Source organism: Pandoraea anhela (genome assembly GCF_902459655.1).
In the GTDB taxonomy this organism is placed as follows: domain Bacteria; phylum Pseudomonadota; class Gammaproteobacteria; order Burkholderiales; family Burkholderiaceae; genus Pandoraea; species Pandoraea anhela.
The window spans coordinates 173,014-288,356 of the sequence record NZ_CABPSB010000006.1; the positions used below are offsets into that span (position 1 = coordinate 173,014).

At 64.4% G+C, this 115,343-nt stretch carries 98 protein-coding genes, 1 tRNA gene, 2 pseudogenes and 2 riboswitches (2 of these 103 only partly in view); of the genes and pseudogenes, 47 read left to right on the forward strand and 54 right to left on the reverse strand.

Annotation, left to right across the window (positions count from 1 at the left end; genetic code table 11):
• Positions 1–185: the 5' portion of an arsenate reductase (glutaredoxin) gene (gene arsC / locus PAN31108_RS11045; protein ID WP_150668904.1), read on the reverse strand. It extends 166 nt beyond the left edge of the window; only the first 185 of its 351 coding nucleotides appear in the window; it begins with the start codon at positions 183–185; its stop codon lies off the left edge, out of view.
• A 185-nt stretch (positions 186–370) separates the two neighbouring features.
• Between arsC and PAN31108_RS11050 the strand changes: the two are divergent.
• The 5 genes and pseudogenes from PAN31108_RS11050 to PAN31108_RS11070 all read left to right on the forward strand — a co-directional run bounded on the left by PAN31108_RS11050 (position 371) and on the right by PAN31108_RS11070 (position 5,575).
• Positions 371–1,617, forward strand: a pseudogene (locus tag PAN31108_RS11050) (dienelactone hydrolase family protein).
• Between the two features lie 131 nt (positions 1,618–1,748).
• Entirely contained in the window at positions 1,749–2,261 is a 513-nt protein-coding gene (locus PAN31108_RS11055) for an energy transducer TonB family protein (protein ID WP_150668905.1), read from the forward strand.
• Positions 2,262–2,334: 73 nt separating this feature from the next.
• A complete protein-coding gene (gene otnI / locus PAN31108_RS11060; protein ID WP_150668906.1) occupies positions 2,335–3,129 on the forward strand; it encodes a 2-oxo-tetronate isomerase in 795 nt (264 codons plus the stop codon).
• A 913-nt stretch (positions 3,130–4,042) separates the two neighbouring features.
• Positions 4,043–4,516, forward strand: a complete 474-nt coding sequence (locus PAN31108_RS11065; protein ID WP_150668907.1) for a CoA-binding protein — start codon at positions 4,043–4,045, stop codon at positions 4,514–4,516.
• A 120-nt stretch (positions 4,517–4,636) separates the two neighbouring features.
• Positions 4,637–5,575 carry an alpha/beta hydrolase gene (locus PAN31108_RS11070; protein WP_150668908.1) on the forward strand — a complete coding sequence of 313 codons (939 nt, stop codon included), beginning with the start codon at positions 4,637–4,639 and terminating at the stop codon, positions 5,573–5,575.
• A 129-nt stretch (positions 5,576–5,704) separates the two neighbouring features.
• Here the strand turns inward: PAN31108_RS11070 and PAN31108_RS11075 are convergent, their stop codons facing one another.
• On the reverse strand, positions 5,705–6,556 hold the full coding sequence (locus tag PAN31108_RS11075) for a transporter substrate-binding domain-containing protein (RefSeq protein WP_370819634.1): 852 nt from the start codon (positions 6,554–6,556) through the stop codon (positions 5,705–5,707).
• Between the two features lie 282 nt (positions 6,557–6,838).
• Here PAN31108_RS11075 and hemE point away from each other — a divergent pair, with 282 nt between their 5' ends.
• The 7 genes and pseudogenes from hemE to PAN31108_RS11110 all read left to right on the forward strand — a co-directional run bounded on the left by hemE (position 6,839) and on the right by PAN31108_RS11110 (position 20,180).
• Complete coding sequence (gene hemE, locus PAN31108_RS11080; RefSeq protein ID WP_281350058.1) at positions 6,839–7,909, forward strand: uroporphyrinogen decarboxylase; 1,071 nt, start codon at positions 6,839–6,841, stop codon at positions 7,907–7,909.
• 405 nt (positions 7,910–8,314) lie between these two features.
• A complete protein-coding gene (locus PAN31108_RS11085) occupies positions 8,315–10,831 on the forward strand; it encodes a primosomal protein N' (protein WP_174994930.1) in 2,517 nt (838 codons plus the stop codon).
• 140 nt (positions 10,832–10,971) lie between these two features.
• Positions 10,972–12,319 (forward strand): annotated as a pseudogene (sorA, locus tag PAN31108_RS11090) (SorA family sulfite dehydrogenase catalytic subunit).
• Between the two features lie 14 nt (positions 12,320–12,333).
• Positions 12,334–12,708 carry a SorB family sulfite dehydrogenase c-type cytochrome subunit gene (sorB, locus tag PAN31108_RS11095; RefSeq protein WP_174994931.1) on the forward strand — a complete coding sequence of 125 codons (375 nt, stop codon included), beginning with the start codon at positions 12,334–12,336 and terminating at the stop codon, positions 12,706–12,708.
• 128 nt (positions 12,709–12,836) lie between these two features.
• Positions 12,837–16,751, forward strand: a complete 3,915-nt coding sequence (gene putA / locus PAN31108_RS11100; protein WP_150668911.1) for a trifunctional transcriptional regulator/proline dehydrogenase/L-glutamate gamma-semialdehyde dehydrogenase — start codon at positions 12,837–12,839, stop codon at positions 16,749–16,751.
• 524 nt (positions 16,752–17,275) lie between these two features.
• Positions 17,276–18,829, forward strand: coding sequence for a sodium/proline symporter PutP (gene putP / locus PAN31108_RS11105; protein WP_150668912.1), 1,554 nt, complete (start codon positions 17,276–17,278; stop codon positions 18,827–18,829).
• Between the two features lie 208 nt (positions 18,830–19,037).
• Positions 19,038–20,180 (forward strand): branched-chain amino acid ABC transporter substrate-binding protein, encoded by a 1,143-nt coding sequence (locus PAN31108_RS11110; RefSeq protein WP_150668913.1) that lies wholly within the window; start codon positions 19,038–19,040, stop codon positions 20,178–20,180.
• Between the two features lie 244 nt (positions 20,181–20,424).
• Here PAN31108_RS11110 and PAN31108_RS11115 read toward each other — a convergent pair whose 3' ends face one another.
• From PAN31108_RS11115 to PAN31108_RS11140, 6 genes are all read right to left on the reverse strand, one after another.
• A complete protein-coding gene (locus PAN31108_RS11115) occupies positions 20,425–22,488 on the reverse strand; it encodes a hypothetical protein (RefSeq protein ID WP_150668914.1) in 2,064 nt (687 codons plus the stop codon).
• A gap of 390 nt (positions 22,489–22,878) precedes the next feature.
• Complete coding sequence (locus PAN31108_RS11120) at positions 22,879–24,282, reverse strand: L-serine ammonia-lyase (protein ID WP_150668915.1); 1,404 nt, start codon at positions 24,280–24,282, stop codon at positions 22,879–22,881.
• 140 nt (positions 24,283–24,422) lie between these two features.
• Positions 24,423–27,350 (reverse strand): aminomethyl-transferring glycine dehydrogenase, encoded by a 2,928-nt coding sequence (gcvP, locus tag PAN31108_RS11125; RefSeq protein WP_150668916.1) that lies wholly within the window; start codon positions 27,348–27,350, stop codon positions 24,423–24,425.
• A 102-nt stretch (positions 27,351–27,452) separates the two neighbouring features.
• Positions 27,453–27,836, reverse strand: coding sequence for a glycine cleavage system protein GcvH (gene gcvH / locus PAN31108_RS11130; protein WP_150668917.1), 384 nt, complete (start codon positions 27,834–27,836; stop codon positions 27,453–27,455).
• 74 nt (positions 27,837–27,910) lie between these two features.
• On the reverse strand, positions 27,911–29,017 hold the full coding sequence (gene gcvT, locus PAN31108_RS11135; protein WP_150668918.1) for a glycine cleavage system aminomethyltransferase GcvT: 1,107 nt from the start codon (positions 29,015–29,017) through the stop codon (positions 27,911–27,913).
• Between the two features lie 181 nt (positions 29,018–29,198).
• Positions 29,199–29,311: riboswitch (glycine riboswitch) on the reverse strand.
• 8 nt (positions 29,312–29,319) lie between these two features.
• Positions 29,320–29,416: riboswitch (glycine riboswitch) on the reverse strand.
• Positions 29,417–29,495: 79 nt separating this feature from the next.
• A complete protein-coding gene (locus PAN31108_RS11140) occupies positions 29,496–30,374 on the reverse strand; it encodes a hypothetical protein (protein WP_150668919.1) in 879 nt (292 codons plus the stop codon).
• A 467-nt stretch (positions 30,375–30,841) separates the two neighbouring features.
• On the opposite strand from PAN31108_RS11140, the gene PAN31108_RS11145 reads away from it, so the two are divergent.
• Complete coding sequence (locus tag PAN31108_RS11145) at positions 30,842–32,950, forward strand: UvrD-helicase domain-containing protein (protein ID WP_150668920.1); 2,109 nt, start codon at positions 30,842–30,844, stop codon at positions 32,948–32,950.
• Between the two features lie 510 nt (positions 32,951–33,460).
• On the forward strand, positions 33,461–34,237 hold the full coding sequence (locus PAN31108_RS11150; RefSeq protein ID WP_150668921.1) for a metallophosphoesterase: 777 nt from the start codon (positions 33,461–33,463) through the stop codon (positions 34,235–34,237).
• Between the two features lie 112 nt (positions 34,238–34,349).
• Here the strand turns inward: PAN31108_RS11150 and PAN31108_RS11155 are convergent, their stop codons facing one another.
• Positions 34,350–35,243 (reverse strand): c-type cytochrome, encoded by an 894-nt coding sequence (locus tag PAN31108_RS11155; RefSeq protein ID WP_150668922.1) that lies wholly within the window; start codon positions 35,241–35,243, stop codon positions 34,350–34,352.
• Between the two features lie 393 nt (positions 35,244–35,636).
• Between PAN31108_RS11155 and PAN31108_RS11160 the strand changes: the two genes are divergently transcribed.
• Positions 35,637–35,712, forward strand: a tRNA-Arg gene (locus tag PAN31108_RS11160).
• Between the two features lie 188 nt (positions 35,713–35,900).
• Here PAN31108_RS11160 and PAN31108_RS11165 read toward each other — a convergent pair.
• The 3 genes from PAN31108_RS11165 to PAN31108_RS11175 all read right to left on the reverse strand — a co-directional run bounded on the left by PAN31108_RS11165 (position 35,901) and on the right by PAN31108_RS11175 (position 39,147).
• A complete protein-coding gene (locus PAN31108_RS11165) occupies positions 35,901–36,581 on the reverse strand; it encodes a hypothetical protein (RefSeq protein WP_150668923.1) in 681 nt (226 codons plus the stop codon).
• An 85-nt stretch (positions 36,582–36,666) separates the two neighbouring features.
• Positions 36,667–37,731 carry a hypothetical protein gene (locus PAN31108_RS11170; RefSeq protein ID WP_150668924.1) on the reverse strand — a complete coding sequence of 355 codons (1,065 nt, stop codon included), beginning with the start codon at positions 37,729–37,731 and terminating at the stop codon, positions 36,667–36,669.
• Positions 37,732–37,830: 99 nt separating this feature from the next.
• Positions 37,831–39,147 (reverse strand): tyrosine-type recombinase/integrase, encoded by a 1,317-nt coding sequence (locus PAN31108_RS11175; RefSeq protein ID WP_150668925.1) that lies wholly within the window; start codon positions 39,145–39,147, stop codon positions 37,831–37,833.
• 521 nt (positions 39,148–39,668) lie between these two features.
• On the opposite strand from PAN31108_RS11175, the gene PAN31108_RS11180 reads away from it, so the two are divergent.
• A complete protein-coding gene (locus tag PAN31108_RS11180; RefSeq protein ID WP_150668926.1) occupies positions 39,669–40,901 on the forward strand; it encodes a hypothetical protein in 1,233 nt (410 codons plus the stop codon).
• Here PAN31108_RS11180 and PAN31108_RS11185 read toward each other — a convergent pair.
• Positions 40,801–41,334 carry a hypothetical protein gene (locus PAN31108_RS11185; protein ID WP_150668927.1) on the reverse strand — a complete coding sequence of 178 codons (534 nt, stop codon included), beginning with the start codon at positions 41,332–41,334 and terminating at the stop codon, positions 40,801–40,803. The genes PAN31108_RS11180 and PAN31108_RS11185 overlap by 101 nt on opposite strands.
• A complete protein-coding gene (locus PAN31108_RS11190; RefSeq protein WP_174994932.1) occupies positions 41,334–42,071 on the reverse strand; it encodes a flagellar basal body L-ring protein FlgH in 738 nt (245 codons plus the stop codon). Before PAN31108_RS11190 ends, PAN31108_RS11185 begins: the two co-directional genes overlap by 1 nt.
• A 338-nt stretch (positions 42,072–42,409) precedes the next feature.
• Between PAN31108_RS11190 and PAN31108_RS11195 the strand changes: the two genes are divergently transcribed.
• The 4 genes from PAN31108_RS11195 to PAN31108_RS11210 all read left to right on the forward strand — a co-directional run bounded on the left by PAN31108_RS11195 (position 42,410) and on the right by PAN31108_RS11210 (position 45,964).
• Entirely contained in the window at positions 42,410–43,513 is a 1,104-nt protein-coding gene (locus PAN31108_RS11195; protein ID WP_246183891.1) for an ATP-binding protein, read from the forward strand.
• A gap of 128 nt (positions 43,514–43,641) precedes the next feature.
• Positions 43,642–44,496: a response regulator gene (locus PAN31108_RS11200; RefSeq protein ID WP_246183899.1), complete on the forward strand. Its 855-nt coding sequence runs from the start codon at positions 43,642–43,644 to the stop codon at positions 44,494–44,496.
• Positions 44,497–44,538: 42 nt separating this feature from the next.
• Positions 44,539–44,955, forward strand: a complete 417-nt coding sequence (locus PAN31108_RS11205; RefSeq protein WP_150668930.1) for a hypothetical protein — start codon at positions 44,539–44,541, stop codon at positions 44,953–44,955.
• Between the two features lie 406 nt (positions 44,956–45,361).
• On the forward strand, positions 45,362–45,964 hold the full coding sequence (locus PAN31108_RS11210) for a BPSL1445 family SYLF domain-containing lipoprotein (RefSeq protein ID WP_150668931.1): 603 nt from the start codon (positions 45,362–45,364) through the stop codon (positions 45,962–45,964).
• A gap of 101 nt (positions 45,965–46,065) precedes the next feature.
• Here PAN31108_RS11210 and PAN31108_RS11215 read toward each other — a convergent pair whose 3' ends face one another.
• The 3 genes from PAN31108_RS11215 to PAN31108_RS11225 form a co-directional block, all read right to left on the reverse strand.
• Positions 46,066–46,944 carry an ABC transporter permease gene (locus tag PAN31108_RS11215; protein WP_150668932.1) on the reverse strand — a complete coding sequence of 293 codons (879 nt, stop codon included), beginning with the start codon at positions 46,942–46,944 and terminating at the stop codon, positions 46,066–46,068.
• A gap of 11 nt (positions 46,945–46,955) precedes the next feature.
• Positions 46,956–47,798, reverse strand: a complete 843-nt coding sequence (locus PAN31108_RS11220) for an ABC transporter ATP-binding protein (RefSeq protein ID WP_246183892.1) — start codon at positions 47,796–47,798, stop codon at positions 46,956–46,958.
• Between the two features lie 186 nt (positions 47,799–47,984).
• Positions 47,985–49,025 carry an ABC transporter substrate-binding protein gene (locus tag PAN31108_RS11225; RefSeq protein ID WP_370819624.1) on the reverse strand — a complete coding sequence of 347 codons (1,041 nt, stop codon included), beginning with the start codon at positions 49,023–49,025 and terminating at the stop codon, positions 47,985–47,987.
• 269 nt (positions 49,026–49,294) lie between these two features.
• Here PAN31108_RS11225 and PAN31108_RS11230 point away from each other — a divergent pair, with 269 nt between their 5' ends.
• The 10 genes from PAN31108_RS11230 to PAN31108_RS11275 all read left to right on the forward strand — a co-directional run bounded on the left by PAN31108_RS11230 (position 49,295) and on the right by PAN31108_RS11275 (position 60,098).
• Positions 49,295–49,966, forward strand: coding sequence for a response regulator (locus tag PAN31108_RS11230; protein ID WP_150668933.1), 672 nt, complete (start codon positions 49,295–49,297; stop codon positions 49,964–49,966).
• Positions 49,959–51,398: a sensor histidine kinase gene (locus PAN31108_RS11235; protein WP_246183893.1), complete on the forward strand. Its 1,440-nt coding sequence runs from the start codon at positions 49,959–49,961 to the stop codon at positions 51,396–51,398. The genes PAN31108_RS11230 and PAN31108_RS11235 overlap by 8 nt, the downstream gene beginning before the upstream one ends.
• Before the next feature lie 341 nt (positions 51,399–51,739).
• Complete coding sequence (locus tag PAN31108_RS11240; protein WP_150668934.1) at positions 51,740–52,648, forward strand: sensor histidine kinase; 909 nt, start codon at positions 51,740–51,742, stop codon at positions 52,646–52,648.
• Positions 52,645–53,304 carry a response regulator gene (locus tag PAN31108_RS11245; protein ID WP_010807699.1) on the forward strand — a complete coding sequence of 220 codons (660 nt, stop codon included), beginning with the start codon at positions 52,645–52,647 and terminating at the stop codon, positions 53,302–53,304. Before PAN31108_RS11240 ends, PAN31108_RS11245 begins: the two co-directional genes overlap by 4 nt.
• Before the next feature lie 496 nt (positions 53,305–53,800).
• Entirely contained in the window at positions 53,801–55,198 is a 1,398-nt protein-coding gene (locus PAN31108_RS11250; RefSeq protein ID WP_150668935.1) for a flagellin N-terminal helical domain-containing protein, read from the forward strand.
• Positions 55,199–55,356: 158 nt separating this feature from the next.
• On the forward strand, positions 55,357–57,405 hold the full coding sequence (gene fliD / locus PAN31108_RS11255; RefSeq protein ID WP_150668936.1) for a flagellar filament capping protein FliD: 2,049 nt from the start codon (positions 55,357–55,359) through the stop codon (positions 57,403–57,405).
• 15 nt (positions 57,406–57,420) lie between these two features.
• Positions 57,421–57,855 (forward strand): flagellar export chaperone FliS, encoded by a 435-nt coding sequence (fliS, locus tag PAN31108_RS11260; protein ID WP_150668937.1) that lies wholly within the window; start codon positions 57,421–57,423, stop codon positions 57,853–57,855.
• Positions 57,848–58,186, forward strand: a complete 339-nt coding sequence (locus PAN31108_RS11265; protein ID WP_150668938.1) for a flagellar protein FliT — start codon at positions 57,848–57,850, stop codon at positions 58,184–58,186. Before fliS ends, PAN31108_RS11265 begins: the two co-directional genes overlap by 8 nt.
• 41 nt (positions 58,187–58,227) lie before the next feature.
• Entirely contained in the window at positions 58,228–59,715 is a 1,488-nt protein-coding gene (gene fliK / locus PAN31108_RS11270; RefSeq protein ID WP_150668939.1) for a flagellar hook-length control protein FliK, read from the forward strand.
• Positions 59,712–60,098 carry an EscU/YscU/HrcU family type III secretion system export apparatus switch protein gene (locus PAN31108_RS11275; protein ID WP_150668940.1) on the forward strand — a complete coding sequence of 129 codons (387 nt, stop codon included), beginning with the start codon at positions 59,712–59,714 and terminating at the stop codon, positions 60,096–60,098. The genes fliK and PAN31108_RS11275 overlap by 4 nt, the downstream gene beginning before the upstream one ends.
• Before the next feature lie 145 nt (positions 60,099–60,243).
• Here the strand turns inward: PAN31108_RS11275 and fliE are convergent, their stop codons facing one another.
• Positions 60,244–60,579: a flagellar hook-basal body complex protein FliE gene (fliE, locus tag PAN31108_RS11280; protein WP_150668941.1), complete on the reverse strand. Its 336-nt coding sequence runs from the start codon at positions 60,577–60,579 to the stop codon at positions 60,244–60,246.
• 206 nt (positions 60,580–60,785) lie between these two features.
• A complete protein-coding gene (locus tag PAN31108_RS26360) occupies positions 60,786–60,956 on the reverse strand; it encodes a hypothetical protein (RefSeq protein ID WP_174994933.1) in 171 nt (56 codons plus the stop codon).
• 27 nt (positions 60,957–60,983) lie between these two features.
• Here PAN31108_RS26360 and fliF point away from each other — a divergent pair, with 27 nt between their 5' ends.
• From fliF to fliR, 13 genes are all read left to right on the forward strand, one after another.
• Entirely contained in the window at positions 60,984–62,681 is a 1,698-nt protein-coding gene (fliF, locus tag PAN31108_RS11285; RefSeq protein WP_150668942.1) for a flagellar basal-body MS-ring/collar protein FliF, read from the forward strand.
• On the forward strand, positions 62,668–63,666 hold the full coding sequence (fliG, locus tag PAN31108_RS11290) for a flagellar motor switch protein FliG (protein WP_150668943.1): 999 nt from the start codon (positions 62,668–62,670) through the stop codon (positions 63,664–63,666). Before fliF ends, fliG begins: the two co-directional genes overlap by 14 nt.
• A 19-nt stretch (positions 63,667–63,685) precedes the next feature.
• Positions 63,686–64,345, forward strand: a complete 660-nt coding sequence (gene fliH / locus PAN31108_RS11295; RefSeq protein ID WP_150668944.1) for a flagellar assembly protein FliH — start codon at positions 63,686–63,688, stop codon at positions 64,343–64,345.
• A gap of 299 nt (positions 64,346–64,644) precedes the next feature.
• Positions 64,645–66,054, forward strand: coding sequence for a flagellar protein export ATPase FliI (gene fliI / locus PAN31108_RS11300; RefSeq protein WP_150669019.1), 1,410 nt, complete (start codon positions 64,645–64,647; stop codon positions 66,052–66,054).
• 12 nt (positions 66,055–66,066) lie between these two features.
• On the forward strand, positions 66,067–66,519 hold the full coding sequence (gene fliJ, locus PAN31108_RS11305) for a flagellar export protein FliJ (protein WP_150668945.1): 453 nt from the start codon (positions 66,067–66,069) through the stop codon (positions 66,517–66,519).
• Positions 66,520–66,538: 19 nt separating this feature from the next.
• Positions 66,539–67,990, forward strand: a complete 1,452-nt coding sequence (locus PAN31108_RS27000; RefSeq protein WP_150668946.1) for a flagellar hook-length control protein FliK — start codon at positions 66,539–66,541, stop codon at positions 67,988–67,990.
• A gap of 317 nt (positions 67,991–68,307) precedes the next feature.
• Positions 68,308–68,742, forward strand: coding sequence for a flagellar basal body-associated protein FliL (gene fliL, locus PAN31108_RS11315; protein WP_246183894.1), 435 nt, complete (start codon positions 68,308–68,310; stop codon positions 68,740–68,742).
• 7 nt (positions 68,743–68,749) lie between these two features.
• Positions 68,750–69,748 carry a flagellar motor switch protein FliM gene (gene fliM, locus PAN31108_RS11320; RefSeq protein WP_150668948.1) on the forward strand — a complete coding sequence of 333 codons (999 nt, stop codon included), beginning with the start codon at positions 68,750–68,752 and terminating at the stop codon, positions 69,746–69,748.
• Positions 69,748–70,191 (forward strand): flagellar motor switch protein FliN, encoded by a 444-nt coding sequence (fliN, locus tag PAN31108_RS11325; protein ID WP_150668949.1) that lies wholly within the window; start codon positions 69,748–69,750, stop codon positions 70,189–70,191. The genes fliM and fliN overlap by 1 nt, the downstream gene beginning before the upstream one ends.
• Positions 70,188–70,820 carry a flagellar biosynthetic protein FliO gene (gene fliO, locus PAN31108_RS11330; protein ID WP_246183895.1) on the forward strand — a complete coding sequence of 211 codons (633 nt, stop codon included), beginning with the start codon at positions 70,188–70,190 and terminating at the stop codon, positions 70,818–70,820. Before fliN ends, fliO begins: the two co-directional genes overlap by 4 nt.
• Positions 70,820–71,587: a flagellar type III secretion system pore protein FliP gene (gene fliP / locus PAN31108_RS11335; protein ID WP_150668950.1), complete on the forward strand. Its 768-nt coding sequence runs from the start codon at positions 70,820–70,822 to the stop codon at positions 71,585–71,587. Before fliO ends, fliP begins: the two co-directional genes overlap by 1 nt.
• A gap of 16 nt (positions 71,588–71,603) precedes the next feature.
• Positions 71,604–71,873, forward strand: coding sequence for a flagellar biosynthesis protein FliQ (gene fliQ, locus PAN31108_RS11340; protein ID WP_150668951.1), 270 nt, complete (start codon positions 71,604–71,606; stop codon positions 71,871–71,873).
• An 11-nt stretch (positions 71,874–71,884) separates the two neighbouring features.
• The gene (gene fliR / locus PAN31108_RS11345; protein WP_150668952.1) at positions 71,885–72,676 is read left to right on the forward strand and encodes a flagellar biosynthetic protein FliR; all 792 of its coding nucleotides are present in this window, start codon (positions 71,885–71,887) and stop codon (positions 72,674–72,676) included.
• 81 nt (positions 72,677–72,757) lie between these two features.
• Here the strand turns inward: fliR and flgL are convergent, their stop codons facing one another.
• The 11 genes from flgL to flgB form a co-directional block, all read right to left on the reverse strand.
• Positions 72,758–73,993: a flagellar hook-associated protein FlgL gene (gene flgL, locus PAN31108_RS11350; protein WP_150668953.1), complete on the reverse strand. Its 1,236-nt coding sequence runs from the start codon at positions 73,991–73,993 to the stop codon at positions 72,758–72,760.
• Positions 73,994–74,010: 17 nt separating this feature from the next.
• The gene (flgK, locus tag PAN31108_RS11355) at positions 74,011–75,999 is read right to left on the reverse strand and encodes a flagellar hook-associated protein FlgK (RefSeq protein ID WP_150668954.1); all 1,989 of its coding nucleotides are present in this window, start codon (positions 75,997–75,999) and stop codon (positions 74,011–74,013) included.
• A 195-nt stretch (positions 76,000–76,194) separates the two neighbouring features.
• A complete protein-coding gene (flgJ, locus tag PAN31108_RS11360; protein ID WP_150668955.1) occupies positions 76,195–77,082 on the reverse strand; it encodes a flagellar assembly peptidoglycan hydrolase FlgJ in 888 nt (295 codons plus the stop codon).
• A gap of 1 nt (position 77,083) precedes the next feature.
• Positions 77,084–78,274 carry a flagellar basal body P-ring protein FlgI gene (locus tag PAN31108_RS11365; RefSeq protein ID WP_370819626.1) on the reverse strand — a complete coding sequence of 397 codons (1,191 nt, stop codon included), beginning with the start codon at positions 78,272–78,274 and terminating at the stop codon, positions 77,084–77,086.
• A gap of 8 nt (positions 78,275–78,282) precedes the next feature.
• Positions 78,283–78,975: a flagellar basal body L-ring protein FlgH gene (locus PAN31108_RS11370; RefSeq protein WP_246183896.1), complete on the reverse strand. Its 693-nt coding sequence runs from the start codon at positions 78,973–78,975 to the stop codon at positions 78,283–78,285.
• An 85-nt stretch (positions 78,976–79,060) separates the two neighbouring features.
• Positions 79,061–79,843: a flagellar basal-body rod protein FlgG gene (gene flgG, locus PAN31108_RS11375; protein WP_150668958.1), complete on the reverse strand. Its 783-nt coding sequence runs from the start codon at positions 79,841–79,843 to the stop codon at positions 79,061–79,063.
• A gap of 72 nt (positions 79,844–79,915) precedes the next feature.
• Positions 79,916–80,659 carry a flagellar basal body rod protein FlgF gene (locus PAN31108_RS11380; protein ID WP_150668959.1) on the reverse strand — a complete coding sequence of 248 codons (744 nt, stop codon included), beginning with the start codon at positions 80,657–80,659 and terminating at the stop codon, positions 79,916–79,918.
• A 41-nt stretch (positions 80,660–80,700) separates the two neighbouring features.
• Positions 80,701–81,957 carry a flagellar hook protein FlgE gene (gene flgE, locus PAN31108_RS11385; RefSeq protein WP_150668960.1) on the reverse strand — a complete coding sequence of 419 codons (1,257 nt, stop codon included), beginning with the start codon at positions 81,955–81,957 and terminating at the stop codon, positions 80,701–80,703.
• A gap of 80 nt (positions 81,958–82,037) precedes the next feature.
• On the reverse strand, positions 82,038–82,766 hold the full coding sequence (flgD, locus tag PAN31108_RS11390; RefSeq protein WP_150668961.1) for a flagellar hook assembly protein FlgD: 729 nt from the start codon (positions 82,764–82,766) through the stop codon (positions 82,038–82,040).
• Positions 82,767–82,789: 23 nt separating this feature from the next.
• Positions 82,790–83,194, reverse strand: coding sequence for a flagellar basal body rod protein FlgC (gene flgC, locus PAN31108_RS11395; RefSeq protein ID WP_150668962.1), 405 nt, complete (start codon positions 83,192–83,194; stop codon positions 82,790–82,792).
• Positions 83,195–83,199: 5 nt separating this feature from the next.
• Entirely contained in the window at positions 83,200–83,640 is a 441-nt protein-coding gene (gene flgB, locus PAN31108_RS11400) for a flagellar basal body rod protein FlgB (protein WP_150668963.1), read from the reverse strand.
• 414 nt (positions 83,641–84,054) lie between these two features.
• On the opposite strand from flgB, the gene flgA reads away from it, so the two are divergent.
• The 4 genes from flgA (at position 84,055) to PAN31108_RS11420 (ending at position 86,660) form a co-directional block, all read left to right on the forward strand.
• On the forward strand, positions 84,055–85,071 hold the full coding sequence (gene flgA / locus PAN31108_RS11405) for a flagellar basal body P-ring formation chaperone FlgA (RefSeq protein ID WP_150668964.1): 1,017 nt from the start codon (positions 84,055–84,057) through the stop codon (positions 85,069–85,071).
• 126 nt (positions 85,072–85,197) lie between these two features.
• Positions 85,198–85,536: a flagellar biosynthesis anti-sigma factor FlgM gene (flgM, locus tag PAN31108_RS11410; RefSeq protein ID WP_150668965.1), complete on the forward strand. Its 339-nt coding sequence runs from the start codon at positions 85,198–85,200 to the stop codon at positions 85,534–85,536.
• Positions 85,533–85,991, forward strand: coding sequence for a flagella synthesis protein FlgN (locus PAN31108_RS11415; RefSeq protein WP_150668966.1), 459 nt, complete (start codon positions 85,533–85,535; stop codon positions 85,989–85,991). The genes flgM and PAN31108_RS11415 overlap by 4 nt, the downstream gene beginning before the upstream one ends.
• A 204-nt stretch (positions 85,992–86,195) precedes the next feature.
• Entirely contained in the window at positions 86,196–86,660 is a 465-nt protein-coding gene (locus PAN31108_RS11420) for an NUDIX domain-containing protein (protein WP_174994936.1), read from the forward strand.
• A gap of 162 nt (positions 86,661–86,822) precedes the next feature.
• Here the strand turns inward: PAN31108_RS11420 and PAN31108_RS11425 are convergent, their stop codons facing one another.
• From PAN31108_RS11425 to atpD, 24 genes are all read right to left on the reverse strand, one after another.
• A complete protein-coding gene (locus PAN31108_RS11425; protein WP_150668968.1) occupies positions 86,823–87,551 on the reverse strand; it encodes an RNA polymerase sigma factor FliA in 729 nt (242 codons plus the stop codon).
• A gap of 35 nt (positions 87,552–87,586) precedes the next feature.
• The gene (locus PAN31108_RS11430) at positions 87,587–88,450 is read right to left on the reverse strand and encodes a MinD/ParA family ATP-binding protein (RefSeq protein WP_150668969.1); all 864 of its coding nucleotides are present in this window, start codon (positions 88,448–88,450) and stop codon (positions 87,587–87,589) included.
• Entirely contained in the window at positions 88,443–89,702 is a 1,260-nt protein-coding gene (gene flhF / locus PAN31108_RS11435) for a flagellar biosynthesis GTPase FlhF (RefSeq protein WP_150668970.1), read from the reverse strand. Before flhF ends, PAN31108_RS11430 begins: the two co-directional genes overlap by 8 nt.
• Positions 89,699–91,804, reverse strand: a complete 2,106-nt coding sequence (gene flhA, locus PAN31108_RS11440; protein ID WP_150668971.1) for a flagellar biosynthesis protein FlhA — start codon at positions 91,802–91,804, stop codon at positions 89,699–89,701. Before flhA ends, flhF begins: the two co-directional genes overlap by 4 nt.
• Positions 91,805–91,807: 3 nt before the next feature.
• Complete coding sequence (flhB, locus tag PAN31108_RS11445; RefSeq protein ID WP_150668972.1) at positions 91,808–92,959, reverse strand: flagellar biosynthesis protein FlhB; 1,152 nt, start codon at positions 92,957–92,959, stop codon at positions 91,808–91,810.
• Positions 92,960–93,277: 318 nt separating this feature from the next.
• Positions 93,278–93,901, reverse strand: a complete 624-nt coding sequence (gene cheZ, locus PAN31108_RS11450; RefSeq protein WP_281350062.1) for a protein phosphatase CheZ — start codon at positions 93,899–93,901, stop codon at positions 93,278–93,280.
• 53 nt (positions 93,902–93,954) lie between these two features.
• Positions 93,955–94,353 (reverse strand): chemotaxis response regulator CheY, encoded by a 399-nt coding sequence (gene cheY, locus PAN31108_RS11455; protein ID WP_042113604.1) that lies wholly within the window; start codon positions 94,351–94,353, stop codon positions 93,955–93,957.
• Between the two features lie 132 nt (positions 94,354–94,485).
• Positions 94,486–95,565, reverse strand: a complete 1,080-nt coding sequence (locus PAN31108_RS11460) for a protein-glutamate methylesterase/protein-glutamine glutaminase (RefSeq protein ID WP_150668974.1) — start codon at positions 95,563–95,565, stop codon at positions 94,486–94,488.
• Positions 95,562–96,236, reverse strand: coding sequence for a chemoreceptor glutamine deamidase CheD (gene cheD / locus PAN31108_RS11465; RefSeq protein ID WP_150668975.1), 675 nt, complete (start codon positions 96,234–96,236; stop codon positions 95,562–95,564). The genes PAN31108_RS11460 and cheD overlap by 4 nt, the downstream gene beginning before the upstream one ends.
• A gap of 1 nt (position 96,237) precedes the next feature.
• Positions 96,238–97,179, reverse strand: a complete 942-nt coding sequence (locus tag PAN31108_RS11470) for a CheR family methyltransferase (protein ID WP_150668976.1) — start codon at positions 97,177–97,179, stop codon at positions 96,238–96,240.
• Between the two features lie 148 nt (positions 97,180–97,327).
• The gene (locus PAN31108_RS11475; protein ID WP_150668977.1) at positions 97,328–98,962 is read right to left on the reverse strand and encodes a methyl-accepting chemotaxis protein; all 1,635 of its coding nucleotides are present in this window, start codon (positions 98,960–98,962) and stop codon (positions 97,328–97,330) included.
• Between the two features lie 213 nt (positions 98,963–99,175).
• The gene (locus PAN31108_RS11480) at positions 99,176–100,957 is read right to left on the reverse strand and encodes a methyl-accepting chemotaxis protein (protein ID WP_150668978.1); all 1,782 of its coding nucleotides are present in this window, start codon (positions 100,955–100,957) and stop codon (positions 99,176–99,178) included.
• Between the two features lie 91 nt (positions 100,958–101,048).
• Positions 101,049–103,463, reverse strand: coding sequence for a methyl-accepting chemotaxis protein (locus PAN31108_RS27005; RefSeq protein WP_150668979.1), 2,415 nt, complete (start codon positions 103,461–103,463; stop codon positions 101,049–101,051).
• Positions 103,464–103,569: 106 nt separating this feature from the next.
• Positions 103,570–104,085, reverse strand: a complete 516-nt coding sequence (locus PAN31108_RS11490) for a chemotaxis protein CheW (RefSeq protein ID WP_047906364.1) — start codon at positions 104,083–104,085, stop codon at positions 103,570–103,572.
• A gap of 17 nt (positions 104,086–104,102) precedes the next feature.
• Positions 104,103–106,364 (reverse strand): chemotaxis protein CheA, encoded by a 2,262-nt coding sequence (cheA, locus tag PAN31108_RS11495; RefSeq protein ID WP_150668980.1) that lies wholly within the window; start codon positions 106,362–106,364, stop codon positions 104,103–104,105.
• A 51-nt stretch (positions 106,365–106,415) separates the two neighbouring features.
• The gene (locus PAN31108_RS11500; protein ID WP_150668981.1) at positions 106,416–106,799 is read right to left on the reverse strand and encodes a response regulator; all 384 of its coding nucleotides are present in this window, start codon (positions 106,797–106,799) and stop codon (positions 106,416–106,418) included.
• 17 nt (positions 106,800–106,816) lie between these two features.
• On the reverse strand, positions 106,817–107,821 hold the full coding sequence (gene motB / locus PAN31108_RS11505) for a flagellar motor protein MotB (RefSeq protein ID WP_150668982.1): 1,005 nt from the start codon (positions 107,819–107,821) through the stop codon (positions 106,817–106,819).
• A gap of 12 nt (positions 107,822–107,833) precedes the next feature.
• Positions 107,834–108,694 carry a flagellar motor stator protein MotA gene (motA, locus tag PAN31108_RS11510; RefSeq protein ID WP_023598342.1) on the reverse strand — a complete coding sequence of 287 codons (861 nt, stop codon included), beginning with the start codon at positions 108,692–108,694 and terminating at the stop codon, positions 107,834–107,836.
• 129 nt (positions 108,695–108,823) lie between these two features.
• A complete protein-coding gene (flhC, locus tag PAN31108_RS11515; protein ID WP_150668983.1) occupies positions 108,824–109,420 on the reverse strand; it encodes a flagellar transcriptional regulator FlhC in 597 nt (198 codons plus the stop codon).
• Between the two features lie 86 nt (positions 109,421–109,506).
• Entirely contained in the window at positions 109,507–109,824 is a 318-nt protein-coding gene (gene flhD, locus PAN31108_RS11520; protein ID WP_023598340.1) for a flagellar transcriptional regulator FlhD, read from the reverse strand.
• 684 nt (positions 109,825–110,508) lie between these two features.
• Complete coding sequence (locus PAN31108_RS11525) at positions 110,509–111,720, reverse strand: Bcr/CflA family multidrug efflux MFS transporter (RefSeq protein ID WP_150668984.1); 1,212 nt, start codon at positions 111,718–111,720, stop codon at positions 110,509–110,511.
• 281 nt (positions 111,721–112,001) lie between these two features.
• Positions 112,002–113,720, reverse strand: a complete 1,719-nt coding sequence (locus PAN31108_RS11530) for an AMP-binding protein (protein ID WP_150668985.1) — start codon at positions 113,718–113,720, stop codon at positions 112,002–112,004.
• Positions 113,721–114,238: 518 nt separating this feature from the next.
• Entirely contained in the window at positions 114,239–114,655 is a 417-nt protein-coding gene (locus PAN31108_RS11535) for a F0F1 ATP synthase subunit epsilon (RefSeq protein WP_150668986.1), read from the reverse strand.
• 147 nt (positions 114,656–114,802) lie between these two features.
• Positions 114,803–115,343: the 3' portion of a F0F1 ATP synthase subunit beta gene (atpD, locus tag PAN31108_RS11540; RefSeq protein ID WP_023598336.1), read on the reverse strand. Its footprint extends 851 nt past the window's final position; 541 of the gene's 1,392 nt are visible here — the last part of the coding sequence; the start codon falls outside the window, past its right edge; it ends in the stop codon at positions 114,803–114,805.

The window sequence follows — 115,343 nt, forward strand, 5'->3', positions numbered from 1 at the left end:
TTGCTGCGGATCATGTCGCGCACCGGTACGCCCAGCAGCTTGTGCAGACGTTTCAGATCCGCCAGCGTCGGCGGCGTCTTCAGATACTCGACGACTTGCAAGTCGCCGCCCGCCGGAGACCCCTCGACGAGCGCCAGCGCCTCGCGCGACTTCGAGCAGCGCGGGTTGTGATACACGGTAATCATGGTCACTCCAATGCGTCCAAATAGCGTCCGGCGCAAGACGACGACGAGTGCCCGATGCGGCGCCTACGCCATCGATTCACGCCTGGAACGTGCGCTCCGAGTATGCATGGTATCGTCGAAAGCCGCTAGCCAAGGCCACCACGACCACCACGGACATCGGATCCGGCAACTCAGGAGAAAGTCACATGGCAGGACGCTTCATCAGCATCAAGTCGCGCGACGGCAAGACCTTTCAAGCCTATCTGGCAACGCCGGACGGCAAAAGCGCCGGCGAAGGCAAAGGTCCCGGACTGGTGCTCTGTCAGGAAATCTTCGGTGTGAACGCCTACATTCGCGAACTGGCCGACCGCTACGCCGAAGAGGGTTACGTCGTGCTCGCACCCGACTTGTTCTGGCGCATCGAGCCGGGCATCGAACTCGGTTATTCGCCCGGCGACTGGCGCGCGCGTTCGCCCTGTTCCAGAGTTTCGACATCGATCTCGGCATGGAAGACGTAGGCGCCACTGTCGACGCATTGCGTGCGCTGCCCGAGTGTGTCGGCGGTGTGGGCGTGGTCGGCTACTGTCTCGGCGGCAAACTGGCCGCCCTGTCCGTCACGCGCACGAGCGCGGACGTGGCCGTCGGGTACTACGGCGTGGGGCTCGAGCAACATGTCGACGAGCTGGCAGGCGAGCATCCGCCGCTCGTGCTGCATATCGCCGAACTCGACAAATACGCACCCGCCGAAGTTCGGGACACGCTGACCGAGAGACTCGGCAAGCACCCCAACGTCACACTGTATACATACCCGGACGCCGACCATGCCTTCGCACGGCCCGGCGACCACTTCAACCGTGCGGCGACACAACTCGCACATCAGCGCACCCTCGGCGCCGTGCGCCGCGTCATCGGGCCGCATTTCGACTTCGCATCGCTGTGGGAGACGCATTGCGCGTATGAATTCGCCATCCGCGAGATCGATCCGCTGATGAAGACGATGGTCGCCGAGCCCTACGTCAATCACATTCCGACGATGACGGGGGGTGTCGGTCATCAGCAACTGGCGCACTTCTACCGGCATCACTTCGTCGACAGCAACCCGCCCGACACCCGGCTGATTCCGATTTCGCGCACCATCGGCGCGACGCAGCTGGTCGACGAACTGCTGTTCTGTTTCACCCACACTACGCCGGTGGACTGGATGTTGCCGGGTGTGGCGCCGACGGGACGCCGCGTGGAGATTCCGCTGGTGGCCATCGTGCGATTCCGGGGAGACAAACTGGAGCACGAACGCATATATTGGGATCAGGCGAGCGTACTCGTGCAGATCGGTCTGCTCGACCCTACCGGGTTGCCGGTCGCCGGCGTCGAGACGGCGCGCAAGTTGCAGGACGAGAATCTGGCGTCCAATGCGCTGATGCCGAACTGGTCGTTCGGCACGAAGGCCCGGTAGCCCAAACGGAAGGTCGGCCGACTTGGCCGAGCTTGCCGTATAGCGGCCCTCATCAGCACGCCGGGTGAAGGCCGTGCAGCACCAGCTGTCATAACAAGAACAAGTGTCGCGAACGTTGCGGGAGACACGTCATGAAATCGCAACTTTCTCAGTGCCGGCGCGCGCACCGCACCGCTTTCGCCGGCGGGTTTGCCTTCGTCTCATGCCTACTGATGATGTCGGGATGTGCGAATCCGGATTTCGAGCCCAAGAAGCCGCTCGTCCTCAATTTTCCACTCGGTGAGCCGCCCCTCTCGGGGCTCGACCAATACAAAATCGCCGCAGCGCAGCGCGTCACCGAGGTCAATGCCCGCGAGATCACGCCGGGCAATCCGCAACCGATGCTGCGCTCGGTCGTCTCGCTGGAATACTGGGTGGATCGCAGCGGCAATGTCTTGCGCGTGACGCTTTATCGCAGCAATGGCGATCATGAAGCCGAGCGCATCGCCATCGCAAGCTTGCGGCGGGCGAGTCCCCTGCCCGCACCGAGCAGAGCGCTCGTGGACAGCAGCGGCCGCGTGCGCGCCGTCGAGACCTGGCTCTTCAACAACGACGGACGCTATCAGTTGCGCAGCGTAGCGGCGCCTCAGATCGACGGGCAGTAGTGATATCTTGACGAGCATCGGCCCACCTTGCCCGACCCGTTTGGGGTGACGGATGGGGGCGTTGGAGATTCTCATGCCGCGATTTGCCGCCAACCTGACCCTGCTCTATCAGGAAGTCCCGTTTCTCGACCGTTTCCAGGCGGCGGCGAGCGATGGCTTTCGGGGTGTCGAATGCCTGTTTCCGTACGAGCATCCCGCGCAGGAGATCCGCAAGCGACTGGACGATGCGGGACTCACGCAAGTCCTCTTCAACGGCCCGGCAGGCGACTGGGCGCGCGGCGAGCGCGGCATTGCCGCGTTACCGGGTCGCGAAGCGCAGTTTCGCGACGGCATCGAACTCGCACTCGACTACGCCGACGCGCTGGGTTGCCGTCAATTGCATGTGATGGCGGGATGCCCCGATGCGTCCGCATCGCCCGAACGTTGCCGCGCGACCTATCTTGAGAATCTCGCCTATGCGGCGGGTCAGGCGGCGGCACATGGCGTGACCGTGCTGATCGAGCCGATCAATCCGCGCGACTTTCCGCGCTATTTCCTCACCCGCCAGGATCAGGCGCATGCCATTCGCCAGGAAGTCGGCGCGAGCCATCTCAAAGTCCAGTTCGATGCCTATCACTGTCAGATCGTCGAGGGCGATCTGGCGGTGAAGCTGCGTCAGTACATCGCCGACATCGGGCACGTGCAGGTCGCGGGCGTGCCAGCGCGGCACGAACCCGATACCGGCGAGGTCAACTACCCGTTCCTGTTCCGTTTGCTCGACGAACTGGGTTATGCGGGCTGGGTCGGGTGCGAGTATCGGCCGCAGGGCGCAACGCGCGCCGGGCTGGGCTGGCTCAAGCCGTGGCTCCGGGCGACGGCATCCCGATAGCGCGCGACGGTCACACGTTAAGGCGACGTTGCAGCGGCGTCATTTCGCGTCATGTCACGTCATTTCCGCCTTAAGCCCTCCTGACGTCCGCCTGACGTCCTCCTGAAGTCTGCCTGAAGTCCGTGTGAAGTCCGCCCAACGTTTTGCCGCGGGGCCGTGCTAAGTCGCCTAAGGCTACGTTACGTCCGGGGTACGTGACGTCAGCGATAGTGATGAAGCGGATGCTAGGCGCTGGAAATTGTCTGCGCGGCGGCGCGTGCGTACGCGACTTGCTTCCTGTATGCCCGCGTGAATCGATTTCCAAAATCCATCGGAGGTCGAAACAATGCTGCGTCGCGCGTGCGCACGTCGGCGGAAGGCTTAGGAAAGATGTAGGACGAATCAGGCAAAAAAAATGGCGGGACACACGGGCCCGCCAAAACCACACGCTACGGGGTTAGCGCGAGGAGACCAGATTCGGAGCACTGTATCGAACCACCTGCAAATCGCGCCGGGGGACGCATTTTGCCGATACAGTCGCGCTGCGGTGTTACCGGGGGATAAGCACTTCAGCGTTGGAATGCATTGTGGTGGAAACGTATGGAAGGAGGGGTAACAAAGTGTTTCAGGTTGTAACACCTCGGGGGTTTCATCGTTGCCATGAATCGCTTCCCCGCCTTATTTCTCAAGGCTCCCGAGAAAGACACCGCCGCTCGAATTTGGTTCGTCATCCTGAATAACTTGTCATCCAAAGCATCCCTGAGGATTGACGAAACAATCCCTGACGGACGCCGATACCTTCTGCCTATCGCCCATCAATCCCGGTCGTGGATCGCTTATCTCGCAAGGCGCAACGCAGCGGCCTTCCCCGTCTCAAACGTACGATCCAGCAATGTGCTAACTTCAAACTTTGTGCGTGGCAACAAAGTGAGCCATGGAAACCATTGAACGTTTGGGGCAGATACTGGCCCGCGACCGGGTGATTGCCGTCGTGGGCCTGTCGCCGCGGCCTGACCGGCCGAGCTTCACCACATCGCGATACATGCAGCAGCACGGATATCGGATCGTGCCGATCAACCCGCAGGCGGCGGATTCGGGCGAGACGATTCTGGGCGAGCCCGTGTACGCGAGCCTGACGGAGGCGGCCGAAGCGCTGCGCGGTGAGGGCGTGCGCATCCAGATGGTCGACTGCTTTCGTCGCAGCGGCGATATTCCGCCGATCGCCAGCGAGGCCGTGGCGATCGGTGCGACGAGTTTGTGGATGCAGTTGGGTATCGAGAACGACGATGCAGCGGCCGAAGCATTGGCGGCGGGGCTCGACGTCGTGATGGACCGCTGCGTCAAGATCGAGCATCAGCGGTGGCTGATGCACGGCGGTGGTCTGCCGAAACAGGCCAACGAGCGATGATGCACCGCACGCCTCGACATGCCGCTGTTCCGAATGTGTCCTGACCGTCGTCCCGAAAACAGAAAAAGCCGACGATTCAACGTCGTCCTCGACTCCTTCTAACGTCACCTTCTCGCTGCCATGACCATCGACGCCGATCTGCTCGCCTATTACGACTTGATGGCGCGCAAATATCCGACTCCCGAGAATGCGCCCGCGCCAACGCCGCAGGAGGTTCGCGCCCAGTTCGCCACCGTCGCTGTCGAGGCGTTGCGACCTTTGCCGGCGGGATTGCGAAGCGAGACATTCGACATTGCGCTGCCGGGTCGCAATCTGCGCGCGAGACTTTACCGGCCGGTCGGGCGCGTCGTTCCGCTGGTCGTGTATTTCCATGGCGGTGGCTGGGTGGTGGGCGACGTCGACACGCATGGCACCGTCGCGGCATTGCTCGCGCAGGATGCGGACGTCGCCGTCTTGAGCGTCGATTACCGGCTGGCGCCGGAGCATCCGTTCCCGGTCCCTGTCGACGACGCTCGCGAGGCATTGGCGTGGGCAGCCGAGCAGCGCGCCCGATTGGGTGTGAGTCCGGACAAGCTGGCGGTGGCGGGCGACAGTGCGGGCGGTCACCTCGCGGCGCAGGCGGCCGCCTGGTTCAACGACAGGCATCCGGGCATCGTGGGCGCGCAGTTGCTCATCTACCCGGTCGTGCAATATCGGTTCGATACGCCGAGTTACGAGTGTCTGGCCGATGGCATAGGTCTCACACGAGACGAAATGCGTTGGTACTGGAAGGAATTTCTGGGCGGGGTGGAACCGGCGCAGAGCGACGTGCGCGTGAATTTGACGGCGGAGGCGCCACGTCATCCGCTGCCGAACAGTCTGGTGATTGCTGCGGAATACGATCCGTTGCATGACGAAGCGGTGGCCTACGCGCAATTCGTAGCCCGTACGGGCTCGCGGGCGGAGGTGATCGAGGCGACGGGTTTGACGCACAGTTTCGCGCGATTGCAGCCGTTCGTGCCGCAGGCGAGGATGGTGATGCACGATGCGGCGCAGCGCCTGCGCGAGTGGTTGGGATAAGCACTCGGGGGCGCTTGCCGCAGCGCTTTTACCGTTGGCGCGCGCGGACGCGTCCCCATGGTTTCGGTTTCAGTGTCGCTGCGTTGTGAGAGCGCGAGGGTTGGCACAACGCAGCGGCGCATCAGCGAATCACTTCAGCCACTTATCGACAACGCCCTGATACTCGCCGGTTTTCTGCGCGAGATTGAGCCATTGATCGACGTAACGTTTGAAGATTTCGTCGCCACGGGGCAGCAGATAGGCCTTCTCTCCGAACTGAAGCGGTTTATCGGGATTGACGGCACAGAGCGCGGGATTGAGCTTGTGCTGGAGCAGCGTCTCGGACGAATCCGTCACCATCACATCGGCTTTACCGTCGGCGATTTGCTGGAAGATCGTGACGTTATCGGGATAGATCGTGAGGGTCGCGTTCGGCAGATGTTGACGGGCGAAGCGCTCGTTGGTGCCGCCGGGATTGGCGATCGCGCGCGTGCCGGGCTTGTTCAGATCGTCGAGCGTCTGGTACTTCGCCAGGTCGGCGCAGCGAACGATCGGTGACTTTCCGTCGATCATGACAACCCGGCTGTAATAGGCGCGAGCGGCGCGATCGAGCGTCACCGACACACCGCCGACGGCGATATCGCACCGGCCGGCCGTGAAATCGTCCATCAGCCCTTTCCACGTCGTAGGCACGATTACCGGCCTCACGCCGAGCGACTTTGCCAGCGAGGCGACCAAATCGACGTCGATGCCTTCGAATTGTCCATCCGGGCGACGGTAGGAATAGGGTTTGTAGTCGCCGGTCGCGCAGGCACGCAGCGTGCCCGACGTCACGATGTCGTCGAGCCGGGAGTGAACGGCGGCGAGACCGGGGGGACTGGCGGTTTGGGCGTGCGCGGCAGTTGCGGTGATACCGGCCGTGACACCGGTAGTCAGGATCGCGGCGACGGCAACGGCGAGCGCCGTCCCCGTCATGCGGGCCGAGCGGGCGGCCGTCTTCATGACTGTCATGCTTGTCTCCATATTGTGATGTCGGCGTTATGACGCCTTGACGTTCCGAGCCGTCTGACGCAGCCCGTGAGGCTTCATACTACTGTTTGCCCCCTGCCATGCCAACGGCATAGCAATGCAGACGCGGCGCCATCGCCTCGCCCCGAATGCCGTATCGGTCTCAACGCCGGGTTCGAACGCTTATCTGCGGCATAACGGCCCGCAACGCGACCCCACCCCGGATACCCGAGTAAAATGGCCGCTTGCCCAACCTCTTCCGATCCCCGCTGCGACGTGTCCCAAGCTCTGCAAAACGATACTTTCCTGCGCGCCCTGCTGCGCCAGCCGACCGAGTACACGCCGATCTGGCTGATGCGCCAGGCGGGCCGGTACCTGCCCGAATACAACGCCACCCGCGCCAAAGCCGGTAGTTTCCTGGCGCTGGCCAAGAACCCCGCGTACGCCACCGAAGTCACGCTCCAGCCGCTGGAACGTTTCCCGCTCGACGCGGCGATCCTGTTTTCGGACATCCTCACCATTCCCGACGCGATGGGCCTCGGCCTGTCGTTCGAAGCCGGCGAAGGCCCGCGCTTCGCCCACCCGCTGCGCACCGAAGACGACGTGCGCCGCCTGCGCGCCCCCGATCTCGACAGCCTGCGCTATGTGTTCGACGCCGTGAGCGAAATCCGCCGCGCGCTGCATGGCCGCGTGCCGCTCATCGGCTTCTCGGGCAGCCCCTGGACCCTCGCGTGCTACATGGTCGAAGGCGCCGGATCGGCTGACTTCCGCACCGTCAAGACGATGATGTACGAGCGTCCCGATCTGATGACGCACATCCTCGAGACGAACGCCCGCGCCGTCGCCGCCTATCTCAATGCGCAGATCGAAGCAGGCGCGCAAGCCGTCATGGTGTTCGACACGTGGGGCGGTGCGCTGGCCGACGGGCTGTATCAGCGCTTCTCGCTCGCGTACATGAAGCAAGCGCTCGCCGGTGTGCACCGCGAGTGGAACGGCGTGCGCATTCCGCACATCGTCTTTACCAAAAGCGGCGGTCAGTGGCTCGAAGCCATCGCCGACACCGGCCCGGACGCCATCGGTCTCGACTGGACCGTCGATCTCGCGGCCGCCCGTCGTCGCGTAGGCGATCGTTGTGCACTGCAAGGCAATTTCGACCCCACCGCGCTGTTTGCGGCGCCGCAGGCCATCCGCACCGAAGTGCGCCGCCTGCTCGACGCCTACGGCAATGCACCGGGTCACGTGTTCAACCTCGGGCATGGCATCTCGCAATTTACGAACCCGGAACACGTCGCAGCACTCGTGGACGAGGTACACAGCTACAGCCGGAAACTGCGCCAACCGGCGTAAACAGCGGTGGGAAGCTCCCCGCATCAGCGATGATGCGGGTTTGCGGGGCATTTCGCCCTGCAAACCAAACCGCTGTTTCAAGCAGAGAATGTCAAGGGAAAAGCGGTCGAATAACCCCTCCAAATTTCGGAGTTGTCCCGAAGACTTATGCACAAATTCTCGCTGCGCCGCCGCAACGATGAGACGAAGGAAAGGCATCGTCGACGTCATTCATAAGCTATTGATCAAAAAGCATTTTTGAATCTGGCAAAGTCGGGGCGATACGCGATGCAAGGGCCGTGCGGCGAGGCTGACGAGCGATAATCCCCACAGTTCTCAACATAGTTATCCACAAGCGTTTCGAACTCGCCGGAAAGCCGACGCAAATCCGGGGCTTACCAAGACTTCTCAGGATTCACTTTAAGTTTGACCCGCGCCGACGATCTCTCCTCCCTGTCCACGGCATCGCCCGACGATGCGCACGACACGCTGTTTCCGGCGACCACCGCGCGCGCCGGGGCGTCGGCGATCGCCCGTGTTGCGCTCGACACACCGCTGCTCACGCTGTTCGATTACCGCCTCGATCAGGCCGCGAGCCCCGGCCAACTCGTGCAGGTGCCCTTCGGACGACGGCAGGTCGTAGGCATCGTCTGGGAATTGACGCAGCGCAGCGAAGTCGACCCGAAAAAGCTGCGGGAAGTGACGTCCGTCTGGCACGAACTGCCTGCGCTCGGCGACGACTGGCGCGACCTGATGCAATTCGCGTCGCGCTACTACCAACGCGGCATCGGCGAAGTCGCGCTGCCTGCGGTGCCCGGCCATCTGCGCACCCCCATGCGCTGGCCGCGACTGCTCGCGCAACGCGGCGTGCAACGTTACCGGATCGCCGACGGCGCGCTGAGCACGCTCCTTGAGCATGTCCCCGCCCGTCTGCGCGCGCAGCGCAAACTCGCCGAGGGGCTCGCACAGGCGGGCACGCTCGATGCCGACGAGGCGCGCGCCCTGTGTTCGAAAGCCGCAGACGTGCTCAAGCAATGGGCAGCCGCCGGCTGGGTCGTCGTGGAAACGGTGCCGTTTCATGAGGCGACCCGGGAAGCGAACGACATGGGCGCCACGTCTGACGACGCCGGTATGGACGACGCAGCGTTCGGCGCGCAGGCCGACGCGCCGGGCCACGCGTTGGGCGACGAGTTGAGCGACGAGTCGGGCAACCGATCGGACGACGAGGGCAATACCGCCGCCGGCGCCACGAAAACGCTCACGGCCGGACAGGCCGACGCCGTTGCCGCCATTCACGACGCGTTGCTCGCCGCAGGCGCACAGCGTCTCGATGCGGCAGATGCCACGGCGCCCGCGTGCGCGCCCTTCCTGCTTTATGGCGTGACCGGCAGCGGCAAGACGGAAGTCTATTTGCGCGCCGTGGCCGAAGCCTTGCGCACCCGGGCGTCGCGCGACGCTCAGGTGCTCGTTCTCGTTCCGGAAATCAATCTGACGCCGCAACTCGAAGGCGTCTTCCGCGCCCGCTTTCCTGACGAGACGCTCGTCACGCTGCACAGTGGGCTCGCGGAAGGCGAACGCGCTCGGCACTGGCTTGCGGCGCATCGCGGCGAGGCGCGCATCGTACTCGGCACACGTCTGGCCGTCATGGCGTCCATGCCGCACCTGCGCCTCATCGTCGTCGACGAAGAACACGACCCGTCTTACAAGCAGCAGGAAGGGTTGCGCTATTCGGCGCGCGATCTGGCGATCTGGCGCGCGACCCGGTGCCGTATCCCGGTCGTGCTCGGCTCCGCGACCCCCTCGCTCGACAGCTGGAACCGCGCAGAACAGGGCCGTTACATACGCCTTGCCATGTCGGAGCGCGCCACGCCCGACGCCGTATTGCCACGCGTCTCGCTGATCGACATGGAGATCGAGCGCAAACGGCAGCGCGTGGTCCACGAAGGGTTGTCGCAACCGCTGCTCGCGGCCATCCGCGCGCGGCTGGAAGCCGGTGAGCAAAGCCTGCTGTTCCTCAATCGTCGCGGCTACGCGCCGGTGCTCAACTGCGACGCCTGCGGCTGGATCAGCGACTGCCGGCGATGCAGCGCGCACATGGTGCTGCACAAGCCCGAGCGACGTCTGCGCTGCCACCACTGCGGCGCGGAAGCGCGCATTCCGCACGCGTGTCCCGACTGCGGCAATCTCGATCTCGCGCCGCTCGGACGCGGCACGCAGCGCATCGAAGAAGCGCTCGCCGAGCACTTCCCCGACGCGCGTCTCGCCCGCATCGACGCCGACAGCACACGTCGCAAAGGCAGCGCACAGGCGCTGTTCGCACAGGTGCACGCGGGCGAAGTCGACATCCTGATCGGCACGCAGATGGTGGCCAAGGGACACGACTTCCGTAACGTCACGCTCGTGGGCGTGGTCAACGCCGACAGCGCCCTCTTCTCCCACGACTTCCGCGCGGCCGAACGCCTCTTCGCCCAACTGATGCAGGTCGCCGGCCGCGCCGGACGCGCGGCGCGCGCCGACGGGCCCGGCGACGTGCTGATTCAGACCCGCTACGCATCGCACCCGCTCTTCGCGTCGCTCATGCGGCACGATTACGCGGGCTTCGCGGCGCAGCAACTCGAAGAACGGCGTGTCGCCCTATTGCCGCCTTATACCCATCAGGCGTTGCTGCGTGCAGAAGCGCGCAAGCTCGACGACGCCATGACGTTCCTCAAACGGGCTCGCGAGATCGCCGCCGACCCGGCGTTGCACGACCCGCGCATCTCCCTGTGGGATCCGGTCCCCATGACGATGGTCAGAATCGCCGGCACCGACCGTGCGCAACTGGTGGTCGAAAGTCCGCATCGCGGCGCGCTTCAGCGCTTCCTCACGCAATGGATGAGCGAGCTGCGCGCGCTCAAGGCCCCGGTGCGCTGGCACCTCGAAGTCGATCCCCTCGAAATATAAAACGGTATACGACGTTCCGAAAATTTGACAGCATCGGAAGAATCTCCGAGGATGCAGCCATCGCCACGCGATAAAAACAATGCTGCACGTCGAACGATTCACGTCATCTGCAAGATAAGTCGTCCTACAGGAGACATCCGATGAAATCGCACGACCGGCGCGCCGCCCCCACGGCGCCGCAAGCTGCCGCATCCCCGCACGTTCCCCCCGAATACGCATTGCCCGAGTCGCCTGTCGAGTCTGCCCTGGCAGAAGCCTCGCGCCGCCGATTTTTGCGACGCGCCGGCGTGCTCGGCATCGGGGCCAGTCTCGCGGGACGCGCCCTCGACGTGCTCGCAGCAACGGCCGCGCCGCCAACGCCGCCAACGGTCATGCTGCCCTTCGCGAACGGCGAGCGCGAACTCGTGGCGTATCCGCAGAAGCGTCCGCTGATTCGGCTCACCGCGCGCCCGCCCCAACTGGAAACGCCGTTCGACGTCTTCAACGACGGCCTGCTCACGCCGAACGACGCCTTCTTCGTGCGTTATCACCTCGCAGGCATTCCGACCGACATCGACCCCGCGAAACATCGCATCCGCGTAGGCGGCAGCGTCGCGAAACCGCTCGACATCTCGCTCGCGTCCCTCAAGAAAATTCGGCGCGCCGGTGGACATCGTGGCCGTGCATCAGTGCTCGGGTAACAGCCGGGGGTTCTTCGAGCCGCGCGTGGGCGACGGGCAGATCGCCAACGGGGCGATGGGCAACGCGCGCTGGCGCGGCATTCCGCTCAAGCGCATTCTCGAACGCGCGGGCGTATCCGCCGGTGCCCGACAGGTGACATTTGAAGGGCTCGACCGGCCCATCGTCCCCGCGACGCCCGAATTCGTGAAGGCCCTCGACCTCGATCACGCAATGGACGGCGAAGTGATGGTCGCGTTCGCCATGAACGACCAGGATCTGCCGATGCTCAACGGCTTCCCCGTGCGGCTGGTCGTGCCCGGCTACTACGGCACCTACTGGGTGAAACACCTCGCCGACATCAACGTCATCGACACCGTCTTCGACGGCTTCTGGATGGCCACGGCATATCGCATTCCGGATAACGACTGCAATTGCGTGGTGCCGGGCAAGGCACCGGAAAAGACGAAGCCGATCGGACGTTTCACCGTGCGCGCCTTCGTCACCAGCCACACTGACGGCCAGCAAGTTGCGGCGGGCCGCGCCATGCGTGTACGCGGCATTGCATTCGACGGCGGCGAAGGGATCCGCGACGTGCAGTTCTCTGTTGACGGTGGCCAGACGTGGCAAGCCACGAAGCTCGGCAGCGAATTGTCGAAGTATTCGTTTCGTGAGTGGACGGCGTCGTTCACGCCACCGCAGGCCGGCGAGTACGTTCTGAAAGTCAGGGCGACGAATCGCGCCGGCGTGACCCAACCGCTGCAATCGTTGTGGAATCCGGCAGGCTATCTGCGCAACGGCGTGGAATCCGTGCGCGTCGTTGCGGCTTAAGGCGGAGGGCGATCATGAATCATCCGAAATGGAGGCATGTCGCGGCAATCGCGCTCGGGCTGTCCGGCGCCTTCGCCGGGGTATCGATGAGCACGCCCGCCTTCGCGCTCGATATCAAACTGCCGCAAGAAACGGCGCAACTCAAAGCCTCGACACTCGCGGGCTATCAGGCCGCCAGTGCGTGGTGCGCGATGTGCCACTCCGTCGACTACATCCATTCGCAGCCCTCGATGCCGTCGGCCTTCTGGAGCGCGGAAGTCACGAAGATGGTGAAGGTCTACGGCGCACCGATTCCCGAAGATCAGGCCAGGCTGATTGCCGAGTATCTCGGCAAGACCTACGGCAACGATCAGAAGCGAACCGGCGAGGGACGGGAAACGCGGAAGTGAAACCAATGGTGCAACCGCATTTTTGACTCTGGTTGCACCTCTTTCGAAACCCGGTTACGATGCCGCACGATTCACCCGCTATGGGTGTCACGCCTTTTTGCGATTTCGTGTCATCAGGTAACCCTTTCATGGCAAACACCACTCTCGGCGTCAAAGTCGACGACGTCCTGCGCACGCGCCTCAAGACGGCCGCACAACACATTGAGCGCACCCCGCACTGGCTCATCAAACAGGCCATCTTCGCCTATCTTGAGCGCATCGAGAGCGGCACGTTGCCGCCTGAACTCAGCGGTGCAACCCAGTCGGGCACCGAGGTGATCGACGGCCATGCCGGCGACGACACCGTCCCGCATCCGTTCCTCGAATTCGCGCAAAACGTGCAACCGCAATCGGTGCTGCGCGCGGCGATCACGGCGGCGTATCGCCGCCCCGAACCGGAGTGCGTACCCGTGCTCGTCGGTCAGGCCAAGCTCGCCCCGTCCACGGCCACGCAAGCGTCGGACCTCGCCCGCAAGCTCGTCGTCGCCCTGCGCGGCAAGAGCACCGGCGGCGGTGTCGAAGGGCTGATCCACGAGTTCTCACTGTCGAGCCAGGAAGGCGTGGCGCTGATGTGTCTGGCCGAAGCGCTGCTGCGTATTCCCGACAAGGCCACGCGCGACGCCCTGATTCGCGACAAGATCAGCAAAGGCGACTGGCACGCGCACATGGGCAACTCGCCGTCGATGTTCGTCAACGCCGCAACCTGGGGCCTGATGATCACCGGCAAGCTCGTCACGACGACCAGCGAAGCGGGTCTCACGAAGGCGCTCACGCGTCTGATCGGCCGCGGCGGCGAACCGCTCATCCGCAAGGGCGTGGACATCGCCATGCGCCTGATGGGCGAGCAGTTCGTAACGGGCGAAACCATCTCCGAAGCCCTGGCCAACAGCCGCAAGTACGAAGCGCAGGGCTTCCGTTACTCGTACGACATGCTCGGCGAAGCCGCGACGACCGAAGAAGACGCGCAACGCTACTACGCGAGCTACGAGCAGGCCATCCACGCCATCGGCAAGGCCTCGGCCGGTCGCGGCATCTATGAAGGCCCCGGCATCTCGATCAAACTCTCGGCGCTGCACCCACGCTACTCGCGCAGCCAGCACGAACGCACCGTCTCCGAACTGCTGCCGCGCGTGCAGGCGCTCGCCAAGCTGGCCCGCTCTTACGACATCGGTCTGAACATCGACGCCGAAGAAGCCGACCGTCTCGAAATCTCCCTCGACCTGCTCGAAGCGCTGTGCTTCGATCCGGAACTGGCCGGCTGGAACGGTATCGGCTTCGTGGTGCAGGCGTATCAGAAGCGTTGCCCGTTCGTGATCGATTTCATCATCGATCTGGCGCGTCGCAGCCGTCACCGCATCATGGTGCGCCTGGTCAAGGGGGCTTACTGGGATACCGAAATCAAGCGAGCGCAGGTCGACGGCCTGGAGGGCTATCCGGTCTACACCCGCAAGATCTATACGGATGTCTCGTACCTCGCCTGTGCGAAGAAGCTGCTCGCCGTGCCGGACGCGATCTATCCGCAGTTCGCCACGCACAACGCCTATACGCTCTCCGCGATCTATCACCTCGCGGGCAACAACTACTACCCCGGACAGTACGAGTTCCAATGCCTGCACGGCATGGGCGAGCCGCTGTATGAGGAAGTCGTCGGCCCGATCGCTGCGGGCAAGCTAGCGCGCCCGTGCCGGGTGTACGCCCCGGTGGGCACGCACGAAACGCTGCTCGCCTACCTCGTGCGCCGTCTGCTGGAAAACGGCGCGAACACGTCGTTCGTGAACCGTATCGCCGACGAGACCATCAGCGTCGACGAACTCATCGCCGATCCGATCTCGGAGGCGGAAAAGGTGCAACCGCTCGGCGCGCCGCACGCCAAGATTCCGCTGCCGCGCGAACTGTACGGCGCATCGCGCGCCAACTCGTCGGGCTTCGATCTCTCGAACGAACACCGCCTCGCCTCGCTGTCGTCGGCACTGCTCGCCAGCGCCGGCACGCCGTGGCGCGCCGCGCCGATGCTGGCCGACGGCGAACGCACCGGGGGCACGCCCCGGGCCGTGCGCAACCCGGCCGATCTGCGCGATGTCGTGGGTCAGGTCATCGAGGCGACGTCCGCCGACGTGGAGGCCGCGCTCGCCCACGCCGTGGCCGCCGCACCGATCTGGCAAGCCACGCCGGTCGAAGCGCGCGCCGACTGCCTGATGCGCGCCGCCGATCTGCTCGAAGCCCAAATGCCCACACTGATGGGGCTGTGCGTGCGCGAAGCCGGCAAGTCGCTGCCCAACGCCGTAGCCGAAGTACGCGAGGCCGTCGACTTCCTGCGCTATTACGCCGCGCAGATCCGTCAGGGCTTCTCCAACGACACCCATCGTCCGCTCGGCCCGGTGTTGTGCATCAGCCCGTGGAACTTCCCGCTCGCCATCTTCGTCGGCCAGGTCGCCGCCGCACTGGCCGCCGGCAACCCGGTCATCGCCAAGCCGGCCGAACAAACACCGCTCATCGCCGCCGAGGCGGTACGTCTGATGCAGGTCGCAGGCATTCCGGCCGGCGCGCTGCAACTGCTGCCGGGCACGGGCGAGACCGTGGGCGCCGCGCTGGTGGCCGACGCGCGCACCAAGGCCGTCATGTTCACCGGTTCGACCGAAGTGGCCCGCATCATCGCGCGCACGCTGGCCGATCGTCTGGACGCCAATGGCCGTCCGATTCCGCTGATCGCCGAGACCGGCGGTCAGAACGCGATGATCGTCGACTCGTCGGCGTTGCCCGAGCAGGTCGTGTACGACGTGCTCGCCTCCGCCTTCGATTCGGCCGGTCAGCGCTGCTCGGCGCTGCGTGTGCTGTGCCTGCAAGACGACATCGCCGACAAGACGCTGCACATGCTCAAGGGCGCGATGCAGGAGCTGGCCATCGGCAATCCGGACCGTCTGTCGATCGACGTCGGCCCGGTGATCGATGCCGAAGCACAGAACGGCATCAACCGGCATATCGAACAGATGCGCAGCAAGGGCTTCCCGGTCGAGCAACTCGCGCTGCCGGACGCTGCCCGTCATGGCACGTTCGTGCCGCCCACGCTCATCGAGCTGACCGATCTGAAGGCGCTGCAACGCGAAGTCTTCGGCCCGGTGCTGCACGTGATCCGCTTCAAGCGCGCGCATCTCGACAAGCTGCTCGATCAGATCAACGGCACCGGCTACGGCCTGACGTTCGGTGTGCATACGCGTATCGACGAGACCATCGCCTACGTAACCGAGCGCGCGCACGTCGGTAACGTCTACGTGAACCGTAACGTGATCGGTGCCGTGGTCGGCGTCCAGCCGTTCGGCGGCGAAGGCCTGTCCGGTACGGGTCCGAAGGCGGGCGGTCCGATGTATCTGCCGCGCCTGCTGGCAACGCGTCCGGCCTCGCTCGCGCCGGAGTTGAACCGCAACGAAGCCGCGCTCTCGCCGCTGGTAAGCTATCGCGACTGGCTGCGCGGGCAATCGGACAGCACCGCCGCGATCGATCGCGTCGACCGTTACCTGGCAACGTCCGCCCTCGACGCGACCGCCGTGCTGCCGGGCCCGACCGGTGAGCGCAACACCTACGGTCTGGAGCCGCGCGGCCCGGTGCTTTGCGTGGCGACGACGACGCTCGGCGCACGCACGCAACTCGCCGCGGTGCTGGCCACGGGTAACAACGCGGTGTTCACGGACAGCGCCGCCGCGCGCGAACTGGTGAACGCACTGCCCGCCGCACTGAAAGGCCGCGCCTCGGTACTGGCGGCCGGTGTGGACGCCGCCAGTGAAGCCGCCCTTGCGGCCGTGCTGTTCGAAGGCGACAGCGACGAACTGCGCGCGCTGAACCGCCGCATCGCAACGCGTAACGGCCCGATCCTGTCGATGCAAGGCCTCGCGCCCGAAGCGCTGGCGGCAGGCGACGACTACGCGCTGGAGCGTCTGCTGTGCGAACGTTCGGTATCCGTCAATACGGCCGCAGCCGGCGGTAACGCCAACCTCATGACCATCGGCTAATCATGGTCGTGCGCCGGATTTAGCGACGCATCCTCCCGGATTCGTCCTAAATCTGGCGGTGTATTTCCCCGCCGTCCCTCCCCCTCGCGACACGCGCTACGCGTTACGACCGGCAGCGTCACTGCCCCGGCCGTCCCTGCGCGCTCATGCGACATTCCCGCCCCAGCCTCCCGCGCCATCGCGCCAGCCCGCCTGGCGTCTGGCTTTCGCGCACGACACCGGCGTCGCCGTCGGCGCCGGCTTCACAGGTGCCGCGCGCTCGCACCGCATGCCGCAAGGAACGTCCGACACCCGGTTTTCCGATGCACATGTGACGCACCGTTAGATACGTATGTGCGCAATTTGAGCGATTTCGGAGTATCTTCGCGCCCGCCCCCGACATATAACGCGTCTCACCGCTTCAGCGCGGTTAACCCGTGCCGGCGACATGCATCGCCGGCCACCGCGGTCGTCAGGACACGTTGCGCCCCTTTCGTCATGCCGGAAGACGCGCGACGCGCTTCTGCGCCGTACAAGGAGGCAACATGTTCGCTTGGAATCCCACGGCGGTGTCGTTTACCGTCTATTTGATATTGATGCTGGTGATCGGCTGGCTCGGTTACCGGTCCACCAACAATCTGTCCGATTACATCCTCGGTGGACGTCGTCTGGGCAGCTTCGTCACGGCGCTCTCCGCCGGCGCATCCGACATGAGCGGCTGGTTGCTGCTCGGCCTGCCGGGCGCCATCTACGTCGGCGGCTTGTCGGGTGTCTGGATCGCCATCGGTCTGGCGATCGGCGCCTGGGCCAACTGGCGTCTCGTGGCCGCGCGACTGCGGGTGCATACGGAGGTTTGCGGCAACGCGCTGACGTTGCCCGAGTACCTGACACAGCGCTTCGACGACCGCAGCCACGTGCTGCGCATCATCACTGCGCTCGTCATCCTCATTTTCTTCACGGTGTATTGCGCATCCGGTGTCGTGGCCGGCGCCCGTCTGTTCGAGACGATGTTCGGCCTCGATTACCATACGGCGCTGTGGATCGGCGCGATCGCGACCATCGCCTATGTCTTCATCGGTGGCTTTCTCGCGGTGAGCTGGACGGACACCGTACAGGCGTCGCTGATGTTCGCGGCGCTGGTCGTCACACCGATTGCCGTGATCACGATCGATGGCGGGCCGTTTACCGCCATCGACGCGGTCACTGCCGTGCATCCGGCGCACACGGACTGGCTCGGCGATCTGGCGCCCGTCGGCGTGCTGTCGCTGCTCGCGTGGGGTCTCGGCTATTTCGGACAGCCGCACATTCTCGTGCGTTTCATGGCCGCCCGTTCGGCTGCCGCGATCCCGAAAGCGCGCCGCATCTGCATGACGTGGATGGTGCTGTGCCTGACGGGGGCGGTCGCCGTGGGCTTTTTCGGGCTGGCGTTCTACAGTACGCGCCCGGAACTCGGCGCGGGCGTGGACGCCAACTCGGAAACGATCTTCATCGCGCTCACGCAGCAATTGTTCACACCGTGGCTCGCGGGTGTGCTGCTGGCGGCCATTCTCGCAGCGGTGATGAGCACGTTGTCGTGCCAGTTGCTCGTGTGCTCCAGCGCGCTCACGGAGGATCTTTACAAGACATTCGCACGCGGTCAGGTCAGCCAGCGCCGCCTTGTGTGGATTGGCCGCGCGATGGTGTTCGCCGTCGCCGTCGTCGCCGTGCTGCTCGCGCTCGATCCGGAGAGCCGCGTGCTCGGCATGGTGAGCTACGCATGGGCAGGCTTCGGCGCCGCCTTCGGTCCGCTGGTGCTCGCCACGCTGCTTTGGCCGCGGGTCACGCGCAACGGGGCGATCGCGGGCATCGTCGTCGGGGCGGCGACGGTCCTGATCTGGAAGCAGTTCGGCTGGTTCGATCTTTACGAAATCGTGCCGGGCTTCGCGCTTGGCGGGTTGGCGCTCTACGTCGTGAGCCGTCTGGACAACGTGCCGAGCCCCGCCGTGCTGGCGCGCTACGCTGCCGCCGAAAAGCGTTTGCAGGAAATTCGCGAGGGCAAAGTATCGGATGCCGACGTGACGGGTGGCGCCGCCGAGCCGGCGGTGCAACCGTCGCCATAAGCCGGTAGCACCTTCTATCGGAATTTCTTCCTCTTGACCGACGCGTGCAGCCAACCAATACTGCCGCGTCGGACGCATTTTGCGTTTGATTGCGATAGATGCCGTCCCGGGTCAACCGGCCTGGTACAGACGGCGTTTCAAGAATGGCGTGCTGCGGCGATCCCGCAGACACGGCACTCAACGACAAACACATGCAAGGAGAGGGTTGATGCAATCGAAGCTTACGGCTAGCGCCGTCACAGTCGCGGGGCTGCTTACGTTGGGCGCAGCCAATGCGCAACAGGCGCAGGAAGTGAAGCTGGGTTTTGCCGCACCGCTCACGGGCGCACAGGCCCACTACGGCAAGGACATGCAGAACGGCATTCAACTGGCCGTCGACGAGTACAACGCCACCAAGCCGACCATCGAAGGCAAGCCGGTGAAGTTCGTGTTGCAGGCCGAAGACGATCAGGCCGACCCGCGTCAGGGTTCGCTGGTCGCGCAGAAGCTGGTCGACAACGGCATCAAGGGCATGCTCGGCCACTTCAACTCCGGCACGACGATCCCCGCTTCGCGCATCTACGCGCAGGCAGGCATCCCCGAAATCGCAATGGCGACGGCGCCGGAATACACCAAGCAAGGCTTCAAGACGACCTTCCGCATGATGACTTCGGACATCCAGCAGGGTTCGGTCGTCGGCTCGTTCGCCGTCAAGAAGCTCGGCTTCAAGAACATCGCCATCGTGGACGACCGCACCGCGTACGGTCAGGGGCTGGCGGACGAGTTCGAGAAGGCGGCGAAGGCGGCCGGCGGCAAGATCGTGCGTCGCGAGTTCGGCAACGACAAGGCCGTGGATTTCCGCGCCATTCTGACCAACCTCAAGCGCTCGAACCCGGACGTAGTGTTCTACGGCGGCGCAGACGCTCAAGCCGGCCCGCTCGCCAAGCAAATGCGCGAACTGGGCATCAAGGCCACGCTGATGGCCGGCGAGATGGTCAAGTCGGACGCCTTCCTGAAGATCGCCGGCGACGCCGCCAACGGTTCGGTCGTCTCGCTCGCCGGTCTGCCGCTCGACAAGATGCCGGGTGGCGCCGCTTACGAGTCGCGCTACAAGGCCAAGTTCGGTGCCGGTCCGGAAACGTACTCGCCGTACGCCTACGACGGTGCCATGGCCATGATGTCGGCCATGAAGAAGGCCAACTCGACGGATCCGGCGAAGTATCTGCCGGTGCTGGCCAAGACGAGCATGCCCGGCGTGACAACGCGTGAGCTGGCCTACGACGCGCAGGGCGACCTGAAGTACGGTTCGATCACCCTGTACAAGGTGGTCGATGGCAAGTGGACCGTGTTGGAGACCGTCGGCGGCAAGTAATCCCCGACGCGCTTCCGAACGCGCACGCAGCAACCGAAACCAGGGGCCGGTGAGAATGACTCACCGGCCCCTGTGTTTTAAGCGTACCGACAATAAAAAAGCCGCTCGGCATTGACCGGGCGGCGCAAAGACAAGGCAAGGAGACATCGGGGCGTAGATTAACGGGGGAATATGACGGTCATATGACGCACGGTCGGATGCGGATACGCAGGGTTCCAGCGAGTTCAGGCGGACTCCGGTGTGGCTAGTCGAGCGGGCAATCGCGGATGCACGGCGTGAACCCGTTGGCCTTCGCCAAGTCGGCCACCGTGAAAGCGCATTGCACGGTATATGACACGTCTCCCCAAGGGATATACCAATAGACGCTGTCCGGCTCGTAACCGATGAAGGCCCGACCTCCGACACGCCTCTTGGCCTCGGACTCGAATTTGAACTTGCAGGAAACCGTGTTTTTGATGCCGTAAGCCAGCGACCAGGACATGCCGTTGGACACCTTGCGTCCGCTAAGCATCCCCATATGCACCGATCCGTTCATGTTGCGCCGCGATGACACTATGCCGAACGTGCTGAACAAGACCTTCAGCTCGTTGTTGAACGTCGGTTGCGTGTCGGCGACCACACGGGTCGGACTTCTGACCGCCCGGTGAATCTGCGGCAGCGTATTGTTGTTGGTATCGTGCTCGTACCAATCGTCCCTCATGCCTCGTTTCGCGTTTTCTCGCCGGTAGCCGCCATGCTCTTCGAAGCCCGGCCATCCCCACCAGTACCAGGCGTTTTCCCGAACCCTGGGGACGCCGGTCCCTTTGGAGAGACAGATCAACTCCTCTTTACCGGAGGGGGACTGGGTCACGATGTAATCGCCCTGATCGACCCCCGCCCGCAACATGGCGCCCGTCATATGAATATTCGCGTTCGTGATGGTGCAGGCAAGCACCTTGGCGTCGCGTTGCGACGACACATAGAAATACAGCGCGTTGCCGTGCCGTGCGCCCTCGGGGGTCGGGACCAGGGAGAAGCGCGAAACCTTCCATTGCTCGTCGACTTTCACCAGTTTCTCGATTTCCTTGATGATCTCGACCGGCACCTCTTTCACACTTCCCGGCGTGCTCGCCAGTTTCCATATCCATGAATTGATTCCGGGTTTCTCACGCTGACAGGACAACAGGCGGCCTTCGGCGTCGCGCGTCAGTCCCCAGATATCGCACTTCTGGCCCTGTACCGCCCCCTGTTTCAACTCGATCACCCCGGAGCCGGAACTGACATCGTCTGCACTGACAGCGCTGGCGGTCATGTTTTGCACCTTGTCGATGTTCTGGTGCTGCATGTCGAGCGCACCGCCCAGTGTTGCCCCCTTTGCCGCCTTCAGTGCTCCGACGTTCGCCGTGCCCGAAATATCGATCTGCGACATCGTCAGTTCGCCCCCGCCAACAATGTTGTGTGCGCCGACGATATCGTTCTTGCCCATATCCAGCGTGCCGGAAAGGGTTGCCGCCCCGGCACGCAGCGAGTTCGTGACAGTGAGGTTGGTGCCGCTAATTTCTTTAGCCTTGAGCGCCCCGGTCTCGACGCGCTCACTCGCAATCACGTTGCTTGCCTTGATATCTCCGGCCCCCACGATGTCGTGGCGCGTCCTCTTCCCTTTATCGTCGACGTGTTCCATGTTCAACGCCCCCGTCATGCTGCGGGAGCCGTCGCGCCGGACATATACGTCCAGCGCACTCGTGGCATATCCGCCGCGCACCGCGACCAGCCCTTCCTTTTGCGACGGGTTGGCGACGGCGCCCAGATTGCCGGACGAATCCATGAAGCGGAAATCATGATTGCCGTCGAGGCTCGATATCCCCCCCAACGCACCGATCTTGCGTGCCGCGATAGCGGCAGCGTCCATATCGGCGTCGGCGGAATAGCGCTTGAGAATCGCCTTGTCGATGTACGTCAGCGTCTCGACGTTACAGATACTCTTGTCGGCGTTGCACGAGCGGTAGACATGAATGCGGTAATCGCCCACATTGCCCGGCGGGTGTTCCCCAATGCCGCTGGCGCCCGTCGCTTTGATCAGCGTACCCGCCGACAGATTGGTGACGTAGGGATTGCCGTGCACGTCCGTCGCGGCGCCGAAGGTCACGTCGCCGACATCGAACGTCTTGCTCGGGCTCGCCAGCACCGCTTCGATCTTGTCGTGGTGCTCGACCACGAAGCCTTGCACCTTGTCGCCCATCACCTTGAGCGCTTCGCCGATTCTCTCGGCTTTCTCGATACGTAACTGCCTCGAGTAATTCAGTCCCCAAAACGAGATCAACAGACTCACGACCGCTACCGCGACCGCCGCCGAGACCAAGAAAATCCCAGATTGCGTCTTCCGCATCGTCGCTCCTCTACGCGCGCTACTCACTTTCACCGCGGTCGCGCCGTATGGCGCGTCGAAGTAAAGGCATCAGAACTCGCCATTCTCGACGGTTGCGCCGAAGTAAAGGATGGGATTCGCCCGAGTTTGTCGAGAAGGGTCGACAGAATCGGAAGTCGCGGCGCAGAAAGCAAAAAATCCACACGGCAGATACCGTGTGGATTTCAAATTACCGTCGAAACGGCAGACGCTTCACGAGCGGACCGACGGCCGCGAACGAATGTCAGTCATCCCCCCAGCGCAGCCCACGCAGACAAGACACCGCGCCACGCATGAGCGGTGCGGTGCGGTGCGTCAGCACTCGACGATATTCACCGCCAGGCCGCCGCGCGCCGTTTCCTTGTACTTCGTCTTCATGTCGGCGCCGGTTTCGCGCATCGTCTTGATCACGGAGTCGAGCGACACGTAGTGCGCGCCGTCGCCGCGCAGCGCCATCCGTGCTGCGTTCACGGCTTTCACGGACGCCATGGCATTGCGCTCGATGCACGGAATCTGCACGAGGCCACCGACCGGGTCGCACGTCAGACCGAGGTTGTGCTCCATGCCGATCTCGGCGGCATTCTCGACTTGCTCGACCGTCCCGCCGAGCACCGCCGCGAGCGCGCCCGCCGCCATGGAACACGCCACGCCCACTTCCCCCTGACAGCCCACTTCCGCACCGGAAATCGACGCGTTGAGCTTGTACAGAATGCCGATGGCCCCCGCGGTGAGCAGGAAGTCGATCACACCCTGCTCGTTCGCACCGTGCACGAAGCGGTCGTAGTAATGCAGCACCGAGGGAATGATGCCCGCCGCACCGTTCGTCGGCGCGGTCACGACACGTCCGCCCGCAGCGTTCTCTTCGTTGACGGCGATCGCGTAGAGGTTGACCCAGTCCATCACCGACAGCGGATCGGAGAGCGTGCGCTCCGCTCGTTGGGTCAGTTGACGATACAACTCCGGCGCGCGACGCCGCACGTGCAACGGCCCCGGCAGTTCACCGTCCGCTTCGTCGTTGCCGATGCCACAGCCGCGCGTGACGCACGACTGCATCACGCTCCAGATATTGAGCAAACCACGGCGAATGTCTTCCTCCGCGTTCTCGCCGTGATGCCAGACAAGTTCGTTCTCCCACATCAACTGAGCGATGGTCTTACCGCTCGCGCGGCACATCTCCAGCAATTCGCGCCCGGTGCGAAACGGATACGGCAACTGATCGTGCGCCGAGAGCACCTGCGCGTTCGACGCGCCCGCCGTGACGACGAAACCGCCGCCCACCGACAGATAACGCCCTTCACGCAGCGTATTGCCGGCACCGTCGAACGCATGGAATTTCATCCCGTTCGGATGCTCGGCCATCGCCTCGCGACGGTAAAACACCATGTGTTCCTTCTCGACGAAAGGCACATCGTGCTTCCCGAGAATCGACAGCGCCCGGGTGCTGCGCAACGTCGCCAGACGCCCCGCAATCGTCGCCGGATCGACCGTATCGGGCGCTTCGCCCATGAAACCGAGCAGCACGCCCTTGTCGGTGCCGTGGCCCTTGCCCGTGGCCCCGAGCGAGCCGTACAACTCGGCGCGCAACGTCGCGACCTGCGGCAGCATGCCGTCGCGATCCAATCCCTGCACGAACATCAGCGCCGCGCGCATTGGCCCTACGGTATGCGAACTCGACGGTCCGATACCGATCTTGAACAAATCGAAAACTGAAACGGCCATGGCACTTTCCTGAGGTTCTGAAACGTATTTGTATTGCATCGAATGCCGCCAGTCTGGCGCATTCGCGTGACATCTGTAGAGACAACAAGGGGCCAGCGATGTTTCTGCCGGCCCCTGGATATCGAGTCTTCGCGACGCTTTTACTCGTAGTCGCTCATCGGCACGCAGGCGCAGAACAGGTTCCGGTCGCCATAGACGTTGTCCGCACGTCCGACCGGCGGCCAGTACTTGCGCTCACGCAGCGCCGCCACCGGGTACGCCGCCTGGCTGCGCGCGTAGGCGTGCGTCCATTCGTCGGCGGTCACGACATCGGCCGTGTGCGGCGCATGCTTGAGCGGGTTGTCTTCGCGATCGGCGCGGCCTTCCTCCACTGCGCGGATCTCCTCGCGAATCGCGACCATCGCTTCGATGAAGCGGTCCAGTTCGTGCTTCGATTCCGATTCCGTCGGCTCGACCATCAGCGTGCCCGGCACCGGGAAGCTCATCGTCGGCGCGTGGAACCCGAAGTCCATCAGGCGCTTGGCGACGTCGTCGACCGAGATGCCGCTGGTGTCCTTGAGCGGACGCAGGTCCAGAATGCACTCGTGCGCCACCAGACCGTCCGGGCCCGTGTACAGCACCGGATAGTGCGGCGCGAGCTTCTTGGCGAGGTAGTTGGCGTTCAGGATGGCCGTCTCGGTCGCGGCCGTCAGGCCCTGTGCGCCCATCATGGCGACGTACATCCACGAGATCGGCAGAATCGACGCCGAACCGTACGGCGCGGCCGACACGGCGCCGATGCCGTCGGCATCGCGCGAATAACCCGTGGAGCGCTGGTTCGGCAGGAATTGCGCCAGATGCGCGCCCACCGCCACCGGACCCACACCCGGGCCGCCGCCGCCGTGCGGAATGCAGAACGTCTTGTGCAGGTTCAGGTGCGAGACGTCGCCGCCGAATTCGCCCGGCGCGCACAGACCGACCATCGCGTTCATGTTCGCGCCGTCGACATACACCTGACCGCCGTTGGCATGCACGATCTCGCAAATCTGACGCGCGCCCGCTTCGAACACGCCGTGCGTGGACGGGTACGTCATCATGATCGCGGCCAGACGGTCGCGATGCTGCTCGGCCTTCGCTTGCAGATCGGCCAGATCGACGTTGCCGTTGGCGTCGCAAGCGACGACCACGACCTGCATCCCGGCCATCTGCGCCGATGCCGGGTTGGTGCCGTGTGCCGATGCCGGAATCAGGCAGATGTCGCGATGCGCTTCACCGCGCGACGCGTGATACGCCTGAATGATGAGCAGACCAGCGTACTCGCCCTGCGAACCGGCATTCGGTTGCAGCGAGACGGCGGCGTAGCCCGTGGCGGCCACCAGCATCTGTTCGAGCTGATCGATCATCGTGCGATACCCAACCGTTTGCTCGGTCGGGGCGAACGGGTGGATCTGACCGAATTCCGGCCACGTCACCGGCAGCATTTCCGATGTTGCGTTGAGTTTCATCGTGCACGAACCCAGCGGAATCATCGTGCGATCGAGCGCCAGATCCTTGTCCGACAGGCTGCGCAGGTAGCGCAGCATTTCGTGTTCGGAGTGGTAACGGTTGAACACCGGGTGCGTGAGGTACGCGCTCTGACGCGCGAGCGTCACCGGGAAACCGTTCGCGACGGTGGCGTCGATGGCGTCGAAGTCCAGGGAGACGGCGCTCTTGCCCAGGCCTTCGGCGACCACTTCCCATAGCGCGATCACGTCCGCGCGCGTGCTGGTTTCGTCGAGCGACAGGCCCACGGTGTCGGCGTCTTCACGACGCAGGTTGAAGCGGCGCGCCGCCGCCACGGTGTGGACGGCATCCGCACGACCGGTCACGGGCACCGTGAGCGTGTCGAAGAACGTCGCGTTGCGCGGCGCGGCGCCCAGCGCCGTGAGGCCGGCGGCCAGCACGGCCGTCAGACGATGCACCCGCTCGGCGATGACGCGCAGGCCTTGCGGCCCGTGATACGCGGCGTACATGCTGGCCATGATGGCAAGCAACGCCTGTGCGGTACAGATGTTCGAGGTGGCCTTCTCGCGACGGATGTGCTGCTCGCGCGTTTGCAGCGCCAGACGCAGCGCAGGCTTACCCCGCGAATCGATCGACACGCCGACCAGACGGCCCGGCATCGAACGCTTGAGTTCGTCGCGTGTGGCCAGATAGGCGGCGTGCGGGCCACCGAAGCCCATCGGCACGCCGAAACGCTGGCTGTTACCGACGGCCACGTCCGCGCCCCATTCGCCCGGCGGCGTGAGCAGCGTGAGCGAGAGCAGGTCCGCCGCGGCGATCAGCATGCCGCCCTTGGCGTGGATCGCGTCGGCGAGCGCGCGATAGTCGCGCACGTCGCCGCCCACACCCGGGTATTGCACCAGCACACCGAACGCATCGACTTCGGTGGCCGCGGCTGCCGGGCCGACCTGCACCTCGATGCCGAGCGGCTTGGCGCGCGTTTGCACCACTTCGATGGTCTGGGGCAGCACGTCGTCGGCCACGAAGAACGTGTTCGACTTCGACTTGCCGGTGCGCTTGACCAGCGTCATCGCTTCGGCTGCGGCGGTCGCTTCGTCGAGCATCGACGCGTTGGCGATGGCCAGCCCCGTCATGTCGATGATCATCTGCTGGTAGTTGAGCAACGCTTCGAGGCGGCCCTGCGAGATTTCCGGCTGATACGGCGTGTAGGCCGTATACCAGGCGGGGTTCTCGAGCACGTTACGCAGAATCACGCCGGGGGTGAACGTGTTGTAGTAGCCCTGACCGATGAACGATTTGAAAACCTGATTCTGGTCGGCGAGCGCGCGCAGTTGCGCCAGGGCCTGCGTTTCGGTTTTGGCGGCGGCGAACTGGCCGAGCGACGTGGCGAATTGCGCGCCGTCGCGACGGATCGAAGCGGGTACGACGGCATCGATCAGCGCGGCGCGTGACGCGTAGCCAAGCTCGGAGAGCATCGCCTGTTGTTCAGGGGTGTCCGGGCCAATGTGGCGCGCGGAGAAGTTGTCGCGCTGCTCAAGCTCGGCGAGCGAGCGGCGCGGGGCATGCAAATCGGTCAAAGCATTCATGAGTCAGATCTCTCGTTCGATCACGGCAAGTGACGGCGGGGGCAGTACCGGAAAGCCAGCGACGCCGGGCGGGCCGAAGCCCTGCGGCGTCGCGCACCGGCATCAGCTGCCGATCTTCGCCGCGTATTGCTCGGCGTTCAGCAGCTTGTCCAGTTCGGCCGCGTTCGACGGCTTCACGCGGAACAGCCAGTTGCCGTACGCATCGCCGTTGACCAGTTCCGGCGAGCCTCGCACTTCCTCGTTGACTTCGAGGATCTCGCCGCCGATCGGCGCGTGAATGTCGGCGGCCGCCTTGACCGACTCGACCACGGCGACGCCGTCATTGAACGCGACCGTGTTGCCAACCGTCGGCATCTCGACGAAGACGATGTCGCCCAGGGACTCCTGTGCGAAATCGGTAATGCCGACCGTCACGGTGCCGTCGGCTTCGAGGCGGGCCCATTCGTCGGACTCGGTGTACTTGAGGTTATCGGGGATGTTCGCCATGTTGACGCTCCGGAATTCAGTGTTTGGGGTATTCGGTTTTCGGTCGTTCGTGTCGCCGCACCGTGGCGCCGATCTCAGGCCACCACGGCCTTGCCGTGACGCACGAACGGTAATTTGACCACACGTGCGGGCAATTGCTTGTCACGAATTTGCACGTGGACGGTCGCGCCGTCCGGCACGCCCTTCGGCAGACGGGCGAAAGCGATCGACTGCTGGAGGCTCGGGCTGAACGTGCCGCTGGTGATTTCACCGTCGCCCGCGTCCGTCACCACGACCTGATGCGCGCGCAGCACGCCCCCCTTGCCGTCGAGCACAAGACCCGCGAAGCGCCACGTCTGGCCGCGCGTGAGTAGCGAATCCTTGCCGACGAACGTACGGTCGCTCTCCTTCTCGACGGTCCAGCCGAGACCGGCGTCGAGCGGCGACACGTCGTCGTCCATGTCCTGACCGTAGAGGTTCATGCCGGCTTCCAGGCGCAGCGTATCGCGCGCGCCCAGACCGGCCGGACGCACGCCCGCTGCGACCAGCGCCTTCCACAGCGCCGCCACGTGATCGGCGCTCACGACGACTTCGAAGCCGTCTTCGCCCGTGTAGCCGGTGCGCGCGATCATCAGCTCACCGAAGGCGGTGTCTTTGGCGAACGCGGCGTTGAACGGCTTGAGGGCTTCGCTCGCGGCCTGGCTGCCCGGCACGGCCTGCCAGACTTTGGCGCGCGCGTTCGGCCCCTGCACGGCCACGATCGACAGATCGCGGCGCGGGGTGATCGTCAGGCTGTAGTCGCCGTGCGCGTTGAGCTGACCGATCCACGCGAGATCCTTGTCGGCCGTACCGGCGTTCACGACGATGCGGAACCAGTCTTCGGCGATGAAGTAGATGATGAGGTCGTCGATCACGCCGCCGCTCGGGTTGAGCATGCAGGTGTAGAGCGCCTTGCCCGGGGTTTGCAGCTTGTCGACGTTATTGGCGACGGCGAAGCGCAGGAATTCGCGGCAGCTCGGGCCGTGCAGGTCGACCACGCACATGTGCGAGACGTCGAACATGCCGGCGTCGGTGCGAACGGCGTTGTGCTCTTCGATCTGGGAGCCGTAGTTCACGGGCATGTCCCAGCCGCCGAAATCGACCATGCGGGCACCGGCGGCGCGGTGCGTATCGTTAAGCGGAGTGCGTTTGAGTTCGGTCATCGGGGCATCTGGCCGTCAGGCGTCAAGGTTCATGAGTTCCGGAAGCGGCCGCCTCGCGAGATGCACGCGATGCGCAACGTCCGAAAATGCAAAAAGGGGTCATCTCGACGACCGGCACTTGGCGCAGACTTCCTTTGCGGCACGTGCTTGTGCACTTGCCCTGCGCAATGCCAGTTGGCGAGATGACCCCTCTGTCCTTGGTACCTGAGAGATTGCCCGGTACGTACTGACCGGCCCCTTCGGTGGGTTGCCCGCGTATCTCGTACGCCGCAACCGCTCTCCAGAGATCGAAGGCGATGCCTTCGGCGCGGCCGGTCCCTGATGCCTGAGAGTTTGTGGGTATTACCCCTTCGGCGGCGCCGGTATGTGCTTCCCGGCGCGCTCTCCCGACCACGCTCGCGCACTTTACGGGGAAAGCCGGGGGCTGTCAATTTGACGTAAATACAGCCCGATTTTCCAAATATTTTCCGTCAAGCCGTCAGCGCGCCTGACCGGGATTTTCGCCCGTCGGGCAGCCATCCTTGCCCCAACGCCCATTGCACACGGCCCAGATACAGCGCTGCTTTGGTATCACTTCGAACCAGCGATAGCGTTCGCATTGGGCAAGTGCGGCGGCGATCGCCGTAGCAGCCGACGCAGCGGACGCGGCCGGCGCGATCGCCGGTGGCTGCGCCTCGGTCGCGGCCGTCGGGCCGGGGTCGCTGCCGTCGTAATGCGCGGGCAAATCGGCGTTGGCGGTGGGACGCGCCGAACCGTTGCCCACGCCCGGGCCGTCGCGTCGGTCGAGCAACTGCATCATCTCGTCGGGCGCACGCTTCGTCGCGGCCGGCGGCGGTGGTGGCGGTGGTGGCGGCAGCGGCGGCGCCGCTGCGGTCAATGCCGCCGTCGCGGCAGATGCGGTCAATGGCGGGGGACTGGTCACGCTGACCGTGGCGGCAATCTCGGCGGCCGCGCCGGATGCGGCGGCGTCCACAGCCGCCAGCGCTTGCGCCCGCGCCATCGCGGTGGACGCTTCGCTTGCCGACGCGCCCTGCGGCGTGGCAACCGGGGCGTTGTTGCCGACATTGAACGGCGTGACGGCCAGTCCGCCGGGCGGCTTGGGAACGGGGTCGACGTAGGGGGCGCGCAGATTCCACCAGATGCCGAGCAGCGCAATGGCGGCGAAGACCGCCGTCCCGATGACGAGTGCGCTATTGAGCCAGCCGGGTTCCCCGTCGCGCTCGCGCCGCGAACGCTGCCGGGCCGGAGATGGCGTGACCGGTCCGGGCACGGCGGGGGCATCTTGCGCTGCCGGGACTGCTGCCGCAGTTGGCGCGGCGGCCGGATCGGCATCCCGGAAACCGGGCTCGGCGTCCAAGAGTGTTGCGCCGCACTTCACACAGTGCAGTGCACGCGTCGCATTGTTCGTCCCGCAGGTTGGGCATTGCACGGCGACCTCACCACGATGGCAACGTTTTTCATTATAGGCACCCGGTCCATGCCGACGCCAGCCAGTCCCGTGACCTTCGCGGCGCTGCGTCGCGTCCGCCCCACAGTGGATACCGGGGGCACTGCGAACATCGCACGCCTTGGCAACGCCCTTGGCGTGTCACTGGGGCGTGTCGTCTGCGTGATAGACTTGCCCACCACCCGGCGCATGCCTCGTCGATGATCCGCAGGGCATCCGCCCGCGATCCGCTGCCAGAGGCCTCGCGGCCCCACCGAATCGTCACACCACCGAACCGCAGGACGTTCGAGCGGCAGCCGAATCGCGGCCTCTCCGGCAGGCGTGCCGCGCGCGTCCATGGCTTTTGTCGTCACCCTTCGTCCCCATCGCGTCACACCATGTCGTCCTTTCCGCTCAATCCTGCCCAGAACGAAGCCACGCACTATTTCGACGGCCCCTGTCTCGTGCTGGCCGGCGCAGGCAGCGGCAAAACGCGCGTGATCACGCAGAAGATCGCCTGGCTCATCGAAGCGAAAGGGTTCGAACCGAAGCACATCGCGGCCGTGACCTTCACCAACAAAGCCGCCGCCGAAATGCGCGAGCGCGTGGCCAAGCAGCTCGAAGGCAAGACGCTCACCACGCCGGGCAAACAAGGCCGCAAGGTCCCCGTCAATCAGCTCACGATCTGCACCTTCCACTCGCTCGGCGTGCAGATTCTGCGGCGCGAAGCCGAGAACGTCGGCCTCAAGCCGCAGTTCTCGATCCTCGACGCCGACGACTGCTTCGGTCTGATTCAGGAGCAACTCGGCACGACCGACAAGGCGATGATTCGCGGCGTGCAGACAGCCATCTCGCTCTGGAAGAACGGGCTCGTCACACCGGAAGTCGCGCTGGCCGCCGCCGAGACGGCCGACGAACATCAGGCCGCCCTCGTCTACCGCAATTACATGGCGACGTTGCAGGCCTACCAGGCCGTCGATTTCGACGACCTGATCCGTCTGCCCGCCGAGCTGTTCGAGCGCGACGAAGACGTGCGCGATCGCTGGCAGAACAAGCTGCGCTACCTGCTCATCGACGAGTATCAGGACACCAACACGTGTCAGTACCTGCTGCTCAAACTGCTGGCAGGCCCGCGCGCCGCGTTCACCGCCGTGGGCGACGACGATCAGGCGATCTACGGCTGGCGCGGTGCCACGCTGGAAAACCTCAAGCAGTTGCAGGTCGACTTCCCGACGCTCAAGGTCATCAAACTCGAACAGAACTACCGTTCGACGTCGCGCATTCTGACGGCGGCGAACAATGTGATCGCGAAGAATCCGAAAATCTTCGAGAAGAAACTGTGGAGCGAGCACGGTCTGGGCGATCCGATCACCGTCACGGCGATGAACGACGAAGAGCATGAAGCGGAGTCGGTCGTCTTCCGTCTGTCGGCCCATAAGTTCGAGCGACGTGCGGAATTTCGCGATTACGCCATCCTCTATCGCGGCAACCATCAGGCGCGCATTTTCGAGCAGGTGTTGCGCCGTGAGCGCATTCCGTACGTGCTCTCGGGCGGCCAGTCGTTCTTCGACAAGGCCGAAATCAAGGATCTGTGCGCGTATCTGCGTCTGCTCGCCAATCCTGACGACGATCCCGCATTCATCCGCGCCGTGACCACGCCACGGCGCGGCGTCGGCAGCACCACGCTCGAAGTCCTGGGCAGCTTCGCGGGACAAGCCAAGGTGTCGCTGTTCGAGGCCGTCTATATGGGGGCGGTCGAAGCGCGTTTGCCGGCGCGTCAGCTCGACCCGCTGCGCGCGTTCTGCGACTTCATCCAGCGCATTGCGGCGCGTGCGGCGCGCGACCCGGCCAACGAAGTCATCGACGATCTGATGGAAGGCATCCACTACGAGGCCTATCTGTACGACACGTTCGACGAGCGTCAGGCACAGTCGCGCTGGACCACCGTGCTCGAATTCCTCGAGTGGATGAAGCGCAAGGGCACGCGCAGCGAGACGTCGGCCACCGCCGAGGGTCTCGACTCGCTCGACGCGCCGGACGACGACGCCAAAAGCCTGATGGAACTCACCCAGACCATCGCCCTGATGTCGATGCTCGAGGGCCGCGACGGCGACGATCCCGACGCGGTGCGCCTGTCGACGCTGCACGCGTCGAAGGGGCTGGAATATCCGCACGTGTTCCTCGTTGGGGTGGAGGAAGGCATCCTGCCGCACCTTCGCGAAGACGAGGAAGTCACCGCCGAGAAAATCGAGGAAGAACGCCGGCTGATGTACGTCGGCATTACGCGCGCGCAACGCACGCTGCAACTGTCGTGGTGCAAGAAGCGCAAACGCGCCCGCGAGACATACTCGTGCGAAGTGTCACGGTTCGTGCCCGAGATGCAACTCGACGAAGCGCCGCCCCCGCCCCCCGAAGACGCCCCCATGTCGCCCAAGGACCGCCTCGCCAGCCTGAAAGCCATGCTCTCCGGCGGCGCGAGCAAGTCACCCTCGTCCTCAGGCGCCTAAGTCCACAATTCACACCGCACGCCGCAAACGAATAGCCCCCGCGTACGGGGGCTGGTCTGAGGAACGGCGACGTCCTTACCGGGGCTGTCGGCGGCGGCAGGCGCGCCGTGAAGCCAATGCTGGCTTGCTGCTGGAACCGCTACTTGCCACTACCCGAAGACGTCTGGCCACATGCGGCAGCCGGGCTCGACGCCACGACGACTCCCGCAAGACCGGTCAAACAAAGCAGGACTGCAACCAACAGTTTTCGCATAGGCTCGCCTCCTCTTGTCGGATGAAACTCAGGTGAAGTTTCACTATAGGAGCGCATTCTTTCGAAGACAAAGATATCTTGACCATCGGCGCGGCGCGGGCGATAGTCGGTAAAAAACGGGCGAAACATTACGCGAATTGCGTTGATTTCGGTCCAATGCCCACACCTTCCCGCCGCGTCCGGCGTACTTCGCGACCGACGCGCATCGCGGCGACGCGTGTGCGGCCCCCATCCCCAAGCGTTGTGGAGCGTGGTGCGTGAGACTGCATATCCTGTCCGACCTGCATTTGTCCGTGGCCCCGCTGGCCATTCCCGAGGTCGATGCCGACGTGTCGATTCTCGCCGGCGACATCAGCCGTCCGGCGCAAGCCATCGAGTGGGCAAAGCAACTGCCGCGCCCGGTCGTCTACATTCCCGGCAACCACGAGTTCTATGGCGCGACGCTTGCCGGCACGCTCGCCGAATTGCGACGTCTGGCCGCCGGCAGCAACGTGCATGTGCTCGACCGTGGCACGTTGACGATCGACGGCGTGCGTTTCGTGGGCACGACATTGTGGTCCGATTTCGCGCTGTACGATGCGCAGGGCAAACATGGCGCCGTGATCGAGGAGTCGCAGAAATTCGTGCGCGACTTCACGCGGATTCGCGTCGGCGACCCGGCCGCCCCGTGGTCCGACCTGCCGTTCTTCACACCGGACGATTGCGCGGCGCTGTGTCGCGAGAACATCGCCTGGCTCACCCGCACGCTGGCCGTGCCGCACGACGGCCCGACGGTGGTTGTCACGCACCACGCACCGACGCCGCAGAGCATTCATCCCCGCTTTGCGGGATCGCTCGTCAATCCGGCGTTCATTTCGGATTTGACCTCGCTCATCGACCAGTCCGATGCCGCGCTGTGGGTCCACGGCCATACGCACGATTCGTTCGATTACCGCGTCGGTCGCACCCGGGTGCTGTGCAATCCGCGCGGCTATTGCTTTGAGGGACGCATCGAGAATCCCGCGTTCGATCCGCAGATGATCGTGCGGGTATGAGGTTTAGCGCACGTGGAGCGCCGGCCCACGTCGGCAAACGTGGAAACAACAATCCCCGCCTTGGCGGGGATTGTTATTGCGATAACGCTTGCGGGGGCGACCGCCGCAACGCTTATTTGGCCGCGTTCACCATATAGTCGACGGCGGCCTTGACGTCGTCGTCGGACGCGCCCGCCGCGCCGCCCTTCGGCGGCATGGCGTTCAGGCCCTTGATGGCGGCGGTATGCAGCGTATCGATGCCCGTGGCGATACGCGGCGCCCAGGCGGCCTTGTCGCCGAACTTCGGCGCGTTCAGCACGCCACTGGCGTGACAGGCCATACACACGGTGTCGTAGAGCTTCTTGCCCGCGTCGAGATTGCCTCCGGCGCTGGCCGCCGCCGGAGCGGCGGTCTTGAGCGACGCCATTGCCGCAGCGGCGGCAGCGGCGCTGCCCGCGTCCGCGCCCGAAGCGGCAGCAGCGCCGGAGGCCGGTGCGGCGGCGCCAGCGGCGGGCTGTGCAGGCTGCGCGGGTTCCGGCAACTTGCCGCCCGAAGCGTTCGCCATGTAGACGATGGCGCGGCCGATCTCGTAGTCGGTCACGTCGTCGGGGCTGGTGCCACCGCGGGCGGGCATCGCGCCCTTACCGGCCAGCGCGATCTTGAGCATTTCGTCGTAACCGGGCTTGATGCGCGGCGCCCAATCCTCGCTGGCGCCGACTTTCGGCGCGCCCGCCGTCCCGGCGGCGTGACAGGCCGCGCAAACGGCTTTGTAGAGTTGTTCGCCGGTCTGGTAGACGCGCGGTGCGCTGGCGTCCTTGATCTCGACATGCGCCACGGGCGCAATGCGCTCGGCGATGGCTTTTTCGGTCATGGCGGAACTGCCGGCGCCGGTCAGGGCGTTGTTGCCCACGTAATTGACCAGCAGAACGATGACGACGATAGGGACGAGAAAACCGGCAATGACTGCGGCGATGAGCTGCTTGGGTGTTTTGATCAGGGACTCGTGCTCGTTATGTGCTTCACTCATGCGGGATCTCTCAATAGTTTTTGTGGAAACCGAGTGCATCACACCGGATAGCTCGCATCGGAAGCTGGCACCATCCAGTCAAAATAACGAACCATTGTAGCAACAAACCCTTGGCCGATGACACGCTGAGGCGGTGCGCAGACGCCGCAAAAGTCCCGTATTTTCCCTAACTTACGCGAAAGCCAAAGCAGTGTTCCGCGTGCTTCGTGCGCAAAGTGCGGCCGCATTGCATGCACAGCAAAACCGCGCGCGACGGGCTTCCGACAGCGAATTGCCGCATTGTGAGGCAGGGGAATGCACGGGGCATGGACGTCAAGCGGCAAAACCGCTATGCTTCTACCTCTTTGCTTGCCGGTACGCGCGCTCGCGCATTCCTCACCGGCGATCAGCACAGCGCCCGTAGCTCAGGGGATAGAGTATCGGCCTCCGAAGCCGAGGGTCACTGGTTCGATTCCAGTCGGGCGCACCATTATTTTCAATGGGTTAGGTTGCAGGGTCGTTACGATTGTCCAATGAGTAATGCCAGATGTAACCCGCTTGTAACCCGATTCTCACCAAAGCATGAAAGGGGATTCGGCGCTCCCGGGTGGCGCTATACGCTAGCACTCAGGAGCAGACCGGCCCACAGCCCTTGCATAACACTTGCATGTTTTCGGGCTAGGTCACGCAACCGTCGATGAGTTTGTCAACAACCGCCCGCCCAATTCTCGGACAATCGGGCGCAGTGTCGCGCTTCCCTCGCTCGTATTCCGCGCGGAGGCGCTCGTGGAATGCATCAGCGAAGAATCCCCACGCATAGAAGCCCAATATTCCGCCTTCGTGGTCGTCCATATCTTGCTTAAGGTCGTCCCAATCCTGGCCAGCGTGATCGATCCTTGGCGATAACCCATGAAGGAACTCGCTACCTCGCCGTGCAACGGCGTGAAGGCTCAATCCGTGCCCGTCGGGTTCGTGTATTTTCACAACGTCGAGTAGTTGCTTGTGCATGAGGTTGGTCGGCCTATATGGTCCAGAGCCCACCAAAAGCTCCCCAAGAAGTTGGAACGACGCAATATTCGCAATGGTGAAGCAATAGGGCGCCATCCCTTCACGGGGATCCTGCCATAAAAACGCAAACCCATGGCTTTTCAGCGCATTTCCTTGGCTCGCCATGACCATACCCGCTGCGCGCATACTCGCGACATGGCGATCTAGCCCCCGCCGCTCGTGGTCGTACAGGCTAAGACATAGACCACCAATCGCGTCAGATGGGAAATTGCTCGAAGATTCTTCCGGGAAAAATCGATTGATTTCCACGATCCTGAGCTTGCGTTTCCCCTTTTTCCTGATGGGCTCCAAGCATATGACCGTTCGGCCCTGCCACAGTATTTCGTTTCGAACAAAATGTTTGAGCAGCGTGGGCCACTCCGCCGATATCAGCACGCTAACAACGTCCCCGTCCGCAAGAAACGGCAGATAGCTCCGGATACCCTCTCAGGCTATCCCGGCATCCGGCGGCGGTGTCGCGATCATAAAGCTCGTCGGCAATCATTCTCGCGGACGACTGCCAGCCTCCATCGTTGCTGGACGGCATAACCGTTCCCTCCGAGATACCTGCTGATCTCGAGAGATGCCGCTTACCTGTGATGCTGTACTCAGGCATATCCGCGACAAGTCGCTCACCTACCGCCCACGATAACCAGGGGATATCGATACCCTTCCTCGATGCCCATTCAAGGTAGTAGGCCGGAGCGTTACGGGCGGCATGATTGCCGCTATTCCAAATCCTCTGCACGCTAGACAGCCGTCCAGATAGCTCCAATAGATCGGATGACGTGACAGAGAGTTCGTCGGCAAAAAGCGTTCGCCCAGGCTCACCGCTGAGAATATCTTTGATTACGTTAGCGTTGCGCCAGCCATTCAAGTCAACGAGCGAACCATCTAGGTGTCTAGCACTTACAATCCGCGTCGAATCGGCGCCCTCCGCTTCAGCAACGCAAAAATCATGCTCTGGGTCTATTCCAACCAACAGCCTTAAAGCATCATCAACGGACCACGTATCGAACCGGAACCACTCGAATAGAAGCGCTGGCTGAGAAGCACCATTGTCATGAAGCGCCATAAGCTTTCGCTCAAACTCCTCCACACCAATCCAGCCTGCCGCAGCTTCCTTCAATTCTCGATCGGTGCTCGCATCTAGCGACGCCGTGGACAACATTTCGTCCAACTCCGATGAATGCACCTGTGCGCCATCCGCCTTCGCGGTGGGCTTTCCCGTCGCCGGATCGAACAGAGTGATTTTGCGGGTCGCGACAAGAGCATCAATTTGCTTTGCATAGCGACGTTCTGCTAGAACGCGTGCGGCGTATACCGGAGTGTAGCGACCGGGACCGCCACCTAGCGCCGCCAGTGCAGTCAAGGCAACAGTGGTGGGGGTTCCGTCGCCGAATCTCTTCCGCGCAAGGTACTCCGCAGCACACGCCAGTGGAATCAGCGTATCGTTGTTCATTCGCGCCCTTCAAGCGCCCTTCATTGGGAACCACCGCCAAACCGGTGAAGGTGTCCGGCGTTTCGCCCGCTAAAGCTAGGCGGTGGTAAATCGATAGGGTTACTTCACCACTTGCAGCGGTGGTTTGTCGGCAATGGCGGTGTCGAACTCAATGCCGGCCTGCTCCAGCATCCACGCCTCAACCTTGTCATGCCACATTCTGAGAAGATCAAGCGGGCGCCGGCGGTAATGCTTCTCTGCAAGCGCGCTAGGTTTGTGCCCTTGAATTTGGGCCACCACGCCCACCGGAACCTCACACCACTCAGAAAGCGTCCCGAAGGAGCGGCGCAGGCCATGCAGGGAAACGTGGGGCAGGCCGGCAATAGCCAAAGCCTTCGTATGGGCAATTCGCGGTTCTGTCAGCTTCCCGTCGGCAGCCAACGGGCTGGAGAACACCCATTCATTCCGACGTGGCAGCGCCGCCAGCAGTGTCGACAGGTAGGGGGAGAGCGGTATTGTTCGGCCAGCCTCCTCGACCTTGTCCGACAATTGCACGCTGCGCCATTGAAAATCAACATCAACCCAGCGAAGCGCCGCCAGTTCCTCGCGGCGCGCGCCTGTGATGAGTAATCCTTGGAGGTATGCCGATATCACTCGGTTCGGCATTGCTCGAACGGCGCGAAACCACGGCGCCAGTTGTTCGCGTTGTAAGCAATCGTTTTCTTTCGCGCGCTGCTTGGGTATGGAGCCCTTCACAGCTTCATCACTGCAACAATCGGGTTGCACGATGACGCCATAGTGCTGCGACTTCGCGCACCAGTTGACGAAGGTACGGAATTTCCGAAATGCATTTACCGCTACGGTTTCTCGTGTCTCACGCTCACTGCGCACCCACTCCCGCACGGCTGCCGCGTCGATGGACGCGAGCGGGCAAGCCAATAGAGGTGCCAACGGCCCCGCTTTCGTGAGTCCCTTCCCGCGCTTCTTTGATTCTCCACCCGGGGCAGCGGCGTTCACATGATCTAGCCGATGACGGTCACTCCATTGCTCGTGAGGCTCCGCCATGTAGGCATTCCAGGCAACACGGGCCACGAGTGTGCCGCGCTCCTCTGACCGGCGACGTTCCTCAATCGCCTTTTTTCTCGCCTCCATCGTTTCCGACTTTTCAACGCGCGGATCAATACCAGCGGTGACGAGTCGCTGCATTCGACGGGCCTCATCCTGAGCTTGTTCAATGGTAACGCTGCGCGGATCTCCCAGCGTGAGCCGCAAGGTTCGCCCGTGTAGCTTGCCTTGAAAGACATACGTCTTCGCACCGGCTGGCGTCGTCCGTAGTCCCAGGCCTGGAGCGCGGGAGTCCCACAAAAACGACTGCGCCTTATCGCTGGGGCAGCTATGTCCCTCGATACGCGCCGCCGTGAAATTGATTTTTGCCAAAATCCGCTCTCACTCGGGAATCGGGTCACATGGCCACTTGTAACCCCTATGTAACCCGATTATGTGAAAACAGATCAATTTTGGTCAACAGGAAGGCCGAAGGTCAATGGGATTTTCTCCTTATTTTTCAATGAATCTCCGGATTACATGAGCATACATCAATGCCTGGAAACACCGTTTTTCCCGGCCTCCGAAGCCGAGGGTCACTGGTTCGATTCCAGTCGGGCGCGCCAATCGTTTCAATGGGTTACGAACCGTCGCTTTCAGCGTTTCGCATGCCGTCGTATCCTCCCGCCCCTTTTCCTTTTCCGTTGGTGGCTTAGTTGGTGGCTTAGTGGGCGGCGTCGTTACTGGCGTCATTGCCGACGTAAAGACCGGGATTGGGCGAATCTCGAAGGCCGCCCGATGCCTTCGCGTGCCACGATCCGGTATCCGGTCGATGGCCCGGACGGCGGTCCCGCTCGCCGCGATTCGGCGATGACAACGCACAGCGCGCCATCCGCTGCAAGGTGACGTCGCACATGAACACTTTTCCGAGCGCCCAGCCCCTCTGGCGCCCCTTCCTGCCGGAATCGTCCACCGACGCCTCGCCGCAACCTGCGTCCCTCGCTTCCGAGACCGACATCGGCACGCCCGGCCCTTCCCACGGGTTGGAGGATTTTGCGCGAACCCTGACGGCAGCCCGGCCCGCTCTCGGCACGCCTCCCTTCGGAAGCTCATTTGCCGACGCCGCATATGCGCCGCCTGAAAGTGCACATGGTTGTTTCACTGCGCTCGCCGCGCCGTCGATCGACGCGGAGCCCGCCATCGGGGAGGGAACCGACCTGCCCGAGCAGACCGCGCGAACGGAGCGAACGGAGCACATTGAGCATAACGACAGGGAAGTCCAGACGATGGGGCTCGCGTGTCCGGACGCGCGCATCGCGCTGTTGATGCGACGTTTGCCCGAGGAATCCAGAATCCGATGCGCCAGACGTCTGCACGAGCAGTTTCCGTGGCTCGACATCGACGACATCGCCGACGTGTCGGGGGCGTCCCGCTCCCACATCAGGGCCGCATTGGCGCGCCAACGGCTCACGTCGGACATGGCGTACGTCCTGCTGCAATCCCCGCCGGCGCCTCGGGAGTCGGGCAGAAAGTACGCAGCGCGCCTGCGCGCCGAGCGTCCCACCCTCACGGACGAACAAATCGAACTGCTCTCGACCGCGCGCTCCCCCAACATCCGGCCGCAAGGGCCTGGCGCGCTCCCGCGCGACTTGCAACATGTCGCGCAAAGCACGCCGCAGAGCATCGACGAGCCTTCGCTTCATTACGCGCGCCGTCTGCACACGGTCCACGCCGGACTCACGCCGATTCAACTCTCTCAGCTCTCCGGCGCCCACGTGTCGAACATTCGCGCCGATCCGGCGTTCTGCACGTTGACACCCGAGCTGGAAAGCGTGCGCGCCCGGCTTCGCCGCGAACCCAACGAAAACCGAACCGCGTACGCGCGGCGCGTGTACGCGGCATTCCCGCATCTTTCACGGGAAGATCTCTCCCTAGTGTCCGGCGTCACGCAAGTGCATCTGGATCAGTATGTGCTTCACCCTGAACGACGCCTGGCCATGGCCGGACGGCCGACGGGGACGCCGTACGCCGACCACGGCGCGGTGCTCAGAACACCACCAGCCGATCCACGAGCTGCGCCATCCGCGAGTTCGATGCCGACCATGACTCCACCGTCGAGGAGCGCCCATCGAAATACACCGTATTGATGACGGAGCCGTTCTGACTCAAGGTCAGCGTCGCATACGCCAGGTATTCGCTCGGCGCATTCCCCCACAGCGAATTGCGCCACGCGCGGCGCACCGAGTAATTGAGCACGACGCAGCCCGTCGGCCAGGTGCCGGGGCTGTAGATGGTGCTCACGATGCCGTAAGCCCGCAGTCGCGCCTGAATCGCGGGTAACAAATCGGAGATCCCGTCCGACGACAGCTCGATGCACATGGCGTGCGAGAGCAGTTCCGGCGCGGCCGACTCGGTCGGCGGCGACACCGACGGCAATTGGTCCGAGAGCACCACGCCCGTCGACACCATCGTGGCGGCGACCTGCGCGGCGATCACCGGCGCAGGCGTGGCGAAAAGGCATCCGCCCAGGGTCGCGCTGGCCGCAGCCGCCAGCGCCAGCACCATCGCGAGGCGCTTCATCAGAACGGCGATACGTCGAGCAGAATCGATTGCAGCCAGCCGCCGCTGCTGCCGTTGGCGACTTGGCCCTCGTCCACGCGCGCCACCTTGGCCTGTCCGACCTTGCTCGACGCCACCACGTTGGAGGGCGAGATATCGAACTTGTTGACCACGCCGGTAAAGCGGAACGTCTCCATATTGCGCCCCTGCATGACCTGCTTTTCGCCACCGACCACGTAGGCCCCATTGGGCAGCACCTCCACAATTGCCACCGCAATCGTGCCGGTGAGTACCGAACTCGACGTGTCCGTACCGTTGCCCTTGAAGCTGCTGGCCTGCTGGCCGATATTGAACCAGCGCTCGAGCACCGAGTCGGCGCCGTCAGCCTTGGCGCTCTTGGCCGTCGCGCTGGCGTTTCGTGTGGTGTCGCTCTGCGATTTGCTGGTGCCCGACGAGGTCTCCGAGACGGCGATCGTCAGCAAGTCGCCCACACGATGCGCGACGGGCGTCTCGAACCAGTTCGTCGCCGTGGTCGGCTGATAGATGGAACCCGCCGTCTGGACATTCGCGACACGCGGCATCGGCATGACGGCCATCGGCGTTGCCGTGACCTGCGTGCTGGCACACCCGGCGAGCATTCCGCCCGCGCCGAGGAGCGTCAGGAGGGCCGCCGCAGCGGCAAACCTGCGCCGCGTGAAATGAACCACGCGCGGGAAGACGCGCGCTAACGTGCGCGATAGCATCGACAGTTTCGACATGGTGAGGCGCCCCCGCGCCGGCCCCGGATGCCGCATCCGGATATCTTTCGAAAGAGATGAACGTGTGTCGGCCCTTACGTCCCGAGAAGTCCCGAGAAGCCCGTACGTACCGTGAAGCCGGCATGGCGGCCAGCGTCTTCACCGATAGTAAGAAGGGGGCGTGCAGCCACTGCGCACAAATAGAGGAAAATTTGTGGAGGCACGACGCGCCGCGCTCCGAAGCTGAGAGAATGGCGCGCCGACCTTGGCAGGGGCGCTCGTGAATGCCCGGCCGGCATGTCTTTCCTTTCGTTACACGGCAGTGCCCGGCATTGCCTTCAGCGAGACTGATCAAGCGCATGAACTCAGGCATCACCCGCAAGCTGTTCCTCGCGATCTTCGCGACGGGACTGGTCACGATGGCGGCCACGACGGTCGTCGTGCGCTCTGCCATGACCGGCCACGGCTGGCTGCGCGGCGACAACCTGATGTACCTGACGATTCTCGGCGTCGCGCTGCTCGGCGCCATCGCCCTGCGCGTGGCGCAACGTCTGCTCGTGCCCGTCACCCCATTGCTGGAAGCCACGCACCGCATGGCGATGGGTGATTACAGCGTGCGTGCGCCCACGGCCGGGGCGGACGAACTCGCCCGGCTGGCCGTCGATCTGAACCGCCTGGCCGACACGCTCGCCCGCAACGATCAGTTGCGTCGCAACCTGCTCGCCGACATCTCCCACGAACTGCGCACGCCGCTCTCCATATTGCGCGGCGAGATCGAAGCGATGGAGGACGGCGTACGCCCGCTCACGCAGGACGCCCTCGCCTCGTTGCGTGTCGAAATCTCTCAACTGTCCAAGCTGATCGACGATCTCTACGAGTTGTCGCTCTCGGATGTCGGCGCCCTCACCTATGAGTTTGCCCCGGTGGATATGACGGAGCGCGTGGCGACCTCGGTGGCGGCATTCCGCGACTGGTTCGAAGCCAAGGGCATTGCGCTGGACGTGCATCTGCCCGACGACACGCTCATCGTCGACGGCGATCTGCACCGCCTCACGCAACTCATCGGCAATCTATTTGAGAATTCGTTGCGTTATACCGACGGTGGCGGCGCGGTGCGTGTCTATTTGTCGTCGGCGCAGGCACAGTTGCATCTCGAGATCGAAGACTCCGCACCCGGTGTGCCCGACGAAGCCCTGCCGCGCCTGTTCGAGCGACTCTTCCGCGTGGAAGTGTCGCGCAGCCGCCGCAGTGGGGGCGCCGGCCTGGGACTTGCCTTGTGCAAACACATTGTCGAAGCGCACGGCGGGCAGATCGTCGCACGGCATTCGCCACTGGGCGGCCTGGCACTGTCGATCACGCTGCCGCGTCACAACGACGTCGCCATTGCCACGACATCATCGGCCTGCGCACTGGGCGCGGCCTCGACCTGTTTCGGTACCCAAGCCCTGACGACCCTGAGTTGAGCCTGCCCTTTATGCACACGCACTCGTCGATCCCCTTGCAGAGTCTTACGCCCGTTCCCTCCCCGGCCGCGTCTTCGCCGATCGCCCCGTCGATTCCGTCAATGGGCGGCCAATCCATCGGCCAGACCATGGGCCCGTCGATCGCGTCGACGCCACCCGCAACGTCGCTCGCCGACAGCGCCCCGATCCTGATCGTCGAGGACGAACCGAAGCTCGCCGCGCTGCTCGCCGAGTATCTGCGTGTGGCGGGCATGCCGTGCCGTATTCTCACGGACGGCCGCGACGTGCTGCCCGCCGTGCGCGTGACCGAACCGCGTCTGGTGCTGCTCGACCTGATGCTGCCCGGCATGGACGGCCTGGAAGTGTGCCGCGCCGTGCGTGAAATCTCCGAAGTGCCCATCGTGATGCTGACCGCGCGCGCCGCGGAGACGGATCGTCTGCTGGGCCTCGAACTCGGCGCCGACGACTACATCTGCAAACCGTTCAGTCCGCGCGAAGTCGTCGCGCGCGTCAAGGCGATCCTGCGCCGCGTTCGCGGCACCGCCGGCCCTGCCGGCACGGCCGCCAACGCGATGACCGTCGCCCCGCCGACGCCTGCCCTGGTGATCGACGCCGTGCGTCATCACGCCAAACTCGACGGCCACGAGTTGCCGCTCACGCCGGTCGAGCTGCGCCTGCTCGCCACGCTGGCCAGTCATCCGGACAAGACGTTCCCGCGCGCGCACCTGCTCGATCGCATGTACGACGATCACCGCGTGGTCGCGGATCGCACCGTCGACAGTCACATCAAGAACCTGCGACGCAAACTGCAGGCAATCCGCCCGGACGAGGAAATCGTGCGCTCGATCTACGGCGTAGGCTACCGGCTGGAATTGCGCACGGATCGTCCGGGGACATCGCAGGCGTCGCCGGCATCGCTCATCCCCGTGGCGCGGCAAGGCGTCGCGACTATCGACAATCCGGCGGCGGCGATGCCAGAATAGGCGCTCCCGCGCCATCGCGGGGATCCATTGAGGAGAATGTCGATGCCACGCCGCACCGCCACGCTGTCCCCGATGTCCCCGAGTCGCATCACGCGGCTCATATGCTTCAAATCTCTGCGCAACGCCGCCGTCGCGAGCGCCCTGCTCGGCGCAAGCGGCTTTGCCATGTCGCAAACCCCCGTGTGCTTCGACAGCGTCGGTCGTGCGCTGCCGCCCGAGCAATGCTCTCAGGCCGCGCGCGATCAGGCCGCTGCCCAGCAAGCGAGCGCGGGCACCGCAGAGCCCTCGAAACGCGAGCATTGCAAGGCGCTCGCCGACAAAATCGCCAACACCCCCGACAAGCCCGTCTACACGCGCGATCAACGCGTCGATTCGCCCGCAGGCAATCGCGTCGACATTCCTACACGCACCAATCCGCGCAAAGCGCTCAAGGAGCAATACATGCGCGAGTGCACGTAGGAGGATGCCTACAAATTAACAGAAGTTAGCAACACGTTGACGAAACTTATCGCGCTATTTTCTTGACAATCGCCATAGAGACCGCATAATCGACGTCACGCCGATGCAATGTCGTCCGAGCCCGCGATCCCACAGGATCGCGAATCGGATGACACGCTACGCTCTCTGGCCGGTCGACTTTGAAGTCGTCGCACACGTCACACGCACACGTCCCATCGGAGCGCCTCGACTTCGTTCCTTGACCCCGGCATCCGTCGGATGCCGAACGACCGTCCTCATCATCCGCTTCACCGCCGTTGGGCGCCGCCTCGTCAGAGGCGATCTCATCGGTCTGACGTTTTATCCGCATCCACGCCGTGTCGCCGCAACACCGCTGCGCCCGGCACACGCTTTCCGGAGGGAGAAAATGCAAAAACGCGAATTCCTGATGAAAACTTCCGTCGCTGTCGCCGCTGCCGCCTTCGCACTCGCCGGCTGCACAACGACCACTCCGTCGCAAGCCGACAAGAGCGACAACTCGGCCGGCGCGAACGCCAACAAGCGCCGCGAGATCGATGCTGCGGTGAACGGCGCGCTCGACAAGATGTATGCGTCCGTGAAGGGCTCGCGCGAACTGGTCAGCAAGGCCCGTGGCGTGCTCGTGTTCCCGTCCGTGCTGCAAGCCGGCTTCGTCGTGGGGGGCGAGTACGGCGAAGGCGCGTTGCGCGTCGGCGGCGCCACGCAGGGTTATTACAACACCGTGACCGCTTCGTTCGGGTTGCAGATCGGTGCGCAATCGAAGGCGGTCGTCTTCCTGTTCATGACGCAGGACGCTCTCGACAAATTCCAGCGTACGGACGGCTGGACCGCCGGGGCCGACGCTTCCGTGGCCGTGGTCAAGATCGGTGCGAACGGCGCTGTCGACCTGAACACCGCCACCTCGCCGGTCGAAGTGATCGTGATGACCAACGCCGGCCTCATGGCCAACCTGAACATCGAAGGCACGAAGGTCACGAAGCTCAAGATCTGACTTTGACGCCCGCGCGACACGGTCGTCTCCAAAGGAAACGCGGCGTCACCCGTCTCCCGGGTGGCGCCGCTTTGTCATGGCAGCAAACCTTCGATGCGCGCCTACTCGTTGGCGAACGCGGCCGGACGCCACTTGAGCAAGCGCTTCTCCAGCGACGTCAGCAGCCAGTCCGCCCCGAGCGCCACGACGGCCAGCACGATCATCGCGGCGAACACGCCACTTGCGTTGAATGCGCCCTGCGCAGTCGAGATCAGCAGCCCGATTCCCTGTTTCGAGCCGAGGAATTCGCCGACGACCGCCCCCACCAGCGCGAAGCCGAAGCTCACGTGCAAGCTCGCGAGAATCCACGACAGGGCCGACGGAATCACCACCGACATCGTTACCTGACGGCGCGATGCACCGAGAATCTGCGCGTTAGCGATCATGTAACGGTCCGCCTCACGCACGCCCTGAAAGGCGTTGGCGAACACCACGAAGAACACCATCACGACGGCGAGCGCCACCTTCGACGCCATGCCCAGACCGAACGCGATCACGAAAATCGAGCCGAGCACCACGCGCGGAATCGAGTTGGCGATCTGGATATAGAGACTGAAGACATCGGAGAGCAACTTGTTACGCCCGAGCACGATGCCGCAGATCACGCCGGCCACGCCCCCGATCAGGAAGCCCAGCACCGTCTCTTCGAGCGTGACGAGCACCTGCGTCCACAACGGCCCCTGTGACGTACCCTCCACGCACCAGTCGTAGATCTGCTGAACGATCAGACTCGGCTGCGAGAAAAAGAACGGGTCGATCCAGCCCACGCGCGCGGCCACTTCCCAACCGCCCAGCCCGATCACCAGAATCGCGACACGCAGGAAAACCACCAGCGCCCGACGTTGTTTGATGCGGCGTTGCGCCGCCGCTTCCTCGCGTGCGAGATCGGCGTCGCCGATACCCGTCATGCCCGCCACCACCGCTTGTTCACTCATGTTCATGTCTCCCGTCTTTACCCGATCTTCACTTCTTCACGCAGGTCCGCCCAGATTTCGCGGGAGATGTCGATGAAGCGCTGTTCGTAGCGAATCTCGGACATCACGCGCGGACGCGGCAGATCGATCGTGTACGTGTTCTTCAACGTGGCCGGCCGTGCCGTGAGCACGAACACCCGGTCCGCCAACGCAATCGCCTCTTCGAGATCGTGGGTGACGAACACCACCGAGCCCGAGGTCGACGACCACAGTTGCAGCAACTCGTCCTGCATGAGCGTGCGCGTCTGCATGTCGAGCGCGGAGAACGGTTCGTCCATCAGCAGAATTTCGGGGTTGTTGATGAACGTCTGTGCCAGCGCCACGCGCTTGCGCATCCCGCCCGAGAGTTGATGCGGGTAATGCGCGCCGAATTTGTCGAGCCCCACGCGTTTGATCCATTCGTCCGCCTGTGCGTACGCGGCGTCCTTCGACTGACCGCGAAAGAGCGGGCCGGCGGCTACGTTCTCACGCACGCTGCGCCACGGGAAAACAGCGTCGTTCTGGAAGACGAAGCCGATGCGCGGGTCGATGCCGTTGACCGGCTGGCCCATCACGCGCACGCTGCCGGCGGTAGGCCGCAGCAGGCCGGTGATCATCGACAGCGTGGTCGACTTGCCGCAGCCGGTCGGCCCGACGATGGCGACGAATTCGCCGCGTGCGACCGACATGCTGAAGTTGCGCAGGGCGACGGTGGCCTTGCCGTCCGGCGAGATGAAGCGGCACGACACATTGTCGAACTCGATGGCGGGCGTATCGCGTGACACGCGTGAAGCGGCGCTCTCTGCGCGCGCCGGCGCCGTGGGGGTAATGGTCTGGGTCATGCCCGGCTCCTGGGTGACGTCGGAACGGTTGTTGCGGTTTCTCGAGGCGGCACGGCCCCGCACACCGGACAGTCGTCGGGTGCGGGCAGCGTCGCGTCTTCGGTGGAATAGGGCCGCGCGTCGTGCGGACCGCGCGCCGGTACTACAGGGTCAACTGAGTCAACCTGGTCGGTGGCGTAAGCCGGATCACCTGGCCTGATCGACGAACTCGTTGGTGTACGTTTTCGACAGATCGATGTGCTTGCCCTTGACGTTCGGATTGAACGCGGCGAGCACCTTGAGCACGGTCTCCGGGCCGTCCTTCGGCATGCGGCCGTCCGGCGAGTACATCGGCAGCGAGTTCTGCAACGCCTGCACGTACAGGGCCTTGTTGTTGCCGTAGTAATCCTTCGGCATCTTCTCGGTGATTTCGGCTGCCGAATGCGTATTGATGTACTTGAGCGTCTTCACGAAAGCGCGGGCGAGCTTCGCGGCTTCCGGCTTGTGCTTGTCGAGCCACGCGCGCTGCACGTACAGGCTCGACGCCGGGTACGCGCCGCCGAGCGCGGCGACCGTGCCTTCCATGGTGCGCATGTCGACCAGCACCGCCGCGTCGCCCGTCTTGATCAGTTGCGACGCGGTCGGCTCGGTGGTCATGCCGGCGTCGATACGGTTCTGCTTGATCGCGGCGATGAACGTGTTGTCCGCGCCGACCGGCAACACGGAGTATTGCGCCGAGGTCAGGCCGTGCTTGGCGGCCAGGTATTGCGTGAGGAAGTTCGTCGACGAGCCCAGGCCGGTCACGCCGAGCGTCTTGCCCTTCACGTCGGCCATGCTCTTGATGGTGTCTTTGCTCTTCGCGTTGACCAGTTCCACCTCGCCCGGCACCTGACCGAAGACGACGATCGCCTGGATCTCCTTGCCCTTGCTCTGCAAGTCGATGGCGTGATCGTAGAAGCCGACCACGGCTTGCACGGCGCCCGCGAGCAATTCGTTCTCGGCGTCGACACCGGCGGGCTGCGACAGCAGCTCGACGTTCAGCCCTTCTTCCTTGAAGTAGCCGAGCTGCTCCGCAAGCTTGGCCGGCAGGTAGATCATCTTGGTGATGCCACCCACCATGATCGTGATCTTGCCGCTGTCGGCAGCGAAACCCGGGGCTGCGGCCAGCGCGAGCGACGCGCCGAGCACGGCGGCCAGCAGAGGTTTCACGAAGGCTTTCGGCGCACGCACGCCAAGGCTTGCTCGCATTGTGATGTCTCCATTGTTTTAGGGATAATGGTCCGCGCTGCCGTTTGCGGCGCCGGCCGGCCTGACGTGAGCGATACACGCGGCCCCGGGCAGCGGGCCCGATACCTCGGATGCGGTTTCCCCTGCCTTGTCGCGAATTGTAGAAAGGCGAAGCTTTCATCGAGCTTTCGCGACATGCAGGTTTTCATCCCTCGCTCATGGGTGTTTACCCGCTGTTGGCTCGCCCGCGCTCCCCGGGCAAACTCGCCGGCGCATCCCGCCTTCCCGCCATGAAACTGCTGCTGATCGAAGACAACGAGACTCTGGCCCACTGGCTCGCCCGCATGCTGCGCGACGACAACTTCACCGTCGATGCCGCGCGCGACGGCGACGCCGCCGACCGTCTGCTGCAAACCGAAACGTACGACGTGGTGCTGCTCGATCTCATGCTGCCCAAACTCGGCGGCAAACATGTGCTGCGACGGCTGCGCGAGCGACGCAACAACGTGCCCGTCATCATCCTCACAGCCAGCGGCTCGGTCGACGAGAAGGTCGATTGCCTCGGCGCGGGCGCCGACGACTATCTCGTGAAACCCTTCGAAGTGCGTGAGCTGATTGCGCGCGTGAAAGCGCTTGCACGACGCCATGCGCCCGAGCAGAGCGCCGATCTCGTGTGCGCCGATCTGAGTTATCACGCAGGTACCCGCCAGTTCACGATCGATGGTGCGCCGCTGGCGCTGCCCTCGCGCGAACACGCCGTCCTCGAGATTCTCATGCGCAAACAGGGCAAGACGGTCGCCAAGCGCGCACTCGTCAGCGGCGTGTTCGGTCTGGACGACGAGCCGAGCGCCGACGCCATCGAAATCTACATCCACCGTCTTCGCAAAAAACTCGAATCGAGCCGGGCCGCCATCATGACCCTGCGCGGGCTGGGGTATTTGCTGCGCGAGAAAGATGCTTAGCCTGCGCGTCAGATTGTTGATGTGGCTGATGCTGCCGCTCTCGCTCTACATCGGCGCGAGCGCCTGGCTGGCCTATCGCAGCGCGCACGACACGGCGGAACTCGTGCAGGACCGGGCATTGCTCACCTCCGCTCAGGTGATCGCCGGCGAACTTTCCTGGGTGGACGGGGCGCTGCGCGCGGTCGTGCCGCCGTCGGCGCTGGAGCTGTTTGCGTCGCCGGCACGCGATAGAGTGTTCTATCAGGTCATCACCGAAGACGGCCGGCTGCTGGCCGGACCGCCCGATTTCCCGCATCCGGCGCTGTTTCCGGCCACAGTGCCCACTTATTCGAACGTCACAGTGAATGGAGAAGCGCTGCGCGCGATTAGTTTCGTGCGTACGATGTACGACTCCGGCAAGCCGTATCGGGTCGCGGTGGTCGTGGCGCAGACGATGCATGCGCACGACGAGATGCTGGCGCAGTTGTGGGAGCCGTCGCTGCACCGGCAGATCGCGATGGCTGCGCTGGCCGCGGTGCTGGTGCTCATCGGCCTGACGGTCGAGTTGCACCCGCTGATCCGGCTCAAGGACGAAGTCGCCGGACGCGCGCCACAGGCGTTGGTGCCGATTCGCGCGGGACAGTTGCAGACGGAGTTGCGACCGATCGTCGACGCCATCAACTTGTGCATTCAGCGGCTGTCGGTGCAGGCGCAGCAACAACGACGGTTCGTGGCGGACGCCGCGCATCAGTTACGCACGCCGCTCGCGTTGCTCGATACGCAATTGCAGTTCGCCGCGCAGCTCGACGACCGCGCCGCGCTGGCCGATGTGCTTGCGGCCATGCAGACGAGCAGTCGCGGGCTGGCCGACCTGACGAACAAGTTGTTGCTGCTCTCGCAGGCCGAGGCGGCCGATACCCCGGCGTTCTCGCGCTCGCGCGTGGATCTGGTGGCGGTGGCCGCGAGCGTGCTGGAGGAATTAGTCGCGCTGGCGCAGCGACGCAATATCGACCTCGGGCTGGAGACCGTCGAGGCGCACCTGTGGGTGACGGGCAATGGCGAACTGTTTCATGCGATGGTCATGAATCTTGTCGACAATGCGATCCGCTACATCCACGAGGGTGGACGCGTGACCGTCGCGATCGATCGTCACGACGGCGCCGCCCGCCTGCGCGTCATCGACAACGGGCCCGGCATTCAGGCCGAAGCGCGAGCGCGCGTGTTTGAACGCTTCTACCGCAACGCGCCGCCGGGTCAGCCTGGCACGGGTCTGGGACTGGCCATCGTGAAGGAGATCGTGGCGGCCAGTCATGGCACCGTGGCGCTGGCACCGGGCGAGGGCGAGAGCCCCCCGGGCGGCCCGGGCCTGATCGTCACCGTGACGCTCCCTGCAGATTCGGAGACCGAAAGCAACGTCTCTCGGGGCACGTCGCGAGAAGCAGTTCACCGATGAAGCGCGTGGTATACCCGCGCTCTCGTCTGAAAGAAAATAACAATCGTATGAAATAACGCCGTCGATTCAGGCGTTGTGACCGTTTTGGACCGAGAATGTCGTTTGAAACATACGCTCGACTGGATGCGCTAGGACAAACCCTGATATATTCGGGGTCTTCGCAGAAATCCCCTCAAGCAAGCGAAAACTTCTTGATCCAAATCAAATAGTTACGCGTCGCCGTCAACCACGCGGGTACCCGCCGCGTGTAATTGTGACGAAATGTAAAGTTTGTTAAATTGAATCTGGGTCTCGCCGCGTGGGTTGCGGCACGGGACTTTTTCTCTCAGGGATTTGCCTCCATGCCGTTTCTCGTCGATCCTGCCGCACAGGCTGCGAGACGTCGCGTGTCGCTTGACGACGCGCTGCACCCGCGCGCCGAAACGCCGCAGACTTCGGCCATGGATCAGCAGCCCGCCTGTGAGGGCGCACTCCCGGCGGAGCCGGCCTCGCGGGCCGCACGCGCGACCGCCAAGGCATCTCCCCGGTCGCTCGCACAGTCGGTCGCCCGCAAAATCGACGCCGCGCGCGAAGCCGAGCGCAACCGCCTCGCACAGGAAATGCACGACGGCCTCGGCGCGCATCTCACCGCACTGCAACTCGTCGTCGCGCGACTGTCGGCGCACGCCCCTGCCGATGCCGCCGAATGGCAATCCTTCTGCACGCAGATTCAGAGCGTGGCCAACGCCGCGCAGGACGCCGCCGACGAACTCGTCGGCCGTCACCGTCCGCCGGCGCTCGACGCCGGACTCGTCGTCTCGCTGCGCGCCTGGCTGCGCGGGTTCGGCGAGCAGAGCGGCCTCACGTGCATCTGGCGTTGCGACGACGTGACGCGCGAGCGCGTGGCGAACCTCACGCCCGACGCGGTGCTGGCCTTATACCGCATCGCCCAGGAAGCCCTGACCAACGTCGCCCGCCATGCCCGCGCCACGCGCGTCGTGGTCGCGCTCGATGGCAGCCACCGTTCACTCAAACTCACGATTTCCGACGACGGCTGCGGACTGGCCCGCGGCGCGCGTCGCAAGCAGGGACATTTCGGATTGGTTGGCATGCGCGAGCGCTGCACGGCGCTCGGCGGCATGCTACGTATCGGCAGTGATCATGGGTCGGGGACGCTCGTGAGCGCACGACTTCCCTGGCATCAGATCCTGCCTGCCCCGACCGGCCAGCACGGCCCGGAATCGCTCGCTCTTCTTGGATACGCATCATGACGCTTAGAGTGCTCATCGTCGACGACCACGCCATCGTGCGCCAGGGCGTCCGGCAATTGCTCTCCGATAGCGGCAGCATCGCCGTCATCGGCGAAGCCGACTGCGGCGCAGAAGCACTGGAGATGACCGACGCAGCACAGTGGGACATCGTCCTGCTCGACATCTCGTTGCCCGACACCAACGGTCTGGAAATTCTCAAGACCTTGCGGCGCAAGCACCCGCGCCTGCCGATCATGATCTTCAGCATGTACGGCGAAGGTCAGTTCGCGCTGCGCGCGCTCAAGGCAGGGGCTGCCGGTTATCTGAGCAAACGCTCGAACGCCCAGCAACTGGTTTCGGCCGTGCGCCAGGTCGCGGCGGGTCGCAAATACGTGAGTCCGATGGTCGCCGAGACGCTGGCCGACTACCTCGGCCCCGACGCCGACCAGCCGCCGCACGAACGGCTGTCGGACCGTGAATACCAGACGTTGTGCATGATCGGCTCGGGCAAGCGTCTGACCGATATCGCCAACGCGCTGTCGCTCTCGGTGAAGACGGTGAGCGTGTACCGCACCCGCCTGCTGGAAAAAATGCGCCTGAACAACAATGCCGAGCTGACGTATTACGTGATGCAGCACGGGCTGGTCAGCGCCGAGATGGGACCGGTCTGCGCCTGAGGCACGACATCATCACATTTCCTCCCAGATTTCCCGGGAACCATCTGAACTAAGTGCTCACTCCGTGGCCCGCCGATGCGGGCCACGTGCGTCTGGCGCGTCGTTCACCGCCCTTGCGAAGATTTTTCACAGCACCGAAAAATATTTTTCGGCACCTGTCGACGGGTGCCGTGGCTTGAGCATCGCCTGCCGCCCGGCCGAACGTCGCCTCGACGCCGCTACCTCTCCGAGCCTTACAGGACAAGAATAGGCGGCAGATTGCCCCTTTCCTTGACGGATCAATCGTGGAGGAATTTCGTAGACTGGCCCGATAGCGTTTTTCCGACATCGACCTGCCAAGTCGATGGGGGTGGTCGAAGCATTTTGCAAAACCACCCTAAATTTTCCCAAAGGGCGTCCGATATCCCCTACAACGGCGGCTTTCGGCGATTGGCTGGTGAGCCAAAGTTACGGCGCTTAAGCCGGAGCCAAAAAATTTTGGGAAAGGAGTGGCTAAATGTCATCTGTCATCAATACCAACATCTTCTCGACGATTGCCCAGCGTAACCTGAGCTCGTCGCAGTCCAGCCTGCAAACGTCGATCACGCGTCTGTCGTCGGGTCTGCGCATCAACAGCGCCGCTGACGATGCCGCCGGTCTGGCCATTACCGACCGTATGACGTCGCAAATCAACGGTCTGACGCAAGCTCAGCGCAATGCCAGCGACGGCATCTCGCTGGTGCAGACCGCCGCTGGCGGCCTGTCGTCGATCTCGGACAACCTGCAGCGTATCCGTACGCTGGCAGTGCAAGCCACGAACGCCACGAACTCGGCTTCGGACCGCGCCGCCATCGACCAGGAAGTTCAGCAACGTCTGTCGGAAATCACCCGTACGGCCCAGCAAACCCAGTTCAACGGTCTGTCGGTGCTCAACGGCTCGCTGGGTACGGCGAACTTCCAGGTTGGCGCCAACGCCGGCCAGAACATCTCGGTCAGCCTGACCCAGAACATGTCGGCCAGCTCGATCGGTGGCGTTGCCCTGGCAACGGCAACGACGGCCGCCAAGTTCGGCTCGATCACGCTCGACGCCGCCAACACGATCACGGTCGGTGGTACGACTGTCGCGAACGGCACGTACAACACGGCTGCCGACCTGGCCGCCGCCATCAACACCGCTGCCGGCACGAACATCGCCGCCGCCAACGCGACGACGGGTGAAATCGACTTCACCAACACGACCGCCGCTGCGATCAACATCGCAACGACCGGCCTGACCGGCATCACGCTGCCGGCGACGCTGGCCGCTACGACGGGTACGGGTTCGTCGACGGGCGTGAAGGCAGCCCTGTCGCCGCTGACCCTGACGGGCACGGACCTCCAGATCAAGACGGCCAGCGCGACCACCGCGACGTCGATCACCGGCACCTTCAAGTCGATCGGCGAACTGGCTGACGCCATCAGCGCGAGCGGCAGCGGCGTGACGGCGTTCGTCGACTCGACCGGCAAGCTGAACCTGGTGTCGAGCCAGAACTTCACGGTGTCGGGCACGGCAGCCAAGCTGACCCAGATCGGTGTGGCAGCAGGTAGCTCGTCGGTCAGCGGCAGCCTCTCGACGGCCAATGCACTGACGGCCGACAAGGCCACCGTGCTGGTCGCGCAGATCGACGCCGCCATCGCCACGGCAGACGGTTTCAACGCAACGCTGGGTGCAATTCAGAACCGCTTCCAGTCGGCTGTGAGCAACCTGTCGGCCACGACGCAAAACCTGACCGCCGCACGTTCGGGCGTGCAGGACACGGACTACGCAGCGGAAACGGCCAACCTGACCCGCTCGCAGATCCTGCAACAAGCCGGTATCTCGATGCTGTCGCAGGCCAATGCTCTGCCGCAGCAAGTGCTCAAGCTCCTCCAGTAATCAGGGAGTCGTGCTTGACACACCCGGTGAGCGCAAGCTCGCCGGGTCGACGGCGGCGTCACTGCGAAACGGTGCCGCCGCCGCCTGTTTTTCAGGCCAACGCGTTTTTTTGAGCAGGCCAGGTAGTAACGATCAATTCAACGGAGTGAGAGCACATCATGGCAACTTCTAACGGACCGGGCACTATTTCCTCCCCTGGGATTGGGTCCGGGCTGGACGTCAATGCACTCGTCAAGAGTCTGATGACGCCTGCCACGAACAAGCTCACTCTGCTGCAAAGCCAGGAAGCGGCGTACAACACGAAGCTCTCCGCCATCGGTCAGTTGCAATCGGCACTGTCCGCGTTTCAGACGTCACTCGGCACCCTCTCGAGCGCCGCCCAGTTCCTGCAGGTGGCGGCAGCGGTCGGCGACAACACGATCCTGTCGGCCACTGCGGACTCGACCGCGAACGTCAGTCAATACACCGTCAACGTCACGCAGCTCGCGCAAGCGCAAAGCCTGACCACCACCGGTTTCTCGAGCCAGACGAGCACGATCGGCACGGGCACGCCGACCAAGGTGACGATTACCCTTGGCACGATCACGGGCGGCACGCTCACCGACGGCAAGTATTCGGGCGCAAGCTTTACGGCGAACGCCAGCTCCTCGCCGATCAACCTGACGATCGACAGCAGCAACAACTCGCTCACCGGTATTCGCGACGCCATCAACGCGAAGAACGGCGACGCCGTGGCGACGATCGTCAACGACGGCAGCGGCACCCCGTATCGTCTCGTGCTGACTTCGAAGACGACCGGCCAGAACATGAGCATGAAGATCGATGTGGCCGCCGGCGGCGACGCCACGGTCACCAACCTGCTCGCCAACGATCCGACCGGCACGCAAAACCTCACGCAAACGAGCGCGGCGCAGAACGCCAACCTGACCGTCAACGGTCTGGCGGTCACGAGTGCGACGAACACCGTGACCAAGTCGGTCACCGGCGTGACGCTCACGCTTTCCAAGACCGGATCGACCACGGTGACGACGAGCCGCAATACGTCGGCCGTCACGCAAGCCGTGCAGTCGTTCGCCACAGCCTACAACACGCTGCAAACCACGATCGGCAAGCTCACCGCCTTCGATAAGGCCGGCAACGGCGCGAACAACGGTCCGCTGATCGGCGACTCGACGGTTCAGCTCGTGCAGAACCGCCTGACCCAGATTCTCAACGGCAAGCTGCCGGGCGTCGGCTCGACGGGCCTCGCGTCGCTGGCGCAGGTGGGTGTCGGCTTCCAGAAAGACGGCACGCTCTCGGTCGACACCGCAGCGCTCAACAAGGCGATGTCCTCGCCGAACGGGTTCAATGCGCTCGCCTCGTTGTTCGCGACCAACGGTCAGACGACCGACAGTCTGGTGAGCTTCACCAGTTCGTCGAACGCCACGCAGCCGGGCCAGTACGCCATCAACATCTCGCAGGCGGCCACGCAAGGCACGACGACCGGTGCGATCACGCTGGGTGCGTCGACCACGATTGCGGCGGGCAGCAACGAACTCCAGATCTCGCTCGACGGCAACATCGCCAGCGTGCTGATCCCGCCGGGCACTTATACGCAGGACAAGCTGGCGGCGGCCATCCAGGCCGCGATCAACGGCAACAGCAAGTTCACCACCGCGCAGTCGGGCGTGTCGGTCGCCGCGAACAACGGCGTACTGACGATCACGTCGAGCCGTTACGGTTCGGCCTCGAAGGTGGTCGTCACGGGCGGCTCGGCATACAACCAGTTGTTCAACGGCAACAACACGACGACCGGCAAGGACGTCGTCGGCACGATCGGCGGCTTCGGCGCGACCGGCAGCGGTCAGACGCTCACCGGCAACAGCGGCACGCCGGTCGAAGGCCTGAAGATCGCTGTCTCGGGCACCGCCACGGGCAATCGCGGCAATATCGGCTTTTCGCAGGGCTTCGCATCGCTGCTCAACACCCAGGTCACGGACTTCCTGAGCGCCAAGGGCGCGGTCACGAGCGCGACGAACAACCTGAATACGTCGATCAAGCAGATCAAACAGCAGGAGACCGACTGGCAAGCGCAGATGACGCAGATGCAGAGCCGTTATCTGGCCCAGTTCACGGCGCTGGACGCCACGATGGCCAAGCTGCAGAACACCAGCGACTATCTCAAGCAGGTGCTTGGCGGCGGCTCCTCGTCGTCGTCCTCGAAGTAAGTGGCGGAGACACACATGTACGGTCAGAACGCCGCCAATGCGTATCGCAAGGTCGGGCTCGAAACCGGCGTCATCGCCGCGAGCCCCCATCAGCTCATCTTGATGCTGTTCGACGGTGCAAAGGCTGCGCTCACCAAGGCGCGTATCCACTTCGAGGCCGGTCACATCGTCGAACGCGGTCAGGCCATCTCGAAAGCCATCGAGATCATCGGTGGCCTGCGCGATGGCTTGAATATGGAAGTCGGTGGGGAACTGTCGCGCAATTTGCGTGATCTCTACGACTACATGGGACAACGTCTGCTCGAAGCGAGCCTCGAGAACGACGTCGCCAAGGTTCAGGAAGTCGACACCCTGCTTGAGACGATTGCATCGGCCTGGCGAGCGATCGCCCCGGCTGCCGGCACGGGTGCCCCCGCCGCTCAGGCGGGCACCGGAGTGCGCTATGAATGAAGCGATGACTTTGCTCAATTGCTACGAAAGTATTGCCGGCCTCACGGAGCGTATGCTCGGTGTGGCGCGCGACGGTGACTGGGATGCCCTCATCGACCTCGAGACGCAGTATCGCGCGCAGGTCGATTCGATCAAGCAGCTCGACGCCGATCTCCCGCTGTCCGAGGACGAGCGCTCGCGCAAGCACGCCATCATCCGCCGTATCCTGGCCGACGATGCCGCCATTCGCGATCTCGCGGTGCCGCATCTGGCGCACCTCGATGCGATGATCAACAGCACGCGCCGTCAACGTGCCCTGCACGAAGTCTACGGCCTGAACCTGGGCGCCTGACGCGCGGCGCGCGTCACGTCGTCCGCATTTCGGAGTAAGGCATGGCCGGTCTCGACTCGGTTCTGGCCACGACACTCGCCCGACGGCTCGACTCATTGCTTGGCATGGGGCAAGGCGTGTCCTCGACGACCGCCCCCAACGCGATTGCCGGCTCGCAGCCGTCCGGCGACGCGACCTCCGCGCTGGGCGATCTCGCGACCAAGACCTCGCCCACCGCCGTGGCGCTGGGCAACGCGACATCGCAGCCCGCACCGCGCAACCCCACGCCGATCCAGCAGGCGACGCTCTCCGCCGCCGCCCGTACTATCGATACGATTCTGCGCCTCGCCCCCGACTCGCCGGGTCCGGTGCAGGCGAGCGCGCCGGTGTGGCCGGCCGCTCCCGGCACGGGCGCACCGGCGCTCGCGCCGCTGGTCGCCGCTGCGCTCAGGGAAGCGTTGTCGACGAGCGGCCTGTTTTATGAATCGCACCTGTCGCAATGGGCTTCGGGCAGCCGTTCGTTCGAGCAGTTGCAGGCCGAGCCGCAGCTGCGCTGGCCAGCGTCGGCCAATCTGGCGGCGCAGTTGCGCGCGGCCGGGGCGGACGCCACGCTGCCGGGGCCCGGTCCTTTGACACGTCTGCTCGGACCTTCGGGCGGCGAAGCGGCCTTTGCGACGGGATGGTCGACGCTGGGTCCCGCCACGGTATCCTCCCCGTTGACGTTGCCGACGGCCACCCCGAATGCCCTGACGGCGCCTGCCGGCGCGCCGGCGCAAGCGGGGCAAGTAGCGAATGCCGACGCGGCCGACGGTGGCCTGCGCGCGAGCGCCAATCTGCCCAATACCGCGAACGCGCTGGCGCATGCCGCGAGCGTGGCCCATACGACCAGCAGCGTACTGCCGACGGGGCGCGACGCCGACGCCGCGCTCGCCGCCGGCGGCACATCGACGACCTCGCAGCAACACGGGGCGGCGGGTGCGATTGCCGCTGTGGCGAACACGCCGGCGGAGAGCGTGACGCTGGTGCGTCAGCAGCTCGACATGCTGGTCAATCCGCAGTTTCAATGGAACGGCATGGCGTGGCCCGGTGCCCCGATGGCGTGGCAAGTCGAGGAACGCGCGGGGCAGCACACGCCGGGCGAGGCCGCAGCGCCCTCGACATGGCATACGCACCTGCGTCTGACGTTACCGTCGCTGGGCACCATCGACGTCACGCTCGGCCTGTCGGGCCAGCAGTTGCAGGCGCGATTGCTGGCCGATTCGACGGCGTCTACGGATGTGTTGTCGAAAGAGGGTGAAGACTTGCGTCAGCGACTGGCGTCCGTCGGCCTGATTGCGAGTCAGTTGTCGTTCGGCGCGCTGAGCGAGGCGCAAGAGGCTGACGGGGCTGACGGGGCGGCAACGACGCCGGATGCCGCTTCGACCGCCGGTGCGGTGGGGCGGGCCAACTCGCAGGCGTCGGTGTCCGATGCCGAGACCGCCCGTTTGTCGGTGCCGACGCCGGTGAGCGATGAGACGTCGAATGCGCCGAAGGCAGGAGGTGAGGCATGACGTTGCCACCGGAACGCCGCACCGCCGTCGCGCTCGCATACGGTGCGAAGGACTCGGCGCCTCGCGTTGTCGCAAAAGGCTATGGCCTGCTCGCCGAGACGATCGTGCGCACCGCGCGCGAGCACGGTTTGTACGTGCATGAATCGCCCGAACTGGTGAGCCTGCTGATGCAGGTCGATCTCGACCAGCGCATTCCGGCGCAGCTTTATCAGGCGGTAGCCGAATTGCTGGCATGGCTCTACAAACTCGAAGCGGGCCGTGGCGGCAAGCCGCCCCCGTTGCCGCCGGGCATTCTCCCGCCGGACGTCACGGCCGACGCCGCCGCGTCCACCCCCACCCCCGCTACCGCGACCACCCCGCCCCCATCGACGCCCGCCGCCTGACAACGTAGGCACCAGGTCTGCAATGCAGGTGCGGCGTGAAGCGTCCGATTTCCGTCCGATCCCTTCGCTGGCGACATGCGCGGGCCGCAGCAACAAAAAAGCCCCGTCGGCGGACGGGGCTTTCTCGGGACCGCGACGGCCGGTGTCACACCTGCATATTCATCACGGTTGTGTAGGCCGAAACGAGTTTGTTGCGCACTTGCAGGCTCATCTGGAAGCCGATGTTGGCTTTTTGCATGTCGACCATGACATCGTTGAGCGCGACACCCGGCTCGCCCATTTCAAACGCCTTCGCCTGCGCTTCCGCACCTTGTTGCGACGCCGACACGCGCTTGAGCGAGGCTTCGAGTTCGGAAGCAAAACCGCCCGTCTTCGACACGGAACCCGCGCCGGCGCCGGTCGTGCCCATGATCGAGCCCGCCGCCTGCGACGCCACGCCGCCCAGCTTCTGCAGTACCGATTCGATCCCCGGAATGGCCATGATCCTTATCCTTGCTTGTCTCGCCGACGAGACGATGAAGTTGCGGTTGCGACCCGATTTGCCGGCCGATTCACGACCCGGTCGCCCCGGCAATCCGCGAATTCGCGCAACCCTCGCCGGTTTGCCTTTTATCAGTCACGTCGGAGCTTACCACCGCCTGGCAAGCCCCCAATAGCCTAATTAACGGTAAAAGACCCGCCTAATCCTCAGAACGATTCCACATTCGCCAACGAATAATCGGGAGCATCGGCATCGTGCGCACCGGGAACCGGATTCTTTCCAATCCTTAAGCCTTTCAGGGACGTGAGCGCGATGCCAAGCGTATCCGGAGAATTCTGTCGCATGTTAGTGAGCACTTCCACCGCGATGAACGTCATGTCAACGCCCCTGGCGTGGAGCCGCGCATGAATGCCGCCACCCAGACGGCCGACGTCGCCGCCAAGCAGCCCCTGCTCGCGCAACTGCGCTCGCGCGAGCGCCTGCCGTTGCTCGTCGGCGGTGCGGCTCTTGTCGCCTTGCTGATCGCCGTCTTCCTGTGGAGCCGCGCCCCCGATTACAAGGTGCTGTACAGCAACCTGAGCGATCGCGACGGTGGCGCCATCATCACCTCGCTGCAACAGATGAACGTGCCGTACAAGTTCGCCGAGGGCGGCGGCGCCATTCTGGTGCCGGCCGAACAGGTGCACGACGTTCGTCTGCGACTGGCTTCGCAAGGCCTGCCCAAAGGCGGTCTGGTGGGCTTCGAACTGATGGACAACCAGAAGTTCGGTATCAGCCAGTTCGCCGAGCAGGTCAATTACCAGCGTGCCCTGGAAGGCGAACTCGCGCGCTCGGTCGAATCGCTCTCCGCCGTGCAGGCCGCTCGCGTGCACCTCGCGATCCCCAAGCCTTCGGTCTTCGTGCGTGAGCAACAAAAGCCGAGCGCCTCGGTGCTCGTGACCCTCTACCCGGGGCGCGTGCTCGACGATGCGCAAGTCAGCGCCATCGTGCACATGGTCGCGTCGAGCGTGCCGGAGCTACCGGTCAAGAACGTGACGGTGCTCGATCAGAACGGCAACCTGCTGTCCGCCCAAAGCGGTAACGCGCTGGGTCTGGACGCCAGCCAGCTCAAGTACGTTCGCGAGCTCGAACAGTCCTACGCCCGCCGCATCGAAGCGATCCTGAATCCGATCGTCGGCGCGGGCAACGTCCATGCCCAGGTCACGGCGGACGTCGACTTCAATCAGGTCGAACAGACCTCGGAGAACTACAAGCCGAATTCGGGCGAACAAGCGGTACGCAGCCAGCAAAGCAGCGAAGCGTCGCAGGTCGGCGCGAACGCCGCAGGCGGCGTGCCGGGCGCACTGTCGAACCAGCCGCCGGGGCAGGCCACCGCACCGATCACGCAGCCGCCGCAACAGCAGCAGGCCGCCCAGCAAGGCGCCGCCACGCCGGGCGCTGCCAGCGCGCCGCAAGGTCCGCGCAGCGATCGCAAGGACGCCACGGTCAACTATGAAGTCGACCGCACGATCCGTCACGTGCAGCAAGCCACCGGCGGCCTGAAGCGTCTGTCGGCGGCGATTGTCGTGAACTATCGTCCGGGCACCGACGCAAAGGGCAAGCCCGCGATGGTGGCGCTCACGCAAGCCCAGCTCGACCAGATCCAGAATCTGTCGAAGGAAGCCATCGGCTTCTCGGGCCAGCGCGGCGACACGATCAATATCGTCAACAGCCCGTTCACGGTCGAGGAAGATCCGGAAGCGAACCTGCCGTGGTGGCGTCAGCGCCAGAACATCGAACTGGCCAAGCAGGTCGGCAAGTGGGTCCTCATTGGCCTGATCGGCCTGTATCTGTGGTTCGGTGTGATTCGTCCGGCCATTCGCAAGCACCTGACCCCGCCGCCGCCGGCCGAGCCGACGCTGGCCGGTGCAGGTGGCGGCGGTGGCGCCGCCGGGGCCGATGGCGTCGACGGCGAGAGTGCTGCCGGCGAAGGCGGCAAGCGCGGCGAAATCAGCGCCTACGAGCGTAATTTGCAGTACGCGCGCCAAGTGGCGCGACAGGATCCGAAGATCGTGGCAACGGTAGTCAAAGCATGGGTGGGTGGTGGCGATGAGCGCGGCTGAGGGACTCCAACGCAGCGCCATCCTCCTGATGTCGCTGGGCGAAGATGAAGCGGCCGAGGTCTTCAAGTACCTCGCACCGCGCGAAGTGCAGAAGCTCGGCGCGGCGATGGCCTCGCTGCGTCAGGTCACGCGCGATCAGATCGCGGACGTGTTGCAGGATTTCGTGCTCGAAGCCGAACAGCATTCGGCGCTGTCGCTCGATTCGTCCGAATACATTCGCTCGGTGCTCAACAAGGCGCTCGGCAACGACAAGGCGGCCGGCCTGATCGAGCGGATTCTGCAAGGCGGCGACACCAGCGGCATCGAAGGCCTGAAGTGGATGGATTCGAACGCCGTGGCCGAACTGATTCGCCACGAGCACCCGCAGATCATCGCCACGATTCTCGTACACCTCGACCGCGATCAGGCCTCGGAAGTGCTCGCGCTCTTCACCGAGCGTCTGCGCAACGACGTGGTGCTGCGTATCGCCACGCTCGACGGCATTCAGCCGGCCGCGTTGCGCGAGCTCAACGATGTGTTGACGAAACTGCTCTCGGGCAGCGAAAACATCAAGCGCAGCCCGATGGGCGGCGTGCGTACCGCAGCGGAAATCCTCAACTATCTGGGCGGCGTGCACGAAGAGTCCGTCATCGAAGCCGTGCGCAATTACGACTCGGACCTCGCGGCGAAGATCGTCGAAGAGATGTTCGTGTTCGAGAATCTGCTCGAAGTGGAAGACCGCAGCATTCAGGTGCTGCTCAAGGAAATCGAATCCGAGTCGCTCATCATCGCGCTCAAGGGCGCGCCAGCCGAGCTTCGCGAGAAGTTCTTCAAGAACATGTCGGCCCGCGCGGCCGAACTGTTGCGCGAAGACCTCGAATCGCGCGGCCCGGTGCGTGTCTCGGAAGTCGAAGCCGAACAGAAGAAGGTGCTGCAAGTCGTGCGGCGGCTGGCCGATCAGGGCGCCATCATGATCGGCGGCCGCGGCGACGACGCGTACGTGTAACGCAACGGGGCCCTCGCGTATGTCGACCATCATCCCGAAAGAACGCCTCTCCGCCTGGCAACGCTGGGAGATGGCGTCGTTCGACCCGCCGCCGCCCCCGCCACCGCCGCAACCCAGAGCGCCCAGCCCGCTCGACGACCCCGCGCTCGCGGAGCAGATCGCTGCGTGGCGCGAGCAAGCGCGCGCCGAGGGCCACGCCCAAGGCTACGCCGCCGGCCATGCCGAGGGTTATGCCGCCGGTCAGGCAGCCGGCCGGCACGAAGTCGACACGCGCGCCGCACAACTCGCCGACATCGCCCACGGTTTCGGCGACGCCGTGAACGCCATCGATCGCGAGGTCGCCGAGCCGCTGCTCGGACTGGCGCTCGATATCGCGCGTCAGACCCTGCATCAAACGCTCGCGATCCGCCCGGAAACGCTGCTGCCGATCGTGCGCGAGCTGCTCACCAACGATCCGCTGACCGGCTCGCCGCGCCTGCTGCTCAATCCGGAAGACATCGAACTCGTCGAGTCGCACGTCGGTGCGGAATTGCGCGCCGCCGGCTGGACCGTGCGCGCCGATCCCGCCATCGAACGCGGCGGCTGCAAGGCCGAAGCGGCCAGCGGCGAAGTCGACGCCACCATCGCCACCCGCTGGCAGCGCGTGATGGCCGCACTGGGCAAGGATCTGCCGTGGTGAACACCGAACTCACCCCACTCGCCGCGCATGCGCCGGTGCTGCCAGGCACCGGGAATACGCACGACACGGCACCGTCGTCTGCGCCGATCCCGGCCAACGACGGCACCTCGCCGTCCGTGCGACTGTGGGATGAGATCGATACGAACGCGCACACGGCGCAGGCGGGTGCGCTGCAACCCGACGATCACGACAGCGATCACGACGGCGATCACGACGGCGATGTCGGCGCAGACACCGCCACCGCGGTCGGTGTTGCGCCGAAGGCGGCGGGCGCGGCGGCACATCACGCACATAACGCCCTGAACCCGCGTGAAATTGCCCGCGACGCCCATCTGCGCCACTGGCAGAACGCGCTCCGGGAGCGCATCGCCCACGTTCACGCCATCGAGCCGACACGTCGCTGCGGCCGTCTCACGCGCGCCGCCGGGCTGGTGCTCGAAGCCGTCGGCCTGCGTCTGCCGGTCGGCGCCGGTTGCCTCATCGAACTGCCCGTGCACGATGCCTCGCGCGAACCGGCCACGGCCGAAGCCGAGGTCGTCGGTTTTGGCGGCGACCGTCTCTTTCTCATGCCGCAAACGGAAGTCGCGGGGCTGCTGCCGGGCGCGCGCGTGTTCCCCATGGAACCCGCCCCCGACGGCCCGCTGCCCTCGCAACGTCACAACGGCAAGCGTCTGCCCGTGGGCGAAGCGCTGCTCGGCCGTGTGGTCGACGCCGCCGGCCGCCCGCTCGACGACTTCGGCCCGCTCGGCATGACCGACAGCGCCTCGCTCGCCTCGGTGCCGATCAATCCGCTGGGCCGCGCCCCCATCGAATCGGTGCTCGATGTCGGCGTGCGCGCCATCAATTCGCTGCTCACCGTGGGACGCGGCCAACGCATGGGCCTGTTCGCAGGCTCGGGCGTCGGCAAGAGCGTGCTGCTCGGCATGATGGCCCGCTTCACGCAGGCCGAAGTCATCGTCGTGGGTCTGATCGGCGAACGTGGCCGCGAAGTGAAGGATTTCATCGAGAACATTCTGGGGCCGGACGGCCTGGCGCGCTCCGTCGTCGTGGCCGCGCCGGCGGGCGTCTCGCCGCTGCTGCGCTTGCAGGGCGCGGCCTACGCCACCACGCTGGCCGAGTACTTCCGCGATCAGGGCAAAGACGTGCTGCTGATCATGGATTCGCTCACCCGTTACGCCATGGCGCAGCGTGAAATCGCGCTCGCCATCGGTGAGCCGCCGGCCACGAAGGGTTATCCGCCTTCCGTGTTCGCCAAGCTGCCGGCGCTCGTCGAGCGCGCCGGCAACGGCCCGGACGGCGGCGGCTCGATCACGGCGTTCTACACCGTGCTGACCGAAGGCGACGACCAGCAAGACCCGATTGCCGACTCCGCGCGCGCCATTCTCGACGGCCACATCGTGCTGTCGCGCCAGCTTGCCGAGTCGGGTCACTACCCCGCCATCGACATCGAACAATCGATCAGCCGTGCCATGGCCGCGCTCATCGACGACGCCCAGTTCGATACCGTGCGCCGCTTCAAGCAGATGCTGTCTCGCTACCAGCGCAACCGCGACCTCATCAACGTGGGCGCATACGCACCGGGCAGCGACCCGATGCTCGATCAGGCGATCGAGCTCTATCCCCGACTCGAGAGCTTCCTGCAACAGGGCATGCGCGAGCGGGCCAGTTATCCGGACGCCGTGCAGCAGTTGCGCGGCCTGTTCCACTAATCGGAGGCGGCCATGAATTCCACCCTGCCCCTCAAGTTGCTCATCGAACTCGCCCAGAAGGACGTGGACGAAGCGGCGCGCCTGCTCGGCGAGCGTCAGACGCAACGCGCGGAAGTCGAGCGTCAGCTCGAAGCGCTGCGTCAGTATCGTCACGAATACCGTACGCGCATGCAGACGGCGACGATTCAGGGCATGGCGGGCTGCGACTGGCGCAACTTCCAGCAATTCATCGATACACTCGACACCGCCATCGGACAGCAGGCCATGCTGCTCCAGCAGGCGGAAGAGCGTCTGGCGGCAGCGCGCCGCGAATGGCAGGCGCAGCAGCGCCGGCTGAACTCCTTCGGCACGCTCGCTTCGCGCGAACAAGCCCGCACCGCCCTGCGGGTGGCGCGTCGCGAGCAGAAGGAAAACGACGAGTACGCCGCGCGCAGCCTGCGCCGTCGTGCCGAATCCCCGATTTGAAGGAATAGGTGAGCCCACTATGTCGATTCTGAGCTTCCTGACCGATGCCGCCAGCGCCGCCGCGCAGGCCGTGAACGGAAACAACCGCGCCGGATCGTCGAACAACGACGACGCCGGCGCACTGCCCTTCGCCGCCGTGCTCTCGCAACAGACGCGTCAAACCGTCCAGCCGAGCGCCGCCGGCACGAACAACAACGCCACGCAGGCCAATCAGACGAATTCGTCCGATGCCGCGAACGGCAGCACCAAGTCGGCGGATAACGCGTCGAACAGTCAGACCGCGCAGGCAGGCCAGACCGGGCAGTCGGGGCAGTCAGGGCAAACGAGCGCTTCGAACAAACCTTCGAAGTCCAATACCGACAACAGCCAGGACGACGAAGACGACGCACAGGCGAGCGCCGCCCCCGGCGACCCGGCCGCTGCGCTGGCCGTCGCCCTCGCCGCAATGAACAACGCGCCGTTGCAAATCACGACGCCGGCCGCCGCGCCCACCACCGCGGCCGACGCCACCGTCACCGACGGCAAGCCCGGCGGCACGGGAGCGGCCATCACGGCAGCCGTCGCCGGCGCGATGCAGGCCGCCGGCGCCGCCCAACTGACCGGCCAGCCGCCGGCAGGCGCCGATACCGCGACCGACGCCAAGGCAACGACCACGGCAACCGCCTCCGGCACACCGGCAAAGGGCACGTTAACGCCCGCGGCCGCCACGACCAGCCCGACGGGCGGCATCTCGCTCGACGCGCTGGCGAAGAACGCCACCGCCGCCCAAACCGCGACGACGGCGCAGCCGGCGGCCACCGACGCAAAGGCTGCGCTGCTCGCGGGCACCGACGCGCAGACGGCGCAACGCATGGCCGACGCCCTCGCGCAGGCGCAGGGCAACCGCGACGCCGCCTCGCAGGCCATCACTGCCGCGACGCAGGCGGCTGCCCAGGCCGCCCAGACGGCAACGCCCGCCATCGACGCCCAACCGCAGTTGCAAGCCCAGGCCAATCTGCCCGCCGCCCTGGCGCTGAATGCGCGCGTCGGCACACAGGACTGGAACAACCAGCTCTCGCAGCAAGTGGTGTGGCTCTCCGGCGCCCATGCCCAAACGGCGCAACTGAGCCTGAATCCGCCGGATCTCGGTCCGCTGCACGTGGTGCTGAACGTGGCGAACGATTCGGCGCAGGCGATGTTCGTCTCGCAACACGCCGCCGTTCGCGACGCCGTACAGGCTGCGCTGCCGCAATTGCGTGAAAGTCTTGCCAACAACGGCATCGCGCTGGGTAACGCGACGGTGAGCAGCGACAGCTCGCAACAACAGGCGTTCGCCCAGCAGGGCGCAAACGGCAATGGCAACGGAAACGGCAATAGCGGCAACGGACGTGGCACGCCGGGCTTCGGCCAGACGGCGGACGACGCCGCCATCGCCACGACGGTGAACGTGCCGGTGCGCGCGAGCAACGGCTTCGTCGACACGTTCGCGTAATCGCGTAAGCGTGCCCGAGACCCCGGCGCCCCAGCGCCGGACCGTCTCGAAAACCGGCACGAACAACGGGCCTCCATGGCGTTGCGCGCCCGCTCCGCCGGCCTCTACGGGCCGCGACCGGGTGACGCACCGCATCATGGCGCCCTAAAGCAAGCGGGTTTTTCTGCCGTTAAGACAAAGACGCGAGTTAAACGCGATTGTCCCTTCTTTTCGGCCGATCACCCCGTGGCGGGTTAGCCGACAATCATTACCCAATAGCAGGCGAATACATGGCAAATCCCGCACCGACGCAAGCCGCGGCTCCCTCCGGAGGGGGCATGCGCAAATGGATTCTGTTGATCGTGGCGGTTGCGCTCATGGCAGCGGCCGGCGCGGCAACGGCCGTGTATTTGCTGACCGGACGTCACGAAACGGCCAAAGCACCGCCTCCCCCGCCGCCGCCCGTGTTTGTGAGCATGGATTCGTTCACGGTGAACCTCCAGGGCGACGACGGCGAGCGTTATCTGCACATCGGCCTGACGCTCAAGGTCGCGGACGCCGAAACGCAAGCCCGCATCACGCAGCACATGCCCGAAGTGCGTAGCCGCGTGTTGTTGTTGCTGTCGTCGAAGCAGCCGCAGGATCTGGCGACGATCGATGGCAAGCGCCGTCTGGCAAGCGAGATCCGTACGTTGGTCGCGCAGCCGTTCGCCGCCAACATGCCGCAGCAATCCGTGGGCGACGTCCTGTTCACCGCGTTTGTAATTCAGTGAGTGATTCATGGCGCATGAGGAGTTCCTGTCGCAGGAAGAAGTCGATGCCCTTCTGAAGGGTGTCACCGGCGAACAGGATGACCGGTCCGAGTCGGAAGATAATGCCGGCATCAGGCCTTACAACATCGCGACGCAAGAGCGCATCGTGCGCGGGCGCATGCCCACGCTCGAAATCATCAACGACCGCTTCTCGCGACTGTTCCGCATTGCGCTGTTCAACTTCATGCGCCGCAGCGCCGAGATCTCGGTCAGCCCGGTGCGCGTACAGAAGTACAGCGAATTTATTCGCAACCTGCCTGTCCCGACCAACCTCAACCTGGTCCACATCAAGCCGCTACGCGGCACGGCGCTGTTCGTGTTCGATCCGAACCTCGTGTTCCTGGTGGTGGATAACCTCTTCGGCGGCGACGGGCGGTTCCATACGCGTGTCGAAGGGCGCGACTTTACGCAGACCGAACAGCGCATCATCGCGCGGCTGCTCGATCTGGTGTTCGAGAATTACGGCGCCTCGTGGAAACCGGTGCACCCGGTCGAGTTCGAATACGTGCGTGCCGAGATGCATACGCAGTTCGCCAACGTCGCCACGCCCAACGAGGTCGTCGTCACGACCACGTTCGACATCGAGTTCGGCTCGGTCGGCGGCGAGTTCCACATCTGCATGCCCTACTCGATGATCGAGCCGCTGCGCGATCAGCTCTCGAGCCCGCTGCAAGGCGAAACGCTCGAAGTCGACAAGCGCTGGGTGCGTCTGCTCTCGCAACAGGTGCAGGCCGCCGATGTGGAGATCGTGACGAACCTGGCCCAGATCGACATGACGCTCTCGCAACTGCTCAACATGCGCGTGGGCGACGTGATCCCGCTCGACGTGCCCGAGGTGCTCGAAGCCAAGGTCGACGGCGTGCCCGTGATGCACTGCAATTACGGCGTCTTCAATGGTCAATACGCGCTGCGCGTGAACCAGATGATCAACCATTCGCACAGCGATTACACGAAGGACAACGAGTGATGAGCGATACCCCTCAAACGCCCGGTGACGACGCCCAGGCCATGGCGGACGAGTGGGCCAGCGCCATGGCGGAGCAGACCGCTGCCGAGCCGGCTGCCGCCACGGCACCGCAACCCGCCGCCGCCCCCCCCGTATTCCAGCCGCTGGCCGCCACGGCGGGCAATCCCGCGACGGCCACGCACAACGACATCGACCTGATCCTCGACATCCCGGTTCAGATGACCGTGGAGTTGGGCCGCACCAAGATCGCCATCAAGAACCTGTTGCAACTGGCGCAGGGTTCCGTGGTGGAACTCGACGGCATGGCCGGCGAGCCGATGGACGTGCTGGTCAACGGATGCCTTATCGCCCAGGGCGAAGTGGTGGTCGTGAACGACAAGTTCGGCATCCGCCTGACTGATATCATCACGCCATCCGAACGCATCCGTAAGCTCAACCGATGATTGCAACGAAAGTCCGCGGCAAGCCCGTGCGGCGTGCTGCGGCAAGCAGCGCCACGGTGACGGCCGCCGCCCGTACCGTAGTCGACGCCGTTCGCACCATGGCGCGACGCCTGCCCGCCTCGAATCGCCTAAATCGTACGATTCGTACGATTCGTCCGAACCGCACGACCGGCCTGGCCCGCGCGGTCTTCGCCGGCCTCGGCTGTCTTCCCCTCGCCAACGCTTACGCTCAGGGCGCCGCCTCGCAGGCGGCGGCCGTGCCGAGCCTTGGCGGCGCGGGCATCGTGCAGACCGGCTTCGGCCTCGTGCTCGTGCTCGCGCTGCTGTTCGGGCTGGCATGGCTGGCCAAGCGCTTCGGGCTGCAACGCCCGCTAGGCGGCGGCAACGTACGCATCGTAGGTAGCGCCGCCGTGGGACAGCGCGAACGCGTGGTCGTGGTGGAAGTGGCAGGCGACTGGGTGGTGCTCGGCGTGGCGCCGGGTCAGGTACGCAGCCTGCATGTGATCGACGCCGATCGCGTCGCCGATCTGCCGGCGGCCCCCGCTGCCGCCCATCCGGGTGCGCAGGCCAATCGCGCCGCGCAGGCTTTTGCGCAAAAGCTGCGCGAATCGATGAAGAAGGATTCCTGATGTCGCGCGGCCTGCCCCGCTTCCTGATGCTCGGTCTGGCGCTGGCGTGCCTCGTCGGTATGGCCTTGCCGGGGGCGGCTTTCGCGCAGGCCACGTTGCCGGCGTTCACCACAACGCCGTCGCCCGGCGGCGGACAGACCTACTCGCTGTCCGTGCAGACGATGCTGCTGCTCACGTCGCTGGGTTTCCTGCCCGCGATGTTGTTGATGATGACCGCCTTCACGCGCATCATCATCGTGCTCTCGCTGCTGCGCCATGCCATCGGCGTGACGACCTCGCCGCCGAACCAGATCCTTATCGGTCTGGCGCTCTTTCTGACGTTCTTCGTCATGTCGCCCGTGCTCGATCAGGTCTATACGAACGCCTATCAGCCGTTCGCGGCGAACAAGATCAGCTTCGAGCAGGCCATCGACACCGGCGCCAAGCCGTTCCACTCCTTCATGCTCAAGCAAACGCGCGAAGCGGATCTCGCACTGTTCGCCAAGCTCGCCAAGACCCCGCCGATGAACGGCCCGGAAGACGTGCCGATGCGCATTCTCGTGCCCGCCTTCGCGACGAGCGAGCTGAAAACGGCCTTCCAGATCGGTTTCACGATCTTCATCCCGTTCCTGATCATCGATCTGGTGGTCGCGAGCGTGCTCATGGCCATGGGGATGATGATGGTCTCGCCCTCCACGGTGTCGCTGCCGTTCAAGCTGATGCTGTTCGTGGTGGTCGATGGCTGGCAATTGCTGCTGGGCTCGTTGGCCCAGAGCTTCACGATGTAGCGGGGAGGCCACCGAAATGACTCCGGAAACCGTCATGGCGCTGGCCCATCAGGCCATGCAGGTGTGCCTGCTGCTCGCCGCCCCGCTGCTGATCGTCGCCCTCGTCTCGGGCCTGCTCGTGAGCCTGTTTCAGGCCGCCACGCAGATCAACGAAATGACGCTGTCGTTCATCCCCAAGCTGCTCGCCGTGTTCATCACGCTCGTGGTCGCCGGCCCGTGGATGCTCAACATGATGGTCGACTACATGCGTCAGTTGCTCACCGGCATTCCCGGCCTCGTCGGGTAAGCCGCCCGGCCTTGATCAGCTTCACCTACGACCAGCTCTCGGGCGTCATCGCGACGTTCCTTTTCCCGTTCGTGCGTTTGCTCGCGCTGTCCATGACGGCGCCGCTGTTCGGCGACTCAAGGGTGCCGGGCACGGTCAAGATCGGTCTGGCGGGCATCGTCGCCCTCACGCTCGCCCCCCTGATCGGTCCCGCACCCGCCGTTTCGCCCTTCTCCTGGGAAGGCCTCTGGATTCTCGTCCAGCAGATGATCATCGGCGCGGCGCTGGGCTGGTGCATGCAGATCGTGTTCTCCGCCGTGAGCATGGCGGGCGACTTCGTCGGGCTGCAAATGGGCCTGTCGTTCGCCACGCTGCTCAACCCCAACGCCGACGGCAGCACCGCCGTGCTCGGCATGCTGCTCAACGTGGTCATCATGCTCGTGTTCCTCGCGACCAACGGGCATCTGGTGATGTACGCAACGCTGGTGCAGAGCTTCGACGTGTTGCCGATCTCGGGCACGCCGCTGTCCGTGGGCGGATGGCACTACCTCGCGATGCTGGGCGGGCAGTTGTTTTCGCTGGCGCTGATGCTCTCGCTACCGCTCGTCGCGGCGCTGCTGATCTGCAATCTGGCGCTGGGCATTCTGAACCGCGCCGCGCCGCAGCTGAATATCTTCGCCGTGGGCTTTCCGCTCACGCTGGGTGTCGGTCTGGTGGTGCTCGAACTGATGATGCCGCGCATTGCGCCCGTGCTGGACCACTTCAACGCCATCGGCATCGACATGATGATCCGGGCGACGGCCGCCTTCGTGCCGAAGCCCTGAGCGGTGCACCTTCGTCACTCCCCGCGCTCAAAATGAAACAGGCCGCCCGAAGGCGGCCTGTGAGGTGTTGCGGCGTTGCGATCAGAGCATGCTGAACAGCGACAGCTTCTGCGTCTGGATGAAGGTTTGCTGCGACGCTTGCAGCGATGCCTGCTGCTGCGCGAACTGGCTCGTCGCGGAGACGATGTCCACGTCGAGCAGGTCCTGCAACTGGGACGTGTAAGCCAGATCGTTGGCGCTGCCGATGTCGTTGAGCGTGGTCACCTCGTTCATGCGCGAGCCGACCGTCGTGCGCAAGGTCGTCACGTTGTCGTAGCTGTTGCCGAACATCTGGTTGAACGTGGTCAGAGCGTTCGTCATGTTGGCCGCGCCCGCCGGACCCTGCGCATTGATCGGCGTCTTGAGCGTGTTGATCAGCGCTTGCAGATTGTCGAACACATTCGTGCTGGACTTGCCGGGCGGATCCACCTTGAAGGTGTCGCCTGCGGCCGGCGCGCCCGTGAACGTCACCGACTTGCCGGCGAACGTGATCGGCTGCCCCGAGGTGTACACACCCGTGACGTCGGGCGCCGTGGTGTTCGTCAGGTCCTTGACCGTGTAGTTCGTGGTCGGCGGCGTCGTGGTGTTGTCGATCGCGAAGCTGATCGAGAACTGATGATTGGCCGCTGCGTTGGTCACGTCCGTCGTCGAGACCGGCGTGTACGTGGCCGTCCCCGTGTTCGACAGGCTGCCGCTGATCACCGTGCTTGCCGTCGCCGGCTGAATCGACTGGAAGATGTTCGAGCCGATGTCGTTGATCGCGATCTGGCGGTTCGGGCCGACCTGAACGTACCGGATACCGGTATCGCCCGCATAGCTCGCGCCTGTCGGTGTGGCGACATAGGCGGCCGAATTGCCCATGAACCCCGAAAACAGGTACTGGCCGTTCGCGTCGGTCGTGTTGGCGAGCGATAGCAGTTGCTGGAAGCTCGATTGCAGATCGGTCGCAATGGCCGAGCGATCGTTGTCGTTGAGCGATGCGCTGCCGGCGGCCACCACTTGCGACATGACGTGTTGCAGCGTGTTGACGATGCTGCCGAAGGTCTGGTCTTCGAGCTGTAATGCCGTCGTGGCCGAACTTCGGTTCGTCGCGTACTGCTTGTTCATGTCCTTGTCCTGCGACACGGCCACCGCCTGCGCCGACGCCAGCGGGTCGTCGCTCGGCGTGGTCACGCGCTTGCCCGAGGTGAGCTGCGCTTGCGTGTTGAGCAGATCGGAGACGTTACGGCTCATGGCCGACGACCCCTGATCGAAAATCATGCTGGTGCTGATGCGCATTTGTCGTCTCCTCAGCCTTAGTTGACCATCTGCAGAATCGTGTCGAACAACTGCGACGCCGTCTGGATGACCTTCGAGTTGGCCTGATAGAGCTGCTGGAACTTGATCAGGTTGGCCGCCTCTTCGTCGAGGTTCACGCCGGAATTGGACTGCTGGGCGGTCTGCGCCTGCTTGAGCAGCGTTTGCTGCGCGGCGCTCGTCGCCTTGTAGGTGTTCGTGGTCGAGCCGACATACGAGACCAGATTGGCGTAGGCGGTCGCATAGCTGTCCTTGCCGCCGACCTTGGTCTTGTCGTTTTGCAACGCCGAGAGCGCCAGGCCGTTGCGGTTGTCCGTCGTCGCGCCCGAGCTGTTCGGGGCGATGGTCAGCTTGTCGCCGTCCGCCGGCGTGCCGCTCACGTTCACGGTCATACCGCCGAGCGTAATCTTCGCGCCGTTGGCGGCGTCGTACGGCACCGTATCGCCGGCAGCGTAAGTCGTCGTCGTCCCGTTGACAGTCACCGTCATCGGCGAAGGTGCGACCAGCGTGATGGCGCCCGTCGTGGGATTCTTGCTGAACGTGAACGTCACGGGCGACGTCAACGGCGAACTCAGGTAGTTCGCATCGACCGTGCCCTGATCCGTCTTGAGCGAACCGGTGTTGGTCGACGGCACCGAGGCCAGAATCGGTGCGGCCAGCGCGATCTTGCCCGGGTCGGTGATCGCCACGCTGATGTTGCCGGCCGCATTACGCGTCGGCTCGATCGTGAAGCTGTCGCCCGCGACCATGTTGCCGACGGTAACGTTGAAGCCGTCGTCGAACGCCTTGCCGCCGCTGTCGGTGAAGGTCAGCGGCGCGCCCGGCGTGGCGGGGGCGCCTGCGGTCCACTTCGCGCCGTCGGACTGGCGGGTCATGGTGTAGTTCGTGCCGTCGTACGTCACGGTGTAGTCGCTCGCCGTGACCTTCGACGCGTCGGTGATCTTCGAATTGAGCACCGCGCTGTTCGAGTTCTTCGCGTTGGCGACGATCGTCGGGTTCGGCACGGTGAAAACGTTACCGCCCAGCTGGCCGTAGAGGTCCAGCCCGAGCTGGTTTTGCGCGTTGAACGTGCCGGCCAGCGACAGTGCGATCTGGCCGAGCGAGTTCTGCGCCTGCGTGAGCGCCCCGCTGCGGAACGACAGCAGCCCGGCCAGCGAGCCGCCGGTAATCGACGATTCCGGCACCGGCACCTTCGTGCCGCTCGGTGTCACGTACGCGATGGTGAGTTCCGACGGGTCGTTGGTCGAGGCCACCGTCGTGAGCTGGTAAGCCGAACTGCCCGTCACGAGCGACTGGCCGTTGCCGACATAGACGTTGTACGAGCCGTCCGACGCCTTGACCACGTTGGTCTGAATGATGGCGTTGAGCTGCGAGACCGCCAGGTCGCGCTGGTCGAGAAGGTCGTTCGGGGTGGTGTTGCCGCCGTTGGCCTGCGCCTGCACGATGGCGTCGTTCAGTTGCGCGATCTGCTTGGCGTAGACATTGATCTGGTCGGTGGACTGGGCAATGCTGGCGTTCGTGCTGCTGCGCAGGGTGGACAGCGTGCCCGAGAGCGACTGGAACATGCTGGCGAGCGTTTGCGCCGAGGACACGACCGTGGCGCGCGTGGCCGAGTTGGCCGGCGCCGAGACGATGTTCTGCAGGTTCGTGAAGAACTGGCTCATCGTGGCCGACAGGCCGGTCGTCGAACTGCCCAGCGCGTTGTTGATCTGCGAGATCTGCTGGTAATACGTGTTGAGCTGGCTGTACTGGGTCTGGGCCTGATTCGTCTGGTTCGACAGAAACTGGCTGTACACGCGCGAGACGTCGTTCACCAGCACGCCAGAGCCCAGATAGCCGACGCCGGCATACTGGCTGGCGGCCTGGGAATAGTCGACGATCTGGCGGTTGTAACCGGCCGTGCCCGAGTTGGCGACGTTATTGCCAGTGGTGCTGAGGGCGAACTGGGCGGCGTTCAGCCCGCTCATGCCAATATTGATTAGGCTCATGATCTCGCGGCTTGAGTTGGAGGCGCGCCCTGCGGCAAAAAGTCCGATGCGCACCGTTACCGATGTGTTTACGGCAGCCCGGCGACAAAATTGAGGCCGTCGCCCCGCGGGTTTTCGTCCCGCTTTCCGTGGCTTTCCGGCCAGCTTGCGGTCGGATTTCGGCCATTTTCCCGAATCCCGCCCCGTCCCTCACCCTCAGATGAAATGCTTCATGACCTTCATCAGCTTGCTGGCGTACTGCGGATCGGTCGCGTAGCCGGCACGTTGCAGATTGTTGGCAAAGCTCGCCGCGTCGTTGGCGCTCGCCACGACCGTCGAATAGCGCGGGTTGTTCGAAATCAGGTTGGCGTAGTCGGCGAACGCCTCGTCGTACGAGCCGTAAGCCCGGAACTTGGCCGTCACGCGGCGCGGCTGGCCGTTCACATACTCGGTCGTGGCCACTTCCACGGTCGGGCCGTTCCAGTTTTTGCCCGCCTTGATGCCGAACACGTTGTGGCTGGTGCTGCCGTCGGCACGACGGATCTCGCGCTTGCCCCACCCGGACTCCAGCGCCGCCTGGCTCAGCATGAAGCGCGCCGGGATGCCGCTGCGCGCGCTGGCGCTCTGCGCCGCGTTGGCCATGCGGTCGACGAACTCGCCTGCGACCGCCGGCGCACCGTCGGCGACACCGATGGCATCCGCCGCGTTGTAGGCACGGCCGGCGAGCGACTGCTGACGGCCCATGGCCGCCGGCGGCAGCGTGGTGCCCGTCTTGGCCAGTTGCTTGAGCATGAGATCGGCCAGCCCGATCCCCTTGTGCGACGCCAGTTGCTGGGCAAGCTGGTCGTCGAGCATGCCGTTGAACATCTTTTCCTGATCGCTGCCGAGCAGGCCGCCGGACAGGGTGGCGTCGCGCATGCTCTTGACCATCATCTGCGTGAAGACGGCCTCGAACTGCTTGGCCGCCTGCTGCGTGGCCTGCGGCGTTTGCTGATGCGCCGCCGCCCGCAGGGCCGAGAGGCCCTGCATGTCGTAGGCGGCGCGTTGCGTCAGATCGGGCAGATTGTTGCCTGCCGCACCGGTCAGGCGGTTGCCGTCGGCCATATCAGATGATCTCCAGATCGGCGCGCAGGGCGCCCGAGGCCTTCATGGCCTGCAGAATCGACATCAGGTCTGCCGGACTCGCACCCAGCGAGTTCAGCGCCTTGACGACGTCGGCGAGGTTGGCGCCCGCTTTGACCATCTTGAGCGCGTTGTTCTCCTGTTGCACGGAGATTTGCGAATTCGGGGCCACGACCGTCTGACCGCCCGAGAACGGCGCCGGCTGGCTCACATTGTTCTGTGTATCGATGACGACCGACAGGTTGCCGTGCGCCACCGCGCACTGCTGGATCGTCACGTTCTGGTTCATCACCACCGAGCCCGTGCGGGCATTGATGATGACGCGCGCGGCGGTGTTGTCCGGACGCACTTCCAGACTTTCGAGCTGCGCCAGGAATTGCACACGCGACGACGGATCGGTCGGGGTGCGCAGCAGGATCACACGGCCGTCGAGCGCCTGCGCCGTGCCGAAGCCGAAGCGCCGGTTCACGGCATCGACCACGCGCTGCGCGGTCGAGAAGTCGGTGGCGTTGAGTTCCATCTGCACGGTGCCCGGCTGACCGCCCATGGCGGTCGGCACGGCGCGCTCGACGATGGCGCCGTTCGGAATCCGGCCCGACGCCAGCTGGTTGATGGTCACGCTCGATCCGTTGGCGGACGCGCCCGCGCCGCCGATCAGCAGGTTGCCCTGCGCCAGTGCGTAGACCTGTCCGTCCGGGCCCTTGAGCGGCGTCATGAGCAACGTGCCGCCGCGCAGGCTCTTGGCGTTACCCATCGACGAGACCACCACGTCGATGGCCTGCCCGGGACGCGTGAACGCCGGCAGCGTGGCCGTCACCATCACGGCGGCGACGTTCTTCAACTGCATGTTCGTGCCGGGCGCGACGGTGATCCCCAGTTGCGAGAGCATGTTCGTCATGCTCTGCACCGTGAACGGCGTTTGCGTCGTCTGGTCGCCCGAGTTGTCGAGACCGGCCACGAGACCGTAGCCGATGAGCTGGTTATCACGCACGCCCTGGATCGACGCCAGTTCCTTGAGACGCTCGGCGTGCGCCACGCCGGGCGCGAGCATCGTCGCCACGCCGGCCACGCTCACTGCGGCCGCCACGGCGAACGTGGAGACAGTGCGACCGAGCGACTGGCGCGACTGATGCAGGAGACGGAGGTTAGGCGCGCGGCGCGACGGGGACGACATGATCGACATCAGAAGGGCGAAACGTTAAGGAAGAAGCGCTGCAGCCAGCCCATGGTTTCGGCTTCGTTGATGTAGCCTTTGCCACGGTATTCGATGCGCGCATCGGCCACCTGCGTCGAAGGCACGGTGTTCGCGCCCGAAATCGTCTGCGGGCTGACGATGCCCGAAAACTTGATGTACTCCGTGCCCTGATTGATGGCGATCTGTTTCTCGCCGGCGACCGCAAGGTTGCCGTTGGACAGCACTTCCATCACGGTCACGGTGATCTGACCGGAAAATACGTTGTTGGCGTTGGCCGCGCCCTTGGCATCGAACTTGTTGCTGCCGCTGGCATCGAGCCCCTGATTGTTGAGCACACCGCCGATCACACCGGGCGTCTGGGTGAGCGTCAGGCTGCCGCTGCCGGCACGCGTGGTATTGGCCGCCGAATTCTTGCTCGCCGCCGTGTTCTCGTTGATGACGATCGTGAGAATGTCGCCCACGTTACGCGGACGACGATCTTCGAACAGCGGGCGATTCGAATACAACGGACGGAAGATCGAGCCTTCCGGATCGGCCGCCACCGGCGGGGGCGGCGGACGCGTGGTGGTCGGCCCGTTGACGACCGGCTCTTGCGGCACGTAGGCGCAGCCCGCGAGACCGGTCAACACAGTGGCGGCCACGAGCGCAAGAAATCGCGCGAGGCCTGCGCTGCGTTGCATTTCGGTCTTTCGTGCGGACATATCGACGTTCATTCCCAGGGCTGAATACGGTTGGCGAAGGAGAGAGAGGCGGTCAAACCGCCGCTTACATCTGCGTGAGACGTTGCAGCATCTGGTCGGATGCCGTCACGGCCTTCGAGTTGATTTCGTAGGCGCGCTGCGCTGAAATCATGTTCACGAGCTCTTCGACCACGTTCACGTTCGACGTCTCGACGTAATTCTGGTTAAGCACGCCGGCGCCGTTGGTGCCCGGTTGCGCCACGTTCGGCGCGCCCGAAGCCGCCGTCTCCGCGTACAGGTTCTCGCCCAGGCTTTGCAGGCCGGCGTTGTTGATGAACGTGGCGAGCTGGAACGTACCGATCTGCACGTTGGCCGTGTTACCCGGCTGCGTGACCGAGACCGTACCGTCGCGCGCGATGGTCAGCGACAGCGCGTTGGGGGGAATCGTGATGGCCGGCTGGATCGGGTAGCCGGAGGCCGTCACGAGCTGGCCGTTGTTGTCGACCTGAAACGAGCCGTCGCGCGTGTAGGCGGTCGTGCCGTCCGGCATGAGCACCTGGAAGAAGCCGTCGCCGTTGATGGCCACGTCTTTGGCGTTGTTCGTCGACGTCAGGTTGCCCTGCGTGAAGATGCGCTCGGTCGCCGCCGGACGCACCCCCGTTCCCAATTGCAGCCCCGACGGGAGCAACGTTTGCTGCGACGACTGCGCGCCGGGCTGACGGATCGTCTGGTACAGCAGATCCTCGAACACCGCACGGCCTTTCTTGAAGCCGTTCGTGCTGGTGTTGGCAAGGTTGTTCGAAATCACGTCCATGTTCGTCTGCTGGGCGTTCATGCCGGTGGCAGCGATGTAGAGCGAACGGATCATTGGATGTTTCTCCCCGTGGGCGGTGGCGGTGCGCGTGCTCGCCGCTGGCGAGCGTTGTGCATCCGGCGCCGGTTAGCTGAAGTTCAGCAACTGGTTGGCGGTTTGTTCGTTGGTGTCGGCCGTTTGCAGCATCTTCATCTGCATCTCGAAGGCCCGCGACTGAGAAATCATGTTCACGAGACCGCTCACCGGATTGACGTTGCTGGTCTCGATCGAGCCAGCCACCACCACGACATTCGGATCGACCTGCGCCGGTGCGTTATTGGCCTGACGGAACAGTCCGTCGTCGCCGCGCACCAGATTGCCTTCCGGCGGATTGACCAGCTTCAACTGCCCCACCACGGCGACGGAGTTGGGCGGATCGCCCTGCCCCAGCGCCGAGATCGTGCCGTCCGTGCCGATCGTCACCGACGCGCCGGGCGGCACCGCCGCAGGACCCGCGTCGGTCATGACCGGCAGGCCGTGCAGCGTGATCTGGCCGTCGGCCGTCATTTCGAGGTTGCCGCCGCGGGTGTAGGCTTCGCGGCCCTGCGCATCGCGCACGGCCAGCCAGCCCTGTCCCTGAATGGCCACATCGAGCGCACGGCCGGTCTGTTGCATGGCGCCGGGCGTGAAATCGGTGCCCGGCGTGGAGGTCGTGACGAACGTACGCGTGCCCGTCGAGCCGTCGGCCGCGCGCACCGGCGCCTGACGGAACGCCGAGAGCTGGGCCCGAAAGCCCGGCGTCGAGACGTTCGCCAGATTGTTGGCGGTGGTCGATTGCTGCTCCATCGCCTGCTTCGCGCCGGTCATGGCGATATAGATCAGACGATCCATCGACGCCCCTCCTGCAAGTTACGCATACGCGCCGCTCCGTCTTACAGGTTGACCATCGTCTGCATCAACTGGTCTTCCGTCTTGATCGTCTGCGCGTTCGCCTGATAGTTGCGCTGCGCGGTGATCATGTGGACCAGTTCGGCCGTCAGATCGACGTTCGACGCTTCGACGGCGCCGGCCTGAAGCTTGCCGAGGTTCGTGCCGCCCGGCACGCCGACGATCGGAATGCCCGATGCGGCCGATTCCGACCAAAGGTTGTTGCCCAGCGGGATCAGGCCGTTCACGTTGTTGAAGTTCGCGAGCGCCACCTGACCGAGCACGATCGACTGCGTGTTCGAGTACGTACCCACGATGGTGCCGTCGGCGCTGAACGTGAAGCCGGTAAGGCGGCCCGACGAATAGCCGTCCTGCGTGAGCGTGTTCGGCGTGTAGCTGTTACCGAATTGCGTGGTGCCGGTCAGGTTCAGCGTCAGGTTGCCTTGCGCGGCGCCGTTGCCGTACGTGATCGTCGGCAGCGTGATCGGGCCGGTCACGGTCGCGCCGGTCGAATCCGTCTGCGAGATGAGGCTGCCCGACGAATTGAACGTCAGCGTGCCGATCGCGCCGGTGCCGACCTGCGTCGTGCCGTCGACCGAGGCGTACACGGTCCACGTGGCGTTGTTGGTCGTCGCATCGACGCTCGTCTTCTTGAAGTACAGGTTGACGTCGTGGGAATTGCCCAGCGAGTCGTAGACCTTGAGCGACGTGGCGTTGGTGTACGAATTCGGATCGGTGATCGAGAACGGCGTGGTGTTGATGGCGCTGCGCGAGTCGAGGTTGAACTGACCCGTGATTTTCTTGGTGGCCGTCGGGGCCAGATCGCCCGTCGGAACTTGCAGATCGACCGGCGAGACGCTGTTGATGATGCCGTTCGGGCCGGCCAGATAGCCGGTCAGGCGATCGCCGTTCGAGTCGACGATGAAACCGTTCTTGTCGAGCGAGAACTGGCCATTGCGAGTGTAAGCAATCGTGCCGTTGTTCGACACGCGGAAAAAGCCGTTACCCGAGATCGCCAGGTCGAGCTGACGGTTCGTGACCGTGATGTCGCCCTGCGTGAACTGCTGAGCGATGGCCGCCACACGCGTACCGATACCGACGGTGTTGTTGCCCGCGCCGAACAGCGAGTTGGCGTAGATGTCGGCGAATTGCGCCTGACCCTGCTTGAAGCCGACGGTGGCCGCGTTGGCAACGTTGTTGCCGATGACGTCCAGGTCCTTGGAAGCGGCGTTCAGGCCGCTCAATCCGGTCGAAAAGGCCATGTGTTACTCCTGAAATTCGGTTGTCGACGACGGGTGTCGCGACGGAATCGGTGAGAGACTTACGTCGTGATTGGGGTCAGTTACAAAATTTCGCGCACGTCGGAGAGCTTGACGTTCGAGCCCGTACCCACGTTGAGCAGCGGCGAGCCGGTCGTGCTGGCCACCACGCTTTGCACCTGGGCGTACGAGAGCAGCGTCGGCGTAATGGCCTTGCCGTTGGCCGTTGCCGTCACGCTCAGCGTGTACTTGCCGTCGGCGACCGTATTGCCGGCGTCGTCCTTCGCATCCCACGTGAGGGCCTGCACCCCGGCGTCCAGTGCGCCCGCGTTCACGGTGCGAATGACCTTGCCGGTGCTGTCCTTGATCTCGATCTTGACCGTGTCGGCGTCGCTCGGCAGCTCGAAGCCGAACGGTGTGGCCGTCTTGGTGACGGTGCCGTCGGTGGCCTTGGTGCTGCCCACGCCGATGTTGTTGCCCGGAATCAGCACGCCCTTGCCGACCAGCGCCGCCGCTTGCAGGCTCTGCGTGGAGTTCAGTTGCGAGGTGACGGACGAGAGCGTCGTATTGAGCTGGGTGATGCCCGAGACCGTGCTGATCTGCGCGAGCTGCGAGGTCACCTGCGAGTTGTCCATCGGGTTGAGCGGATCCTGGTTGTTCATCTGCGCGACGAGCAACTTGAGGAAGCTGTTCTGCAGATCGTCCGCGCTGCCCGCCGACGACTTCGAGCTGCTGCTTTTCGCCGTCCCGTTGATCGAGTCGAGGAAGTTCTGCGAGAAGTTGCCGGTGTTCGACGTATTGATGCTGGCCATCTTTCTGGTCTCCGCGCGGCCCCTTACTGGCCGACCGTGAGGGTTTTAAGCATGAGCGTCTTGGCGGTGTTCAGCGCTTCGACGTTGGCTTGGTAAGAGCGGGAAGCGGAGATCATGTTGACCATCTCTTCCACCGGATTCACGTTGGGCATGGTGACGTAGCCCTGTGCGTTCGCTGCCGGGTTCTTCGGGTCGTACACGGTCTTGAGGGGCGACGGATCCTCGACCACGCCGGCAACCTTCACACCGCCCACGTCGGTGCCCGTGATCGGGTTGACCTGAAAGACGACCTGCTTGGCGCGATACGGCTGGCCGTCCGGACCGGTCACCGATTCGGCGTTGGCCAGATTGCTGGCCGTCACGTTCATGCGCTGCGACTGCGCAGCCATGGCCGAGCCGGCGACATCGAAGATGCTCATGAGTGGCATGGCGCTTACCCCTGATTCGTGATGGCGGCCAGCATCGTCTTGATCTGGCCGGTCAGGACCGTGAGGCCCGTCTGGTAATGCACGGCGTTGTCGGCAAAGTTCACACGCTCGGCATCGAGTTCGACGGTGTTACCGTCGACGCTTTGCTGGTAAGGCACGCGATAGAGCAGTTCCGGCCCGCCCATGGGCGGTGCGCTCGTGACGGCGCGCCCGGCGATGTGGCGCGAAGACGTACGCGAGAGCGATACGCTGGACTCGGTGGCGAGTTGCTGCTGTGCGCCGCGCTCGACGGCCTGACTCAACGCGCTATTGAAGTCGACGTCGCGCGCCTTGTATCCCGGCGTGTCCGCGTTGGCAATGTTCGACGAGATCACCTCCTGGCGATAGGCGCGCATCGACAGCGCCTGCTGGGAAAATCGCAATGCCGCGTCCAGTTTGTCCATGATCTCGTCTCGCCTGATGCTTGCCTTGATGCTGGGTACTTGGGTGATGCAAAGAAACCTTGCCGTAGTGCGACCGATGCCGGCCCAGCCTTATACGACGGGCGAATGCGGCGGGCGATGCGATGCACGAACGGGATGTCCTGCCGGGCCCGGGAAAAAATGGGGGCCTTTTGGCATGCTTCGCATCGTATGCGTACCCCCCGGGATTCAATCGGACGAATAGGAAGGAGATTGACCGCCATTTCGGGCCATGCCCCGTCGCGGGACATCTCTAGAATGGCTTCCTGACGGCATCGGGCGGGGTTCGCCCCCCAGGCACAGGGACACTGCCCGGTGTCGTCGGCTTCACAGTTTGAAGCGGGTTGAGTGCCGGATACCCCGAAATCACCTCGGGCGACGGCCGCAAGGAGAGTGAGCATGACAGGCAAATCCGGCGACCGTCTCGCCTTTGCCGCGCGCCCGCATGGCGTGCGGGACGGCCTGCGTGCGCGCCTCCGGTTCGCCCTGTCAGGCCTGTCCAGCCTGATGGCAGCGATGGTGGGCGTCGCGAGCCTCGGCATCGCGGTCGGCCCCGTCTCGGCTGCCGCGCAAAATGCCGGCATCGCCACGGACCCCGCCGCGCAAAATCTCGGCAACACCCTCGGCCCCGGCGCCATCGTCATCCCCGGCAACAATGCCGCCGCAGGCGGTGTCGCGTCGAATGTGCCCAGCATGGTGCGTCCCGTGACGGCGAACACACCCGTCGCCGCGCAGCCCGTCGCGGTACAAGCGCCACAGGTCGCCAGCCCTCAGACATCTCAGTTCCAGAACACACAGGTCATCCGCCAGACCGCCGAGCGTTTCCTGCGCGAGCAGACGACCGGCCTGCCCGGCCAGGTGAGCATCACCGTGGGCGAATCGGTCTCGGACCGCATGCCCACCTGTACCGCACTCGAACCCTTCCTGCCGCCCGGCGCGCGGCTCTGGGGCACGACCAGCGTGGGCGTGCGCTGCGCGGGTGAGCGTCCGTGGACGCTGTATCTGCAAGCACGCGTGAGCATCAACGCAACGTACTTCGTCGCCGCGCGCCAGATCAATCCTGGCGAGACGATCGGGCCGAACGACCTGTCGCCGCGTCAGGGCGATCTCACCTTGCTGCCGCGCACGGTCGCGACCGATGCCGGCCAGATCGTCGGCACGGTGGCGGTAAACCGTATTACGTCCGGACTGCCGATTCGCTCGGACCTGCTGCGCAGTGCGATTGCGGTGCAGCAGGGACAAACCGTGCGTGTGGTCTCGCGCGGCGCCGGATTCGAAGTCAGCACCGAAGGTCAGGTGCTCACGCGAGCCAGCGCGGGGGACCCCGTGCAGGTGCGCACCCGGGCCGGACAAGTCGTCAGCGGCACGGTAAAGACAGGAAAAAACGGCAACGTCGAAGTCGAAGTTGCGCTATAAGTGATCACTCACTATCATTAAGTATTCGCTGAAATCACCCGGGCACTTGAACTGGTAACAGGATGTTACTTGCCTAAAGTTATGGCGGATAATGCCGTTACACAGGCAGGTTTCTGGGGAAAGCACATGAAAATCGAACCACCCGCCAATCCGTTGACTGGCGTCGGCGCGAGCAAGGCGACGACCGATCGGACGACGACCGGCTCTGTGAATGTTGACGTAACGATTACGCCTGCGACGACTGTCGGCGGCGACGCGAGCGTGAGCACGAGCGCATTGTCGTCGGAGATGCGTGCTTTGCAGGAAGCGCTGGCACAAACGGGCACGGCGGACATCGACGTTGCGAAAGTGACGGCGATCAAGGCGGCGATCGCCAACGGCCAACTGGCCATCGACACATCCAGGATTGCGGACGGTCTCATTGCGACCGCACGCGATTTGCTCTCTGCGCAATCGAATTCATGACAACCGAAGCCCTGCTGAACGCCCTGTCTGCCGAAACGACCGCGATCGGTACGTTTTCGGCATTGCTTGGGGAAGAACAGCAGGCATTGGTGAGCGGCACGCTGGACGCGCTGCCGGAACTGACCGAGCGCAAGACGCGTGCCGTCGTGGAACTCTCGGCGCTGGGCCGCGAGCGCGATGCGCAATTGCAGGCACTGGGCTTTACGCCGGATGAAGCCGGGGCGACGGCAGCCGCCGCCACCGACGTGCGCATCGACGCCGCCTGGAATGCCTTGCTCGCCGCAGCCGCGCTGGCCAAACGCGCCAATGACACGAACGGCCTGCTCATCAATACGCGCCTGACCTACACGCAACAGGCGCTCAACGTCCTCTACGGCCCGGGCAACAATGCCCCGCTCTACGGCCCCGACGGCCGCACCACCCCGCGCTCGAGCGGGGGAAGCGTTACGGCCTGACGAATCAACCGGCGCTAACCAAGCACTCTGCCTTGGCTGAGTGCGAGTTTGAGGCGCGCCAGCCGATTCAGGCTCCCCCTTCTGCGCAGCTTCGATGACCAGCGCACTCGCATCGGTGGAATGCGCACGCGATTCGTTCCTGTTGGAAAATGCCCTGAGCATGCTGAGTTGCTTCCTTTACCCGGAACTGGAGCGGATTTCTTGATGCCTTTGGTCAAATGGATGATCTCGTCTTTACGCAATTTCGCTCGTCGGATCGGTGGCGGTAAAACCGTCGGCGTGCGCGCATTGATCATCGACGAGTCAGATCGCGTCTTGCTTGTCAGGCATACCTACCTGAACGGATGGTTCACGCCTGGCGGGGGCGTGAATGCGGGTGAAACATTGATGGAAGCCTTGCGACGCGAAGTCTTCGAAGAGACCACGTTGCAAATCACAGGTGAGGTACAACTCTTCAACGCGTACTTCAGCAATAGTGAGAATCGCGATGACTATCCGGTTCTATATGTGATTCGAGAGTTTTCCGGTACCGCACGTATTGGCGACGCGGCCGAAATCGCCGAAATTGGCTGGTTCCCCATCGACGCTCTGCCGGAAAGTACATCGCCAAAGACGCGCCAGCGCGTTTCCGAGTTTCGGGGCCTCTGTCCCAAGTCCGAGCGTTGGTGAGACGCAAAGACGCTACCCCCCCCTCATCGGCGGTCCCGACACAACGAACCCCGTCTAACGCGTCACCTGATGTAACACCGGGATAAAACAAAAACCCTCGGGAGCTTTTATCTCACCGAGGGTTCGTGAGCGGCTTCGGCATTGCGCCGACGCAACGTTAACTCAATTCGCCGACGTCCACGCCTTCTCACGCAACGTGGCGCGAAGTCGCGAAATCGCCTGGCTGTGCAACTGACAGACGCGAGACTCGCTGACTTCGAGCACCGCGCCGATTTCGCGCAGGTTCAGGCCCTGTTCGTAATACAGACTCATCAGCAACTTTTCACGATCCGGCAGGCGGTCGATGGCGTCGATCACGCCGCCGCGTAACCCCTCGTCGAGCAACATCGTGAGCGGATCCGCACCAGGGTCCGCACAGATGCGGTCGATGAACGGCTCCTCATCCGCCGCCTCGAAATCTTCGTAATAGATGAGCTGGCAGCCGTGCACGTCCTGCAACATCTGCTGATACTCGCTCAGACCGATCGACATCTCGCCCGCAATCTCGCTCTCGGACGGTCCCCGCCCCAGACGCTGCTCCAAACGCTGCACCGCCTTCTCGATCTCGCGCGCCGTCTTGCGGATGCCGCGCGACGCCCAGTCCAGCTCGCGCAACTCGTCAAGCATCGCCCCGCGAATGCGCTGGCTCGCATAGGTTTCGAACTGCGCGCCCTGCGTCTCCTGATACCGGTTCGCCGCATCGAGCAGCCCCAGCATGCCGGCCTGAATCAGGTCTTCCAACTCCACGCTGGCCGGCAGCTTCGCCATCAATTGCAGCGCCAGACGGCGCACCAACGGCGCGTATTGGGTCAGCGTGTCGTTCGTGTCGACCTTCCCGCGCGCGGTATACATGTTTCCCTCCGCTTCCTCTCGACGCGTGCCGTGACTCAGACCGTGTGTGCGCTCACCGCGCCCACGCCATGCGTCATCTCGCCACCGCGATCGCCGCCGATATCGTCGATCCCCGTGCGCCCCGTCTCTCGCATGGCCAGCGGCCAATGCGTGACCTGCGACGCCAATTGACGAAACGCCACCGCCGCCGGCGCCATCGGGAAGGCATCGACGACCGTGCGCGTCAGATGCCGCGCGCGCACGACCTGCCGATCCGACGGCACATGACCCGCCAACTCCAGCGACACCGCCAGATAACGGCTCGCCGTGGTGGCGAGATTGCGGCATACCACCCGTGCCTCCATATCCTCGGTGCGATTCACCAACACCCGGAACTGCGCCAGCGCATACTCGAAATGCGCCTGCTTGATCCAGGAATACGCCCCCGTGATCGCCGCCGGCTCACACCCCAGCACGACGAGCACGTCGTGCGCATGCGCCGCGAGCGGACTCAACACCCCGCCCGTATGTGTGCAATCGACGACCACGACGTCGGGCTCGCCCGCCGTCAGCAAAGGCAGCGAACGCTGCGGATCGATACGCTCAGGGTGACGGTGCGCCACCGGCACCAGCACTACGTTGTCACGCGTGTGTACGCGAATCGCATCGGACGACACGCGTCCGGCAATCACGTCATGGATGTCGCCGCGCAGCGGCAGGCCGAGCGCCGGCGCCGCATGGCCGCTCTCGTCGGCCAGCACGACATCCTGACCGTGATGGGCCAGCGCGCTGGCCAGATTCAACGCAACACTCGTCTGACCGGCCTCAGGCGCACTTCCCACCACCGCGACGATACGGGTGGTATGGCGCGCCACCAGACGGCGCAGCCCCTCAGCTTGATCGAGTACGAGTTTAACCAAAGCAGGCCTCGCCTGAAGGTTGCGCGGGCGCGAACAGCCCGCTGTAGTTGGGATCGACCCCACGCACCACTGCCGGCAGATCTTCCTCGGACGGTACGAACGGCGACCCCGTGACCGGCGCGGACAACGCCGTGTCGATCAGGAACTGCCGGTCGGCCACGTGCAGATTCTCCGGCACGCGCTGTCCCGTGGAAACGTAATGCACCGGCAAACGGTGGCGGATCACCGTATCGAGCACCGACCCGAGATTGGTCGTCTCGTCGAGCTTCGTCAGAATACACCCGGCCAGATCGCCACCGCCCTCGGCGCTGGCGCTGCGGTAGGCGTGCACCACTTCATTGAGCGTGTCGCCATGGCTCGTCGCGTTGAGCAACAGCAGACGCTGCACCGGCGTCTCCGCCCCACACAGCATCGCGACCTGTTCCGGCACCGTGCGATCGCGCTGGCTCATGCCGACCGTGTCGATCAGCACCATGTGCTTGTTACGCAACTCGGTCAGCGCCAGGCGCAGGTCCGTCGCGTCCTTCACCGCGTGCACCGTCACACCGAGAATCTTGCCGTAGATGCGCAGTTGCTCATGGCCGCCGATACGATAGCTGTCGGTCGTGAGCAGCGCGAGCTTCTCCGCGCCATGACGCATCACGCAACGCGCCGCCAGCTTGGCCGTCGTGGTGGTCTTGCCCACACCGGTCGGCCCCATCAGCGCATACACCCCGCCGCGATCCATCAACTCGTCTTCGTTCGGCATGATGGGCAGGTTGCGCTTGAGCGCATTCTTCACCCAGTCGAGACCGTTTTCCCGGTCGCTGCCTTCGGGCAGATGTTCGAGCAGCGCCCGGCCAAGCTGCGCCGAGAAGCCTGCCGCGAGCAATGTGCGCAGAATCTCGCCCTGCGCCGGGGAGCGGCGCTGTTTGTCGTTCCAGACCAGCCCGGCGACCTGCTCTTCGAGCAAGCCGCGCATGCTCTGAAGCTCGCCCATCATCGATTGCGCAAAGGCGCTCGCCGCCGCCATGTCGTTCGCCGCCGTCGTCTGCGCGGCGGACACCGGGGGTGCAGCCGGACGCGGGCGCGGACGATGCGTCGGCAGATCGCCGCCGGCCAGTGCGTCCAGATCCTCTTCGGCCAGCGCCACGATCTCGACGCCGTTGGCGACCGAACGGTTGGACAACACGACCGCATCGGGTCCGATTTCCTCGCGAATCTGGCGCAGTGCGTCGCGGCACGTGCCCGCAAAGAATTTCCGAATCTTCACGCTTGACCTCCGATGAGTGCCGTCATTTTCACATTACGGGTATCTGGCACTTCCGCATACGACAAAACCTTGAGCTGCGGCAAGCTGCGACGCAAGAAGCGCGAGAGCAGCGAACGCAGCGGATGTTGAACCAGCAGTACCGTCGGCAAGCCCTGACGCTCCTGACGCGCCACCGCTGCCTGGGTTTCACGCAGCAGCGTGTCCGCAAGGCCTGGCTCCAGACCGGTGCCGCCGCCCGCCGACAACGCCTGCGTGAGAATTCGTTCGAGATTGGCGTCGAGCCCGACCACTTCGAGATCGCCACTGCCCGGGAACACGCTCTGCGTGATCGCACGGCCCAGCGACAGACGCACCAGCGCCGTGAGGTCGTACGGATCCTGCACGCGCGCGCCGTGTTCGGCGATGGTATCGATGATGGTGCGCATATCGCGAATCGGCACCTGCTCTTCGAGCAGGTTCTGCAGCACTTTCTGCAACGTGGTGAGCGCGATGGTCTTCGGCACCAGGTCTTCGATGAGCTTCGGCGCGTCCTTGCCGATACGCTCGATGAGCTGCTGCACTTCCTGACGTCCGAGCAACTCGTGCGCGTGAGCGTTGATCAGGTGATTCAGGTGTGTGGCGACCACAGTGCCCGCATCGACCACGGTGTAGCCGTACGCCTGCGCCTGATCGCGCTGACCGACGTCGATCCATGTCGCGGGCAGCCCGAAGGCCGGATCGCGCGTCGGTGTGCCTTGCAACGGCGCGCTGACCTGCCCCGGGTCGATGGCCAGCAACTGACCGGGGTAGGCTTCGCCTTCGCCGATGATCACCCCCTTGAGCGTGATCCGGTACTGGTTGGGCCGAAGCTCCAGATTGTCGCGAATGTGCACCACCGGCGCGAGGAAGCCGATTTCCTGGGCGAACTTCTTGCGGATACCCTTGATGCGCTTGAGCAGTTCGCCGTCCTGATTGCGGTCGACGAGCGGAATCAGACGGTAGCCGACTTCCAGACCGAGCGGGTCGACCAGCGCCACGTCGTCCCACGACGCCTCGGCCACTTCGGCCGGCGCCTGCGCCGCCACCGGCGCCGGACGCGCCGCCTGCACCTTGGCCGCCGCCGCTTTGCGGAACTGCCAGCGGGCAAGCGCGCCGAGTCCCAGCGCGAGCACCAGGAAGGCGAAGTGCGGCATGCCCGGGATCAGGCCCATCAGGCCGAGGATCGCCGCCGTGATGCCGAGTACCTGCGGATTGCTGAAGAGTTGCGAGACGACCTGCTGGCCGACGTCTTCGTCCGTGGCCACGCGCGAGACGACCACACCGGCGGCCGTCGAGATCACCAGCGCCGGGATCTGCGCGACGAGACCGTCGCCGATGGTCAGCAGCGTGTAGTTCTTGGCGGCGGTGCCAAGGTCCAGATTGTGCTGGACCACCCCGACGATCAGGCCGCCGATGATGTTGATCAGCATGATCAGCAAGCCCGCGACCGCGTCGCCGCGCACGAACTTGGACGCACCGTCCATGGACCCGTAGAAGTCGGCTTCCTGGGCGATCACCGCGCGGCGCTTGCGGGCTTCCTCTTCGCCGATGAGACCGGCGTTGAGGTCGGCGTCGATCGCCATCTGCTTGCCGGGCATGGCGTCGAGAGTAAAACGCGCGCCCACTTCGGCGATACGGCCCGCCCCCTTCGTGATCACCATGAAGTTGATGACCACGAGGATGATGAACACCACGATACCGACCGCGTAGTTGCCCCCGACGAGGAAGTGACCGAAGGCCTCGATCACCTTGCCGGCAGCGTCCGGGCCGGTGTGGCCTTCGAGGAGCACCACGCGGGTGGACGCCACGTTCAGCGACAGGCGCAGCAGCGTGGAGAACAGCAGCACGCTCGGGAACGCCGCGAAGTCGAGCGGCTTTTGCGTATACATGCTCACGAGCAGCACCATCACCGCCAGGGCGATGTTGAACGTGAACAGCAGATCCAGGATGAACGGCGGCAGCGGGAGGATCATCATGCCCAGAATCATGATGATCAGCACCGGCGCGGCGAGCGACTTCAAATTGCCGCCGAGGAGCAATTGCGACGTACGCAGCAGCTGGTTCGCGCGTGGGTTGAGGTTCATTCGTTACACTCGTTTCGACCCGAGGCGCCGGGGCGCATCGAGTTCTGCCGGCACCGGCAGGTCCGACGGGGTCATCGGCTCGATCCCCCCTTCGGTACGCCAGCGGCGAAGCTGGAAGACCCACGCCAGCACCTCGGCCACGGCCGTGTAAAGCGTGGCCGGGATTTCGTGACCGATTTCCACATGACGGTGCAGCGCACGCGCGAGCGGCGGGGCTTCGAGGATCGGGATACGGTGCTCCGCCGCCATCTCGCGAATACGCTGCGCAACCAGATCGGTGCCCTTGGCGAGTACGCGCGGCGCACGCATGCTGTCCTTGTATTCGAGCGCGACGGCGAAGTGCGTCGGGTTCGTCACGATCACGTCGGCCTTGGGCACGTCCTGCATCATGCGGCGGCGCGCGGCCTGACGCTGCAACTGGCGGATCTGCGCTTTGACGTGCGGATCGCCTTCCGTTTCCTTGTTTTCCTGACGCACTTCCTCTTTGGTCATGCGCAGTTTCTTGTAGTGCTGCCAGATCTGGAACGGCACGTCGATGGCCGCCACCAGCAACAGCGAGGCCACGATGAACGCGCAGCACACCACGATCATTTCGCCCACATAAGGCAATGCGGCGCGCGGCGCCTGCGTCATCAGCCCCATCACGGCGTCTTTGTCGCGCGCAATCGCCCAGTACGCCACCGCCCCTACGAGCAGTGTCTTGGCCACGGCCTTGACCAGCTCGACGAGTCCCTGCGTGGAGAACATGCGCGTCAACCCCTTGAGCGGGTTCAGGCGGCCGAAATTGGGGGCGAGCGATTTGGTCGTGAAGAGCCAGCCGCCGAGCGCCATCGGCGCGGCGATGGCGGCAATCACCAGCAAGCCGAGCAGGGGTGCGATGACCATGAGCGCGTCGGCGCCCGAGTGCGCGGCGTACGACAGCATGCGACGGGTATCCATGGCCGTGCCCGGCTCGAATTGCATGCCGTGGCGCATCAGTTGGGCGAAGCCCTGCGAGATGCGGTCCGCCGTCATCCACATGCCGGCCACGCCGGCGGCCAGCAAAGCGAACGTCGAAAGCTCGCGCGAACGCGCGACCTGACCCTCCTCGCGCGCCTTCTCAAGGCGCCGGGGGGTCGGTGATTCCGACTTTTCGAGATCGCTTTCCTCTGCCATGCCCTATCCACAGCGGGCGGACGAACCCACCCTATCGCGACCGATTATGGCCGTAACCGTCAAGTCACAAAGGGGGGAATAGAGGCGGGATTAGGCGGTATATTGGGCCAGACTTCGCGCCAAGGTCCGGAGCGGGGGCGTGAATGTAGGGAAAAGCCCTCTTCGGCAGGGATGTCGCCCGCCGGTCGGGGGCTGACGGCGACGATGCCGCGCGCATGACGGTGAGGATGGTGAGGATAGCGCGGCACACGCCGTGACGTGCCGGCGTGCGCGCGCCCGGACGTCGTGCTGCGGGTCCGGCCGCGGACCCGGCAGACGTCAGAAACCGAGGCTCGCGAGCAGGTCGTCGACCTGTCCCTGGTCGGCCACGATATCGGTACGGCCTTCTTTCTTGACCTGCGGCCCGTTGAGCAGCGAGTCTTCGGCTTCCTTGCGCTTCTCGGGCGGCATGTTCTCGAGCAGCGTCTGGAGCAGATGCTTCTCGATCTCCTGCACCACGTCCATGATCTTCTTGATGACCTGTCCGGTCAGATCCTGGAAGTCCTGCGCCATCATGATTTCCATCAGATGGTTGTTGGTCGCGCGGGTGTCGTCCGGCACGCGACGCAGGTAAGTGCGGGTTTCGGTGACGAGCTTGCGGGCGTCGTCGAGTTCGAGCGGCTGGTCGAACCATTTGGCCCAGCGCTCGTCGAGCGCGTTGGCGTCCGCTTCGAGGCGGTCCTGAATGGGCTTGGCCAGCTCGATCGCCGTCAACGCCCGCACCGCCGCCTGTTCGGTCATGGTGGCGACGTAGTTCAGGCGGTCGCGCGCATCGGGAATGGCCTCCGCGGCCTGCTCCAGTTGCTTGTCCAGACCGAGTTCGCGCAGGTTGTCGCGCAGCATGCGCGTCAACTGCCCGATGCGCATGAGCATGCGCTCCGCCGGATCCGCCTCGCCGGTCACGTAAGCGCCGCTGGGCTCACCCGGCCATTCAGTGCTCGACTCGTGGGTCACGTTCAGGCCCCCGTTTTTTCCATTTTCTCGAAGATCTTGCCCAGCTTCTCATCGAGGGTCGCCGCCGTGAACGGCTTGACCACATACCCGCTTGCGCCAGCCTGGGCGGCGGCGATGATGTTTTCCTTCTTGGCTTCGGCCGTCACCATGAGCACCGGCAGCTTCGAGAGGTTCGGATCGGCGCGAATTTGCTGGAGCATCGTCAGGCCGTCCATATTCGGCATGTTCCAGTCCGACACCACGAATTCGAAACTGCCACCGCGCAGCTTGGCCAGTGCCGCCGCGCCGTCTTCCGCTTCGTCGACATTGGAGAAACCCAGCTCCTTGAGCAGGTTTCGCACAATGCGACGCATCGTCGGGAAGTCGTCGACGACCAGGAACTTCATGTTCTTATCAACCATCATCACTCCAATTCTGCCGGCCCCGCGCAGGGGGCCGACGATATTCACGGGCAAATTCCACCGTCACTCAGTGCCCTGAGTGTGGACGCAAATCGCTGCGGACCATACGGCGAAAAAACGCCAAAAACCGAACTATACCCGTTGCGTGCGCTCGCCGAATTTTGCGACCTGATGAAGCACTTTTCGGGCCATCTCGTGCAACGGCACCACCTCTTCCGCGCCGCCCATCGCAATGGCCTCGCGCGGCATGCCGAACACGATGCAGCTCGCTTCGTCCTGTGCGAGGGTGTGCGCACCGGCGCGGCGCATCTCCACCAGGCCCGCCGCACCGTCGCGGCCCATGCCCGTGAGAATCACCCCGATCGCATTGCGTCCGGCGTGCACGGCTGCGGAGCGAAACAATACATCGACCGACGGCCGATGTCGATTTACCGGCGGCGCCGGATCGAGCACGGCCACGTAGTTCGCGCCGCTGCGCGAGAGTTGCAGGTGCGTGTCGCCGCCCGGGGCGATGTACGCGTGACCCGGCAACACACGCTCGCCATGCTCGGCTTCCTTCACCGTGATGCGGCAAAGCCCGTTCAGGCGCTGCGCGAACGACTTGGTGAAGCCTGCCGGCATGTGCTGCGTGATCAGAATCGCCGGGGCGTCCGGCGGCATCGGCACGAGCACTTCGCGAATCGCTTCCGTGCCGCCCGTCGACGCGCCGATGATGATCAGCTTCTCCGTCGAGACCAGTGGATTGCGCAGCATCGGCGCGGCTTCCACCGGCGCCGGCGTAGCGCTCTTGGGCGGGGCGCTGCGCACGCGGGCGCGAGCGGCAGCGCGAATCTTGTCGGCAATCATCTCGCCGTATTCGAGCATGCCGTCCCGAATCCCCAGACGCGGCTTCGTCACGAAGTCCACCGCGCCGAGTTCGAGCGCGCGCATCGTCACTTCCGAGCCCCGCTCGGTCAGCGACGACACCATGAGCACCGGCATCGGCCGCAGGCGCATGAGCTTCTCGAGGAAGTCCAGGCCATCCATACGCGGCATTTCGACGTCGAGCGTGAGCACGTCCGGGTTATGTTGTTTGATTAGATCACGCGCCACGAGCGGATCGGGTGCGGTCGCCACGACGGTCATGTCCGGATGCGCATTGATGATCTCCGTCATCAGGCTGCGCACGAGTGCGGAATCGTCCACGCACAGGACTTTGATTGGTTCGCTCAAGCCTCCTCCATTTTTCGGTTGTCAGGCCCCGGCCGAGGCTTGGCATTTCTGGCCGGTGGCGCAAAGAGTTCTACGGAGCCCCGTACTTCGCGTGCACGCAAACGCTGCGCGTACGCCTGTTCCCGCTGGACGATGGCCGGATCGCCCCGGTCGCCCAGCTTCTTGACCATCACCCGCCCGGTGCGCGGCAAGAAGCACACCTTGCGCGGATGCGGTCCGAGCAGATCCTGCGCAGTCACGCGAATCTGCTCCATCTCGAGATAGCGCAACACGAAATTCGCGTTGCGATCGCCGATATTCAATGTGGTCATGCCCGCGAGCACTGCACCGCCGCCGAAGACTTTCGCCTCCAGTCGCTCGCGCCGCGCACCGAGCTTGATCAGCTCGTTGATGAGCATTTCCATGGCGTACGCGCCGTAACGCATGGACGCCGAGAGTAACCGGTCTCGCTCGCTTTCGCCATCGTCGGGCAGCATGAAATGGTTCATGCCGCCAATGCCCGTGACGTTATCTCGCACACACGCGGCGACACAAGAACCGAGCACCGTCACGAGCATGATGTCTTCCGTCGTGACGTAATACTCCGAGGGCAGCAACTTCACCGCCTGCGTGTTGAACGCATTGTCGAAGTAATGGTTGGTCGCCAGTGCTTCGGCCAGTGGCTGTGCCATGTCAGGCTCCCCGTGCGCCCGCACCAGCCAGTTCGTACACCGTCTGCCCACGCAGACGGAACGCCCGGCTCACGTAAGTAAAGTTCTCCGAGTGCCCCGCGAACAGCAGGCCATCCGGTTTGAGCAAGGGCACGAAGCGCTCCAGAATACGCGCCTGCGTGGCCTTGTCGAAATAGATCATCACGTTGCGACAGAAGATAACGTCGAACGGCCCGCCGATCTGCCACGACGGTGCGAGCAGGTTGAGCGGCTCGAACGTGACCAGTTGCTGCAACTCGGGACGCACCTTGATCTTCCCCGAATTCGCCCCGGTGCCGCGCAGGAAGTGTTTGCGCAGTTGTTCCTGCGTGAGCTTGCCGGTCTGCTCGCCGTTGTAGACGGCGGCGGACGCGCGCGCGAGGACTTGCGTATCGACGTCGGTGGCCAGCACGCTCGCATTCGGTCGCGAGCCGAGCGTGTCGACCAGGGTCATCGCAATCGAATACGGCTCCTCGCCCGTCGATGCCGCACAGCACCATACCGAAATCGGCTTGGCGCGGTGGCGCACGAAGTCGGCGAGCAACGGAAAATGGTGGGACTCGCGGAAAAACGACGTGAGGTTCGTCGTCAGCGCGTTGGTAAACGACTCCCACTCGCTGTCGCCGGTGTCCGCTTCGAGCATGTCGAGGTATTCGGTGAAGCTCGTCATGCCGAGCGCGCGCAGACGGCGAGCAATCCGGCTGTACACCATCTCTCGCTTGTGCTCGGCCAGCGCGATGCCGGCGCGCTGGTAGATCAGGTTGCGAATACGGCTGAAGTCCGCCAGCGAGAACGCGAAGTCGCGCTCGCCCGAGAGGGCGGCGCCGCTTGCGCGCGCGAAATCCGCGCCGCGCGAGCCAGCGTCGCCGTCGGTGCCGGGGGCGCCGCGACGCGTCAGATGCGAGGTATTGCGCGAATCAGTCATGGTGTCTCACTTTGTCACGGCGTCACGTGAGCGCCGATCCCCATTTGCACTACTCAACTGCCAACGTCGTAACGGCTAAGCCTGCGGTGTCCTGACGTCATGGCCCACCCGGCTCACTTCAGCTCACCCCGGCTCACCCCGGCTCATCTCATGCCGCCCGGGCCATCGGTTGTGACGCAGGCTCGCGGCGCGTCGTGCCGAGCGTGTGAACGCTGCCGGCGCTCACCGCCGCGCCCGTCTGGAACACCGATACCGCCGCGCGCAACTCGTGCGCCTGCGATTCCAGCGCCCCGGCGGCGGCCGCCGCCTCTTCGACCAGCGCCGCGTTCTGCTGCGTGACTTCGTCCATCTGCGTGACCGCGCGATTGACCTGCTCGATACCGCTCGACTGCTCGGCAGACGCCGCCGAAATCTCGCCCATAATGTCCGTCACACGTTTGACGGCCTGCACGATCTCTTCCATCGTCTGACGCTGACGCGCCACCAGCGCCGTGCCGTCCTGCACGCGACGCGACGAGTCCTCGATCAACGCCTTGATTTCCTTCGCCGCAGCCGCACTGCGCTGGGCCAGCGTGCGCACTTCGCCCGCCACCACGGCGAAACCGCGCCCCTGCTCGCCCGCGCGCGCCGCTTCCACCGCCGCGTTCAGCGCCAGAATGTTGGTCTGGAAGGCGATGCCGTCGATCACGCCGATGATGTCGACGATCTTGTTCGAACTGGCCGAGATACCGTCCATGGTCTCGCCGACCTGCCCCGAGACTTCCCCGCCGCGCGTAGCGATCTCGGACGCGTTCACGGCAAGCTGGCTCGCCTGACGCGCGTTGTCCGCGTTCTGGCGAACGGTCGCCGTCAGTTGCTCCATCGACGACGCGGTTTCCTCCAGCGACGCCGCCTGCTGTTCCGTGCGTGCCGACAGATCGGTGTTGCCCGCCGCGATTTCATGCGCGGCCGTGGTGATCGACTCGGTACCCTGTCGGATCTGCGAGATGGTTTCCGCGAGCGTATGCTGCATGCGTTGCATCGCGTAGAGCAGGCTCTGCGTGTCGCCCGGCGCCACGCTCACATGGCTATGCAGGTCGCCGCCGGCGATGCGATGCGCGATCTCCGATGCGTATTCGGGTTCGCCGCCGAGGCTGCGATGCACGTTGCGGATGATGATCACCATCGCCGCCGTGACGATAGCGCCGATCACGAGCAAAGCGATGCCGAAACGGGCGAGCGTGCTATAGAACGCATCATCGATGTCCTGCACGTACACGCCGCTCATCAATCCCCAATCCCACGGCGCGTAGTACTTCACGAACGAGAGTTTGGCGAGACGCTTGTCGCTGCCGGCGACACGCCCGAAGTATTCGACGAAGCCCGACCCTTTGTCCTTGGCGACGCGCGCCATCTCGACATAGAGCAGCTTGCCGTTCGAATCCTTGTAAGTGGAGACGTCCTTGTTCACCAGATCGGCGAGCGTCGGGTGCATGAGCACGGTCGGCCGGGTGTCGAAGATCACCACATAACCGCTGCCGCCCTCACCGTAGCGCATGGCCTTCAGGCGCGCCATCGCCTGTTGCTTCGCGTCTTCGACGCTCATCTTGCCGGCGGCCGCCTGTGCGGCGTAGTCGCGCACGATGCCGTCGGCGCTCGTCACGATGTTCTCCACCGATGCGCGACGCTCCGATGCCATGGTGCCGCGCTCATGCCAGGCGGCCAAACCGCCGAGAATCAAAAGACCCAGCCACATCAGCGCGAGCGCCGACCAGAGTTTTGCCTTGAGACTCAACTGCATCATGATCCGACCCTCCACCACCCGCCTGCCGGGGCGTCACACGGCTGTGCGGCGCCCACGACGGCTTTTGTCTTGCCGATTATTGCCACTTGCCGACACACGTCTTGCATGTCCCGGCGATCCTGCTTCGCCGGGGACAAACGCGTGCACCTTACCTATGATTTGCTGCTGTCTTGCGCTATCGCTTCGTGGCGACCGGTCGCGGTTGTGATGGGGTCAGAACGTCTCCCAGTCGCCGTTCGCGTCGTCCGTGCCGGTACGTGCAGCCGCCGGTGCAGCAGCCGCGGGGGCGGGCTTGCGCAGCGGCGCCGGTGCGGGCGTAGCCTTCGACGCGGTAGCGGTGGCGGCGGCCGGCGCCGGCGCAGCAGGGGCTGCGGTCTTCTTGGGTGCGGCAGGACGTGCCGCCGGCAGCGCCGCCAGCGTGGGGGCGACCGGGCTTGCCGAGACCTGGCTGGCGTCCACACGGAACACCGAGACGGTCGTCTTCAGCCGGTTGGCCTGCTCTTCCAGCGAACCGGCGGCGGCGGCCGCTTCCTCGACCAGTGCCGCGTTCTGCTGCGTGACTTCGTCCATCTGCGTGATCGCGCGGTTGACCTGCTCGATGCCGCTCGACTGCTCGGCGGACGCCGCCGAAATCTCGCCCATGATGTCCGTCACACGCTTCACGGCCTGCACGATTTCGTTCATCGTGTGACCCTGCTGGGCGACCAGTGCCGTGCCGTCCTGCACGCGACGCGACGAGTCCTCGATCAGCGCCTTGATTTCCTTCGCCGCAGCCGCACTGCGCTGGGCCAGCGTGCGCACTTCGCCCGCCACCACGGCGAAGCCGCGACCCTGTTCGCCCGCGCGCGCCGCTTCCACCGCAGCGTTCAGCGCGAGGATGTTCGTCTGGAACGCAATGCCGTCGATCACGCTGATGATGTCGACGATCTTGCTGGAACTCGCGGAGATGCCATCCATCGTCTCGCCGACCTGACCGGACACCTGACCGCCGCGCGTGGCGATTTCCGATGCGTTCACGGCAAGCTGGCTCGCCTGACGCGCGTTGTCCGCGTTCTGGCGAACGGTCGCCGTCAGTTGCTCCATCGACGACGCGGTTTCCTCCAGCGACGCCGCCTGCTGTTCCGTACGTGCCGACAGATCGGTGTTGCCCGCCGCGATCTGCTGAGCGGCGGACGTCATCGATTCCGTGCCCGAACGGACTTCGGCGACCGTGCGCACGAGACTGTCCTGCATATGCTTGACGCCCTTGAACAGACGGCCCGTCTCGGTGTCGTTCCAGACTTCGATGCGTTGCGTGAGGTCGCCGCTGGCGATCTTCTCGAAGTGCTTGATGGCGTCGTTGATCGGGCCGACGATGGCGCGCGTGAGCGTGATCTGCGTGACCACGCCGACCAGCACGCCGACCGCCAGGCCGATGCCCACGAGCCACATCACCAGCGTGTAGCGTTCCTGCGCGACGGTGTAGCGGTCTTCGGCGCTCTTGAGTTGCTGATCGGCCAGCACCGACATCGCCTTGGTGTAGTCCGCGAACAGACGCGGCACGTCCATCACGGTCTTGGCGTGGAAGTCGGGGATGTCACCCGATTCGATGGCCTTGAGCGCGGGCACGATGCCGTCGTTGACGACCTTGCCGCGTGCCTGGGCCACGGCGTCGGCCATGGCTTTTTCATCGGCACTCATCGGCAGCGCGGCGTAAGTCGCGTACGCCTCGTCGGCTTTCTTCAGGTTCGTGCGCACGCTCTCGATAGCCGACTTGATTTCGGTCGGATCGGCAATGAATTCGATACGTGAGAGCGTCACACGAGCGCGCAGCGTATGGATCGTCGTTTGCGCGAGCGCCTGCGACGACGCAATATCGTTCGTATAAATCTCCTGCATCGCTGCATTGCTTTGTCGCAGTGAGATCAGCCCCGCAGCCGCACCGACGATCAGCAGCACCATGAAGAGTCCGAGCGCCAGCGTCAGCCGTGCCCGGATGGTGACATTCTTAAACATAACGACCTCTACCCCGTGAAGACCGGCCTCTGACCGGTATAGCCATCACAACAATCTCGACTCTTGGCCGACGCTTTGCATCCACGTACCGTCAAAACTCTTCCCAGTCGCCCGGGTCACTGGTCTTTGCCGTCGACGTTGTCCCCGTCGCTCCGCCTGCCGGTGTCTTGCCACGACGCGCCGCCAGTTGCAGCACTTGTGCATCTTCCTGTGCGTCCGCCGCCGGTGTGGCGACTTGCGGGCGCCGCGTCGCCGTTCGTGTCGCGGCGCCGCCCGCGCTCGCGCGCGCCGGTGCGGCACCGGCCTGAGTCGATTGAATCGATTGAGTCGACCGAACCGACTGCCCTGACGAAACCGGCTGGACCATCGGCACCGCGTGCGCTGCCTGCATGGTCGCTGCGACCGGCTTGGGCGCGACTTGACGCACGCCCGTCGCATGTTGTTGCGCCAGCGCGTGCCGTGCGCTCGGCGCGCCGGCCGCCTGGAAGGCGTCGCCCACACGGAAGACCGACACGGCGTCGCGCAGCCGATGCGCCTGATCTTCCAGCGACCCGGCTGCCGCCGCCGCTTCCTCGACCAGCGCCGCGTTCTGCTGCGTGACCTCGTCCATCTGCGTGACCGCGCGGTTGACCTGCTCGATGCCGCTCGACTGCTCGGCGGACGCCGCCGAAATCTCGCCCATGATGTCGGTGACGCGCTGCACGGCCTGCACGATCTCGTCCATCGTCTGACCGGCTTGCGCCACGAGAGCCGAGCCGTTTTCCACGCGCCCGACCGAATCTTCGATGAGGACCTTGATTTCCTTCGCCGCAGCCGCGCTGCGCTGGGCCAGCGTGCGCACTTCGCCCGCCACCACGGCGAAGCCGCGACCCTGTTCGCCCGCGCGCGCCGCTTCCACCGCAGCGTTCAGCGCGAGAATGTTCGTCTGGAACGCAATACCCTCGATTACGCTGATGATGTCCACGATCTTGTGCGAACTCGTCGAGATGCCCTGCATCGTGTCGACGACGTTGCCCACGACCTGACCGCCGCGTGCGGCGATTTCCGACGCGTTCACGGCGAGCGCGCTCGCCTGCTTGGCGTTGTCGGCGTTCTGCTTGACGGTGGCCGTCAGCTCTTCCATCGACGAGGCAGTCTGCTCCAGCGATGCCGCCTGTTGTTCGGTGCGCGCCGACAGATCGGTGTTGCCGGCGGCGATTTCACGCGAGGCGATATTGATCGACTCGATGCCTTCACGCACATCCGAGACGATGGACAGCAAGCTGTTCTTCATCACCGTGAGACCGAACAGCAACTGCCCGATCTCGTCGCGCCCGGTGCCTTCGGCCTTGCCCGTGAGGTCGCCCGCCGCGATCTGCTTGGACATGGCAAGCGCGACACGCAGCGGGTGGTTGATCGCGCGACGCAGAATGCTGCCGAGCACGAACAACACGACGATGCCGCCGAGCACCGCCACGGCCGTCGCCGCACGCACGAGCGTGTGCTCCTTCTGCGATTGTTGGTAGAGATCGGTCGCCTGCGTGAGTTCGAGGCGCGTAAGCGCGTTCAGCTCGTCGCGCATCGGACCGTACGCCGGCTTCACTTTCTCCAGGTACGTCTGCTGTGCGCCTTCGGCCGAGCCTACACGCAGCATCTCGACGGTCTTTTGCAGCCCGTCGCTGGTAAAGCGCTGACGGATCACGTCGAAGCGCTCGGCCTGCGCTCGCGTGTTGGTGTCGACCGTCTTCATGTACTCCGCCCACTGGCGGTTGATGTCGTCGAGGCTGCCCGCGATTTCGTCGCCCGCGCGCTTCATCGCGTCGAGGTTCGGGCTGCCCACGGCTTCGGCCACGAGCAGAACATCGCGGTCGAGTTTCTGACCGATCGCACCCAGCGTGCTCACCGGCACCATGCCGTTTCTGTACACCTGCAACAACTTGGTATTGCTGCTCGACACGCCCCACAGGCCCAGCCCGCCGACCAGCGCGAGCATGAGCGCGCCGAGCACGATGATGCCGGTCAGCCGCGCGCGCAGCGTGTCCAGACGCACACGACGTGCGAGCGCTGCGATGCCGCCGCGCTCGATCTGACCGCCGCGAATGCGCAGGTTGCCCGCCTGCGCGTTGCGAAAGCGCGCGTAGACGGCGTCGGCTTGCGCCGTGACGCCGGCCGCCGGACGCACACGCACCGACGTGTAGCCGACCACCGCGTCGTTTTCCAGCGTTGGCGTGACCGTCGCGAGCACCCAGTAGAAATCGCCGTTCTTGCGGCGGTTCTTGACCAGCCCCGTCCACGTGTCGCCGCGCTTGATCGTCTCCCACAGATCGCCGAATGCCTCGGGCGGCATGTCGGGATGGCGCACGATGTTGTGCGGCGCCCCCAGCAGTTCGTCACGCGAATAGCCGCTCACCTCCACGAAGGCGGGATTGGCATACGTGATCCGCCCCTTCAGATCCGTCCGAGAGATCAGGTACTGATGCTCGCCGATGACGAATTCGTTCTGGGTAACGGGCTGGTTATCGCGCACGTGCTCGGTCTCCGTGGACTGGGGTGAATGGGTTATGTCTGTAGGGAGTCACGCGGCGGGTGTCTCGGCCCGCCGTCGGATTTTGCCTCGGCGGCGTCGGCCGGGCTCAGCTCGCCAGACGCTCGATGAGCGCCATGTCGTCGCTGGTCATCAGCTTCTCGATGTCCATCAGGATCAGCATGCGGCCTTCGACCGTGCCCAGCCCCGTGATGTACTCGGTGGCCAGTTGCGCGCCGAACTCGGGCGCGGGCTTGATCTCGCCGCGCGCGAGCGTGAGCACGTCGGACACGCCGTCCACGACCATGCCGACCACGCGACCCGCCACGTTCAGAATGATCACGACTGTCTGCGTGTCGTACTCGACGCGCCCCAGACGGAACTTGATGCGCATGTCGACGATCGGTACGATGATGCCGCGCAGGTTGATCACGCCCTTGATGAAGTCGGGGGCGTTGGCGATGCGGGTGACCGCATCGTAGCCGCGAATTTCCTGCACCTTCAGGATGTCGATGCCGTACTCCTCTTCACCCAGCGTGAAGACGAGAAATTCCTGGCCGTCGCCATCGGTCTGCATGGCGCCTGCGTGGCGCGACACGGCCTGCTCTTGCGAAAGGTTGTCCATCTAACGCGTCTCCGACTTCAGTTGAAGATGGTGGCAGCGGCCGAACGCTGACCGCGCTGGAGCGCCGCCACATCGACGATCAATGCCACACTGCCGTCACCCATGATCGTGGCGGCGGAAATACCGTGAATACGGCGGTAATTGGTTTCGAGGTTCTTCACCACGACTTGCTGCTGACCGACCAGTTCGTCGACGAGCAATGCGAAGCGACGGCCTTCGGCTTGCAGAATGACGATGATCCCCTGTGTCGGATCGAGACGCGCTTCGGGCACGTCGAACGCACGGTACAGTTCGACGAGCGGCAGATACTCGCCGCGCACCAGCACGACCTGACCTTCGCCGGTCACGGCGCGAATGTCGTCGCGACGCGGTTGCAGCGACTCCATCACGAAGTTCAGCGGCAGGATGAAGATCTCCGGGCCGACCTTGACGGACATGCCGTCGAGAATCGCGAGCGTGAGCGGCAGCACGATGCGGATCGTGGTGCCCTTGCCGCGCGTGGACAGAATCTCCACGTGACCGCCCATTTGCTGGATGTTGCGCTTGACGACGTCCATGCCCACGCCCCGGCCCGACACGTCGGTCACGGCTTCGGCGGTGGAGAAGCCCGGCGCGAAGATCAGTTGCCAGACCTCCTCGTCGGACATCGCCTCGGACACGTTCATGCCCTGCTGCTGCGCCTTGGCGAGAATCTTCTCGCGACGCAGCCCCGCGCCGTCGTCGCTCACTTCGATGACAATGTTGCCGCCCTGATGCGCGGCGGACAGCACGAGCTGGCCCACCGGGTCCTTGCCCGAGGCCACGCGCAGTTCGGTCGTCTCGATCCCGTGGTCGAGGCTGTTGCGCACCAGGTGCGTGAGCGGATCGATGATGCGCTCGATCAGGCTCTTGTCGAGTTCGGTCGCCTGACCGAACGTGACGAGTTCGATCTGCTTGCCGAGTTTGGTCGCGAGATCGCGCACCAGACGCGGGAAACGCGAGAACACGTAATCCATCGGCATCATGCGGATGGACATCACGGCCTCTTGCAGATCGCGCGCATTGCGCTCGAGCTGGCCCATGCCGTTGAACAGGCGATCGTGCAGCATCGGATCGAGGCTGCTGGCCGTTTGCGCGAGCATGGCCTGCGTGATCACCAGTTCGCCCACGAGGTTGATGAGCTGATCGACCTTTTCCACGCCCACGCGAATCGAGCTGTTCTCGTGACCGGCAGCCCCGCCGGCCGCAGGCGCAGCTGCGCGCTTTTCGGGCGGGTGATGGGCGCCGTTCCCGCCACCGGATGCCGCAGCCGGCGGTGCGGCGGGCGGCACGACGATCGGCTCGGCCGCCGGCGGCGGCACGACGGCGGCGGCGGGCGCGGTGGAAGACGCGGTGGAAGACGCGGTGGAAGGCGCGGCGGTAGGTGCTACGGAGACCGGGGCCGGCACTTCGATCGGTGCGGAAGCGGCCGGGGCCGGCGTGAAGATTTCGGACGTCGGTACGGGCGCGGCGACAGGTTCCGGCGCGCCGGCGCTCGCGGCAGGCGCTGCCGCAACGGCCGACGCGTCCTGCACGTCGATCTGCGACGGCTCGATCACGAAGCAGCACACGGCGAGAATGTCGTCGGCGCCGCACGTGGTGTCGAGCCACAGGTGCAGTGCGTCGCCCACCGACTGACGGCCGGCGACGGTGCCGAGGTTGCCCAGCTCTTCGGCGAGCAACGTCTGATCCTTCTCGCCAACGCCGGTGAGTGTGACCTTCAGGCGAGTCTGGCCCGGCGGGATGGCTCCGCTCGGCGCGCCGCTGGCGTCCGGCCCCGCGTCGGGCTGCGGCGCGGGCGCGGCTGCGACCGGTGCCGGTGCCGGCGCGGGTGCCGCAGCCGGCGTGACGGGCGCAGCGGAAACCGGTGCGCCGTCGCCTTCGGCGGCCAGTTGCTGGAGTACGGCGCAGATGCGCTTCATTGCCTCGGCATCGGGCTCACTGGAGGCGCGGTAGGCATTCAACTGTTGATGCAACACGTCTTTGGTTTCCAGGAAGGTATCAACCATCTCGGTGCGCAACTGCAATTCGCCTCGACGTGCGCGATCGAGCAAGTTTTCCAGCAGGTGTGTGGTTTCGGTCAGCGCGGTGAAACCGAACGTCGCAGCGCCGCCCTTGATCGAGTGCGCTGCCCGGAAGATCGCGTTCAGTTGCTCGTTGTCGGGCGCGCTGACGTCGAGCGCCAGCAGGAGGTGCTCCATCTCGGCGAGCAACTCTTCCGCTTCATCGAAAAAGGTCTGGTAGAACTGGGTGATATCCACCGGTTTCCTCGTCCTAACTTGGTTGTGCCATCGACGCCATCGACTTCATCGTCATGCGCCTTCGCCGACGAGCGAACCGACCACGTCGACCAGTGCTTCGGGGTCGACCGGCTTGATCAGCCAGCCGCTGGCGCCCGCTTCACGGGCTGCCGTCTTGTAGGCGCCGTCGACTTCCGTCGTCAGCACCAGAATGGGCGTTTGCGCGAACGCATCGAGTTCGCGCAGCGCGCGAATGAGCGATAAGCCGTCCATGCCGGGCATGTGCTGATCGGTCAGCACCAGATCGAACGCCGCGTTCGACGCCAGCGCCAGCGCTTCCTGCCCGTCACGGGCGGTCGTCACGGCATAGCCGGCTTCGTCGAGCGTAGCCGCCAGAATCTGACGCATCGACGCGGAATCGTCGACGGCGAGAATCGTGTTGCGAAGGGCCTGCATGCGTTTCCTCTTGTCGGTTATCGCGCGGTCGCGCCAGGCACTGCGGGGGCGGACGGGGGTGCGGGTGGTGTGGGCACACCCGGCACGGCCGGAAGCTCGCCGCTCATCGCGGCGCTCACCGCGTTGCTGCCTGCGCCGCGTGCGTTCGCGGCGTCGATCGTCGGTTGATCGGCTTCGTGCTTGACCGACTGCTCGGCGCGCCGGTTGAGCACGATGATGCTGATACGACGGTTGATCGGGTTGTAGGCGTTGTCGCGATCGAGCGGCACGGTGGACGCCAGCCCCACCACCCGCAGCACCTTCTCGCCGTCCAGCCCGCCTGCGATCAGTTCGCGACGCGACGCGTTCGCCCGGTCCGCCGACAACTCCCAGTTGCTGTAGCTCTTGTCACCTTGCGCGTAAGCCGTGGCGTCCGTGTGACCGGACAGACTGATGCTATTCGGCACGCCGTTGAGCGACTTGCCGATCTCGCGCAGAATGTCACGCATGTAAGGCTGCACCTGCGCGCTCGCATTGGCGAACATCGGGCGGTTCTGGTCGTCCACGATCTGGATGCGCAGACCTTCGGTCGTCACGTCGATGAGCAGTTGCTTGCGGAACTGCTTGAGCGTGGGGTTACTTTCGATCGCTTTCTCGATGCGCGCTTTGAGCTCGCGCAAACGTTGTGCATCGGCCCGCTCGGCGATCTCGGCCGTCGTCGCATTACGCGCACGCGCCTGATCGCCGCGCGACTTCTGGCCGTCGGTGCGCGTGGTGTCCGTGCCGCCGCCCGGGATCACGCCGCTGTTGTCCGCGGCGTTACGTCCGCCCGTGAGCGCGACCTTGAGTGGCGTGCGGAAGTATTCCGCGATGCCGCTCAGTTCCTTGCTGCTCACGGAGCTGAGCAGCCACATCAACAGGAAGAACGCCATCATGGCCGTCATGAAGTCGGCGTAGGCGATCTTCCACGCACCGCCGTGATGGCCGTGCCCGCCGGCTTTGCGGCGTTTGACGATGATGGGCCGCTCTTCTTTCTCGCTCATTGCGCTCGCCCGTCAACGTGCCTTGACCTGCCGCACGTGCTCTTCGAGCTCGGCGAACGACGGACGTACGGTGGAATACAGCACCTTGCGGCCGAACTCGACCGAGAGGGCCGGCGCGTAACCGTTCAGGCTGGCGAGCAGCGTGACCTTGATGCACTCGTAGAGCTTTACCGACTCGTTGATGCGGTGTTCGATGAGTTGCGCCAGCGGCGAGATGAAGCCGTAGGCGAGCAGAATGCCGAGGAACGTTCCCACCAGCGCCTGCGCGATGAGCGCGCCGAGCACGGCCGGCGGCTGGTCGGCGGACGCCATCGTGTGCACCACGCCCATCACGGCCGCCACGATACCGAAGGCCGGCATTGCGTCGCCCGTCTTTTGCAGACAATGTGCGGGAACTTCGCCTTCATGGCGGTACGTCTCGATTTCGTGATCCATCAGGTTCTCGATCTCGAACGCGTTCATGTTGCCGCTGACCATCAGGCGCAGGTAGTCGGTGAGGAATTCCATGATGCGCGGCTCGCCGAGAATGCGCGGGTATTGCGAGAACACCGGGCTCGATGCGGGGTCTTCGACGTCCCCTTCGATGGCGAGCATGCCGTCCTTACGCGCTTTCGCGAGCAGCACATACAGGAGCGCCATGAGCTCCATGTACAGCTCTTTGGTGTATTTCGAGCCCTTGAACAGCATCGGCAGCGCTTTCATCGTTGCCTTGATCGCTTTGCTGTTGTTGCCCACCACGAACGAGCCGACGCCCGCGCCACCGATGATCAGCAGCTCGGTCGGCTGAAACAGCGCGCCCAAGTGGCCCCCGCCAATGACGAAGCCGCCAAAGACCGATGCCAGAACGATGATGTAACCAATGACGACAAGCACTGCCGGATACCTCTCGCAAAAATACGTCTACGGAAAAATGTCCTTCCTGTTCAGAGGGCTTAACGGCAGACACGCAGGGAAACTGTAGGGGCGGGATAACCTCAGGGTGTTCTCGTCGGGCAGGCTCGCTCAGGCGGCCAGCGGGGAGATGTCCGGGTCCGGCTCGGTGGAAGCCACGGCGGGCGCCAGATCGGCGGCATGCGCGTGTTTCGCTTTCCGGGTCTTTCCGGCGCGCGACGGCGGCTGGCACAGACCGCAAACGTACTGGCCATGCGGCTCGTGGGCGTGCGTGACGAAATGGCCGCCACAGCGCGTGCACGGCGTCATCTGCAACATCTTGCTGTCGAAGAAGCGCACGAGCGTCCATGCCCGCGTAAACCCGAGCACCGCTTCCCATCCGTGCAATTCCACGTGTTCCAGGTACAGGCGATAGGCCTTCACGATGGCCTCGATGCCCTGGCAGCCGCCGTATTGCACGAGGTGTCGATAGATGTTGTGGAAAAGCGACGAGTGGATGTTGGGCAACCACGTCACGAACCAGTCGGTCGAGAACGGAAGCATGCCCTTGGGCGGCGATGCGCCCTTGAGTTCTTTGTAGAGTTTGATGAGCCGGTCGCGGCTCAGGCTCGTTTCCGCTTCCAGCAACTGGAGGCGGGCGCCGAGTTCGATCAGTTCGATGGCCAGCTGAATCTCGCGGGCCTCGAGAACGACGCTTTTGGTGCGCATATACAGGCTTCCTGGCAAGTCACGCCAAGCACTGTCCTGTCACGACGGCAGGACGGCGCGAGGCGCGCGTCGCGTATGTCGTGCGCTCAGCCGATCTGCTCGACGGGCTGCCCCGCGAGCAGAATCGAAGCGTGCGACTGCTGCATACCCACGTCTTTCGCACCGTGCGTGAGGCTCGAAAGAATCACGTGGTCGTCGAATCGAAATCGGCACAGAAGCTGGTTGGACCCCGCGAACTTGACGAGTTGCGCAAGGGTGAGACTGCCGAGCACGTCGGCGAGCTGGTCGCTGATCCCCAGGCGGAACATTGCCGCCGCGCGATCCTCGCGGATCAGGCGCTGGGCCAGGACGAGGTAGGAGAGATTCAACTCACGAATCTCATTCAGTGTTTCGCTGTTTCGCATGCGGCCCCCCGGCGCAATGGATGAATCTGGCGGTGACTGTCTATTCCCCCGCATTGTGGACAAGGGCGAAAGATAAAGAAATCGGAGAAAAACTACAGAAGGGAGCGAGAAAAGAGGAAGTTTTTTGTAGGAATTTTTCCTACAAGCGAGGCGCACAGGGATCCGACGACGCGCTCGGGGGGAACGTTCGGTGACAGAGCGTGACGACTTCATGAAAGTGTCACGAAGCTACGCTCTACTACTTGACTGTATTTCGGCCGACTTTCACCGAACTTTAGCCATCCTTGCAAAAAATTTCGGGGGGCTTCTGCAGGGGAGCTGAGACGTGCTCTGCCTCGTACTTTGCCCAGTACGCAGGCACGGGAACAGCGCAATTACAAAGTGTTACAGATGTAGTGGGGGAGCCGAATCCTAAGTTTGGAAGCGTCGCTCGGGTTACGGTTCCCGAATAGTTGCCGGGAATCGCGAAGCAAGTCTTACTAATCCTTTCGATAACGTGCGCCTGTTCAACCTCGTTTCGCCGATCAGGCTTCAACTGACGCCTCGAATCCGGTGACGTTCCCGCCGCCTCACCTTGACGACGCGTTGAAGAAAACTGTCAGACGGGGATCGCCCGTGTAGGAATCGGCGTGTAGGACAGACAGCGCCATGTGACGATCGTCACCCGGTCATACCGTCACCTCGTCACTTCATCCCGGTGGCGGGCGGCAATACCGGTCTCCCCCGGCGGATCAGCACCGTGTGGAAGCCCCACGACAACACGCCGCACACCGCCATGACAGCGGCCATGGGCACCGCGGAGCGGGCGTGCAGTAAGCCGACGGCAGCGCCGGCGCTCGCCGCCGCGAGGAACTGCAACGCACCGAGCAACGCCGAAGCGGCGCCCGCACGTTGTTGCTGGCGGTTGAGCGCCTCGGCAATCGCATTCGGCTGCGAGAAGCCGAGGCTGGTCACGTAGGCGAACAAGGGCACCATCAGTCCGATCAGGCCGCCGAGCCTGAGCGCCGCCACGGCCAGCAGCAACAGACCGAGGATCGCGACGAGATTGTTCGTCCGGCGCAGCACGGCAGCCGGGCGGCGCGTGCGCAGGAGATAGGCGTTGATTTGCGAGCCCGCGATGATGCCACAGGCGTTCAACCCGAAGAGCCAGCCATAATTGGCCGGGTCGATGCCGTACAAATTGATGAACACGAAGGGCGAGCCGGTGATGTAAGCGAACATCCCTGCCTGAGAAACGCCGCCCGCGAGCGCATTGCCCATGAATTCGCGATCGCGGATCAACGCGCCGTAGTTGTGCCACGCCGTCGCGAGCCAGTTGCGCGCCTGCTTCGCTGCCTGACGCGTCTCCGGCAACCAGTAAACGGACATCGCGAAACAGGTCGCCCCGAAGGCCGTCAGCCCCCAGAAGATCCAGCGCCAGCCGACGAAGTCGAGTACTTGCCCGCCGATGAGCGGTGCGAGAATCGGGGCGGCGCCCATGATGAGCGTCATGCGCGAGAGCACGCGCGCGACGGTCGCCGTATCGAAAAGGTCACGCGCCATGGCCCGGGCGATCACGAAACACGCGCAACCGCCGACCGCCTGAAGAAAGCGGCTGACGATCAGCGTCTCGATGTTGGGCGCCAGCGCGCAGCCCGCCGACGCGAGTGTGTAGACCGCCAGGCCGGCGTACAGCGGCCGCTTTCGCCCATACCGGTCGGCAAGCGGGCCATGCAGTAGCTGACCGAGGCCCAGTCCGATGAAGAACGATGCCAGGGAGAACTGCACCGCGGCGTCCGTCGTGTTCAGTTCGCGTGCGATGCTGGGCAACGCGGGCAAATACATGTCGATCGACAGCGAGCCGATGGCCGACAGGATGCCGAGAACGAAAACGGTGCGAAAAGTTTGGGCGGGCATTGAGCGAGGCCTAGGGTAATCCCGAATGATACGGCAATCGCCCCGGTTTCGCTTAAAAAGTGAGCAGTGGCGGTATCCGGATCGGTTTGGCCGCCGGCGTTGGCCCTGCGTCTGCCTCGGGCAACGTCGCTCACTGCCCGCCGTCCCCTCGCACGTCCCTTGCACGTTCCCGCCACCTGGCCAGCCTGGCCCATCCGTCCCGTCAGGCATGGACCTATGGTTTGCGAGGGCACGGAGAATGCCAACGTCGGTCATGCACGCTCCGCGAGCGGCCCGGCGCGTCACGCCGTCTTGGCCTCCTGAAGCCCCAGCGATTCGACCATCGCCTCGCGCATGACGAATTTCTGCACCTTACCCGTCACGGTCATCGGCATCTCGTCGACGAACCGGATATAGCGCGGGATCTTGTAGTGCGCGATCTGATCTTTGCAAAATGCGCGGATATCGTCCTCCGTCGCGCTCTGTCCCGGCTTGAGCACGATCCATGCGCAGACCTCTTCGCCGTATTTCGCATCCGGCACCCCGAACACCTGCACGGCCTGCACCTTCGGGTGACGGAACAGAAACTCTTCGATCTCGCGCGGGTAAATGTTCTCGCCACCGCGAATGAGCATGTCCTTCACCCGGCCGACAATGTTGCAATAGCCGTCTTCGTCGATCGTGGCCAGATCGCCGGTGTGCATCCAGCCGTCGCGAATCGCTTCGCGCGTGCGGGGTTCGTCGTCCCAGTAGCCCAGCATCACCGAATAGCCTTTGGTGCAAAGTTCGCCCTTCTCGCCGACAGGCACGATCTCTCCTGCGGCATCGACGAGTTTGACTTCGAGATGCGGCTGCACCCGCCCGACGGTCGTCACGCGCTTTTCGAGCGGGTCGGTCGTGGTGGTCTGGAAGGAGACAGGACTCGTTTCCGTCATGCCGTATGCGATCGTCACTTCGCTCATGTGCATCTGGTCGATCACGCGTTTCATCGTTTCGATGGGGCAAGGCGAGCCGGCCATGATGCCTGTGCGCAGCGAGTCGAAGTGATAGTTGCCGAAGTCCGGATGGTCGAGCTGCGCGATGAACATCGTCGGCACGCCGTGCAGCGCCGTGCAGCGCTCCTCGGAGACGGCGGCCATCGTGGCCTTCGGGTCGAACGCCTCGCCGGGGAAGACCATCGTCGCGCCGGTCGATACGCAGGCGAGCACGGCCAGCACCATGCCGAAGCAGTGGTAGAACGGCACCGGAATGCACAGGCTGTCGTGCTCCGAGAAGCGCATCGCCATCGCGATGTAGCGACCGTTATTGACGATGTTGTGGTGCGTGAGCGTCGCCCCCTTGGGGTTGCCGGTCGTGCCGCTCGTGAACTGGATGTTGATCGGATCGAAGCAGTCGAGCCCATCGGAGATTCGATGCAGTTCGTCCAGGTCGGCGTCGGCGCCGAGCGTCACCACGTCACTGTAGTTCATCATGCCCGGCGTGCTCTGCTCCCCCATGCGAATGATGGTGCGCAGCGTCGGGAATTTCGCCGCCTGCAACTGGCCCGGCGCGCACGTCGCGAGTTCAGGTGCGAGCGTGTTCAGCATGTCGAGATAGCGCGAGGTCTTGAACGACTCGGCGGCGACGAGCGCCTTGCAGCCGACCTTGTTGAGCGCGTACTCCAGCTCGGCCATCCGGTAAGCGGGGTTGATGTTTACGAGAATCAACCCGGCGCGGGCCGTTGCGAATTGCGTGACCAGCCATTCCACGCGATTGGGCGACCAAATCCCCACGCGGTCGCCTTTCTTCAATCCGAGTGCGATCAGGCCGGCGGCAAACGTATCGACGTGTGCGATGAACTCTCGCCACGTCCAGTCCACGCCCTGCTCGCGAAACACGACTGCCTGGCGTTCGGGAAACTTCGCCACCGTCTCGGCGAGCAGCCCGAATACCGTCAACGTCGAAAGCGGCACGGTGGTGTCACCCTTCACGTACGACAGTCCATTACGAGGTACAACGCCCGCACCTTCCCGGCTTTCCATGCTTTTGTCTCCTGAAGCAATGCTGAAGTGGTGAATGCTGTCGCGTGACGGTGACGGCCCCCTTCCGATGACGCTTTGTGGCGTCGACGCGGCAGGCGGTTTCGCGTTCGTGGCCTTGAACGCCGTACGCCGTTGGCGCTAGTGGCACGTCCGGCACTGTCGATACGTTATGCGCGGAGGTTCGCCCAATACTCGCCCACGGGGATTACGTCTCGCTGACGAAGGGCTCCCCTGTCGCTGGCGCAAACGACGGATCGCTTCTCTTCATCACCATAGCGCGTCACGCTGGGTTGACGTTTACGTTAACGTAATTTGAGTCACCTTTCGAGTGGGGATGGCCCTGATGCGGGAGACGCGGGCGCGTGATGTTGGGATGCCGGGATGCAAAAAACAAAAGCCCCGGACATTCGCATGTCCGGGGCTTTTGGTGCCGCTTCGTCACGAGGCGCGTTTCGTCAACGCGCGCCGCCACGAATCGACTGACATGGCACGGCGCGTGAGCCGTACCGCGTCGAGATTTACCGCTTCGAGCGCAGCTTCGAAATTGCAGCGAGTTGTGCCATCGCTTCGGCCAGTTCGGCCTGGGCGGTTGCGTACTCGATGTTCGATTCCTTGTTCGACAGCGCTTCTTCCGCACGACGCTTGGCTTCATTGGCCTTCGCTTCGTCCAGATCCTTACCGCGGATGGCGGTGTCGGCGAGCACGGTCACCGTGTTCGGTTGCACTTCGAGAATGCCGCCTGCCACGAAGACGAACTCTTCGTTGCCTGCTTCGTCCTCGATACGCACCGCACCCGGCTTGATACGCGTGATCAGCGGCGTGTGGCCGGGCAGAATACCCAGCTCGCCGGCTTCGCCGGGCAGCGCCACAAAGCGCGCCTCACCCGAGAAGATTTCCTCTTCCGCGCTGACGACGTCTACGTGAATGGTTGCCATAATCGCTCCCGTTGAGTGTGATGAAGCGGCAGGCGCGCCAGTCCGGGCGTTACCGCCCTCGCTTCGCTACCCCGCCCCGCAACAGTCACCTGCCGGACTGCGGCGACGTCTCTCGCGAAACGCCCCCCTCGTCCGGCACTCAACCGTTTACTGCATCTTCTTGGCTTTTTCGAACGCTTCGTCGATCGTGCCAACCATGTAGAACGCCTGCTCCGGCAGGTGGTCGCACTCACCGTCGACGATCATCTTGAAGCCGCGGATCGTTTCCTTGAGCGGAACGTACTTGCCCGGCGAGCCCGTGAACACTTCCGCCACGTGGAACGGCTGCGACAGGAAACGCTGGATCTTACGCGCGCGGGCCACGGCGAGCTTGTCGTCCGGCGACAGTTCGTCCATACCCAGAATCGCGATAATGTCGCGCAGTTCCTTGTAACGCTGAAGCGTCGATTGCACGCGACGGGTCACCGTGTAGTGCTCTTCGCCAATCACGTTCGGGTCGATCTGACGCGAGGTCGAGTCGAGCGGATCGACTGCCGGGTAGATACCCAGCGAGGCGATGTCACGCGAGAGCACGACGGTGGCGTCCAAGTGGCCGAAGGTGGTAGCCGGCGACGGGTCGGTCAAGTCATCGGCAGGCACGTACACGGCTTGCACCGACGTGATCGAGCCGGTCTTGGTCGACGTAATA

Bases quoted from the DNA above. Each gene is read 5' to 3' on its own strand.
- flgG (WP_150668958.1), bottom strand. From the start codon at position 79,843: ATGATCCGTTCGCTCTACATCGCTGCCACCGGCATGAACGCCCAGCAG.
- PAN31108_RS11235 (WP_246183893.1), top strand. From the start codon at position 49,959: ATGCTTAGCCTGCGCGTCAGATTGTTGATGTGGCTGATGCTGCCGCTC.
- PAN31108_RS11425 (WP_150668968.1), bottom strand. From the start codon at position 87,551: ATGTATACCGCGCGCGGGAAGGTCGACACGAACGACACGCTGACCCAA.
- cheD (WP_150668975.1), bottom strand. From the start codon at position 96,236: ATGGCACAGCCACTGGCCGAAGCACTGGCGACCAACCATTACTTCGAC.
- gcvH (WP_150668917.1), bottom strand. From the start codon at position 27,836: ATGGCGAACATCCCCGATAACCTCAAGTACACCGAGTCCGACGAATGG.
- flgL (WP_150668953.1), bottom strand. From the start codon at position 73,993: ATGCGCATCAGCACCAGCATGATTTTCGATCAGGGGTCGTCGGCCATG.
- flgK (WP_150668954.1), bottom strand. From the start codon at position 75,999: ATGAGCCTAATCAATATTGGCATGAGCGGGCTGAACGCCGCCCAGTTC.
- motB (WP_150668982.1), bottom strand. From the start codon at position 107,821: ATGAGCGAGAAAGAAGAGCGGCCCATCATCGTCAAACGCCGCAAAGCC.
- PAN31108_RS26360 (WP_174994933.1), bottom strand. From the start codon at position 60,956: ATGACGTTCATCGCGGTGGAAGTGCTCACTAACATGCGACAGAATTCT.
- PAN31108_RS11190 (WP_174994932.1), bottom strand. From the start codon at position 42,071: ATGTCGAAACTGTCGATGCTATCGCGCACGTTAGCGCGCGTCTTCCCG.
- PAN31108_RS11365 (WP_370819626.1), bottom strand. From the start codon at position 78,274: ATGTCGTCCCCGTCGCGCCGCGCGCCTAACCTCCGTCTCCTGCATCAG.
- fliN (WP_150668949.1), top strand. From the start codon at position 69,748: ATGAGCGATACCCCTCAAACGCCCGGTGACGACGCCCAGGCCATGGCG.
- PAN31108_RS11065 (WP_150668907.1), top strand. From the start codon at position 4,043: ATGGAAACCATTGAACGTTTGGGGCAGATACTGGCCCGCGACCGGGTG.
- PAN31108_RS11220 (WP_246183892.1), bottom strand. From the start codon at position 47,798: ATGACCCAGACCATTACCCCCACGGCGCCGGCGCGCGCAGAGAGCGCC.
- fliH (WP_150668944.1), top strand. From the start codon at position 63,686: ATGTCGACCATCATCCCGAAAGAACGCCTCTCCGCCTGGCAACGCTGG.
- PAN31108_RS11275 (WP_150668940.1), top strand. From the start codon at position 59,712: ATGACGTTGCCACCGGAACGCCGCACCGCCGTCGCGCTCGCATACGGT.
- flgE (WP_150668960.1), bottom strand. From the start codon at position 81,957: ATGGCCTTTTCGACCGGATTGAGCGGCCTGAACGCCGCTTCCAAGGAC.
- PAN31108_RS11500 (WP_150668981.1), bottom strand. From the start codon at position 106,799: ATGCAGGCCCTTCGCAACACGATTCTCGCCGTCGACGATTCCGCGTCG.
- flhB (WP_150668972.1), bottom strand. From the start codon at position 92,959: ATGGCAGAGGAAAGCGATCTCGAAAAGTCGGAATCACCGACCCCCCGG.
- fliS (WP_150668937.1), top strand. From the start codon at position 57,421: ATGTACGGTCAGAACGCCGCCAATGCGTATCGCAAGGTCGGGCTCGAA.
- putP (WP_150668912.1), top strand. From the start codon at position 17,276: ATGTTCGCTTGGAATCCCACGGCGGTGTCGTTTACCGTCTATTTGATA.
- PAN31108_RS11055 (WP_150668905.1), top strand. From the start codon at position 1,749: ATGAAATCGCAACTTTCTCAGTGCCGGCGCGCGCACCGCACCGCTTTC.
- PAN31108_RS11265 (WP_150668938.1), top strand. From the start codon at position 57,848: ATGAATGAAGCGATGACTTTGCTCAATTGCTACGAAAGTATTGCCGGC.
- PAN31108_RS11195 (WP_246183891.1), top strand. From the start codon at position 42,410: ATGAACTCAGGCATCACCCGCAAGCTGTTCCTCGCGATCTTCGCGACG.
- PAN31108_RS27000 (WP_150668946.1), top strand. From the start codon at position 66,539: ATGTCGATTCTGAGCTTCCTGACCGATGCCGCCAGCGCCGCCGCGCAG.
- PAN31108_RS11530 (WP_150668985.1), bottom strand. From the start codon at position 113,720: ATGGAAAGCCGGGAAGGTGCGGGCGTTGTACCTCGTAATGGACTGTCG.
- PAN31108_RS11075 (WP_370819634.1), bottom strand. From the start codon at position 6,556: ATGAAGACGGCCGCCCGCTCGGCCCGCATGACGGGGACGGCGCTCGCC.
- fliD (WP_150668936.1), top strand. From the start codon at position 55,357: ATGGCAACTTCTAACGGACCGGGCACTATTTCCTCCCCTGGGATTGGG.
- cheY (WP_042113604.1), bottom strand. From the start codon at position 94,353: ATGGTTGATAAGAACATGAAGTTCCTGGTCGTCGACGACTTCCCGACG.
- gcvP (WP_150668916.1), bottom strand. From the start codon at position 27,350: ATGAATGCTTTGACCGATTTGCATGCCCCGCGCCGCTCGCTCGCCGAG.
- flgA (WP_150668964.1), top strand. From the start codon at position 84,055: ATGACAGGCAAATCCGGCGACCGTCTCGCCTTTGCCGCGCGCCCGCAT.
- fliQ (WP_150668951.1), top strand. From the start codon at position 71,604: ATGACTCCGGAAACCGTCATGGCGCTGGCCCATCAGGCCATGCAGGTG.
- putA (WP_150668911.1), top strand. From the start codon at position 12,837: ATGGCAAACACCACTCTCGGCGTCAAAGTCGACGACGTCCTGCGCACG.
- PAN31108_RS11480 (WP_150668978.1), bottom strand. From the start codon at position 100,957: ATGTTTAAGAATGTCACCATCCGGGCACGGCTGACGCTGGCGCTCGGA.
- PAN31108_RS11535 (WP_150668986.1), bottom strand. From the start codon at position 114,655: ATGGCAACCATTCACGTAGACGTCGTCAGCGCGGAAGAGGAAATCTTC.
- PAN31108_RS11415 (WP_150668966.1), top strand. From the start codon at position 85,533: ATGACAACCGAAGCCCTGCTGAACGCCCTGTCTGCCGAAACGACCGCG.
- PAN31108_RS11225 (WP_370819624.1), bottom strand. From the start codon at position 49,025: ATGCGAGCAAGCCTTGGCGTGCGTGCGCCGAAAGCCTTCGTGAAACCT.
- PAN31108_RS11215 (WP_150668932.1), bottom strand. From the start codon at position 46,944: ATGAACATGAGTGAACAAGCGGTGGTGGCGGGCATGACGGGTATCGGC.
- fliJ (WP_150668945.1), top strand. From the start codon at position 66,067: ATGAATTCCACCCTGCCCCTCAAGTTGCTCATCGAACTCGCCCAGAAG.
- fliK (WP_150668939.1), top strand. From the start codon at position 58,228: ATGGCCGGTCTCGACTCGGTTCTGGCCACGACACTCGCCCGACGGCTC.
- PAN31108_RS11230 (WP_150668933.1), top strand. From the start codon at position 49,295: ATGAAACTGCTGCTGATCGAAGACAACGAGACTCTGGCCCACTGGCTC.
- PAN31108_RS11070 (WP_150668908.1), top strand. From the start codon at position 4,637: ATGACCATCGACGCCGATCTGCTCGCCTATTACGACTTGATGGCGCGC.
- gcvT (WP_150668918.1), bottom strand. From the start codon at position 29,017: ATGACCGAACTCAAACGCACTCCGCTTAACGATACGCACCGCGCCGCC.
- fliE (WP_150668941.1), bottom strand. From the start codon at position 60,579: ATGGCCATTCCGGGGATCGAATCGGTACTGCAGAAGCTGGGCGGCGTG.
- PAN31108_RS11475 (WP_150668977.1), bottom strand. From the start codon at position 98,962: ATGATGCAGTTGAGTCTCAAGGCAAAACTCTGGTCGGCGCTCGCGCTG.
- flhD (WP_023598340.1), bottom strand. From the start codon at position 109,824: ATGCGAAACAGCGAAACACTGAATGAGATTCGTGAGTTGAATCTCTCC.
- flgM (WP_150668965.1), top strand. From the start codon at position 85,198: ATGAAAATCGAACCACCCGCCAATCCGTTGACTGGCGTCGGCGCGAGC.
- PAN31108_RS11170 (WP_150668924.1), bottom strand. From the start codon at position 37,731: ATGAACAACGATACGCTGATTCCACTGGCGTGTGCTGCGGAGTACCTT.
- flgD (WP_150668961.1), bottom strand. From the start codon at position 82,766: ATGGCCAGCATCAATACGTCGAACACCGGCAACTTCTCGCAGAACTTC.
- flgC (WP_150668962.1), bottom strand. From the start codon at position 83,194: ATGCCACTCATGAGCATCTTCGATGTCGCCGGCTCGGCCATGGCTGCG.
- PAN31108_RS11180 (WP_150668926.1), top strand. From the start codon at position 39,669: ATGAACACTTTTCCGAGCGCCCAGCCCCTCTGGCGCCCCTTCCTGCCG.
- PAN31108_RS11245 (WP_010807699.1), top strand. From the start codon at position 52,645: ATGACGCTTAGAGTGCTCATCGTCGACGACCACGCCATCGTGCGCCAG.
- PAN31108_RS11210 (WP_150668931.1), top strand. From the start codon at position 45,362: ATGCAAAAACGCGAATTCCTGATGAAAACTTCCGTCGCTGTCGCCGCT.
- sorB (WP_174994931.1), top strand. From the start codon at position 12,334: ATGAATCATCCGAAATGGAGGCATGTCGCGGCAATCGCGCTCGGGCTG.
- fliP (WP_150668950.1), top strand. From the start codon at position 70,820: ATGTCGCGCGGCCTGCCCCGCTTCCTGATGCTCGGTCTGGCGCTGGCG.
- PAN31108_RS11470 (WP_150668976.1), bottom strand. From the start codon at position 97,179: ATGACTGATTCGCGCAATACCTCGCATCTGACGCGTCGCGGCGCCCCC.
- fliF (WP_150668942.1), top strand. From the start codon at position 60,984: ATGAATGCCGCCACCCAGACGGCCGACGTCGCCGCCAAGCAGCCCCTG.
- PAN31108_RS11240 (WP_150668934.1), top strand. From the start codon at position 51,740: ATGCCGTTTCTCGTCGATCCTGCCGCACAGGCTGCGAGACGTCGCGTG.
- fliO (WP_246183895.1), top strand. From the start codon at position 70,188: ATGATTGCAACGAAAGTCCGCGGCAAGCCCGTGCGGCGTGCTGCGGCA.
- PAN31108_RS11145 (WP_150668920.1), top strand. From the start codon at position 30,842: ATGTCGTCCTTTCCGCTCAATCCTGCCCAGAACGAAGCCACGCACTAT.
- fliL (WP_246183894.1), top strand. From the start codon at position 68,308: ATGCGCAAATGGATTCTGTTGATCGTGGCGGTTGCGCTCATGGCAGCG.
- PAN31108_RS11120 (WP_150668915.1), bottom strand. From the start codon at position 24,282: ATGGCCGTTTCAGTTTTCGATTTGTTCAAGATCGGTATCGGACCGTCG.
- PAN31108_RS11250 (WP_150668935.1), top strand. From the start codon at position 53,801: ATGTCATCTGTCATCAATACCAACATCTTCTCGACGATTGCCCAGCGT.
- otnI (WP_150668906.1), top strand. From the start codon at position 2,335: ATGCCGCGATTTGCCGCCAACCTGACCCTGCTCTATCAGGAAGTCCCG.
- PAN31108_RS11200 (WP_246183899.1), top strand. From the start codon at position 43,642: ATGGGCCCGTCGATCGCGTCGACGCCACCCGCAACGTCGCTCGCCGAC.
- PAN31108_RS11110 (WP_150668913.1), top strand. From the start codon at position 19,038: ATGCAATCGAAGCTTACGGCTAGCGCCGTCACAGTCGCGGGGCTGCTT.
- flhA (WP_150668971.1), bottom strand. From the start codon at position 91,804: ATGAACCTCAACCCACGCGCGAACCAGCTGCTGCGTACGTCGCAATTG.
- PAN31108_RS11370 (WP_246183896.1), bottom strand. From the start codon at position 78,975: ATGCAACGCAGCGCAGGCCTCGCGCGATTTCTTGCGCTCGTGGCCGCC.
- flgJ (WP_150668955.1), bottom strand. From the start codon at position 77,082: ATGGCCGACGGCAACCGCCTGACCGGTGCGGCAGGCAACAATCTGCCC.
- PAN31108_RS11155 (WP_150668922.1), bottom strand. From the start codon at position 35,243: ATGAGTGAAGCACATAACGAGCACGAGTCCCTGATCAAAACACCCAAG.
- PAN31108_RS11525 (WP_150668984.1), bottom strand. From the start codon at position 111,720: ATGCCCGCCCAAACTTTTCGCACCGTTTTCGTTCTCGGCATCCTGTCG.
- PAN31108_RS11420 (WP_174994936.1), top strand. From the start codon at position 86,196: ATGCCTTTGGTCAAATGGATGATCTCGTCTTTACGCAATTTCGCTCGT.
- fliM (WP_150668948.1), top strand. From the start codon at position 68,750: ATGGCGCATGAGGAGTTCCTGTCGCAGGAAGAAGTCGATGCCCTTCTG.
- PAN31108_RS11490 (WP_047906364.1), bottom strand. From the start codon at position 104,085: ATGGACAACCTTTCGCAAGAGCAGGCCGTGTCGCGCCACGCAGGCGCC.
- PAN31108_RS11185 (WP_150668927.1), bottom strand. From the start codon at position 41,334: ATGAAGCGCCTCGCGATGGTGCTGGCGCTGGCGGCTGCGGCCAGCGCG.
- flhC (WP_150668983.1), bottom strand. From the start codon at position 109,420: ATGCGCACCAAAAGCGTCGTTCTCGAGGCCCGCGAGATTCAGCTGGCC.
- PAN31108_RS11205 (WP_150668930.1), top strand. From the start codon at position 44,539: ATGCCACGCCGCACCGCCACGCTGTCCCCGATGTCCCCGAGTCGCATC.
- PAN31108_RS11380 (WP_150668959.1), bottom strand. From the start codon at position 80,659: ATGGATCGTCTGATCTATATCGCCATGACCGGCGCGAAGCAGGCGATG.
- fliG (WP_150668943.1), top strand. From the start codon at position 62,668: ATGAGCGCGGCTGAGGGACTCCAACGCAGCGCCATCCTCCTGATGTCG.